The sequence below is a fragment of the Paenarthrobacter sp. A20 genome, from assembly GCF_024168825.1.
Taxonomy (GTDB): domain Bacteria; phylum Actinomycetota; class Actinomycetes; order Actinomycetales; family Micrococcaceae; genus Arthrobacter.
Genome location: NZ_JALJWH010000001.1, coordinates 4,576,784 through 4,692,126 on the forward strand (window position 1 = coordinate 4,576,784; position 115,343 = coordinate 4,692,126).

Genomic DNA, 115,343 nt, shown 5'->3' on the forward strand with positions numbered 1-115,343 from the left:
CCGCGGTATTGCCAAGCAGGGTGGCACCATTCTGGGCACCTCCCGCACCAACCCGTTCGAAAACGGCGGTGGTCCGGATGTCATCAAGGCCCACATGGAGCGGCTGGGCATTGACGCCATCATCGCCATCGGCGGCGAGGGAACCCTCGCCGCAGCCAAGCGGCTCACCGACGCCGGCCTGAAAATCGTCGGCGTCCCCAAGACCGTGGACAACGACCTCGACGCCACGGACTACACCTTCGGCTTCGACACGGCGGTCCAGATTGCCACGGAAGCCATCGACCGGCTCCGCACCACCGGCGAGTCCCACCACCGTTGCATGATCGCCGAAGTCATGGGCCGCCACGTCGGCTGGATCGCGCTCCACGCGGGCATGGCGGCGGGCGCGCACGCCATCCTTATTCCCGAGCAGAAGGTCAGCATCGAGGAAATCACCGAATGGGTCCAGGAAGCCCACGACCGTGGCCGTGCTCCGCTGGTGGTGGTTGCTGAAGGCTTCGTTCCCGAACACATGGAATCTCCCCACTCCGAACGCGGCCTGGACACCTTCGGCCGGCCCCGCCTGGGTGGCATTGCCGACCAGTTGGCCCCGGAAATCGAGGCACGAACAGGCATCGAAACCCGCGCCACGATTCTCGGCCACATCCAGCGCGGCGGCGTCCCCACCGCCTACGACCGCGTCCTGGCAACCCGCCTAGGCATGGCCGCCATCGACTCCGTAGTGGATGGCCGCTGGGGCACCATGGTGGCCCTGAAAGGCACTGACATCTCCCACGTGGGCTTCGAGGAAGCCCTCGGCAAGCTCAAGACCGTGCCCCAGCACCGCTACGACGAAGCGTCGGTGCTCTTCGGCTAGTCGGCTAGGCTGAATCCATGACTCTCGAGCCCACGTCCGCTGCCATCATCCAGCTGGCGTGGGCTCGCCATTTGGGGCTCGACGACGACGCTTTCGCCACCGCCGCGGCACGGGTCACCGCCTCACCGGCGGACCCGGGCGACCCCGCGCACCGCATCACGCTCGTGGACGACTCTGCGCGGGCCGTGGTCTTCCTGAGGCTCTTCGGGGTTTCGGCATTGGTGGGCCCACAGTGGGCACTGGACGCGGCCGCCGGACTGCCCGACACCGAGCTCGCCCAGCACGTCACGCTGCTGACGTTGACCCGCTCACACGGTGGGCACGGACTTGGATCAACCGCGTTGTTCTTCGCTGACGATTTACCCCTGCAGCAACCTTCGGAAGACCTCACCGTCTCGCGGGGAAACCCCGAGGCGATCAGCCTGGAAGCGCTGTGTCCTCCTGACGACGTCAATGAGGTGGGGCTGCAAGGGCTCGAACACCGTTTCACCATCATGCACCCGGACGAGGAACTGCCCACCCCCGTGGCCTGCGGTGCGTACTCCGAATGGGAAGGCATCCTGGGCAACATGGGCGTCTTGGTGGCACCGCCGTGGCGTCGGCGCGGTCTGGGCACCTTGGCCGCGTCCATTGCAGCGCATGAAGCCTTGGCAGCCGGGCTGACACTCCAGTGGAAGGCCGACGTCAGCAACACCGGAGCGCTCGCAATGGCCCGCAGCCTTGGCTTTGCCACGGGCGGGCTCCACGCGAGCGTGCTCCTCGGCTGACTCCCCCGGAGTTTTTGTACAGATAATGCCCTTTAGGAGCCTTCTTAAGGGCATTAGGTGTACAAAAACCCTAGGTGTTGAGATCAGCCTTGGCGGTTTCCGCAGCGGAGCTGGCATTACCGCCCCACCCGCTGACGGCCTTCGGCTTGCCGAAGAACAGCGCCACAACCGCGCCCAGCAGAATCGCACAGGCGGGCAACAGGATGGCTTGGCTCATCGCCGTCGAGAATCCTGCATGAAGCGCTTCCGGCAGCACGCCGCCCATGGACGCCTCGCCGACAGGAGCACCGGCGGGAGCTGCGGGCAGTTCCGCTGCCAGCCGCGACTGGATCAGGGCAGCAATGGCCGCCGAACCCAGGACAGCACCGATCTGGCGCGTGGTGTTGAAGACTCCCGAACCTGCCCCGGCTTGGCGCGGTTCCAGGTTGCGGGTGGTCGCATTGGACACCGGTCCCCAGATGAAGGCGTTGGCTACGCCCTGCAGTGCGCTGGGAAGCAGAAACATCCAAATAGGGGTGTCCGGTCCCAGCAACGCCGCCGTCCAGAACAGGGCTCCGGCCATGCACACGAGGCCGAAGGCGGCAAAATACCGCGGGTTGGCTCGATCAATGAGCTTGCCCACGAACGGCGCCAGCGCACCCGAAATAACGGCCATGGGGATCATGAGCAGCGCCGACTGGGTGGGCGTCAGGCCGCGCACGGTCTGGTAATAGAAGATGGTGGGCAGCGGGAAGGCCGTCACCGTGAAGCCGACAGCCATGATGGTGCTGTTTCCCAGGGAGAAGTTGCGGTCCTTGAACAGGCCAAGGGGCAGCAACGGTTCCCCGCCACGGCGTTCGAGCAGCCACTGCCAGACGACAAAGAGCACCAGGACCACCAGCCCGGTGACGATCAGGCCCCAGACCGAAATGAAGCCGGTGACAGTCCCCCACTTGTACGTTTGGCCCTCCTGGATGCCAAAGACCAGCAGGAACATGCCGACGGCGGACAGCACCACGCCAACGACGTCGAACGTGTGGCTGTGCGTGGTCAGTTTCGGCACGAACCGGGTCACCAGAATGAACGCCACAATGCCGATGGGCACGTTGACGAAGAAGATCCACTCCCAGCCCAGGCTGTCCACCAGCACACCGCCGAGGATCGGACCCACCAGGACAGCCATGCCGGCGGTAGCGCCCCATAGGCCCATGGCAGCACCGCGGCGGTCCGGCGGGAAGATGCGCGTGATGACGGCCATGGTCTGCGGGGTCATCATGGCCGCTCCCAGGCCTTGAACGGCGCGGGCGGCGATGAGCATGGTGACGTCACCGGAGAGGCCGCACCACAACGAGGCCAGAGTGAAGACCACAAGGCCGATCAGGTAGAGGTTCTTGGGACCGAACCGGTCCCCCAGCCTGCCGGTGATGAGCAGGGGCACGGCATAGGCCAGCAAGTAGGCGCTGGTGACCCAGATGACGGCGTTGATGTCCGTATTGAGGCCCTCCATGATCCGCGGATTCGCGACGGACACAATGGTGGTGTCGATGAGGATCATGAAGAAGCCCACCACGAGTGACCACAGCGCGGGCCACGGCTTAGCTACGTTTTCCAAGGGATTCCTTTGGCTTGTTTGAAAGTTCGGAGGGAGTTGTCAGGGGTTCGTCCCAGGGCAGCTGCCCGTTGCCCAACTCCTCAAGGAGGCCGCGGATCCACGCGATCTCCGTTCGGCGCATTGCTTGTTGGTACGTGATGTCTATCCAGTATTTGCGGTCCAGTCCCTTGGCTGTCACAGCAGCCTCAGCACGGACGAGGAAGTCCAGATCAGCGCCCAGGGCCACCACCCGTTCCGCCAGGAGTTCCATCACCACGTCAGCACGAAGGTGATGCGCCTCGGCAATGGCATGCGGAAAGAGGGGGTATTCGTTGACGGGGGTAGAGAGCATGGCTTGGAGCCGGGCATCGAGCGCTTGGTGCCCGGCGGAGGTGATCCGATACGTGGTCCGTTCCGGGCGGTTTCCTTCCCGTTCGGTTCCGGTTGCCTCAACGAATCCGTTCTCCTCCAGCCGGCCGACGGCGTGGTACAGCGTGCCGGGGCGTACTTTGACCAGCCTGTCTTCGTGGCGGGCCATCAGCACCTGGTACATCTCGTACGGGTGCATGGGTTCTTCTGCCAGGAGCGCAAGGGATGCGACACCGAGGGGCGTCAGGTCGGAAGCTTTGGGCACAGCTCACCCCTTTCCACGTCATATATTCCACCACAACTATTCCATGTGGAATATTAGGGCGCAAGTAAGCCCGGCCGCCTCAGCGACCGGGCTTGCCCGGCGATTGGTGTGCTTAGCCCAGGAGCGCCAGAATCTCAGACCGGGCAAACATGGCCGCGGCATCGCGCGCCGAGGGCGTTCCGGCGTCGGGGTCCGCTCCTGCGTCCAGCAGCACCCGGGCCACGCCCGTGTACCCCTTGAAAACAGCCCCTGCGAGGGGCGTCTGCCCGCGGTCGTTGGCGGCATTGGCATCAGCCCCGTGGTGGAGGATCAGCTGCACGGCTTCCTCGTGCCCGTGGTAGGCAGCGAGCATCAGCAGGGAATCACCCGCGGCATTGGTCAGCGTGGCGGGTGCCCCGGCGGCCAAATAGCCGCGCAGCAACTCGGTATTGCCTTCACGGGCGGCATCGAAAAGGGCGTGGGCAAGCGCCAACGTTTCCTCGTCGGCGCCTGCATCGGGGCTTGTGGGCTCGGAACCTACAGGCTGGTTCAGTTGGCTCATCGGTGGGGTCCCTTCAGGAATCCGGTCTGGCGCCCGACGACCTGGCCGGCGTCGGGGGCGACGATCACTTCCTGGGCAGCGACGTAAGGCTCCTCGCCGTCCATCACCGTCAGGGTTTCCTCCGCTGAAACGGAACGCTTAACCACGGCCAGAGCCACAGGTCCCATTTCGAAGTGCTGCGCCACCGATGTCAGAGTACCCACCTTGCGTTCCCCGGCAAATACAACACTGCCAACGGCGGGAAGCGTGTGTTGGGAACCGTCCAACTGCAGGAAGACGAGACGGCGCGGCGGGTGCCCGAGGTTATGCACCCGGGCGATGGTCTCCTGGCCCTTGTAGCACCCCTTGTTCAGGTGCACCGAGGTCCGAAGGAGATCCAGCTCGTGGGGGATGGTCTTCTCGTCCGTCTCGGCACCGAGGCGGGGTCGCCACGCCGCAATCCGCAGGGCATCCGCCGCCAGGGAACCGGCCAACGGAAGACCTTCGACGGCGCTTTCCAGTTCGGCCGTCGGGACCAGGTATTCGAACCACGGACGTTCAAGTCCCGGGTGCGACTCCTCCGCGACGATGCTGTAGGCATAGCCGCCCGGGCTGACATGGGGCCACGGATCCTCCCAGACCAGGCGGGACGTCAGTTGCTCCACCGGCTTGGTCGAGCCGAGCACGGCCCACTGCTCCGAGACATCGGCGATCTCGACACGGAGCATGAACTTCATCCTGTTCAGCCACTCGGCCAAGGGCGCCGCTTCCGCGGTCTCCACGATCAGCCAGGTGGTATCGCCGTCGTCAATCACCCGGGCATCAAACTCAATGCGCCCCTGGACACTCAACAACAACAGCTCGCTGGCTACCCCGGGCTGCAGGTTGGTGAGCTGCTGCGAGGACAAGGTGTTGAGCCAGCTCAGCCGGTCCGGTCCGGACACTGTCACCACACCGCGGTGCGAAAGGTCGACGACGGCGGTGCCGGTCGCCAGGGCGCGCTGCTCACGCAGTGGCTCGCCGTAGTGGGCAGCGACGCCGGCGTCCAAGCCGGTGTCCTCGACGGCGCCAGGGCGCGACAACAGAGGGCTCTTGTAAGTCATATGTAGTAGAAGTCCTTGGGGCTCAGCGGTATTCCGCGGGTGGCAATATTTCAGTTCAGCGGTATTCCGGGTTCTCGAAATCAAACCGGGTGCCCGCTTTCCATTCCTCAGGCAGGTTGCCGTAGGACGGAATGCCCCCTGCGTCGCGAAGGAGCTTGGCCATGTGGAGCAGGTTCCACGTCATGAAGGTGGTGTTTCTGTTAGTAAAATCACTCTCCGGGCCGCCGGATCCTTCGTCCAGATAGCTGGGCCCGGGACCTACTGGACCAATCCATCCGGCGTCGGCCTGCGGGGGGATAGTGAATCCAATGTGCTGGAGGCTGTACAGCACATTCATGGAGCAGTGCTTGATGCCGTCCTCGTTGCCCGTGATGAGGCAACCGCCCACCTTCGGGTAAAACGCCCATTGGCCCTTGCTGTTCAGCTCGCCCGAATGGGCATACAGGCGCTCGATGAGTTTCTTGGTCTGGGACGAGTTGTCGCCCAACCAGATCGGTCCCGCGATCACCACGATGTCGGCGTCGCGGACATCCGGATAGATCTCCGGCCATTCGTCGCTCTTCCAGCCGTGCTCGCGCATATCCGGATATACACCACTGGCGATGTCGTGATCGACGGTCCGCACCAGCTTGGTAGTGACACCCTGCTTCTCCATGATGTCGCGGCTGATCCTGATCAGGCCATCAGTGTTGCTCAGCTGCGGCGACGGTTTCAGCGTGCCATTGAAGAAGACGGCCTTAAGGCCCTCGTAGCCCTCAGGCTTGAGGTGGTTGTTCACTATCTGCTCCTTTGCTGGTTGCGTACGGAACGAAAAGTGAGGCCTCGAGGTCAGGACACCTTATGGAGGAATGCCGAGGCGTGGGCTTCGAGTGCCTTGCCGCTGGCTGCAACGTCCCAGCGCCACAGGAGGTTGCCGTCCACCAATCCGAAAATCCGGGTGGCAGCGGTGTACTCCTTGGAGTGGCTGCCGCGCATCACCATGTCGGTGCTCAGTTGGATCTGCGGGCCCTTGATCTGGCCGTAGTAGAGCTCGGTGATGCCGCCGGGGTGGGCGATCGACACAGAGATATCGAAGCCGCCGTCCTTGTTGCGGCGCTCCTCAACGTCATCGGCCGTCTTGAGCACCGGAACGATATCGGCCGGGATCAGCCCGGGGCCGCCGTCGCCCTCCTGGAGCTTCCGCTCCAAAGCCCAGAACCCGGTCTCAACCGTCAGCGGTCGCAGCTTTGTACCGGCGTCGTCAGCGAGCCAGGTTTCGGCCCGGTACTGCAGGTACGGAAGACCGTTATGGGTGAAGGAGGCATGCTGGACAAAATGCTCCGAATCCTCGTCACCGCTGCCGAGCCGGCCGCGGCCCTCCCACTCACCAATGAGCCAGGAAAGCGGGACGAGTTCAGGCGTCAGGTCTGTTGGGATCTCAATAGGCACAACGACTACCTTGCGTGGACTGCAGGATCAGAAGGTTTACTTCTGGCCCTGGAAAAGGCGGTAAACGACAAATCCTGCAAACCAGGCCATGGCAACGCTGGCCAGGCCAAGGAGAACGAGGAAGAAGATTTCAAATGCGAGTACAGACATGATGCAATCCTAACCGCTAGTAGATGAGTAGTTTGTCTATGAAGTACGCCAAGGCGCCCACGGCCCAGACAGGGGCCACGCCCATGCCCACGGCTGCAGGAATGTTAAGCCGTCCCCGCCGGAGAGTGGTCATCCGCCGGAAGCACACCAGGACCGAGCCGACCACGACGCCCACCAACGCTGCGGGAAGTACCGCGATATCCGAAAATACCAGGCCAGCCAGCGGACCCATGAGACCAGCCATCACCACGCCCAGGGGAGCAACGATACGGTCCGGCCAACGGATGATCCCCACCAGCAGTGCCACCGCTGCGCTCAGGCCGGCCACCAGGACCATCTCCTTGACTCCGTTGAACCGGGCGCTGGCAATCCAGCCGGCGCCAAGGCAGTTCAGCAGAACGCCTGCGCTGCATCCGAGCGTTGATTCCAGTCGTTGGGCCTGGCCCGTGCCCCGCACGAGTTGGACCACGAACACCGCCATCACGCCCAAGGCAACAAAAGCAGGTGTTCCGTCCAGGAATCCGGGAGCAGGCAGGTAGGCGGCTGTGACAGCCGATCCCGCGCCGGCCAGTCCAATGACGGACGCCAACGTCTTTTTGGCCGGGACGCCAAGGAAATGTGGCCAGCCAATGCCTACGGCCGCGGACGCCGCGATGCCAACGCCCACCATGGCCTCCCGGGAAACGAAGGTGCTGGACACGATGGCTGCGAGCGCCACGAGTCCAAATACCCCGATACTCCAAGACTTCACTGTGTGCCGACCTCAATCCGATGTGCCTTACGACCTCTCGACAATCCTGCCTTAAGCCGGCCCAATATGTCGTAATTCCAGCGCCTGCCTGTCACGAATCCATGTGTCGTAAGGCACTGATGGGTATACTCAGACTTCAACAGCGCACTGTGTTCGCCGCGATCCCCGTTACAACGGTAGAGACGGACCATGCGCTGTGACCGACCGGTGAGACTCCGGTTTCGACGCCCGATGATGCGCGTACAGCCCATTGGAGGAACTATGTCGCACATCCTGCTCCTAACGAACAGCACCGGCTCTTCGGTGGACATTTTGCCTGCCTTGGAGTTGTTGAACCACCGTGTGCACATCCTCCCGGCAGAACCCACTGCATTGCTCGAAACCGATCCCACGGACATCGTCTTCCTGGATGCCCGCAAGGATCTGGTGGGCGCCCGCTCACTGACGCAATTGCTGAAGGCCACCGGTCTGAGCGCGCCCCTCATGCTGATCCTCACTGAAGGCGGCATGGCTGCCGTCTCCTCCGCGTGGGCCGTGGATGACATTGTCCTGGACTCCGCCGGTCCTGCAGAGGTGGAAGCGCGCATCCGCCTCGCCATGGCGCGAGCTGTCACCGGGGAAGAAGAGACCCAGACCGAAATCCGGGCCGCCGGCGTCGTGATTGACGAGGCCAGCTACACCGCACGCGTCAACGGCCAGCCACTGAACCTGACGTTCAAGGAATTCGAACTCCTGAAGTACCTGGCACAGCACCCCGGCCGGGTCTTCACCCGCCAGCAGTTGCTGACCGAGGTCTGGGGCTATGACTACTACGGTGGCACCCGGACCGTGGACGTCCACATCCGACGCCTTCGCGCCAAGCTTGGCGTGGACCACGAAAACTTGATCAGCACGGTCCGTAACGTGGGCTACCGGCTCACCCTTGTCCGGCTCCCGGACGATGAGCTCTCTGAAGCCTGAGTACCCGGCTTACTGAACACAAAGTGAAGAGGCCGGAATCCACATGGATTCCGGCCTCTTCATTTCTTGGTGGAGGACATACGGGTCGAACGTATCGAGGCCACCCCACTGGTGGATCCCCCCAATGCCCGGCCACGTGGACAAACCACAAGCCGAACGAGATAACGAGACTACCTCCCTTCCGCGGGGACATCAAATCACGGGGCTTGCCTCGGACGTATAGCCTTGCATCATGAGTCACGCGCACCCGGAAAACTGGCCCGTCCTGATCATTGCCGGCGCCTTGGACCCCGAAATCCTCAAAGACGTCAGGACCCTCGCCGCTGCTGCGGAGGAGTCCGACGGGAACCCTCCCTTTTCGGAGCAAACGCTGGTGATGCTGCGCGGCGCCGATGCCGGCGATCACTCCGTCTTGTCTTTCGTCCTCTACGCTCCCGATGAGGACTCGGATCCCGCCACCGGTGAAGACCTGGCCGGAACCGCCGTCGTTATTGAAGACGGGGATGGAAGCGGCGTGCTGGAGCTGGCTGTGCACCCGAGCTACCGCAACCAGGGCGTGGCAGGGAGGCTGCTGGACTCCTTGCGGGGCAAACGCAGCCTGGACGGACTCAGCGCATGGTCGCACGGCAACCACGAAGCCGCTGCCGAACTCGCGAAGCGCTTTGAATACCGGCCTGTACGGGAACTGTGGAAGATGCGGCTGATGTCGTCTGCCTCCTCGCTGCCCGACGCCGGGCTCCCGGACGGCGTCTCGCTCCGCGCCTTCGTGCCGGGCCAGGATGAGCAAGCCTGGCTTGCCGCAAACCGGGCAGCCTTCTCGCACCACCCGGAGCAGGGTTCGATGACCCTTGCGGACCTTGAGGCGCGGAAAACCGAAGAGTGGTTCGATCCCGAGGGCTTCCTGCTGGCCGTCAACGCCGACGGGGAACTGCTGGGGTTCCACTGGACCAAAGTCCATCCCCGCCAGGGGCAGCACCCTGCCATCGGCGAGGTGTACGTGGTAGGCGTCACGCCCGCCGCGCAAGGCCTGGGCCTGGGCAAAGCGCTGACGGTCGCGGGAATCCAGCACCTCCAGGACAAAGGCCTGCATGCTGTGATGCTCTACGTGGACGCCGACAACCATGCCGCAGTAGCCCTTTACCAGAAACTCGGCTTCGTTCGCTGGGACACCGACGTGATGTATGGCCCGATGACCAAAAAATAACCATGTGGGATCACTTGGCCCAAAGCCGGTGACATCTTGGATTCGCGCACTGGAATTGCTTGTAATGTGGGAGGAAACCCCCGTCCTGAGCTTAGGAGAACCCCATGCAGCCGGACCCCGTCGGCACCGCCGGATCCACCTCTAAGGGCGCAACACTGCCCCCGCGCTTCGGGTCCTCGGAAGTGCCGGCCTCGCGGGCCACCCAGGACCGCATCGACATTCCGGAGTTCGCCCCGAGCCTTGTGCCGGAGGGGGATATCTCCCCGGACCGCTTCCTGGACCGCGAACTCAGCTGGCTGGCGTTCAACTCACGTGTGCTGGAGCTCGCTGAGGATCCGGACCTTTTCCTGCTGGAACGCGTCAGCTTCCTGTCGATCTTCGCTTCCAACCTGGACGAGTTCTTCATGGTTCGGGTGGCCGGCCTCAAGCGGCGCATCGCCACGGGTTTGGCCGTACCCTCCCCCGCAGGCCTGAGCCCCATTGAGGTGCTGGAGCAGATCAGCGAGGAAGCCCACAGGCTTCAGGAGCGCCATGCACGGGTCTTCGCCGAGCAGATCCGTCCGGCCCTGGCCTACGAGCACATCCACCTCATGCACTGGCATGAGCTCGATGAGGATGCCCGCCACCGGATCAGCATCATGTTCCAGGAGAAGGTCTTCCCCATCCTGACACCGCTGGCCGTGGACCCTGCGCACCCCTTCCCCTACATCTCGGGGCTGTCCCTGAACCTTGCAGTGATCGTGAGCAACCCGATCAGCGACAAGGAACTCTTCGCCCGCGTAAAGGTTCCGGACCAGCTCCCGCGCCTCATTTCCGTGGATGGACCGCGCGCGGGTGCCATCCCGGGCCGGGTTGCCAGGTTCATTGCGCTGGAAGAAGTCATCGCCGTCCACCTGGACAAGCTCTTCCCCGGGATGGAGGTCCTGGAGCACCACACCTTCCGCGTCACCCGCAACGAGGACCTGGAAGTTGAAGAGGACGACGCCGAGAACCTCCTGCAGGCTTTGGAAAAGGAACTGCTGCGCCGGCGCTTCGGTCCTCCCGTGCGGCTTGAAGTCACCACGGACATCAACCCGAACATCAAGGCGCTGCTGATTCGGGAACTTGGCGTCGAGGAGTCCGAGGTCTATTCCGTTCCGGCACCTCTTGACCTCCGTGGGCTGTCGGCGATCAGCGGTATCGACCGCGCCGATCTCCACTACCCCAAGCACGTACCCCACACCTCCCGGTACCTGAACGAGTCTGAGACCTCCAAGGCAGCGAACGTCTTTGCCGCCATGCGCCGCAGGGACATCCTGCTCCACCACCCATACGACTCCTTCTCCACCTCCGTTCAGGCATTCCTGGAACAGGCGGCCGCGGATCCCAAGGTGCAGGCCATCAAGCAGACCCTGTACCGGACCTCCGGCGACTCCCCCATCGTGGATGCCCTGATCGATGCCGCCGAGGCAGGCAAGCAGGTCCTGGCCCTTGTGGAGATCAAGGCGCGCTTTGATGAGCAGGCCAACATTTCCTGGGCCCGCAAACTGGAACAGGCCGGCGTTCACGTGGTGTACGGCATCGTCGGCCTGAAGACCCACTGCAAGTTGTCACTGGTGGTCCGGCAGGAAGTGGACGGCCTGCGCCGCTACTGCCACATCGGCACCGGCAACTACCACCCGCGTACGGCCCGCTACTACGAAGACCTCGGCTTGCTGACGGCCAATGAGCAGGTGGGCGAGGACCTGTCCAAGCTGTTCAACCAGCTCTCCGGCTATGCGCCGAAGTCAACGTTCAAGAGGCTGCTTGTAGCGCCCCGTTCCGTCCGTGCGGGTTTGGTGGACAGGATCGAAGCTGAGATCCGCAATGCACGCGCCGGCATCCCGGGCCTCGTGCAGATCAAGGTCAACTCGATGGTGGACGAAGCCATCATCGACGCCCTCTACCGCGCTTCGCAGGCCGGTGTGAAGGTTGACGTCGTGGTGCGCGGCATCTGCTCGCTGCGGCCGGGAGTCCCGGGACTCAGCGAGAACATCACCGTCCGCTCCATCCTCGGCCGCTTCCTGGAGCACTCACGTGTCTTTGCCTTTGGCAACGGCGGCGAGCCCGTGGTGTACATCGGTTCCGCCGACATGATGCACCGCAACCTGGACCGCCGCGTGGAAGCCCTGGTTCAGTTGGCCAGCAAGGAAGACACCGCAACGGTCATGGACCTCATGCGCCGCTACGTCGATGACGGGACCGCCAGCTGGCACCTGAACGATCACGGACACTGGACCAGGCATCACCAGGACGAGGACGGCAAGCCGTTGCTGGACATGCAGTCCTGGCTCCTGGAGTCGCGTTCACGCCAGCGTGCATCGGCCCGGCGGTAGAGGAAACACTTGAACAGCGATACACCCGTGGCGGATCAATCAGACCACCCCGGCGAGCCGGTGGCCGTGATCGCGGCCGGCGCCATTCCGTGGCGGATCAACAAGGGCACCCTTGAGGTCCTCCTCATCCACAGGCCCCGGTACGACGATTGGTCCTGGCCCAAAGGAAAGCTCGACGCCGGCGAAACAGTTCCGGAGTGCGCGGCCCGCGAAGTGTGGGAGGAGATCGGTCTCCAGGCCCCGTTGGGCATACCACTCCCGCCGATTCACTACCACGTTGCGGCCGGCCTGAAAGTGGTGCGGTACTGGGCTGTCAAGGTCAATGGCGCGCAGCTGAGGCCCGACGGCAAAGAAGTGGACAGCGTTATGTGGTGCAGCCCTGACCGGGCTGCCTCATTCCTGAGCAACCCGACGGATGTGGAGCCACTGGAATACCTGGAGAAAGCCCACGCCCGCGGCGAGCTGGACACATGGCCCCTGGTACTGATCCGCCATGCCAAAGCCAAGCCCCGGTCCTCCTGGACCAAGGCCGAGGGCGACCGCCCATTGGCAGCGACGGGCCAGCGTCAGGCAGTTGCCGTCCAGCGCCTTCTGGAGGTCTGGAAACCGCAACGCGTGGTGACAAGCCCGTGGACCCGCTGCGTAGCGACCATTGCCCCCTATGCCAAGGCCAGCGGTGCCAAGGTGAAACTGGTGGAGGCCCTCACGGAGCACCACCACCAGCGCTCTCCCAAAAAGACTGCTGCAGCCGTTGAGGCCTTGTTCGACAAGCAGGTGCCCATCGCGGTCTGCACACATCGTCCGGCCCTACCCACTGCCTTGAAGCAGCTGGGCCAGCACATGTCGCAGGGCCTGAAGGCGCTCCTTCCTGCCTCAGACCCGTATCTGACGCCCGGCGAAGTGATTGTCTGCCAGGTTGTCCGGGGATCCGAGCGGAAGATCGTCTCCGTGGAACAGGTCAAGCCCTTCGACGACTAGTCGTTTTCGTGCGCCCCAGGTTTTTGTATCAAATGGTTGATACAATGATCGCACTGTTCGATACAAAGAACTGTTCGATACAAAGACTTGGGGGTCTTCGACGTGTTTTTAAGCCTGCCACCGATGTTCTTCCTTGGCCCGGTTGTGGGCGCCGTCATCGTGTATCTGTTCCTTCGGATGCAGGTGTGGTCCACGCCGGACTCCCAATCCGTTGCGTCACACGGGCTATGGGTGGGCATCATTGGTTGGATGGCCAGCTCCTTGCAAGGGGCCATGAACACGGGGATCCTTCGCGTGAACCCCTCGGGGGCCAGCGCCCCAACAACTCCCGAGCAAATCTCCGGCGCACTCGCCTGGCCCATTCTCGCCTGTCTCGCCGTCCATGCCTTGGGGCAGCTGAGCTACCCCGCGCCGAAAGCGCCACGCAGGTACGCCGAACTGACCGTCCGCAGGATCAGGGACTTCCTCCCCCGAAAACTTGCTTGGACGACCGCCGCCATTTTTGCATTCGCGGCCCTGGTCATTGCCTGGATCGCCACGCTCCCCGGCCACACCCCGGTGCTGCCTGCTCCACCGAGCCAGGCGACGCCAACCGACAACGGGTATATGGGACAAGGACAGGAAGGCCGGATACCCGGGTGGGAACTGGCCGCGTGGCTGGGCGGGGCGCTGCTGGTTCTCGCCGTCGGGACCCTCCTGGTGCTGGTGTTGATTGCCCGCCGCCGGCAGCTTGAAACACTCGACGGCGACGATAACCGGACGCTCCGGGTGATAGCCACCAACCGTTTGCTCCGGACAGTCGCTACAATCTCGGCCGGCTTGGCGAGCATCGCCGGGAACTTCGCCGCGCAGCCCGCCCCTGGCGCCCTGTGGCAGTCGTCCTGGTTCAATTACGTCGGCATGGTCAACATGGCGGTACTGCTGCTCATGTGGTGGTGGCAGGTTCCCGAGCTGCCATCGCTGCTCAATTCGGTCAAGACCACCAGCACTGCCGCACTCCGCGCCGATCCACGAACCCATGGGGCCGCCCGGCTCAGCATTTCCGTTGGAGCGGCGCTGGGCGTACTGGGCGTTGTTGCGCTCATTGCCGGCTACGCGATAATCCTGGTGCCTGCCCGAACACCTGAGCCCTGGGCTTTTCCGTCGATGACCGGCGTGGTCGCCGTGATCCTCTTGGCAGCCATCGCCGCGGGCGATCTCATGATCGGCCGCAATTACGGTACAACCGATGCTCCCCTCCAATGGCCGCGGCAGCCCGTCTCCAAGGGCTTGCTCTCTTTTGCCATAGGCAGCGCCCTGGTACTGGCCGTCGCGCTCGTTTTCGCAGTGGCCGGCGAGGTGCAGCCGTTCGGTCCCGGGACGTGGACGGCCGCGGTTCCCGTCTCCTTGGTGGTCGCGTTGGCCGGCACCGCAGCCGTCCTGACGGTGCGCCGGCGTCGAGGTATCCCGGAGACAGACGGCAACGCAGGACTGGACGCCGCCCTTCGCGCCATCAGCATGTACCGGATTGTCAGGACCCTGGCAGCGTATTGCCTGGGGCAGGCCGCCGCGCTGCTGATCAGCGCCGGCAACGCCTGGTACGGAATGTTCCCTCCCGCCGGAAGCCTTGATCCGATCGGCCCCAGCCCCCTCCCCGTGATCGGCATTGTCCTGGCAATCATCGCGGTCATCGTGGCCATCACACCTGTCCGCAGCCTGTTGCGCACCCTCCCCAGGGGGAACTCCACCAAGCAAGGGGAACCCGCACAATGACCGCCGGGATCACAGTCGACCTGGCGGATCCCGTCCCGCCGTACGAGCAGATCCGCCGCCAGCTCAGTTCCCTGATTGCCGTCGGAGTGCTGGAGCCTGGAAGCCGCCTGCCCACGGTCCGCAGCCTGGCAGCGGACCTGGGCATTGCTGCAGGCACCGTGGCCCGTGCCTACAAGGAACTCGAGCAGTCCGGGCTGATTGAATCACGACGGCGGAACGGGACTGTCGTCGTCGGGCCACCCCACGCGCCGGACGGCGCTGTTCGCGCGGACGCGGCGGTGATCTCCGCCGTCGACGGTTTGATCCGGACGGCGCGGGCCGCGGGCATTGGTGACGACACTCTCATTGATCTTCTCCGAGGACGGCTGGCAAGTAAGCTTGAGGAGTGAGCATCCCCACCCCTTATGAAGACCTTCTGCGCGACGTCATGGCCAACGGCACGCACAAGTCGGACCGCACCGGAACCGGAACGCGCAGCGTTTTTGGCCGCCAATTGAGGTTCGACCTTGCCGAAAGCTTCCCGCTCATCACTACCAAGCGGGTCCACTTCAAGTCCGTGGCAGTAGAGCTCCTGTGGTTCCTGCGAGGCGACTCGAACGTGAAGTGGATGCAGGACCAGGGCGTCTCCATCTGGGACGAATGGGCTGACGCAGATGGCGAACTCGGCCCCGTCTATGGGGTGCAGTGGCGCAGTTGGCCTACTCCCGACGGTGGCCACATCGACCAAATCTCCGAGCTCATGGCCAACCTGGCCGCCAACCCCGATTCACGTCGGCACATTGTCTCTGCCTGGAACGTTTCCGAGCTCAAAGACATGGCACTGCCACCTTGCCATGCCTTCTTCCAGTTCTATGTGGCCGACGGCAAGCTGTCCTGCCAGCTGTACCAGCGCTCCGCGGACACCTTCCTGGGCGTACCGTTCAACATTGCTTCCTACGCGCTGCTGACGCGCATGGTCGCGCAGCAGCTTGGCCTCGAGCCCGGTGAATTCGTCTGGACCGGCGGCGACGTGCACGTCTACGACAACCACGTGGACCAGGTTGCCCAGCAGCTCAGCCGTGAGCCCTACGAATACCCGCAGCTGAAGATCCTTCGAAAGCCCGACTCGATCTTCGACTACACGCTGGACGACTTCGAAGTTGTGGACTACCGCCACCACCCCACCATCAAGGCGCCGATCGCCGTATGAGCACTCCTTCCTCCGGGACTCCTTCCCAGCTGCCCGCCGTCATCTTCACCCAGGAAACCGCTGGCCGCATGACGGGCATTGGGATGGTGTGGGCCCAGGCAAAGTCCGGCGTGATCGGCAAGGACGGCACCATGCCGTGGCACCTGCCCGAAGACCTGAAGCACTTCAGCCAGCTCACTACGGGTCACCCCGTCATCATGGGGCGCAAGACGTGGGAGTCCTTTCCCGAAAAGTACCGTCCGCTCCCGGGCCGTACCAATATCGTGGTGACGCGCAGCGCCGAGTGGGCGTCCACCCCCGAGGCGGAAGGCGCCGTCGTGGTTTCTTCGCTTGACGATGCGTTGCTGGAATCCCAATTTGCGCCCGGCGGCCAGAAGGTCTGGATCATCGGGGGCGGCGAGATCTTTGAGCAGTCCATGGGCATCGCCAACCTTGCGGTCATCACCATCATTGATACCGATGTGGAGGGTGACACCTACGCGCCCCGGCTGGGTGATGATTGGACCTTTGACACCGTGGCGCCGCCCGAGGGGTGGCTCACCGCCAAGAACGGCACAAACTACCGGTTCACAACGTGGCGCCGGACCGAAAGCTAGGAAAGTCCGCATGCTGAAGAAACCTGAAACCCTGTTCGTGCTGGGCTATATGCTGCTGCCGCTCTTCGCCCTGATCTCCGCCATTGTGGGACTGACCATGATCCTGGGGGGCAACAAAATTGCCGGGATCATCGTGCTGGTCGTTCTCACGCAGGTGTTCACGTTTGGTGCCTTCTTCGCCTTGCGCAAGCGCAAGGCCCTTTTGCTGCAAGGGCACGACGCCGGCCACTAGGCATTGCGGGCGGCGAGCCAAGCCGCGTCGACGGGTGCCGGCGTCGTGCGTTGCCTGCGTGACGTAACCAACAGCGGCAGTTTGCTCCGAAAGTTTAGACTTGGGGAATGACTACAGCAGCTAATCCGTCCGTTGGACTGGTCGGTTGGCGTGGCATGGTCGGCTCCGTCCTGATGCACCGCATGCAGGAAGAGAACGACTTCGCCAACATCAACCCGGTATTTTTCTCCACCTCGAACGCAGGAGGTGCCGCCCCTTCCTTCGCTGATGGGGCAGGCAAGCTCGAGGACGCGTTCGATATTGAGACCCTGGCCAAGCTGCCGATTATTGTCACCGCCCAGGGCGGCGACTACACCAAGCAGGTCCACGGCGAACTGCGCAACCGTGGCTGGGACGGCCTCTGGATTGACGCCGCCTCCACCTTGCGCATGAATGACGACTCGATCATCGTGCTGGACCCCATCAACCGCGACGTCATCGATGCCGGCCTCTCCGGCGGAGTGAAGGACTTCATCGGCGGAAACTGTACGGTCTCCTGCATGCTCATGGGCCTCGGTGGCCTGTTCAAGAACAACCTCGTGGAGTGGGGCACCTCCATGACGTACCAGGCTGCCTCCGGTGGCGGCGCACGCCACATGCGCGAGCTCCTGAACCAGTTCGGCACCCTCAACAACGAGGTCAGCAGCGAACTGGAGGATCCCGCGTCGGCGATCCTGGAAATCGACCACAAGGTCCTCGCTGCCCAGCGCAACGGTGTTGACGCCACACAGTTCGGCGTTCCGCTGGCCGGGTCCCTGATTCCGTGGATCGATGCCGACCTCGGCAACGGCCAGTCCAAGGAAGAGTGGAAAGCCGGCGTCGAAACCAACAAGATCCTCGGCACCGGCAACGGCACTGCCGGCAAGGACCACATCGCCATGGACGGACTGTGTGTCCGCATTGGCGCCATGCGCTCCCACTCCCAGGCCCTCACGCTCAAGCTGCGCGAAGACCTGTCCGTGACGGAGATCGAGAACCTCCTGGCCAAGGACAACGAGTGGGCCAAGGTTGTTCCCAACACCAAGGAAGCCTCCATGGCCGACCTGACCCCCGTGGCTGCATCCGGCACGCTGGACATCCCCGTGGGACGTATCCGCAAGCTCGAAATGGGTCCGGAATACATCAGTGCCTTCACTGTTGGCGACCAGCTTCTGTGGGGTGCCGCCGAGCCACTGCGCCGCATGCTCAACATTGTCACCGGCAAGCTCTAGCCATTCTTGTTCGAAAACCCGCTGCTCCGTTGCCGCCCAGCCACGGAGCGGCGGGTTTTCCTCGTTTTGGTGGGCATTTCAGCGGGCCGGTTTTCAGCTGTTCATGAACTTCACGTACGCCCTGCCCTGAGCTTGGAACGAACGCTCAGCTGCCGTGCCCAGCTGACCGGCGAACGGCTCCGGAACCACACTCACCGCTTTCCCCGTGACCGGCCTGGCCCACGTTCCCACCACTTCACCCCCGGACACCATGATCCGTTTGAACACACCGTTCTTTCCCGGGACAACACGCTCCGCGAACTCAGGGGCCAGGACCAGGCTCCGGTCCTGGTAACCGAGCAGGAACTCGTCGAACCCGGGAAGTGCCAGCAACGAGCGTGAGCCGGGGACGCCGTCGTCGAGCATTGCTGCTGTCTCCGACGACAACCAATAATTGGTTCCGCCGAGAGGCAACTCGACCAATTGGTCCTGCAGCGTCTTGAGGGCTGCGCGTGCCTCGATGAGCGGCACTTGGCTCCACCACGAGAAATCCTTGATGGTCGCAGGACCGTGGCTCCGGAGGTAGCGGTACAGCAGCTCCGCAATGCCCTCCTCGCGCCCGAGGTCCCGCGACTCCGGAATCCAGTCCTCGAACGGCACGAACACTTGCTGTACGCCCGCTTTACCGTTTGACGCAGCCATAGGTCCCTGCACCAGCCACGCCCGCTGGCAAAGACTCCCGAGCAAGTGGATTCCCCGCTGCGCCTTGGTGATCTGGCCCGCGTCCTCGAACGCCTGGAAGAGTTGCTCCCGGGTTGCGCCGTGGGCGCCCCCGGCTGACGTGAGGACCTCCATGGTTTTGAAGGCAATGTCGCGGCAATGGCTGATGTCGTCCGGCGTGATCGCCAGTTCACGGTGGCGGCCAGCCACCATATTCATGAGGCGGTCGCTGGTGATGCCCAGGATCCAGCGGAGATCTTCCGGTGCGAGTAGGTGGAGCGTCCCGCGCATGGGCCACGAACGGACCACAGACCCGGCATCGAGGGCTGCCCTGACGTCCGAGGCGCGGCTGCCGGGCACACGCTGGCCGACCGCCCAGAGGGCCGAGCCCAGGTCCTGGGCCTGCATGGCCGTCATCCAACGGACCGCGCCAGCAACGGTTGGAAAGCCGCCGCCCAACAGTCCTTGGCTGGCCAGGCGCAGTCGGCCCATAACTCGCGGAGTTGGATCGGTGTGGGCTGAAGGCATGCTTCATCCTAAAAGGGCCAACGTGCACAGGGAACATTGCCGCCTCTCCCAGCCCTCACCCAGCAGCGGATCCTACGATGAATCCATGCTTTTTGGCGATCTTGCTCCGTTCGTGCGGCCGATGAGCCGGTGGTTGGCTACCGCCGGCTGGTTCTGCACGCTCGTCGGGCTTGGCGCCGGACTGATCGTGGCAGTGGGGACGGGCGTGAGCCTTTCCTCATCGATGCAAGCCATCCAGACCGTGAGTCTGGTGGCGACCGCCGCAGCAGCGCTCCTCATCGGTACGGCAGCAGCGACCCAGCCAGTAGCAGACCGCGACGACGATGCCCCCGAGCCATGGTTCTACCCGACCGCCGCCGCGCAGGTCCGCAGCTTCCTGCTGGGAGCCCTCGTCATGTTGCTGGGCTTGGTGGGGTTCGCAACTGCCGGGCTTTTCATGCCCAGCGGGCCATCGCCGCAGAGTATCGCCTTCAGCCAGATCTTCCTGTTGGGCTCGGTCAGCTGCGGGCTCACGTTCCTGCTGCTCAACAAGATCCTGCCGATCGCAGAACGTCGTACCCGCTAGGAGAGGTCCCGGGCGGACACGCTAGAGACTGACACCGATCAATAACGGTTCCGGGTGCAACTCAATACCAAAACGTTCGACGACGCCGGCCTGCACCTCACGTGCGATGGCAACCATGTCCGCAGCCGACGCAGAACCCCGGTTGGTTATGGCCAGTGTGTGCTTGGTGGACAGGGAGGCCCTGCCACCCGAAACGCTGGACGTCTCGAGTCCGAAGCCCTTTCCGAATCCTGCCTGGTCGATCAGCCACGCAGCGGAGAGCTTCACCATTCCATCCGTTCCCGCGGGGAACTGTGGAGCGTTCTCCGGTAACTCCGCGGCATGCCCGGCGGCCACGATCGGGTTGGTGAAGAAGGAACCGGTCGAATAGGTGTCCCGATCCGCAGCGTCCAAGACCATGCCCTTGGATGCTCGAAGCCGCAGGACTTCCCTCCGGACATCGTTGGAGTAGGCGCGTTTTCCGGCCTCAACGCCCAGCACCCTGGCCAGTTCGGCGTAGCGGATGGGGGCGCTCATCCGTCCCAGCGGCAACTGGAACTCGACCGTCAGCACCACATAGCGGGGCGAGCCCTCCACCGTGGTCTGCTTCAGGATCGAATCGCGGTACCCGAACGTGAGCTCGGAGTTGGTGAAGGTCTGCACCGCATTGCGTTCGCGGTCCCAGGTGCGCACAGCGGCAATGGTTTGTGAAACGTCCGCACCATAGGCGCCCACGTTCTGTACTGGAGTGGCTCCCGTGGCTCCCGGAATTCCGGATAATGCCTCCAACCCGGACCAAGCGTGCAGCACGGAGTGTTCCACCAGTGCATCCCAGTTGTGGCCCGCCTGCACCACCACCGAAACGCCGCCGCAGCTGTCCTCCGAGTTCACGGTGAAGCCTTCTGACGCGATCTTCAGGACGGTGCCGGGGTAGCCTTCGTCGGAAATCAGGAGGTTGGAGCCGCCTCCGATGATCAGGAGTTTCTCGTCGGCAGCGTCGGCGGACCTGACGGCGTCGATAATTTCAGCCTCGGTGCGGGCCTCAACATAGTTCCCTGCGGGGCCGCCGACGGCGGCTGTGGTCAAGTCGGAAAGCAGTGTTTGGGTCACCATTCAAGCCTAACGGGCTTCGTCCGGCTGGACGGACGTGGCCTTCTGCTGCCCGGACAGCGGAGCCAGGAAGAAACTGACCACCAGCAGCACCAACGGCGCCAGCAATGAATGCAGGATGCCGAAATGTTCGGCCAGCAGTCCCAGGAGTGGCGGACCGCAGAGGAAGGCTCCGTAGCCGATGGTGGAGACCACCGAAACCCGGGCAGCCGCGTGGACGGGGTCATCGGCAGCCGCGGACATCCCCACCGGGAAACCCAGCGAGGCGCCAAGGCCCCAAATCGCCAAGGCAACAAACGCGAGCCACGGAACCGGTGAGAAGACAAAGAGGGCAAGACCCACGACGGCGGTGGCCGAGCACCACCGCATCACCACCACGCGGCCAAAACGGTCCAGGATGGCGGTTCCGGCGAAGCGTCCGATGGTCATGAACGTGACGAACAATCCGTAGCCAACAGCGCCGGCGGCATCGGACTGCCCATGACCGTCGGCCAGTGCCAAAGCCACCCAATCCCCCGCGGCCCCCTCAGCCAAAGCCAAACCGAGGACCAGGACGCCGATCAGGAGGGTTCGGCGATCACGCCATGCAAGTGCCACCAGCCGTTTGCTGTCCAGCGGAGCGGCAGCCTTGCCTTGTTGGGGACCCTGCTCGGGAGAGGCGGCATCGATGATCGGCAACGGACCGGTGGAGGGGTCCTGGAAAGTGTCCGTCTCATCCGGCCGGTACGTGTGCGTAGCTGCTGCTGTCCTTTCGGCGCGGAACCAGAATCCGGCGGTTACCACGGACGTGGTGACCACGACGCCCGAGATCAGGAAATGCCAGAACACCGGCATGTGCACGGCGGCGGCCCAGGCACCGAACCCGGCGGCGGCCACGGTACCAAGGCTGAACGCTCCATGGAGATGCGGCATGATGTGCCGGTCCATGGCGCGTTCCAGCGCGGCTCCCTCAACATTGGACGCGGTGTTCCAACTTGCCGTGCCGAGACCGAGCACCACCAGGCCTGCTGCCACCACCAGCGGACTCGCTACGATGGACGCGCCGAATCCCACAGTGACCAAGCCGGCGCCCACCATGCAACTGCCGATCCTTGTGGTGAGTTTCGGCCCCAGCCTGAGCACGATCAGCCCCGAGGCCGAGATGGAGATGAAGGAGGCCACGGTCATGCACATCAGCAGAAGGCCAATGCCGCCCGGCGTGAGATTGAGTCCGTCGCGGATGGCCGGCAGGCGGGAGACCCACGTTGCGAAAGCGATGCCGCTGGCCGCGTAGGAAGCAAGAACAGCGGCGCGCCACCGCGACATTTCAGTCGGTGTGGCGCGCCGTTGGAAGGTGTTCAGTTGGTTCAAGAGACCTTCACGACCGCCTGCGACTTCATGAGGACCTTCAGTCCAGCGGCCACTACGGTGAGGTCGATGCGCGCGGTGCGGGCATCGGCGTCGAGCGCTCCCACCACACCGGTGACGTCGATGACAGCGCCGGCCTCATCGGTTCCCGTGGTGTCGGTGACGAGGACGGGCTTGGTGAAACGGGTCTGGTAATCGACGACGGCGGCCGGGTCGCCTGCCCAGTCGCTCACCAACTGCACTGCCGCACCCATGGTGAACATGCCGTGGGCGATGACGCCCGGCAGTTCCACGGAGGTGGCGAAGGCTTCATTCCAGTGGATCGGGTTGAAGTCACCGGAGGCTCCTGCGTACTTGACCAGGTCCTGGCGGGTGACGTCAATGCTGCGGGTGCCGATTTCCTGGCCGACAGTCAGTTCTTCGAATGTGGGGCTCATGGTTACTGTCCCTCTCCGCGGACCAGGATGGATGAGGTGGTGGTGGCGACCTTTTCGCCGTCCACTGTGGAAATCTCGGAGCGGGTGGTGATCATGGCTCCCCCGCCCATGGCACGGACGCCGTCCACATGGAGTTCAGCTACGAGCTTGTCACCGGCGACGATGGCGCGGTGGTGCGTGAACCGCTGGTCAGCGTGGACTACGCGGGAAAAGTCGATCCCCGACTCCGGGTCCTCCACCAGCTGGGCATCAGCACGCTGGGCCACGATGATGGCGAACGTTGGCGGTGCGACGAGGTCGCTGTGGCCCAGGGCCTTGGCTGCCTCAACATCGAAATGTGCGGGGTTGTTGGCTTTCACAGCCTTGGCAAACTCGCGGATCTTTTCGCGCCCGACGTCGTATACCTCTGCGGCAGGGTAGCTTCGGCCCTGCAGGTCCGGATTGATACTCATGCTCCAACCCTATCGGGCTGCGGGAAGGTGGCGGCGCTTTCGCTTGGGCGTTACTTCTTGTAGCTCTTGCGGATCTTCTGTCCGCGGATGACCAGCCCAGTGACATGCAGCACCAGCCCGACGCCAATGACGGGAAGCGACGCCATGGCCAGCCCTTGGTTGCCGGAGGTGTTCCCCACGATGGACAGGATGAGCCCGACGGCGATCAGCCCCATGGCACTGAAAACGAGCACTTTATAAGACGTAGAGGCCGTAGCCCAAAATTGTTCCAGCACCGTCCAAGTCTACGGGGGCTCGATGGAAGGTGTTGCCGAGGGGTTGGATCTCAACTGAAACAGGGGCCCTTACTGCCGAGATGTCGCCCCTAGCCGCACAGCAAAAAGGGCGTTAGAAGAGGGAGTCCTGCAACGCCGGGATCTCCGTGGTGTGGGGGCCGAACTCGATCTTGCGGCCTTTCAGCGCGCCCAGGTCAGCCACGAAGCTGCCTTCCACTTCAATACCCGATGCGTCGGGAAGTCCGGCCAAGGCGATCGCCCCGGATAGCGAGCGGACCCGCAAACCGTGCCCGCCGGCGTCGAACGTTGCCGGGTATGGGTGGCGTCGGCCCGCTTCGCCACCAGCGACACAGAGAAGCTCAGACAAGTCCGGCCGGTCCCACTCGTCCTCCACCACGGAGTAGCCGGTCATTGCCAGGCCGCCCAGCAGCTCGCGCACCTGTGCGGCGTGCTGGCGCTTCAAGGCAGAAAGCTCGACGGCGGCACGCGGCTCTACCAGCCCCGCCACTTTGGAAGCGGAGCGGACTTGCTGGACGAGACCGAGTTCGCGGGTCACCAGATCCTCAAGCAATCGGACGATCCGACCGTCCTCGGCATGGGCCACGTACGAAGCATGTACGGCACCTTGCTCGGCAAGCCGGTTCCATTTGCGCTGCGCGGAGGCAGTGCCAATCTTCGTGGCACCGTTGGCGAAGGTAGCCACATAGAGCCAGTGCGGCTGCATCAGGTAAGCACGGAGTCCGGTGGGCACCGAACCGCCCCGGTGGAAATCGTGCATCAGCCGGGAGTCGTCGCGGGCAAAACATGTCCCACACTGTTTGCCCCGCTCGGCCATGGATCCGCTGCGGCACGGAACATGTGTGCGGTCTCCCGGCCCGTGGACCTTGGTATGACCAAGGCACCATAATCCGGGGATAACACGCAGGCCCAGGGCTGAGCCCTGGGCCAACGCAATATCAGTGAACTCCGCGTCCGGCGAGAACAACCTCAACGCCGGTGACGAAGAGTCCCAAACGACTCCGTGGACCAGCATGCCTACAGTGAAGGCTGGACTCCGAAAGCGACTGCGAGCTTCATGATCTTCTCGGCGCGGCCCAAACGCGGGAGGTCGGAACCATCGCGGATCACGCGGCCGTTGGCCTCGAAGTCGTTCATGAAGTCGGTGGCCCAGGCAACGTCAGACGGCGTGGGGCTGATGACCTCGTTGATCACGGTGGTCTGGTCGATGGCCAGGCAGAGCTTGCCGGTCATGCCCATGGTCACCGTGATGCCGGTCTGCTCGCGCAGGATCGGGTGGTTGGTGCCGACGGTGGGTCCATCGATGGGGCCCGGCAGGTTGCCCACGCGGCTGGCGACAACCAGCTTGGCACGTGGGTAGGCCATGGCCTCCGGAGTGGCGGCCATTCCGGTATCGCGGCGGAAGTCGCCGGAGCCGAAGGCAAGGCGGAAAGCTCCCTGCGCACGGGCGATGTGGTTGGCTTCCTCGATGCCGAGGGCGGACTCAACCAGTGCAATCACGGGAGTCTTGCCGTCCATACGGTGGTAGGACTCGGTGACCTGGTCAGCGGATTCGGTCTTGGCGAGCATCACGCCGAGCAGGCCCGGGGTGCCACGCAGGCCTGCGAGGTCGTCGGCCCAGAACTTGCTGGTTGCGTCGTTGATACGTACCCAGGCCTGGCCACCGGCGGTCAGCCAGTTGACCACATTCTCGCGCGCTGCATCCTTCTGGGAAGGGTCCACGGCGTCTTCGATATCAAGGATGATGGCGTCTGCCCGTGAACCCGCGGATTCGTCAAAAAGCTCCGTTTTCATGGCATTCACAAGGAGCCAGGAACGGGCGATGTCGGCGGGAATGTTGCGGGTAGGCCGAATGGACTCGGCGGCGATGCTAGACGTCATGTATCTACCGTATCCGTCCTGCGGGCCGCAAGGCGAAGAAATGCGCCCGGTTGTGAGGATCAATACGAACTAAACCCCATATGACTGTGGGGTCCAACAGTATGAATGCCCGACGGCGGTACTCGCCAATCACGGCGGGCCCACCAGTCGCTGTTGTTCACAAGGCTCAACGCGGCGACTTGTGTCCCCCGGTTGCCGGGAATTGCCCAGGATTTCCTCACGTGTCGGGCTGTTTCGCAGCGTTTCCAGGCGTTACCCCGGCGCTTCCCAGCCACCGCCGAAATGGGCTTTCATCGTTCCCAAGCCGTTGCGGAAGTCCCAAGCCCTTGCGTAGGCCGGCCCACCCAACACATCACCACTCATCGAAAGTAGCTCCCATGAAACTGCACCTGCCCCTGCTGAGCGTCGCGGCCGCCGTCGTACTAGCGCTGACGGTGAGCGGCTGCGGCGGCGCTGCCGAAGCCGGACAAGCCAATCAGGCAGGCTCCGAAGTCACGGAACTCCGTTACCAGGGCTCGGCCAACAACGTGACTTTCCCGGAACTGGCTGCGGACCTTGGATACCTGGGCGACCTGAAGCTGAACTGGGTTGGCAACACCACCAGCGGGCCCCAGGACATCCAGTCGGCGGCGACCAACCAGACTGACTTCGGCGGCGCATTCTCCGGAGCGGTGGTCAAGCTCATTGAAGCCGGTGCACCCGTCAAGGCAGTGACCAACTACTACGGCTCGGACGAAAAGACGTTCAGCGGGTACTACGTCAAGGCAGAGAGCACCATCAAGGAACCACGTGACCTGATCGGCAAGAAGATCGCCGTCAACACGCTGGGCGCCCACCATGAAGCTGTCATCAACACCTGGCTGACCAAGAACGGACTCAGCGAGGACGAGATCAAGCAGGTCCAACTGGTCCCGCTGGCACCGAACGACACCGAGGAAGCCATCCGCCGCGGACAGGTGGACGCCGGAACACTCGGCGGAGTGCTGCAGGACAGGGCCATCGAGGCCGGCGGACTGCGGTCGCTGTTCAGCGATGTGGAGCTGTTCGGAACTTTCGCGGGCGGCCAGATCGTGCTCCGGAACGACTTCATCGAAAAGAACCCGAACACCACCCGCACGTTCACCACGGGCGTGGCCAAGGCGATCAAATGGGCCGCTGAGACCCCCCGCGATGAAGTGATTGCCCGCTTCACCAAGATCATCGAGAGCCGCGGCCGGAATGAGAGCACGGCCAACCTGAAGTTCTGGAAGAGCCCCGGGGTCCCGGACTCGGGCGTGATCAAGGACGAGGACTTCACCCGTTGGGCGGCCTGGCTCAGCTCAGCGGGCATCGTCAAGGACAAGCTCACGCCCTCCAAGTACTACACCAACGAGTTCAGCGAGCTCGCCACAGCGAAGGGATAGCCATGACAGCGAAAATCAGCCTCCGGAACGTCACCAAGGAATTCACTGTCCGGGCCACCAAGACAACCAGCGCCACCCGGCTCACCGCCATCGATTCCCTCAGCCTGGACGTCCGTGACGGCGAATTCCTCACTTTGGTGGGTCCCAGCGGATCTGGCAAGACCACACTGCTGGACCTGCTGGCCGGACTATCCACGCCGACGTCCGGTGAGGTCCTGGTGGATGGCAAAGCCGTCACCGGTCCGGGCAAGGACCGCGCCGTGGTGTTCCAGCAGTACGCGTTGTTCCCGTGGCGGACTGCCTCGGCCAACGTCTCCATCGGACTCGAAGGCGTAGGCCCGGACGGCAAGAAGCTCAACCGGCGCGAACGGGCAGCCAAAGCCAGCGAATACCTGGCGTTGGTGGGGCTCGCGGGCTTCGAAGACCGCTACCCGCACGAGCTGTCCGGCGGTATGAAGCAGCGCGTCGCCATCGCCCGGAGCTTGGCCTACGAGCCTGACGTACTGCTCATGGATGAACCATTCGCCGCCTTGGATGCCCAGACCCGCGAGCAGTTGCAGGATGAGCTCCTCCGGATCTGGAAGGCCACGGGCAAGACGATCGTCTTCATCACGCACGGCATTGACGAGGCCGTCTACCTCGGCGAGCGCGTCGCTGTGCTGAGCGCCCGCCCCGGCCGGCTCAAGGAAATCGTGGACATCACCATCCCGGACCGCGACGGCGACGAGGACATCCGTTCCCATCCGGCCTTCGTGGAGCACCGCCATCAAGTCTGGACGCTCCTGCACGACGAAGTACGCCGCGCCCAGAACGCCGGCCACCGCAAGATCCTCCCGGACGGAAGCGCCCCCGACGAGCCCGCCACCACCATCACTGAAAGGAGCGCGGCCTGATGACCACCACACTCACGCAAACTGAAGAGGCGCCCGCGGCGGGCAATACACCCGAAGCGAGTACCGCCGTCGAACCTTCCGCTGTAGGCCCTTCCGCGGCACGACAGGCAGTTGCAGAGACGACGACGGCGGCACCTGGCATAGTTCGACGCGTCGCCGGAGCCGTCGGGTCGGGTCTGTGGAAGTCCGCAGCGATCCTGGCGTTCCTCGCACTGTGGGAGCTTGGACCGACGTACTTGGCCAGCCCGTCTACGCGGGTGTTCCTGCCGCCGCTTCACGAAGTGCTCCTCGCCTGGGGCAAGCTGTTCGAGGCTGGAACCATCCAGGGCCACATCGCGGCCAGCCTCACCCGATCCGTGGCAGGATTCGGCGCAGCGCTGGTGGCGGGTGTTTCACTTGGCTTGCTCATCGCTTGGTACGGACGGCTGAACTCGGTCCTGAACCCGCTGCTGGAGTTGTTCCGCAACACTGCTGCACTGGCCTTGCTGCCCGTGTTCACGTTGCTGCTGGGCATTGGCGAGGAGTCAAAGATCAGCATTGTTGCCTACGCTGCGTTCTTCCCGGTCCTCCTGAACACCATTGCCGGCGTGAAGACCGTGGACCCGCTCCTGATCCGGGCTGCGCGCTCGCTGGGCCTCAACAGCTTCCGGCTCTTCCAGAAGGTCATCCTGCCCTCCGCCGTGCCCACCATTTTCACGGGTATCCGTATGGCCGGCACCGCGTCCATCCTGGTGCTGATCGCCGCCGAAATGGTGGGAGCCAAGGCCGGCCTGGGCTACCTGATCGTGAACGCGCAGAGCAGCTTCCTGATCCCGGACATGTACGCGGGCATCCTCACGGTGTCCTTGCTGGGGCTCGGCGTGAACTTCCTCCTGGTAGCCCTTGAACGGCACTTCTCCCGCTGGCGCACTGCCGTTGGCGCCGCCGCTTCCTGACCCACCCACGCGGCACCCGCCGCAATCACCATCACAACAAAGTAAGGAACAACGTCATGACCGTCATTACCGAAACCAAACTCGAGTTCGCCAAACTAGGTTCCCGCATCGGCGCCGAAATCCGCGGACTGGACATCAGCGGCGACCTCAGCGAAGACACCGTGGCCCAGATCCGGGCAGCGCTCAACGAGCACAAGGCCCTGGTGTTCCGCGAGGCCAACATCCTCAGCGACGAAGCCCAGGTGAAGTTCGCTTCGCACTTTGGACCACTGACCAAGGCCCACCCAACCGTGGCCTCGGTGGAGGGCGAAGAGAACGTCCTGCCCGTGGACAGCGAAAACGGCTCGGCCAACAATTGGCACACGGACGTCACCTTCGTGGTCAACCCGCCGCAGGCATCCACGCTGCGCAGTATCGATCTCCCGGCCTACGGCGGCGAGACCCTGATTGCGTCCTCGGCCGGTGCTTACCAGGACCTCCCGGAGGAACTGCGCAGCTTCGCGGACAACCTGTGGGCCATCCACACCAATGACTACGACTACTCCGTGCCGAAGAACCTTGAGCACCAGAACGCCGAGGAACGCCGCAAGGAGTTCACGCGCCTGAAGTTCGAGACCGCCCACCCGGTGGTGCGGGTCCACCCGTTGACCGGCGAGCGCGGATTGTTCATTGGGGGCTTCGCTCAGCGGCTCAGGATCGTGGGGCTGTCCAACACCGAATCCAAGGACATCATTCGCCTGCTGCAGGCCTACGTGACGCGTCCGGAGAACGTGGTCCGGGTGAACTGGGAGCCGAACCAGGTGGTCCTGTTCGACAACCGCATCACCCAGCACTACGCACCGGACAACTACGATGGCCAGCCGCGCAAACTCAACCGGGTGACCATTGCCGGCGACGTCCCGCTCAGCATCGACGGCAAGCCCAGCCAGGCAATCCAGGGCGATTCGAGCACGTACTCGGTGGTGGCCCCGATCAGCCACGCATCGTAGGCGCACCTCATGTGTTGCTGTTGTCACCCAACTGAGTCGCAGTTCAGGCCGTATGGAGACGTCTTAACGGCCTCAACTGCGACTCAGTTGGGTTAAAACCAGTGTTAGGGAATGTTGCTGCCCCGTGCTGCCACCCACAGTCCGTACCACTCGGCACGGGACATGGTGCCAGCCACGGATGCGGCATCAGCGCACGCCTGAATGCGTGCGGGGTTCGTGGTTCCCACGACGGGCGAAATCCGTGCAGGGTGCTTCATCAGCCAGCCAAGCAGGATCGCTTCAGGTGTGGTGTCCTTCTCCCCCGCCAGCTGTTCCAACAACGAAGCCGTTGCCGACTCGGCCGGTGACAGATCCCCGGACTTCGCACCCGTGTAGCGTCCCTGGGCCAAAGAACCGTAGGCCTGAAGTTCAATCCCTTTGGCCATGCAATGTTCCAGCGTCCCCTGCGGGAAGCTGTATCCCAGCCCCTCCGCATGGTTGACCAACACTGTGCTCTCCAACCAGTCCCGGCGCAACAGGCTCATCTCCAACTGGTTCGCCACAACAGGCATCGCCAGCTCGTCCTGCAGGAACGCGATCTGCGTGCCGGACATGTTGGACACACCCAGCTGCCGCACTTTGCCTTCCGCCACCAATTGCCCGACGGCGTCCGCTACCTCGCGCGGGTCGATTAAGGGATCGGGACGGTGCAGGAGCAACAGGTCAACGTAGTCTGTTTGGAGCCTTTTCAGGCTCCCATTGACCCGTTCCAGGATGGCTTCCTTGCTGAGATCGTAGTGTGTGTCCAGCCCACGCTCCCCCAGCCTGATCCCGCATTTGGTTTGAAGCTGGATCTTTGCGCGCAAACCCTGCGAACGGGCGAGGACTTCACCGAAGACGGCCTCCGACTTTCCGCTGCGGTAGATATCCGCATGGTCGAAGAGCTCAATGCCGATGCCCCGCGCGGCATCTATCACAGCAGCGGCTTGATCAATCTCGGCCGCACCGTACGACGAGCCGTCCCACGGGCCGCCGAGTCCCATGCAGCCATAAATGAGGCGTCCCCGCCCGTTCGCAATAGTCATCCTTACAGTCCTACCCGCCGCCTTAGGCGCTGCGGACAACCCACGCAGTGGTGTCGGAAGGCAGCTTGCCGCCTTCCAGCGGGCCGCTGGTCACCACGACGTCGCCCTCGGGAAGCCCAACAGGATCGCTCCCGAAGTTGGTCACTGTGTGCCAGCCGCCGGGGCGGCTGAAGTGCAGCACGTCCTGGTTGCCGGTTTCCACCCATTCGAGTTCCTCATCGGTCTGGAGTTCGCTGCGCAGGCCCAAGGCCTTACGGTAGAGCTCAAGTGTGGAACCCTCCACGCCGTCCTGCGTGGACACTGCGTAGTCCTTGAACCACCCCGGCTGCGGAAGGTGTGCTTCGCCCGCACCAAAGCCGAACGACGAGCCTTCCGCGGTCCATGGCAGCGGCACACGGCAACCATCACGGCCAATCTCCACACCCGGGTTGCGGAAGAAGGACGGATCCTGGCGTTCGGAGTCAGGAATTTCCGACACCTCACGCAAGCCAAGCTCCTCACCCTGGTAGAGATACGCCGAGCCGGGGAGCGCGAGCAGCAAGAGCGTCGCGGCGCGCGCACGACGCAAGCCAAGTTCGACGTCGAGCTCTTCAGCCGGACCGCCGGCCAGCAGCCAGCCCTTGCCGTCCTGGCCCTTGGGCTTGCCCCCGGTGACGTCCTGGGCCGCGTTGGTGCCCTGGGCTACCGAACCGCCCTTGGGCAGGCCGTAGCGGGTGGCGTGGCGGACGACGTCGTGGTTGGAGAAGACCCAGGTGGAAGAAGCACCTGATTCCTTCGCCGCCACCAGGTTGTCTGTGATGATCTTCCGGAACGATGCAGCATCGAAATCGGACTGCAGGAGATCGAAGTTGAACGCCTGGCCCAGTCCTTCGGGGCTGGCATACCGGGCACGGCGGGACTCGTGGACCCAAGCCTCGGCAACAGCGGTGCGGGGCGGGTTGTACTCGTTGAAGAGCTTGCGCCACTCGGCGTAGACCTCGTGGACTTCGTCGCGATCCCAGAACGGGTGGGACCCATCAGTGAAGCCATCGGTACCGTGGGCCTTGGCCTCCAGGTCGGCCTTCATGGGCAGTGGCTCGGAAAGATCCTTGGCCATGCCGTGGGCGACGTCGATGCGGAAACCGTCCACGCCACGATCCGACCAGAAACGGAGGGTCTTCAGGAAGTCCTCACGGATCTCCGGGTTCTCCCAGTTGAAGTCCGGCTGCTCCTTGGCGAAGATGTGCAGGTACCACTGGCCGGGCGTTCCGTCCGGTTCGGTGATGCGATCCCAGATGGGACCACCAAAAACCGAGTCCCAGTCGGACGGCGGCAATTCGCCGTTCTCGCCCTTCCCATCGCGGAAGATGTAGCGCTCGCGGGCAGCAGAGCCCTTGGGTGAAGCCAAGGCTTCCTTGAACCACTCATGGCGGTCGGAGGAATGGTTGGGGACGATGTCCGCCACAATCTTGATCCCTGCCGCGTGCAGCGCTGCGGCCATCTCGTCGAAGTCCTCAAGCGTCCCCAGCTTCGGGTCCACGTTGCGGTAGTCATCCACGTCGTAGCCGCCGTCTGCGAGGGCCGAGGGGTAGAACGGGCTCAGCCATACGGCATCGATGCCCAGTTCCTTGAGGTAGGGAACCTTCGCGGTGATGCCCCTGATGTCTCCGAGTCCGTCGCCGTTCGCGTCGTGGAAGCTGCGGGGGTAGATCTGGTAGACAGCCGCTTGGCGCCACCAGTTGGGGTCGGCCATGCGGTCTGCGTCGGTACGGTGGGCCTGAGCGGCGGAGGTGCTCACGAAACTCCTTTGATTTAGAATCTAAATTTATATCCCGGACCAGTATGAAACGCCCGGGTGTCGAAGGTCAACAAGGTCAGCCCTTGACGGCTCCCTGGGTCACGCCCGCCATGACCCACCGCTGCGTAAACAGGTAGGCAATGATCGCCGGCGCCATCGCCATCAGGTAGGACGCGAAGGACACATGGTAGTTGTTACTGAACTGGGTCTGGAACAGGTTCTGCCGCACTGGCAGAGTCTGCAGCGCCGGGTCGGAAATGATCAGCGAGGGCATCATGAAGTCGTTCCATGCATAAAGGAACGCGAAGATTCCCACGGTCGCGCTCATGGGCGCCAGCAAGGGGAAGATCAGCTGCCAGAACGTCTGCCAGGTTGTAGCGCCGTCGATCCTGGCGCTTTCCTCCAGTTCCATGGGAATGGAGCGTAGGAAAGCCGTGAACAGGAGAACGCTGAAGCTCAGCTGGAACATGGTGGCCAGCAGGATGACGCCGAATGGGTTGTCGAGGCCAAGGCGGCCTGTGAGCTGGATCTGCGGCAGCGCTACTACCGGGAACGGAATGAACATTGCCCCCAGCAGATAGAAGAACGAGTAGCGGAACAGGCGGCGCTCCCAGTTGCGCACAATCGCGTACGAAGCGAAGGCCGCCAGGATGATCGTGGCAACCACGGTCCCCGCGGTCACCAGCAACGACATTGCTGCGCCCACAGGGAAGTTCGTCAGCGTCCAGGCCTGCACGAACCCGTCGAGGCTGAACGGGGCGGGGAAGGAGAAGGCATTGCCGTCCACTGCCTGCCCTTGGGTCTTGAACGCCATGGAAACCGTGACATACAGCGGTAGGAGCACGGTCACCGCGCACAGGACCAGGACGGTTGTCGCCGACCAGTTGACGCGCTCGACTTTGAAGCTGGATTTGTTGGTCATCGATCCGTTCGTCATTACAGTGCATTCCGTCCGCGAGTCAGCGAGAGCTGTACGAGAGAGATAACGATGGCCACCACGAAGAAGATCGTCGCATTGGCCATCTGATAGGCGTAGTCGCCGCCGTTGAAGCCCGAGATGACAGTCATCGCGATGCTACGGGTTGAGGTTCCCGGACCACCGTTGGTCAGGCCAACGATGATGTCGTACGCATTAAGGAAACCCTTGAAACCGAGAATGATGTTGATGACCACATAGCCCGACACCAGGGGAAGAGTAATCTTCAGCAGTTGCTGGAATTTGCTGGCGCCGTCGATTTCCGCTGCCTCATAGACATCCCCGGGCACTGCCACCAGGCCGGCGATGTAGATGAGCAGGGCGCCAGGTACAGCCTGCCAGGCCGTCACCAGCACAATGGCTACCCACGCGAAGTCGGGGTTCGCCAGCAGGCTGCTCTCCAACCAAGGAATACCGGCCGCAGCACCGAGCGACGGCAGCGAGTTCGAGAACAGGAAATTGAAGACGTAGGCGATGATGATTCCGGAAACCACCATTGGAATCACGAAGATGGTCCTCAATGCCGACTTCATCCGGATGCGCGACGTCAGGCCGACGGCGAGGAGGAAGGCGACTACGTTGACCGCGATCACCGTGACGATGGAAAACCCGAAGGTAAACAGATAGCTCTGCAGGATGGCGGGGTCGCTGAAGATCGCGATGTAGTTGGTCAGGCCGACGAACTCCCAGTCACCGATTCCGATGGAATCCGTGAAGCTGAAGAAGATGCCGACGATGCCGGGAATGGTGATCGCCAACGTGAACAGGACAAGGCTCGGCACAAGGAAGAGATAGAAGATCGGTTCGACCCGACGCCTGCTGCCCCGCCCTTGGGGACGCTGTTTCTGGGTTGCTTGCTTTGGGTCGCCGTGCTTTGGGCCGCCCTGCCCGGACGTGGTGGATGTGGTGATGATGGACATGATGTTGACTCCCTGGTTCGGCGCTACTGGCGGAACGCCAGGCGCGCCCAATCTGCGTCGAGCGTGCTGAGGGTGGATGCCGGGTTTGCGCCGAACACGAGCGCTTGGGTGTAGTTCATGATCGGAATGGTGCGCGGCACCAGCACCGACGGGCCCTGGTAGACCTGGGATTTGTCGTAGTACTGCACCATCCCTTCAATCCGGGGATCAGCAACAACGGCCGAATCCTTGGTGGGCGTGAAACCCAACTGCGATTTGTTGTAGGCCTCAATTACTTCCGGCTTGTAGAGGTGCTCGAGGAAATCACGGGCAGCCTCCTTGTGCTTGGACGCCTCCGGTATCCACGCCGCGAGGTCAACGTTGACGCGGACCCGCAAGTCCTGGGGATCCTCGGTCATGGGCAGCGGAAAGGTGCCCAGCTTGAGGTCAGGGGCGGTCTTGGCAATTTCGCTGAAGGCCCACGGGCCCTGCAAGTACATCGCAGCCTTGCCCTGTGAGAATGCCAGGTTGCCGTCACCGTACGCCCGGCTGGCAGCATCCTTGTTCACATAGTTGGTGGCGAGCTTCAGCATCTTGGCTACGGGCTGTTCGAAGTCCTTCTGGAACGAAACCGAGGACCCCGGCCCCACTTCCGTGCCTTCCACAGCCAGCTTGTCGAAGAAGTCGAGGGTGTCCACCTGGCCGCCTACCGAGTAGTCGAACCACCCTTGGGCGATGGTCCAGTCGTCCTTCCACGTGGCGTAGAAGGGCGTCACTCCCGCAGCCTTCAACTTCTCACACGCTGTGATCAGCTCGCTCCAGGTGGTGGGCACCTTAATGTTGTTGGCAGCGAAGATCTCCTTGTTGTAGATCACCGATGACGCCATGACCGAATACGGAAGGGCGCTGGTCCGGTCCTGGTACGAGCCGTACTGGTCCATCAACGGCTGCAGATCCTCACGGATCCGGGATGCAGCGTCCGTGCCGGACAAGTCGCTCAACACCCCACGCTGAACGAAGCGCGAGGTCTCCATGTTGTAGTTTGCCAGCGCGATGTCCGGCGGATTACCGCGAACGAAACTCGCGGACACCACATCCACACCCGAAGTGTCCAGCACAACCTCGGTGTCGTTCTGCGAAGCGTTGTACTCGGCAACGAGCTTGGTCATGAAGCCAATGGCTTCACGCTTGCTGAACGTAAACCGGATGGTCTCCTTGTCCGGCTCCCCGGTGCAGCCTGAGAGAAGCCCCGCCAACAAAGCCAGGCCCAACCCCATTGCTGCGAAGCGTTTCCTGCGTGTCAGTTTTACGGACACCGTAGACCTTTCGTCTTGCGGACCTCAGTGGCCGCATTCCCATCGCGCGGCGGGTCCTGCTCATCGCCACCCGAACTTTAGATAGGAGCTAAATTTACGACCTATCGCTAACCATGGTGAGTGATGCGCGCCACAGCGTCAAGCTTTGGGTGAAATGCGTCGTCATCTAAATTTATGTACTAAATTTAGAGAGATCGTTCTATCATTCCCGCCGAGCGGCCTGAAGAGTTTGGAGTACCCATTGCAGACCGGTACTGCGCCGTCAACACAGCTGGTCCGCCGCGTCAACGCCAGCGCAATGCTCAAGGCAATGCGCGGCGCCGGCGTCCTCACTGGTACGGAGCTGATGGATTCCACCGGACTCTCGCGTGCCACCGTCATCTCAATCTGCGATGAACTCGTCCGGCTCGGTTGGCTCCAGGAATTGGAAAACCAGCGGGGCACCGGAGACTACGTCAAGGGACGGCCGGCACGCCGCTTTGTTTTCGACGACGGCGCGGCCAGTGTGCTCGGAATAGACATCGGCGCCACCAAGATCACGGCGATCGTGGCCAACATGGCAGGAACGTCACTGTCCAAGGTCACCATGCCGTTCCGTACCTACAATGTCCCGGCCGACGAGCGTGCCGACGTTCTGGACCGCATCGCGGCTGACGCCTTGAAAAAGGCCGGCGTTTCCGCAGATTCCGTTCTGGCCGTGTCCGTGGGTGTGGCCGCTCCTGTCAGCCGTGACGGCGAAGTCCTCACTGCCCAGGAGTTCTGGAAATCCTTCGACGTCCGCCGGATTGTGTCCGAACGGCACGGCTGGCACGTCCTCCTGGAAAACGATGCCAACCTCGCAGCCCTCGCAGAACGCTGGCAGGGCACTGCACAGGGAGTCGACAACCTTGTGGTTATGCTGGCCGGCGACCGGTTGGGTTCGGGCATCCTCGAATCGGGGCGGCTGCTCCACGGGCAGCTTGGTGGCTTTGGGGAATTGGGGTACCTCGAGAACGTGGACGGTGTGGGTGACACCTACGGCATCGCCCATTATGCAGTCCTGTGGGGACGTGAAGCCCTTGACGCCAGCGCGACGACGACGCTGCATGAACTCTGTGGCGGCGACCCGGCAGCCCTGACGTCGGAGATGGTTTTCAACGCCGCGGCTGATGGCGACCGCGCGGCTATCAAGGCCATTGATCGGTTGGCCCACCGCATGGCCCGGGCCATCGGTTCGATCAGTACGCTGGTCAACCCTGAACTGGTGGTTATTGCCGGCGCCGTGGCAGCATCAGCACACGCCCTGATACCCGGAATGGAAAAGCAGATGCCCGAGTTCACCTTTACTCCCCCGCGGCTGGCGACCTCCACGCTGGGCGACGGCATCGTCTCGCTGGGCGCGGTCCGGCACGCACTGGACTATGTCGAAGACCATGCGCTGGACCTCTACCCCGCATCAGTGCCGAAGCCAGTGTCGACCTAGTCCGGCATCGACATCGTGCGCAGGTCCAACTGCCTCAGGACGCGATCGGCCACTTCCGGGTCCGTTCCGAGCTCGTTACGGGCAGCCACCACTTCCTGGCGCGCGGCGTCGAGGGCGATGGTCTGTACGGCGATGGACAGCTCCCGTCCGCGCTTCCGTTTTTCGGCAACGGACTCGTTCTGCAGGGTGCCATCCAGCAACTCCGCGTGAAGCCGGCGCATCTTTTCCTTGACCAGCGCCACTTTCTCTGCCGGAAGTTCCTTCATCAGGTCGTGGTCCTTCAATGCCGCAACTGCAGCAGACTGGGCGCGCTTGGCCAGGACTTTGGCGGCATCCTGTTCGTGCGAACCGTCCTCCGTTGCATTCAGTACGCGCATGAGCCAGGGCAAGGTGAGGCCGGGGAGCACCAACGTTGCCAGGAGGACAGCGCAGGCAATCACCAGGATCTCGTGCCGGGCAGGGAAATCGCTGCCATCAGGCAAGGTCAGCGGAAGTGCCAACGCCAGCGCCAAGGTTGCAAGGCCACGCATGCCGCACCACGTAAGGATCAGCACTTCCTTGGGCGAGGTGGGCTGCAGCAGGTTCCTGCGCTTCCGGGCTGTCAAGGCAAGCAGGCCAAGCCACAGGAACCGGACAACGAAGACCAGGATGCAGATGACCACGGCCATGCCAATCATCCCGAAAATCGCCGTCCCCTCATCCCGGATGACGTGGCGGATCTCCAGCCCTACCAGGCCGAACGCCAAGCCGGTCGCCAGTAGCTCCACCACATCCCAGAACGCGGTCCTGGTGACGCGTTCGGCGGCGTCCTGCGGCCGAGCATGGCGCTGCAATTCCAAGGCAGTCACGACGACGGCCACCACACCTGAGGCATGCAGCTCTTCGGCGAGGATGTAGGCCGCGAACGGTACCACCAGCGTGACAGCACTCCGGGCCACCATTGAGGTGACGAGCTTGGTGATGGCCTTGGTCAGCCAACCCATCGCGATGCCGATCACCACGGCCAAGCCGGCGCCAATAATGAACTGCGGGATGACTTCCGGTCCCACTTCGCTGCCCGAGACCGTGGCAGCAACGGCGGCCTGGAAGATCACGATGGCCGCCGCATCGTTGAAAAGTCCTTCGCTCTGAAGGACCGTAATGAGCCTGCGTGGCATGTGGACACGTCCCGCCACTGACTCAACGGCAACAGGGTCCGGCGGCGCAACCATGGCTCCCAAGGCAATGGCTGCCGGGATTCCGATACCCGGGATCATGAGCCACGCAGCACCGGCCACCACGGCGGTGGACACCACCACCAACGCCACCGCCAACAGGAGGAGCGTCCGCCATCGCACTCTGAAGACCGCCCAGGAGCTCTTCTGCGCCGTGGCGAACAGCAGTGGTGGAAGGAAGATCGGCAGGATCAGTTCAGGCGAGATCTCAAACTCGGGGAAACCAGGAATGAAGGTGAGTGCAACGGCCAGGAGCAACATCAGGACCGGATACGGCAGCCGGAGCCGGTCTCCCAAACCCACGGCCACTACCGTCGCAAGCAGCAACCCGATGATGAGCGCCAACTGATCCATTTTCCTGCTTCCCCAGATGTTGTACGGCTCTTCCCCCGCCGAAGCCGAAAAAGTTCCCTACCAACATATCCCGGGCTGAAGTCAGTCCCTGGTCAGTCTTGCGTGAGGGCGTCCACGACGTCCTCTGCTCCATCCTTGAACGTGATGGTCCGGCGGATGGTGCCCGGCAGTTCCAGGACTGCCGCGGTGACCAGGGCAACGTTGGCCCGCGAGGTCTGCGTGCCGTCGCCGGGGTTTTCCGGGTCCGTCTGGATCAATCCCGTGGCCGGCTCATCCGTCAGGGTTCCCGGACCCAGGACGGTCCAGTCAAGGCCGGTGCTGCGCAAGTAATCGTCGGCGGCCGCCTTAGCCTCCGCATAGGCGAAGAACGGGTGGTCCGACGGGACGCCGTGGTCTTTGGCGGCGCCGATGTAGGACACCATCACATACCGCCGCACTCCGGCCTGGGCTGCGGCATCCATGGAGCGGATGGCGGCATCCCGATCCACCGCATAGGTCCTGTCCGGATTGCCACCGCCGGCCCCTGCAGACCAGACCACGGCGTTGTGTCCGTTGAGCGCCTGGGCGAGTTCCGCCGTCGTCGAGTTTTCGACATCCAGCACCTCGGCTGTGGCGCCGGTGTCCGTGACATCTGCCACATGATCGGGATTCCGGATGAAGGACGTGACATCGTGACCTTCGCCACTGAGGATGCGGGACAGATGCAGGGCCACTTTCCCGTGGCCGCCAATGATTGCGATTCGACTCATGAACCCATTCTGTCCCACGGAATGAAAAAAGACCCCGCAGGCGAAAGCTGCGGGGTCTTGCTCTGTAGCGGTGGGGAGGCTCGATCTCCCGACCTCACGATTATGAGTCGTGCGCTCTAACCAACTGAGCTACACCGCCACGAATGAGAAAAACCTGTGCCAAGCCGGTCAAAACCGCCTTGACACAGGCCCTCATTCAGAGCCCCCCACCGGAATCGATCCGGTGACCTCGTTCTTACCAAGAACGCGCTCTACCACTGAGCTAGGGGGGCAACGAGTAAATACTCTACCGGACGTTTTCAGAAGCTACAAATCGGCGAAAGACCGCGGAAAAACAGCGCCGACACAATTTGCGAAGACGCTGTTCTGCTGATCTATTTCCTGCTGTTTCGGCACCTGATTTCAGGGCAGCCGGAGCACCTGTCCAGGGTAGATCCGGTCCGGGTTGGGAACGGTATCTGCGTTGGTTGCGATCAGCGCGCCGAGGTCCACCCCGAACTGGGCAGCGATGCCACCCATGGTGTCGCCTTGTTCCACAACTACCTCGGTGACCCGCGGGGCCACAGGTCCTGGCTGGCCGGACCCTGCTGCGGCCTCAGAGGCCGCCTCCTGCGCCTGCGGCCGGACTTCCGGGGGCCCGGGTTCCAGGCCCTCCTGTTCGGCCTCCTGCGCCGCTGCGGCGTCAGCGGCCGCCTGTTGCTGGGCGGCCTGCGCTGCTGCAGCCTCGGCTGCCGTCTTATCCTCAGCTGAAACCTCGACGGCGGCCGCATCCTCCGCTGCCTGGCTTACCGCCGTTTGGTCGTCCGGGGCCGCTTCCGGAGCGGCATGGTCCCTGTGATCCTTTTCACCATGGTCTTTGTTGCCGAAGCCCAGGTTCTTCCTCACGTTGTCCAGCAATTCCATGGAGCACCCTCCTGTTTCCTGCGGCCAGTCAGCCAGCCCCTTGATGGTACGGCGGGGCACGGGCGCATGTAACCCCGTTAAACACATCAGGGGGCCGGCTCGAAAGCCGACCCCCTGACGGGAACTACTTGGTGTTTACCACCAGGAAGTGTTTACCACTTGCCCTTGCGGTTGAAATCGCGGTGTCCGCCTTCGCCGCCACTGCGGGGCTTGCGGGCGCCGTCACCGTGACCGCCGAAGCGGGACCCGCTGGCCTGGCCGCGGTCGCGGTCGCCGAAGCTGCCTGCGGTGCGCTCGGAGCGGTCGCTGTAGGAGCGGCCACCACGGTCAGCGGAGGTACGCTCGCCACCTTCGGACTTACGGAAGTCCTTCTTGAAGCCACCGTTGCCCTTGAAGTTGCCGCCACCACGGTTCTCGCGGTCGCCATAGCCACCACGTCCACCGGCGCCACCACCGGAGTAACCGCCACGGTCGCCGCTGGGCTTGCGGCCGTTGTCCAGTTCGAGGTGGATCAGCTCGCCACCGATGCGGGTGCGGGACAGTGCACGCAGCTGCTCGGGGCTCAGGTCTGCCGGGAGCTCCACCAAGGAGTGGTCCGAGCGGATGTCGATGCCGCCGATCTGTGCCGAGGAGATGCCACCTTCGTTGGCAATGGCGCCAACAATGGAACCCGGCATGACGCGCTGACGGCGTCCGACGGCGATCCGGTAAGTAGCGTTGCCCTCGGTGAGAGCACGGGTCGGGCCGCGGGAACCGAAGCCGTCCTTGGAGCGCTCACGCTTCTGGTACTCAGGAGCTGCGGGCAGTTCCTTGACCAGCAGGGGCTGTCCACCCTGGGCCATGACGGCCAGGGCTGCAGCGATCTCGGAAGCCGGAACGTTGTGCTCTTCCTCGTAGGAGGAGATCAGGTCGCGGAATGCTGCCACGTCTTCGGACGCGAGGGTCTCGGTGATGCGCTCGGCGAACTTGCCCAGGCGCAGCGTGTTCACGGTCTCAGCGGTGGGCAGGTGCATCTGCTCCACCGGCTGGCGGGTTGCCTTTTCGATGGAACGCAGCAGGTACTTCTCCCGCGGCGTCATGAACAGGATCGCGTCGCCGCTGCGGCCTGCACGGCCCGTACGGCCGATGCGGTGCACGTAGGACTCGGTGTCATGCGGGATGTCGTAGTTGATGACGTGGCTGATGCGCTCCACGTCAAGGCCACGGGCCGCGACGTCGGTGGCCACGAGGATGTCGATGCGGCCTTCCTTCAGCGCGTCAACAGTGCGCTCGCGCTGCTGCTGCGGGATGTCGCCGTTGATGGCGGCAGCCTGGAAGCCGCGGGACTTCAGCTTGTCGGCGAGGTCCTCGGTAGCCATCTTGGTGCGCACGAAGGCGATAACGCCGTCGAACTCTTCAACCTCAAGGATGCGGGTCAGGGCGTCCAGCTTGTGCGGGCCCATGACCTGGAGGTAACGCTGCTTGGTGTTGGCACCGGTGGTGGTCTTGGACTTCACCGAGATTTCAGCAGGGTTGTTCAGGTACTGCTTGGACATGCGGCGGATCTGGCCCGGCATGGTGGCAGAGAACAACGCAACCTGGCGGGTCTCGGGAGTCTGCTGGAAGATCTGCTCAACGTCATCGGCAAAGCCCATGCGCAGCATCTCGTCAGCTTCGTCCAGAACCAGGTACTGGAGCTCGGAAAGGTCCAGCGAACCCTTGGCGATGTGGTCGATCACACGGCCGGGGGTACCGACAACAACCTGTGCACCGCGGCGCAGGCCAGCCAGCTGCGGGCCGTAGGCCGAGCCACCGTAAACCGGGAGGACGGTGAAGTCGTCAATGTGCTTGGCGTAGGAGGTGAACGCCTCGGCAACCTGGAGGGCAAGTTCGCGCGTCGGGGCCAGGACCAAAGCCTGGGTCTTGCGGGACGGGCCATTGAGGTCGTGGAGCTCAGCCAGGCGGGACAGGGCCGGAACAGCGAATGCTGCGGTCTTGCCGGTACCGGTCTGGGCCAGGCCAACGACGTCGCGGCCTTCAAGCAGCAGCGGGATGGTGGCGGCCTGGATGGGAGACGGCTTTTCGTAGCCGACGTCCTGCAGGGCGGCCAGAACGCGACCGTCGATGCCAAGATCGACGAAGCGGACGCCTTCTTCTTCCTCTTCTTCTGCCTTGGGGGCAGGAGCTTCGGTGAAGGCGGGAGCTGCAGACTCGGCTGCAGCATTCTCGACGGGGGCAGCGGCAGCAGCCGGTGCTTCAACTTCGGCGGGCGCGGTGGTCTCCACTGCATCAGCGGACTCTACGGTCTGGGCGTCGAAGTTTTCGTTGAGATTTTCGGTCATAGGGGGAAATTCCTCATCCATAGGGCAGTCGGCGCGGCCCGGTTGGGCTTGGCCGCAGTACTCGTCGCGAAGGCAGGCAAAGTGCCCTGCTCCCGCAAGAAGTCCGGCGCTATCGCAATCCCATGGCAGGACTTCCCGCTGCATCTCTTGGCTGCTATCCCAGCAGTCTGTACAGCGTTTTCTTTAGCCGGCTCTCCCTATGAAAATGCCCGCACACAATTGCGGGCCCCAACACTTACCAGTCCTGCCTCAAGAATTGGGCAGGATAAAGGGATTTCCGGAGTGGGGGATATTTCAAGTGTAGGGCAAGGTGCGGCGTCACCGCGACTTAAGGCCCCCTGATGGCCGGTGAGCTTGTTCACACTCGGCTTCCACACCCGCCCCGAGGCCATGAAAAGGCCCTAGAGGCCGTGGCGGCGAAGGACCTTCTCGAACTTTGAGTGGTACTCGTCCTGGAGCCGGATTTCGCCGTCGGCTTCCGCGTCGAGCAGGACCTGGACGATGTCCGGCGTGGGCTCGTTGAACCACTGGCCCACCGTAATGCCGTGCTTGGGGACGAACGTGCGGTGAATGTGGTCTCCCGCCGAAATGGTCCCTGTCCTGATCACCCTCAGGTACGTCCCCACCCGGCCTTCCTGCGTGAAGCGCTTCACCCACTGCGGCTCCCCCAACGCCCTTTGGAACGTGGCGCACGGAACACGGGGAGACGTGACCTCCACTTCCACGTCCAGGCCAATCTTCCATCGTTCGCCGATCACTGCACCCGTGGTCTCGATTCCTGCAACGCGCAGGTTCTCGCCGAAAAGGCCAGCCGTTACCTCGCGCAGCAGCTCACCTGACCAGAAGTCCGCGTCCGCCTGCGAGTAGGCGTACAACGCTTGGTCTTCCCCGCCGTGATCGAGCCGGCTTGCCTGCACATCCCCGTGAAGTCCCAGTTTGTGGACCTTGACGGGACCTTCTACGGGGCGCTTGTCAATGGCCGTGACTCCCACGCTGCCGGTATCGGGCAGCAACTGGTGGACACGGCAGACGGCAACGAGGGAAGCGGTGTTCATGGGACCAGTCTACGGACGGCCCCAGGAAGGTTTAAGGATCAAAACGGTAGCCCATGCCTGCTTCCGTGTGCAGATGGCGCGGCTCCGCCGGATCCCGCTCCAGCTTCCGCCGCAGCTGGGCAATGTACACGCGAAGGTACTGGGTTTCCTTGGCATAGGCCTGTCCCCAGACCTGGGTGAGAATCTGCTGCTGGCTCACCAGTTTCCCCTTGTTCCGGACCAACAGTTCCAGGATGTTCCATTCCGTGGGCGTCAACCTGACTTCCGAGCCATCCTTGACAATCCTCTTGCCGGCCAGGTCCACCATGAAGTCGGCAGTGGCCAGGGTTGGTTCCTCATGTTCGGTGACGACACGGCGGGAGGCGACCCGAAGCCGGGCAAGCAGCTCATCCAAACCGAAAGGCTTGGTCACATAGTCGTCCGCACCGGCGTCGAGCGCTTCCACTTTGTCTTCCGACGCGTGCCGGGCGGACAGCACGATGATGGGCATGCTGCTCCAGCCACGGATGCGGCGGATGATCTCCACGCCGTCCATGTCCGGCAGCCCAAGGTCCAGGACCACGATCTCCACCGGCTGCTTGGCAGCGGCCTGGAGGGCCTCGGCCCCCGTGCCCACCGACAGCGCCTGGTAGCCGTGCGCCTGAAGGGTGATCTGCATGGCGCGGGCAATCCGGGCCTCGTCCTCGACGATCAGAACCAGCGTCATTGCGCGTCACCTGTCCACAGCGGCAGGGTGACCACCATGGTCAGGCCACCACCCGGCGTCGGCTCGGCGGCGAGCCTGCCGCCCATGGCCTCGCTGAACCCTTTAGCCACTGCCAGTCCAAGGCCGATGCCACCGCCGGAGCCGATTCCGCCCGCCGCGGTCTGTGACGGCGAATCACCAAAGCGTTGGAAAGGCTGGAACATGGTGAGGACTTCATCGTGGCCCATCCCCCTGCCGTGATCCACGATCCTCAATTCACTGGCGGGCCGGTCGCCCAACGTGATGCCGGCCCCGGCCCGGGCAGTCAGGACCACATCAGAGTCAGGCGCGTACTTCACGGCGTTCTCAACGATGTTGGCCACCACGCGCTCCAGCATGCCGGCATCAGCCTGCACCGGAGGCAGGTTGGCCGGAAGTTCATTGCGGAGGTGCTCCGGTGGAACACCCCGCAACGCTTGGGGCAGCACCTCGGCCCACACGATGCCGGTCAGCAACGGGTTGACCGCATCGGCCGTAATCCTGGACATGTCCAGAAGATTGTCCACCAAGTGATCCAGGCGGTCTGCGTACTCCTCAATGGTTTCCAGCAGTTCCCGCTCGACCTCCGGCGGAAAGCTCACGTCCTCCTGGCGCAGGCTGCTCACCGCGAGCTTGATGCCCGCCAACGGGGTCCGCAGGTCATGCGACACAGCGCGCAGGATGGACGTCCGCATTTTGTTGCCCTCCGACAGCCGCAGGTTGTCCCGGCGGCTCTTGACCAACTGCTGGCGTTCCCGCACGGCCACGACGAAGGCCCCGAAGGCAGCCAGCAGACGCTGGCGTTGAGGCGATAACGGACCGCCGCGCAGCAGCAGCGTGTAATGCGGATCGACGACGGCGGCGTGGTCGGCGGCGGCATGGGTCACCGGCGGATTGTGGCCGGCGCTCGCCAGCACCTGCCACGAGGGAGCCGCACCTGGCATTGCCGGCCCACCCGGTCCCGCGGAGCCCAGCAACGTCACCGCTTCCATGCCCAGATTGCTGCGGACCTTCTCAAGGAACGTTTCCAGGCTGCCGTCCGAACTCAGGATTCTCAGGGCCAACTCGCTTAAGGCCGTGGCCTCGGCTCCGGAGCGAGCTGCCTCCTGGGCGCGCCGGCTGGCCAGGCCGACTGCCAGTGCCACGCCGCAGGCCACAGCAAGGAAGACCACAAGTGTGAACAACGTGGTGGGGTCGGCGATGGAGAGCGAGCCGACAGGATCTGCCGAGAAATAGTTAAGGAGGAAGCTTCCCAGCACGGCGGCCACCACCGCCGGCCACAAACCACCGATCGCGGCGACGGCAACCGCCACCGCCAGTTGCAGCAGCATGGTGATCGCGAAGTTACGGAAATCGAGGACCGTCACCAGAAGTTCGACGGCGGGCGGCAGCAAAAGCGCCAGGACCAAACCGGTGACCACCCGGCCTTGGCCGATGCCGCGAACCGGCGGCAGCCGCAGCAGCACGCCGTCGTCGCCGTTGCCATGTGCCTCTGGTGCCGCCATGGCTACATCCTTACATGGTTGGCCCGCTGGGTAGTTCTCCCCATTTACGCCCGTCACCGGTGCCGACGCCGCCTGCAAGGACTAGGCTTGCTCTGAGCATTCTGGTCCGGCGTGGCGCCGGACACTTCAACGGTCTATCCAGGGGGATACACATGGGCCCGAAAGACAGCCCTGACGCAGCCGGCAACGACGGCGGCAGCAGGGACAACAACGCCGACTTCGGAGCGGGCAACAATCCGCCCAAGCCCCCACCTTGGCAGGTGCCAAAGCCCGAACTCCACCCCGAGCTGTTCACGCCTGTCGAGGGCGGCCAGGAGCCGGCGAAAAGTACAGGCAAGGGCAAGAAGCGTCCGGTGCCTGCCGGTGCACCCCAGGCCGGGAACGGCGCGCCGCAGCCCGGCCAACCCCTCCCCGTCGTGGACCCGTTCGCCAAGGAACGCGAGCGAGGAGCAGCTGAGGCAGCGAAAAAGAAGAAGCGTTCCCAGCGCCGCACCGTCGTCGTGGGCTTGGGCGTGACTGCCCTGCTGGCTGGAACCATTACCGCGATCGTTGCCAGCAATGAGCAGGAAGCGGACTACGCGCAGGTCTGTTTCAACGAGGAAACCGGCGAACGCGTTGACGACAACGAGTGCAACAACAGCAGTTCGGCCGGCCGCAGCTCCGCGGTCTATGCCTGGTACTTCTACTCCCGGGGAGCCAGTGTGCCCGCGGTGGGGCAAAACCGCAGCTCCTACCCGAGCTACACCAAGAACGTGCCTACGGGAGCAAAATCCTCTACCGGCTACAGCACCAAGGGCGGCACTGTCAGCCGCGGCGGCTTCGGCAGCAGCTCCAAAAGCGGCGGAAGCTCGGGAGGCTAGGCGTGCGTCGACTCTCCTCCGTGCCCAGGCCGGACTGGAAGCAAAAGATCGAAGAACAGGGCCTGGTATTTTCCACCACCACCATGCCCAATGGCCGCAAAATCGAATACTGGAACGAATCGGCCTATTACGAATTCACCATGGACGAGGTGGAAACCCTCGAGAAGACCGCCGAGGACATGCACATCATGTGCCTGGAGGCCGCGAAGTACCTGGCCACCGGAGCCATGGGCGATATCGGCATCGGGCAGCAGGCCCTTGAACTCGCTGGCGAGTCGCTGCTGGCTGCCGACATGGATATCTACGGCCGCTTCGATTTCATCTATGACGGCAAGGGCGGTCCGGCCAAGATGCTGGAGTACAACGCCGACACTCCCACCGGGCTCATCGAAGCCTCCGTTGCCCAGTGGTTCTGGCTCCAGGACGTTTTTCCGGACAAGGACCAGTGGAACGGGATCCATGAGGCCCTGATCCGGCAATGGAAGAAGCTGCAGTTCCGTACCGGCATGAGCACCCTGCACGTGGCCCACTCCGAAGCAGAGGAATCCGGCGAGGACTGGATGACAGCGGCCTACATGCGGGATGTCGCGAGCCAGGGTGGCTGGACCACCATCGGCATCAACATGTCCGACATCGGCTGGGACCCCAACCTGAACCGGTTCGTGGACCTGGACAACTTCATGATCAGCACCATGTTCAAGCTGTACCCGTGGGAACTGATGATGAAGGAGCCCTTCGGGCACCGCCTCCTGCAGCGCGCCTACAACCCGCGCTGGGTTGAACCGGCGTGGAAGATGCTCCTGTCCAACAAGGCACTGCTGGCCGCGCTGTGGCATCTCTACCCGGACCACCCGAACCTGTTGCCTGCATATCTTGGCGACCCGGGACCCCTGAAGGAATGGGTGGCCAAGCCGCTGCATGGGCGCGAAGGCGACAACATCCGCATCCACGCCCCCGGCATCGAGATCCAGCAACCCGGCGGCTACGGCCGTGAAGGCTGGTGCTTCCAGCAGTACCACTCCCTCCCGGACTTCGACGGCAATCATCCCGTCCTGGGTCTGTGGGTGGTGGATGGCGAATCCGTCGGCTGTGGAATCCGCGAATCCGATGGCCCCATCACGGACTACTTCTGCCGCTTTGTACCCAACACCATTGACTCCCCCGCGCCTGTCGCGCCCACTGCTACTTCCTACGGAGCCGCACTATGAGCACTGAAACCTCGACGCCGGGTGGCGGCCAAGCGGGCGGCGACCGTACCGCCGTCGTACCTCCCAAAGGCCTCCACGCCGGGATCCTGGACCTTGGCGACTCCGTCATGTTGGGCCTGGCATCCACCGCACCCGTCTATTCGTTGGCCGCGACCCTGGGGCTCATTGTTGCCGTCAACGGCAACTACACGCCGCTGATCCTGATCCTTGGCTTCATCCCGGTCCTGTTCATCGCCTACGCCTTCCGTGAACTCAACAGCGCAATGCCGGACTGCGGCACCACGTTCTTCTGGGCCCGCAAGGCCTTCGGCCCCTGGGCCGGCTGGCTGGGCGGCTGGGGTGTGGCATTGGCTGGCATCGTGGTCCTGGCCAACCTGGCGCAAATTGCGGGCAAGTACCTTTGGCTGCTGATCGGCGATGGTTCCCTGGCTGAGAACACATGGCTGGTGACGGCAACCGGCGTGCTGTTCATCGTGTTCATGACGTACGTGAACCACCGTGGCATCCGGCTGGGTGAGCACGTCCAGCGCACGCTGACATACATCCAGTACATTTCGCTGGGCATCTTTGCTGTGGCCATCATCGTCCGGATCGCCGGCGGAGCACCCGAAGGCCAGGCCTTCGACTTCGAATGGTTCAACCCTGCCGGCGCGTTTGCCGATCCCGGTGCTGTGGTCCACGGTGTCTTGCTGGCGCTGTTCATTTACTGGGGCTGGGACACGTGCCTGGCGCTCAACGAGGAAACAGAGAACCCGGCCAAGACTCCCGGTCGCGGCGCGGTCATCTCAGCCTCCGTCCTGGTGGCGATCTACGTTTCCGTTGCCCTGCTGGTGATGATGTACGCCACGATTGGTACCGACGGCATCGGCCTGGGCAACGAAGCCAACCAGGACGACGTCTTCCTGGCCATGAAGGACGTAGTGCTGGGCCCATGGGGCTGGCTGATCATTGTGGCTGTGCTGGCATCGGTCCTGTCATCGACGCAAACCACCATTCTTCCCACGGCACGCGGGACATTGTCCATGGGCGTGCACGGTGCGCTTCCGGCGCGGTTCGGTAAGGTCCACGAACGGTTCATGACCCCGGGCTTCTCCACGCAGGTCATGGGTGCGGTGGCCGTTGTGTACTACGTGGCCATGAGCTTCCTCAGCGAAAACCTGCTGTCCGACTCCATCAGCGCCATCAGCTTGTTCATTGCGTTCTACTACGCCCTGACCGGGTTCTCCTGCGTGTGGTTCTTCCGCTCCACGCTCCGGGACTCCGCCCGGAACCTGTGGTTCCGTGGCATCCTGCCGTTCCTGGGTGCGCTGTCCCTGACGGCTGCGTTCTTCATCTCGGCCGTCCAAATGTGGGACCCGGCCTACGGGGACACCCGGATCTTCGGCATCGGCGGGGCTTTTGTCAGTGGCGTGCTGCTGTTGGCCCTGGGCGTTGTGCTGGCTGTGGTGTGCCGCTTCGCGCCGTCAACCCGTGGCTACTTCACAGGTGAGCGTGCCCAGGTTGGCGTAGTAAGCGGCGAGTAGGCTGCGGTCCGCGGGCTTAGCGCTGCCTCAGGGCCCATCGATGGAGGCGGGCAGGCACGTCCACGTCCCGGATGGAATTACGCCTGAAGGCGGCGAACCAGCAAACCAGGATTGCCACAGCGCAGAACACACCCGCGCTGGACGCCATGATCCAAAGCCCGGGTGTCTGGACGTTGAGGTCAGCGGACCCCAGCGCCAGGCCGATGGTCTTGGGCGAAGAGAAGAACACCAGCGTCGATACCGCGAGAACTGCGCCCATCACCATCCGCTGGGTCCTGTAACGGGCAGGCGTTTCCTTGATGGTCCATGCGAATGCCGGCAGGACCACGGCCATCCAGACCCAGTGGTGGGACCATGAGACCGGGCTGATGAGCAACATGGCAAGTGCCGTCGTCGAAATTGCCGTCACGCGTGCGCCTTGGACGCTGGCGGCCCTGATAAGCAACGCAGCCAGGACAATGGTGGCAAGGCTCAAAGCGAGCCAAGGCACGGTCACAGCATCGTGTGGAACACCGAAGTGCAAGAGGGCACCCTTGATGGAGAGGTTGTCGACGTACCCCGCGCCGCCAATACGTGATGTGTCGGGGAGGATTTCCAGCCAGAACTGCAGGGATTCTGCGGGTCGCAACAGCCAGCCGAGCAGCACCGTGCCAGCGAAACCGATGGACATGTTCACCAGTCCACGCCAGTCCTTGCGCATCAGGAAGTACAAGCCAAAGACCAGCGGCGTCAGTTTGATGCCGGCGGCGACACCCACCAGGAAGCCGCTGCTCCGGAAGCCGCGGCGTTTGGAGAAACCGCCCAGCAGGTCGATGACCATCAGGCCCATGAGCAGGATGTTGATCTGCCCGAACGCCAGGGTTTCGCGCCACGGCCCCAGGAGCAGGACCGCCAGGAACAAGCCAGCTGCTACCCAGCAGCTCTTGGTGGAGGCGAGCGCGCTGCGCAGGTCAGGCTTGGACGACCAGTACCTGACGATCGTGACAGCTACCCACGCAGCCAGGGCCACACCGGCAATGTTGAACAGCATGAGCGCGGCAGTTTGTGGCAATCGCGCCAGCAACCCGAAGACAAGGGCTGCGAAGGGCGGGTAGGTAAACGGGAGGTGCGGCCCGCCGGCAGAAGCGACGCTGGGACCGTAGAGGTCCGAAGGCGAACCGCCTGCCTGGTTCAGGATGCTCCCGCCGAACCAGTAGACGCTGAAGTCCAGGCCCTGCTTGGCCCAGTCCGCGAGCATCATCCAGACGGGAACCACTACCACGGCCAGTGGCAACAAACGCAGCAATACCGAGGATCGTGGTTCATCTTTGCGCGGCGTTGCGGCATCCGCCGTGGTCCGTAAATCGACGTCAGGCAGTGCCATGCAAATTCCCCCAAGATAACCGAACAGCAACGGGGGAAGTGTGCGACCCCCGCACCCATACTACTGAGGCACTCCCCCGGTCTGCCTGCCATGTGCGACAGCACACATGCCGGCGGCCGTAGGATGCTGGCATGAGCGATTCAACGACGAACACCTCCGACGTCCTGGCCCTCGACTCACTGCTGACCGCGGACGAGCTTGAACTCCGCGAAAAGGTCCGCGACTTCACTGCCCACCGCATCCGGCCAAACATCGCCCGCTGGTACGAGGACGCAGTTTTCCCGCGTGATATCGCTCCCGAGTTGGGCGAGCTCGGCGTCCTGGGTATGCACTTGGAGGGTTATGGCTGTCCCGGCCGGACCGCCGTCGAATATGGTGTGGCAGCGATGGAACTGGAGGCCGGCGACTCCGGGATCCGCACCTTCGTTTCCGTGCAGGGCTCACTCGCCATGACAGCTATCCATAAGTGGGGCTCGGAGGCGCAGAAGCGGCAGTGGCTTCCACGCATGGCGGCCGGCGAGCTGATTGGATGCTTTGCCCTGACGGAACCGACAGCGGGTTCGGATCCTTCGTCCATGACGACCTTTGCCCGCGAAACGTCCGACGGTTGGGTCCTGGACGGTGCCAAGCGGTGGATCGGGCTCGCGTCGATTGCTGACGTCATGGTGGTGTGGGCCAACACTGAGGACGGTATCCGCGGCTTCCTGGTTGCCGCTGGAACCCCCGGGGTAGCGGCAACACCGATCGAGCCAAAGCTATCCATGCGCGCCTCCGTTCAGTGCGATGTGACGTTCGACGACGTGCGGCTGGGTCCAGATGCCATCCTCCCGGGTGCCATGGGACTTCGGGGACCATTCTCCTGCCTGAACGAGGCGCGCTACGGAATCGCGTGGGGTGCCATGGGAGCCGCACGCGACTCCTACGAAGCTGCGTTGGACTACGCAGGCAACCGGCTCCAGTTCGGACGCCCGTTGGCGGGCTACCAACTGACGCAGGAGAAACTGGTGAACATGCTGGTGGAAATCCAGAAGGGCACCATGCTGGCCCTGCACCTGGGCCGCCTGAAGGATGCCGGACACCTTCAGCCACAGCAGATTTCCCTGGGCAAGCTGAACAACGTCCGCGAGGCCATCAAGATCGCCCGCGAAGCGCGGACCATCCTCGGCGGGAACGGCGTCACCCTCGACTACTCACCCCTGCGGCATGCCAGCAACCTGGAATCCGTGCGGACCTATGAAGGCACGGACGAGGTCCACACCCTGATCCTGGGCCAACACATCACAGGCATGGGGGCTTTTCGCGGCTAACGCACCCAACCAGGTAGCAGCACATGTCGGTTTGGGCCCCCAACGGGACATGTGCTGTCACCTGGTTGGGTCAGGCCTCGGGGAGGACCAGGAGCTTGAAATAGCCGCGCAGGCCCTTGACCACATCCACGTCGTCGGGAGCCAGCAACCACTGGGTCTGGAGCCCGTCCCACAAGGCAACCAACGACATGGAAGCTTCATCAGGATCAACTCCGGGGCGGAGCCTGCCCTCGGCCGCCAGTTCAGCGAAGCGGCGGCCGTAGCTCCTCCGCAAGCGTTGGTAGCGCTCCGTGAAGTACTCCCGACCCGGGTGGCCATCAGTGACGGACTCGGCGCAGAGCACCGTGTACAGCTCGATGACGCCCGGAATGTCCTCGTTGAAGAGCGCTGTCCGGATCACGGAGTCCACCAGGCCTTCCTCCATGTCATCGGGGAATGAGCCGCCGGTGATTTCATCGCGGCGCTTCAGGACTGCCATGAGGAGGTCGCTCTTGGACGGGAAGTAGTGCAGCAGGCTTGTCTGGCTCAGGCCTACGCGATCGGCAACATCCTGCAGGGATCCCCCGCGGTAACCACGGGCAGCGAACACCGCATGGGCAGCGTCGAGGATGGTCCGACGCCGTTCCTCGGATTTCGCGTACGGGCCCCGCCTCGCTGCGCGGCCCACGTCCTTTGTGGTCATGGCTAGACAGTGTACATGCGTGTTACATCCTCGAATATGAAATTCGAGTAAGTACTCGAATTTTCTGTTACCGTGGTCACACTTGCCGCTGCCGGGACCCACGAATCCGCGCGCCGGCATAGTCAACCTGACACGAAGAGGTGAAGGCTCATGACCCGTTTCACGCGAAGACAACTCCTGGGCGCAGGCCTGGGTACAGCAGCCATGGGCCTGCTGGCCGGGTGCGCTACTCCAGGAACCCAGTCCGTCAACGCTGCCCCAACCATCCCCGCTGCCGGCGGGCCTGTGCGGCTCACCTACTGGGCTTGGCTCAAGGATTTCCAGAACGTTGCCGACATCTGGAATGCCGCCAACCCGAACATCCAGGTGGACGTGGTGTGGATTCCAGGCGGCAATGCCGGCGGATACCAGAAGCTCTACTCGGCCCTCGCTGCAGGCGGCGGACCGGACCTCGCCCAGGTTGAACTACGCTCCATTCCCGAGTTCATGCTGGTCAACGGGCTGGTGGATCTCTCCCGCTACGGTGCCGACCAGCACGCGCACCTTTACGACCCCACGCTGTGGAAGCAAGTCAGCTACACGGGCGGAATCTACGGCATCCCCCAGGACTCCGGGCCAATGGGCATGTTCTACCAGCCCGCCATCATGGACAAAGTGGGCGCAAGCACCCCGGAAACCTGGGATGAATGGGCCAGCGTTGCCACGGAGCTAAGGGCGGTTGACACCTATCTGGACTGCTTCCCCATCAGCGATGCCTCGCCGTTCGCTTCGTTTGCCGCACAGGCCGGGGCCGCCTGGTTCCGTCCCGAAGAGGACGGCTGGGTCATCAACATGACCGACGACGCCACGCTGAACACCGCGCGTTTCTTCGACAAAGCGATCGACGACGACCTCGTCACCACCGCGTATGGCGCCTTTTCGCCGGGCTGGTTCGCTGCGGCAGGCAAGGGCGGCATTGCCTCGACCATTACCGGAAGCTGGGGCGATGCCCTGGTTCAGGGCGTCAGCGGCTCCGAGGGAAAATGGCGGGTTGCGCCCATGCCCACGTGGGGCGGTACCGGGTTCGGTTCCACCTACCTTGGCGGTTCCACGGCTGCTGTCCTCGCCAACAGCAAGCACCCCAAGGAAGCCCTCGAGTTTGCCGTGTGGCTGACCACATCCAAGGAGGGAATCGACGCCGAGATCAAGAACAGCGGCATCGGCTGGTCCCCCAATCCCGACTTCATCGGATCGGACCGCCAACAACCGTCGGCGTTCTTCGGCGCTCAGCGCTACAACGAGGAAGTCTTCGTCCCTGCCACTCAGCAGCAGAACCCTGACTGGTCCTGGTGGCCGGTGACGCAGCAGTCCTTCAACATCCTCAGCGACGGTTTCCGCAAGAAGGCGTTTGGGACCTCGTTGGTGGATTCCATAGCCGCCTCGGAACAGCAGATCATCACCGTTTTCAAGAACAAGGGCCTCACCATCCGGAAGGAAACGGCATGACGACTACCCGCACTGCACCCACTGTGCAGCGTCCCGCTACAGCGGCCCGGAGTGGCAAACGTACGGGTGCTGCCGGACGCGCACCCTGGCTCCTGCTGGCACCGTTCCTGGGGCTCTTCATCCTCACGTTCCTGCTCCCAATTGTTGTGGCCATCATGTCCAGCTTCACCAAGGTGACGCGCAGCGGCCTGTTCGGCGAAGCCGGCGTGACCAGTGAGTTCGCCGGTTTCAGCAACTACGCCCAAGCATTGGCAGACGGCAGCTTCGTCGCCTCGATTGGCCGCATGCTGCTGTTCGGCATCGTCCAGGTGCCCGTCATGATTGTCCTATGCACCGCGTTGGCACTCATGCTGGAATCGGCCTCGGCAAAGTGGCCGGGTTTCTTCCGCGCCGCCTATTTCCTCCCGTACGGTGTGCCCGGCGTCATCGCCACCATCCTGTGGTCCTTCTTGTACGTGCCCGGACTCAGCCCACTGTTCGACGCAGCCAAGATCGTAGGCCTGACGCCCGATTTCCTGGGTGCCAACAGCGTGCTGTGGTCAATCGCCAACATCGTCACGTGGAGCTACACGGGCTACAACATGCTGATCATCGTGGCGCAGCTCAAAGCCATCCCGGTGGAACTCTACGAGGCCGCCAAGGTGGACGGGGCCTCCACGTGGCGCGTGGCCCGCAGCATCCAGCTCCCCCTGATCCGCCCGGCCCTCATGCTCACTACTGTCTTCTCCATCATTGGAACCCTCCAGCTCTTCGCCGAGGCCCAGGTCCTCAAGACTGTAGCCCCTGCCATCGACAGCCAATACACGCCGAACCTCAGCGCCTACACCACGGCCTTCGCCTATAACGACTACAACGTCGCAGCAGCCCAGTCGGTCATCATCGCCGTGGCCGCGTTCGCCCTGTCCTTCGCCTTCCTCGCACTGACGAACAGGAAGTCATCATGACCGTCACAGCCACGAAACCAACCACCGCACCGGTACGCAGCAAGCCTTCTTCCGGTCCGGACCGCTCAGCCGGACGACGACGGTCATCCACCATCATCGTCACCGCACTTTTGGTGGTGGTGGCCCTGTACTTCCTGATTCCCGTGTACTGGGTCTTCGTTGCCTCCACCAAGTCCACGGCGGATCTCTTCTCCACCAACGGCTTTTGGTTCGCGCCAACGTTCTCCTTGTGGGAAAACATCGGCCGGGTAGTCAGTTACGACAACGGCATCTTCGGCCGCTGGTTCCTGAACTCCGCGATCTATGCCGGCGTTGGTGCGCTCCTGGCCACGTATTTCGCTGCCGCTGGAGGCTACGCACTGGCCAAGTACGAATTCCGTGGCCGGAATCTGGTCTTCGGCACCATCCTGGGTGGCGTGCTGGTTCCCGGCACGGCCACGGCGTTGCCCCTCTTCCTGCTGTTCAGCCAGATGGGCCTGGCCAACACATACTGGAGCGTCCTGTTGCCATCGCTGGTCTCGCCGTTCGGCCTGTTCCTGTGCAGGATCTACGCGCAGGCCACCGTGGACACCTCGCTGATCGAGGCCGCCAGGATCGACGGCGCCGGCGAACTCCGTATCTTCCACACCATCGGGCTCAAAGTACTGACCCCGGCACTGGTGACCGTTTTCCTGTTCCAGCTGGTGGGTATTTGGAACAACTACTTCCTGCCGCTGGTCATGCTCTCCGACTCAGAGCTCTACCCCATCACCCTGGGGCTGAATAACTGGCTGAGCCAGGTTGACCGCTTGCCCGAATTCTATGAACTGACCACCGGTGGAGTGTTGCTCTCCATCATTCCGCTCAGCATCGCCATGGTTGTCCTGCAGCGCTTCTGGCGCGGCGGACTGACAGAAGGAGCCGTTAAATAATGTCCGACGCCAGCTACATCACAGACACCGGACCGGGATCCGGGAACCGCCTCCCGGCCCGCTCCTGGCTGCACACAGATGCTCCGACCCTCTCCCTGAATGGACAGTGGCGTTTCCGGCTCCTCCCGGGCGCACCGGGAACCCCGGGCGGCCGCGGTGTCCTCCCTGCGGGCGAGGCAATCGAAGGCATCGCTGAGGAGACCCTGGACGATTCCGCGTGGGACCGGATTCCCGTTCCGGCGCACTGGGTCCTGGAGGGCGACGGTAACTACGGACGGCCCATCTACACCAACGTCCAATTCCCGTTCCCCACTGATGCTCCCCACGTCCCGGACGATAACCCCACAGGCGACTACCGCCGGAGCTTTGAGGTACCGGAACACTGGAGCGCCGCCGGGAAGACAATCCTGCGTTTTGACGGCGTCGAATCCCGGTACAAAGTGTGGGTCAACGGCCTTGAGATCGGCGTTGGCACGGGCAGCCGGCTGGCACAGGAATTTGATGTCACCGAAGCAATCCGTCCAGGACACAATGTGCTCGCGGTCCGCGTTCACCAGTGGTCAGCCTCCAGCTACGTCGAGGACCAGGACCAGTGGTGGATGCCGGGCATCTTTCGGGACGTCACGCTCCAAGCACGTCCGGAAAAGGGCATCGACGACGTCTGGCTGAGGACATCCTTCGCCAATGGCGCGGGCACCATCGACCCCGAAATCACGGCCGATGCAGCCGCCTACCCCATCCGGTTGTCCGTCCCCGAGCTGGACGTCGACGTCGTATGGTCCTCCCCTGCCGACGTCGCCCCGGTGGCGATCACCGCCGTCGAACCCTGGTCCGCGGAGGTTCCGCGTCTGTACAACGCGACGGTGGCAAGCGAAGGCGAGACCATCTCCCTGCGCCTGGGATTCCGCACGGTGGAGATCAAGGGCGACCAGTTCCTGGTGAACGGCCGGCGCGTGGTGTTCCACGGCGTGAACCGCCATGAAACGCATCCGGACCGCGGCAGGGTCTTCGATGAGGACTTCGCCCGGGCCGACCTTGCCCTGATGAAGCAGTTCAACGTCAACGCCATCCGCACCAGCCACTACCCGCCGCACCCCCGTTTGCTGGACATCGCCGACGAGATGGGCTTCTGGGTGATCCTGGAATGCGACTTGGAAACGCATGGCTTCGAACGGCATGGCTGGGTGGGCAATCCCAGCGACGACCCCGCCTGGCGCGAAGCATATGTGGACCGGATGGAGCGCACGATGGAACGGGACAAGAACCACCCGTCCATCGTCATGTGGTCCCTCGGAAACGAGTCCGGCACAGGTTCCAACCTGGCTGCCATGTCCGCATGGGCCCACGCCCGTGACACCGGCCGGCCCGTCCATTACGAAGGCGATTACACCGGCGCTTACACGGATGTCTACTCGCGCATGTACTCCTCCGTTCCTGAGACTGAGGCGATTGGCCGCGACGATTCCGGCTCGCTTTTGCTGGGCTGCTCCGCGGCAGAGTCCGCACGGCAGCGCACCAAACCGTTCATCCTGTGCGAATACGTTCATGCCATGGGCAACGGTCCGGGCGCGATCGACCAATACGAGGACCTGGTGGACCGCTTCCCGCGGCTGCACGGCGGGTTTGTCTGGGAGTGGCGGGACCACGGTATCCGCACCACCACCGCCGATGGCACGGAGTTCTACGCCTACGGCGGCGACTTCGGCGAGGTTGTCCACGACGGCAACTTCGTGATGGACGGCATGGTCCTGTCGGACTCCACGCCGAGCCCGGGGCTCTTTGAGTACAAGCAGATCGTCGCTCCCCTGCGCCTGAATTTCAGTGCGGAGACGCACGACGGCGGCACTCGCCGCTTCGTCTCCGTCGCCAACCTGCGGCACACGGCCGATGCGTCCGACGTCGTGCTGCGCTGGCGCACCGAGGTGGACGGCCTTGTGCAGGTCGCCGGAGAGCTCGACGTCGTCACGTCAGCGGGCACGCCCCTGGCCGCCGGCGATACGACCCTGATCGAACTGCCGGAGTTCGCGGGCGCGGCATCCGGTGAGTACTGGCTCACGGTTGAGGCCGCCCTGGGTAAGGACACTGCGTGGGCCGAGGCCGGGCATGTGATCTCCGCGGCGCAGCTGGATCTGACCGAAACCCGTCCCCTGAGGGGACCCCGTCCCCTGGCATCATCCGAACGTAAAGCCGACATTGCGGAAGGCACCGTCTCGCTGGGCCCCGCCGTCTTCGAGGACGGCCGGTTGGCCTCCCTTGCCGGGCTTTCGGTATCCGGACCGCGGCTGGAGTTGTGGCGGGCACCCACGGATAACGACGCCGGGGCTGGCCGCGGCAGCTACGACCTCGCCGATCCATGGCTCAACAACGGCAACGGAACGCCTGCCCCGTCCATGGAATCAGTGTGGCGTGCTGCTGGCCTGGACCGGATCACCGCCCGGGTTGAGAAGGTTTCCGCCGACGAAACCGGCGTGGTGGTCCACACCCGCTACGCCGCCGCCGACGCCGCCCGTTGGGTCTCTGTGGAGGAGAACTGGCAACTGTCCGGCGGCGAATTGTGGCTTCGTGTGGAGATTGTTCCCAGCACCGGCTGGGACATGATCTGGCCACGCATCGGCGTCCGATTCGATCTGCCGGGCTCCGTGGACGGAGCTTCATGGTTCGGCGCCGGGCCCCGTGAATCGTACCCGGACAGCATGCACGCGACGCTGGTGGGCAGGTATTCGGCAGGCATTGACGAGCTCACGGTGCCCTACGCCAAGCCACAGGAATCGGGTCACCGGAGTGCTGTGCGGTCGCTTGACCTGCAGCAGGCAGGTACTCCTTGGCTGAAACTCGACGCCGCCCCTGACTCCGGTGGCCGCCTGCCGGGCTTCACTCTCGCCCGGCACACGGCACAGGAAATCTCAGCAGCCGGCCACCCGCATGAGTTGGCGGCGAGCCAAGGTAGTTACCTGTACCTCGACGCCGCCCAGCACGGCCTCGGATCCAGGGCTTGCGGACCGGACGTGTGGCCGGACCATGCACTGCGCCCTGAGGCCCGTACCCTGACGTTCCGGATCACCGAAGCGGGCTAGGACTCCCGTTGTCGGGCCCGCTATGCGCGCTTTCAGGCACAAATAGCGCGCAGAGTGGGCCCCGCAACCGGCCTCAGGCAACGTCTCATCAGGCGACCGCGACCGGTTCCTTCTTCGCTGCGTCCTTACGAATGGTGGCGCTGATGACTGCGGCCACTGTGCACATGGCTGCGGCTCCGAGCCAGGCGTAGTTGTAGTGCCCGGTGGCGTCGCGAATGAAGCCGGCGGCGAGTGCGGCTGCCGCGGCGCCGAGTTGGTGGGCAGCGAACACCCAGCCGAACACCACGGAACCGTCAGCGCCGAACACTGAGCGGCAGATCGCCGCAGTCGGAGGCACGGTGGCAACCCAGTCGAGCCCGTACACCACTACGAAGATGATCATGCTCGGCTCTACGGATGAGCCCAGCAGCAACGGCAGGACCAGCAGCCCGATCCCACGGAACTGGTAGTACACGGCCAACAGGATCTTGGGGTTGAAGCGGTCGGTCAGCCAACCGGATGCGATGGTCCCCACGATGTCGAAGATTCCGACGACGGCCAACAAGCCTGCCGCCGTGGTTTCGGGCATTCCGTGATCGTGGGCGGAAGGTATGAAGTGTGTCCCGATAAGCCCGTTGGTGGTGGCTCCACAAATGGCGAAGCCTGCGGCCAATGCCCAGAACGTCCGGACCTTGGCCGCCCGCTTGAGGACCTGCATGGCACGGATCGCGGCATTGGCGGAGTCCTTCGGAGCAGACGACGCAACCGCAGCGTCAGGCTTGCCTGCCGACGTCGCGGGTGATCCGGCGTCGGCGGCCTTCACCTCAGGTGCCTCGGCGCCGTACGGCAAGACCCCGACGTCGGCCGGTGAGTTCCGCAGCCAGCGCAGCACCAGCGGGACAACCGCGAGCGCACCCGCGGCGATAAGCAAGGAGGCGCCCCGCCAGCCCGGGTTCTGGGCCAGGGCGGCAATGAAGGGAAGGAACACCAGCTGCCCGGCGGCACTGCCGGCAGTCAGGATCCCGATCACCAGCCCACGGCTCTTGGCGAACCAGGTGTTGGCGATGGTGGCCGCGAAGACCAGGGCCATGGAGCCCGTACCGAGTCCGATCAGGAGCCCCCAGGTCAGCAGGATCTGCCAGGACTGGTTCACGAAGACAGTGAGGGCCGAGCCCAGGCCGATGAGGCACAACGCGAGCGAGGTGACCTTGCGGATGCCGAAGCGCTCCATGAGGGCCGCCGCGAAGGGTGCGGTCAAGCCGAAGAGGACCAGGTTGATACTGACGGCAAGCGACAACACCGTGGTGGACCAGCCGAATTCCTGCTGCAGCGGGACCATGAGCACGCCGGGCGCTGCACGGAAACCGGCTGCTCCCACGAGGGCAAGGAACGCCACCGCGGCGACAATCCAGGCCGGATGCAGTCGCCGTCGTTTGCCGGTGGGAGCGCCGGTTGTTCCGGGCGGTGTCCCTGTGACGTCGGGAGCGGTCATGCGGAGATCTCCGTTTCAATGGTGCGTGTGTTCTGTGGCGCGATGGCCAACGGCAGTGGATGGTCGCTGCGTTTGAAGCTGTGCCAACTGGTGTTGGCGGCCGTCAGCCGCGTCCCGCAATGGGTGCAGGTGTCTGCCGAGGACGTGGCCTGCCCGCAGTCCGTGTGGATGACCCTCATGTGGGACACCTCGTTGGGTGCATCCAAGTGCTTTTCGGCCCAGATAATGATGGCGTTGAGGACAGGCAACGCGTCCTCGCCTTTGGGCGTGAGGATGTACTCCTGCCGTACGCGGCTGCCGTCCTGGTAGGGGCGCTGGGCCAGGAGGCCGGACTCGAGCAACCATCCCAGCCGCTTGCTGAGGACGTTGTCCGCAACCTCGAGGCGCTTTTTGATCGCATCGTATCGGCCGTTGCCGAAGAAGATTTCCCGCAGGACCAGGCTCCCCCAGGGATCGCCAAGGACGTCGAGGCCGCGGGCAAGGCTGCACGTACGGGCGGACCAGTCGGAACGAAGAGGCATGCGGTCAACGTAGATGACTTTTCTAAAGAAAGCTACGTTGTTTCTGCTTCCCGGCCTTGTTTGACGCCGGCGGGACGCTACATCCAAGTAGCGCCCCGGAAAAGACGAGTATCCCCACGGGCTTCCCAACAGCCAAGGTGTTCCTACAATCGAAGTGTCTGGGGATTCTGAATATCCGTTCCGGCTTTCCTAGCGGATCCACTCCCGCTTGGAGTTCCCATGGCTCTGCAGGGCGATCCACAATTGCACATTCCCCCAGCGTCGGAATCACCCTCCCGCTTCAGGTGGGCAGTGCCGGGCGTCACCCTCAAGGCCCTTGTGGTGGCTGGAACCATGGTTGCGGCCATCGCCATGACCCCGCAGCTCCCGGGCATCGATTTGCCGCAACCTGCCGATCCGTCCGCTGCCAGCGACTCCATGCCCTTCGCGCGCCAGGCTTCACCCGCCGTCGTCAGCCCAACCGTGGAATCGGCCGCACCGGCCCCGCCGCCTCCAGCCGGGCCACCCGCCGAAGCACCTGAACCGCCACCGGCCGCACCGGCCCCACCCGCCGTCGTGGTTCCCCCCGCAGAGGCGGCCCCGCAACCCCCGGTCAACGAGCCCCAGCCAGGGCAGCCCGGATGGACCATCCATGTAGCCGGTGCCGGAGGACAGGACCTGGTGGATGCCTGCATCGGCCCGGTCCACTTCACGCCCACCGACGCCTACTCGCTTTTCATCACTGAGCACGACTACTGCGGCGGGTGGGCACGGTTCTCGGGCATCACCGTGGGCCAAACAGTCACCCTGGCCGGCTACGGAACGTACACCGTGGACGCGCTTGGGCAGGTCCCGTTGGGCGGCACCACAGATCACGTCTCGGCAGTTTTCGGCGGCTTTCCCAAAGCAGTGCTGCAGACCTGCATCCCTGGCACCAGCCGGATGCTGGTCATCGCGCTGAACTAGCAACGACAAACGAAAAGTGTGATCTACGCGACACACCCCACCGGTTTGCCCTGGTTTCATCGGAGGTTAACTCGGGGTGCCTAAGCTTGCCCGGTCTACTCTGACCACGAAAGGCTCCCTTGAATGTCCTCGAATACTCCTGAAATGGTTAATCGTTCAACCGAATCGACCGGACTCTCGCGCCGCGGTTTCCTCGGCACCGCCGCTGCAGCGACGGCGCTTGCAGCCACCGGGTCACTGCTCCCACCCTCCGTGCAGGCCGCGATGGCCAAGCCGGTGCCGCCGGGAAGCCTGAAGTCCATCAAGCACGTGATCATCCTGATGCAGGAAAACCGCTCGTTCGATCACTACTTCGGATCGCTGCGTGGCGTCCGGGGATACGGCGACAAGGCCGTCACCCGTTTGCCCAACGGCAAGTCCATGTTCGAGCAGCCCCGGGCCACCGGCGAGACCGTCCTGCCATTCTCGCTCCGCAAGGCCGCGGAACTTGCCGGCAGGCCCGGTTCCGATATCCAGTACCTCGGCGATTTGGACCACTCCTTCAACGGAACCACCACGGCCTGGAACAACGGCTGGTGCGACAAGTGGATTCCTGCCAAGAGCGCATCCACCATGACGTTCTACGAGCGCCAGGACATCCCGCTGCAGTACGAACTCGCGGACACCTTCACCATCTGCGATGCCTACCACTGCTCCGTCAACGGGTCCACGAACCCCAACCGCAACTACCTCTGGAGCGGAACCACGGGCACTGAGCCAGCCAGCACCAAGCGTGCCGTCACGAACGCCGCCTACGGCTACGACCACGGAGGCTACAACTGGACCACTTACCCTGAGCGCCTGGAACAGTCGGGGGTCTCGTGGAAGATCTACCAGGACTGGGACAACTTCACGGACAACGCCGTGGAGTACTTCCAGACCTTCAAGGCAATCGGCCGCAAGATGCTCGCATCGGTGGAGGGAAACCTGCGCACCACCGAGGAGTTTTACGACTCGATCAAGGGCAAGGCGCCCGCTGAGCAGGACCGCCTTCTTGCCCAATTGGAGCAGGGTCGCGCCGCCCTCACAGACGCGGAAAGGTCCCTGTTCGATAAAGCCATGTGGCGTGGCCGTCCCGAGACCCTCCTGCAACGCCTCAGCGCAGATATCAAGGATGGCACCTTGCCGCAGGTCAGCTGGCTGGTGCCGTCCGCAGCCGATTCCGAACACCCCGGCGCTTCCACACCAGTGGGCAGCGCGAACTTCGTCTACCGCCTGCTGGACACCGTCGCGAGCAACCCGGACACATGGGACAGCACCGCGATCTTCCTGAACTTCGACGAGAACGACGGCTACTTCGACCACGTCCCGCCGCCTGTCCAGCCGCGTCCGGCATCAGGCGAGTCCACTGACTGGACCACATCCCGGCCCATCGGCCTTGGCCCCCGCGTGCCCATGACGGTGGTCTCGCCCTGGACAGTGGGCGGCTACGTCAGTTCGGAAGTCTTCGACCACACATCCGTGCTTCGCTTCCTGGAGCGCTGGACCGGCGTTGAGGAACCGAATATTTCTCCATGGCGCCGGGAAGTCTGCGGCGACCTGACCGGTGTGTTCAACTTCGCCTCCCCCGGCACGCCACCGGTTCTCGACCACCCCGCCGCGGTACCCGCCAAAATCAGCCGCTGGCGCCCGAACCCTCCGGCGGTCCAGGTGGCCCCGATCCAGGAAACCGGCAGCCGCCCGGCCCGGCCTCTCCCCTACCGTCCACAAGTCTCGGCTGCAGTAAAACCGGGCAGGATTGCCCTGGCGCTGACCAACAAAGGAACCAGTTCCACCCACTTCACCGTGTACGGCTACGCGGGCGAGGTCACCGAACCCAGGCACGCGGACGTCCTCGGCAGCCAGGAGATGGAACTTCCGCTGGCCTCCGGCGCCTTCGACGTCGTCGTCACCGGCCCCAACCGGTACCACTACGAACTGAAGGGCACGACGGCGGGCGCTGCGTCCGGCGTCGACGTCACCGTTACTGGACGCCGCGGCAAGAAGGCCGTGGAACTGGAGTTGAGCAACAACGGCGCTGCAACGGTCAACGTAAAGCTGGAGTCACTGCAGTACGCGGTCACCAACCAAACCGTGAAGCTCAAGGCGGGCCACACCAGGAAGATCGGCTGGGACACCGTGGAGGGTTGGTACGACCTTCAGCTCACCTCGGCCGATGACGCGTCGTTCAGGCGGCGTCTGACCGGGCGTGAGGAAGACGGCCGGGAGGGCATCTCAGGCTAGGCGCCGTAACGGATCCGGCCCTTGTCCGCACCATGCACCGTATAGCGGTTAGGTGGGCGGACAAGGGCCGGATTGGTTGGCATGATTCGATGCGTGGGCTTATTTCCTGGTTCGTGAAGGATGATATGCCAGGGCCCAATAGACCAGCATGGCGATCCCGCACACCACGCCCAGGCTGGAAATCATGAGCTGCCACTGGGTCTGCGGATCCTTGCCCCACTCGGCAGCACCGGCCCACACGGCCAGGTTCTTGGGGGTCATGAAGAACGCGACGGTGGAGCACGCCACAATGGCCCAGCCGGCGGTGCGCATCCGACCGGAACGCGAAGGGACCCGATGCATGGCGAACGCCATGCTGGGCAGGGCAACAGCAACCCACACCCAGTGATGGGACCACGAGACAGGGCTGATCAGGAGCATCAGGATGGCGGTGGCTGATACTGCGATGAAGTTCTCGTCAGCGTCCACGGCCCACTTGATGATGAGCCCCGCAAGGATCACCAGCCCCAGGGACAGGACCATCCAGACAACGTTGGTGAGGGAGGAGTCAGGCATGCCAAAGTGCAGCAGCAGCCCCTTGACCGAGAGGTTGTCCACGTACGCGGGTCCACCGATGCGGCCGGTGTCGGGCAGTATCTTGGTCCAGAAATCCACGGAAGCCTGCGGCAGCACAGCCCAAGCCAAGGCAATGGAGCCAAAGAAGCCCACGGCCATCCAGCCCAAGGCCTTGAAGTCGCGGCGAACCAGGAAATACAGCCCAAAGGCCAGCGGAGTGAGTTTCACCCCGGCAGCCAAACCAATCAGGAGGCCTGCGGGCCACCGGATAGCACCTGCCCGAGCCTTACCGTACAGGGCGAAATCCGCCAGGATCACGCCCATCAGGATGATGTTGATCTGCCCAAAGACGAATGTGTCCCGCCAGGGCCCCAGGAGCAAAATCGCCCCGGTTCCCACCAAAGCCGTTGTCCGGAAGCGGTAGTCGGCAAACGCCTCCCGCCAGGTCTTCACACCGAAATAGTGCCTTGCCAGCCACGCGGCCACCACAGCGGCACCCACCAAGGCAACGACGATGAACACGAGGCTGCTGGCAAAGAAGCCCATGGCCGCAAGACCGGTAAAAAGCAGCGCAGCAAAGGGCGGGTAGGTGAACGGCAGGCCCTCCCGCACCGCGTAGAGATCCCCACCTTCCAGGACCTTGCCGCCGCCGTAGAAGTAGACCTCGAAGTCGTTCAAGGCCGGCTGGTAGTCGGTGTAGAGGAACCACACGGCCACAGCGAGGGTCAGTGCACCGGCGATCGTGAGGATCCAGCCCCGCTGCCTGGTGGGGGCCACGGTCTGTGAAGGAGAAGCCACAGTGTCAGCCGTTGCTGATCTTCGCGAAGGCCTGCTCAAGGTCGGCAATCAGGTCCTCGGCTTCCTCGATGCCGCAGGAGAGGCGCAGGAGGTTGACCGGGACGGCAAGCTCGGTGCCTTTGACAGAGGCGTGGGTCATTTCCGACGGGTAGTTCATGAGGGATTCAATGCCGCCCAGGGATTCCGCCAGGGTGAAGACCGAGGTGGACTCTGCAACCGTGCGCGCGGCTGCCTCGCCGCCCTTGAACTGAACGGACACCATCCCGCCGAACTTCTTCATTTGCTTGGCAGCGAGCTCGTGGCCCGGGTGGTCAGGGAGGCCCGGGTACAGCACTGCTTCCACCTCGGGACGCTGCAGCAGCCATTCAGCAACGGCCTGGCCGTTCTCGCTATGGCGATCCATGCGGACGCCCAGGGTCTTGAGCCCGCGGGTGGTGAGGAACGCATCCATGGGACCGGAGACCGCACCCACGGCGAACTGGATGAAGCCGATCTTCTCCGCGAGCTCAGCGTCCTTCACCACAATGGCGCCACCCACAACGTCGGAGTGTCCGCCGATGTACTTGGTGGTGGAGTGGACCACCACGTCCGCGCCCAAAGCGAGCGGAGTCTGCAAGTAGGGCGAAGCGAAGGTGTTGTCGACCACCAGGAGGGCACCGGCGTCGTGCGCTACGGCGGCGAGTGCCTCGATGTCGGTGATCTTCATCATCGGGTTGGATGGCGTCTCCACCCAGACGATGCGGGTGTTGTTCGCAGCGACTGCGGCAGCCACGGCGTCCAGGTCCGACATGTCCACGGGGGTGTTGCCGATGCCCCAGTCTCCCAGGACACGGTTGATGAGGCGGTAGGTTCCGCCATAGGCGTCGTTGCCCAGGACAATGTGGTCCCCGGGGCGGGCGATTGCGCGGATGAGCGAGTCTTCGGCAGCGAGGCCTGAGCCGAAGGAGAACGCTGCCGTGCCACCCTCAAGGGCGGCAAGTTGCTCCTGGAGGGCGTCGCGCGTCGGGTTGCCGCCACGTCCGTACTCGTAACCGGAACGCAGGTTGCCGATGCCGTCCTGGGCGTACGTGGAGCTGAAGTGCAGCGGCGGCACCACAGCGCCGGTCCGCGGTTCGAAGGCCTGTCCGGCGTGGACGGCACGTGTGTTGAACCCGGCGTTGTGGGTGGCAGACATGGATGCTCCTCTTGGTTCATTCAAAGTGGGATCGGTCAACGGTTGGATCGGGCGCCGGCTGGATCGGGCGCCGGCTTGAATGGGGCGCAGGGCGCCTAGTTGCTCAGGTATGCCAGAAGGTCGTGGCGCGTCAGGATGCCCACGGGGGCGCCGGCGAAGGTCACCATGACGGTATCGACGTCGGACAGCAGCTCGCGCGCGGCGGAAATGGTTTCCAGTGAGCCGATCACGGGCAGGCGCTCACCCATGTGTTCGGAGATTTTGTCCATCAGCTTCGCTTCGCCGCGGAACAGCTTACTGGTGAGGCTACGCTCGTCCACGGCACCCACGACCTCGCCCATCACGACCGGCGGCTCCTGGGAGAGCACCGGGATGTGGGAGACGCCGAATTCGTTCATGATGTTGATGACGTCACGGACAGACTCGTTCGGGTGGATGTGGACCAGGTCCGGCATCTCCCCCGTCTTGGACTTGAGGACCTCGCCCACCGAAGACTCTTCGCCGCCGGAGAGGAAGCCGTAGGAGCGCATCCACTGGTCATTGAAGATCTTGGCCAGGTAGCCGCGACCGGAATCCGGGAGGATCACCACCATCACAGCGGACTCGTCCAAGTCCTTGGCAGCCTGCAGGGCCGCAACAACAGCCATGCCGGACGAGCCGCCCACCAGGAGGCCTTCCTCGCGGGCAAGCCGGCGCGTCATGGAGAAGGAGTCGGCATCGGACACGGCGATAACGTCGTCAGGCACGGAAGGATCGTAGTTGTCGGGCCACATGTCCTCACCCACGCCCTCAACGAAGTAGGGCCGGCCGCTTCCGCCTGAGTAGACCGAACCTTCCGGGTCCGCACCGATGATCTTGACCCGGCCGCCGTCGGACTCTGCACGGTCAGCTGAGACCTGCTTGAGGTAGCGGCCTGTGCCGGTAATCGTGCCGCCGGTTCCGGCGCCGATGACCACGTGCGTGACCTTGCCGTCGGTGTCCTGCCAGATTTCAGGGCCAGTGGACTCGAAGTGGCTGCCGGGGGCGGCGGGGTTTGAGAATTGGTCCGGCTTGAAGGCGCCCGGGATCTCGCTGACCAGGCGATCGGAAACGCCGTAGTAGCTTTGCGGGCTGTCCGGAGCCACGGACGTGGGTGTGACCACTACCTCGGCACCGTACGCCTGCAGGACGGCGCGCTTGTCCTCTCCCACTTTGTCCGGCACTACGAAAATGCACTTGTAGCCCTTTTGCTGGGCCACCAGCGCCAATCCCACTCCGGTGTTGCCCGACGTCGGCTCAACGATGGTTCCGCCCGGCTTGAGCCGACCGTCCTTTTCCGCATCCTCGATCATCTTCACGGCGATCCTGTCCTTGATGGATCCGCCGGGATTGACGTATTCGAGCTTGACCAGGACGGTGGCTTTGATCCCGTCCGTTACGTGGTTGAGCTTGATGAGCGGCGTATTGCCGATGAGGTCCAACACGGACTGGGCGTACTTCATAGGTACAAAGTTACCGCCTGCCCGCAGTGGGGCTTGCTTCTGTCCCCTACCAGGCGGGCCGGGTCCGGGTGCCCGCAGGGCCGGGCGCGGACTAGGTTCCAGCGGAGGTGTCGGTCTGCCACACCCCCAGGACGTTGCCCTCAGTGTCCTTGAAATAGGCATACCAGCCCATGGTGGGGACGGCGTCCTTGGCCTGGACAACGCTGCCGCCGGCGGACTCCACCTGCTCAAGGGCTGCGTCGATGTCCTCCACGTCGATGGTCAGGATGGGGGTCTTCAGGGCGTCCGTCCGTGGGAACAGGGCGCCGTTGATGGCTCCTGGTTCCTTGGGCGTCCCGGTTTGTTCGTCCGAGGGTGCGGTCAGGGCGATGGTGTAGTCCATCCCCTGCATGGGGCTCAGGTTCCAGCCGAACGTGCTCGCATAGAATGCGTTGGCCCTGTCCTTGTCGTCCGTCGGAATCTCGAAATGCACTATTGCGGCCACGATTCGCGCTCCTTGTACCTGGGATATGGCGCGGCCCACCCACGCCACATCAGGGAGTCTAGCCCTGGCCGGCTGCTGCCGTAAGGGGTTGATTGAGCTCATTGTCAGCCGGGCGTGGGACCATGAAAACATGACCATCGCAGACGCCCCGCCCGTTGTTGCGGCCGCGGCAGATGCAGCCGTCAGGTGGCATCCGGGCGGTTCCTTCCGTTTGGACCAGACCATGTTTCCGCTGATGCGCGGCAACGCGGATCCTTCCTTCGCGGCACACCACAATGGCTTCTGGATGGCGTTCACTACTCCCTCGGGCCCCGTGACTCTCCGCCTCTCGGCAGGCGGTTTGGGCGCCGATTCCTTCGTGGACGCACAAGCCTGGGGACCCGGAGCAGCGGATGCCATTGCCGGAGTGCCGAGGCTCCTGGGCGCCGATGACGATTGGTCCGCGTTCGACGAGCCCACGTTCCATGCCACCCTCCCGCGCCGTGTCACTGAAGCACGACGCCGGAACCTCGCTCTGCGGCTGCCCTCCACCGGGCGGGTGGTTGATTCACTGGTGCCCACCATTTTGGAGCAAAAGGTCACCACTTTGGAGGCACGTCGGGGCTATCGGTACCTGATGTACCGCTATGGAACGCCAGGGCCGGGCAGGGCTCCTGCTGGACTCCTCGTTCCTCCCACCGCCAGGCAGTGGCTGGCCATTCCGTCCTGGGAATGGCACAAGGCCGGGGTTGGACCACAGCGTTCGGCCACGGTGATGCGGGCGCTGCAGTCCGCCGTCGCTCTTGAACGGCTGGCCGGGGTGGACTCAGCCCAGGCCGGTGCGAAGCTGCAGACTATTCCTGGAATCGGCATCTGGACAGCTGCCGAAGTTGTCCAGCGGACTCATGGCTGCCCGGATTCAATCTCCGTGGGCGACTACCACCTGGCCTCGTACGTGGGCTATGCCTTGACCGGTCAAAAGACCGACGACGCCGGCATGCTCCAACTCCTGGAGCCGTGGCGCGGGCAGAGGCAGCGGCTGGTCAGGATGCTGTATCTGAGCGGCTTCCGGAAACCCACGTTCGGCCCACGAATGACCGTTCAGGATCACCGCGGCCACTGACCTTTTAAAGCAACGCGGGGTCAGATACGGCCCATCCTGGCTCCATCTTTGGGCCGTAAGTGACCCCGGGTTGCTTAGGGCGCACGCAGCTTCGCTTTCTTGATTCTCCCGATCGCTCCAGCAAAGCCATCGGCCAGATCGTCGGCATTGAGCTTGAAGTAGCTCCACCCCGCGCTTAGAAATGCCTCATCCCGCCGATTATCGCGCGATTGTTGCTGCCTCGTCAGGTGGTGCGCTCCGTCGTACTGGACCGCAATCCGGAAACGTCGGTATCCAAGATCGGCCGCAGGTGACATGGGGTCCGTCGGGTTAAGCCGCAATTGCAGTTCCGGTTCGGGCAGTCCGGCGTCCCTCATGGCCAGTCTCAAGAATGTCTCGGGATACGAATCGGCACCCACCTGCATTTCTTCGAGTGCGAGCCTTGCCTTCTCCACCCCCTGAAGATTGGGGTGTTGTCGTATCAGCAGGTGCAGTCCGGAGAGGTGGGCGTAGGGCTCCGTACGAAACTCCAACGACGGGCGTGGCCGCCTGATCAACTGGTCCCCCATGGCAATCACATAATTGAGGGGAAGAACGCGGGCCAGGTCCAGCCACGTCCGGGGACGCACCGATACTGGAATTCCGTCCAAGTCCATAACTTCCCCGGGATGAACACGGACGCGGTGCCCGGTTACTCCGGAACGGCGGACCCTTGGAAGGGTGTGCGGTTTGCTGAGGTGAATGGACTTTCCGCCATCCATCCACGGAGGGAGCCCCAAACCCGTAAGGATTGCCGCAGTTTCGTGGGAAATCCATGCTCCCGGTGTTGCCTCCGTAAGCACCCGGGCGCGTTCAACCAAGTCGAGGGGTCTCCCCTTTGGCACGTGAATCAACCGGCCGCCGTCGGAGAGGTCCTTCGCCCTCAGCCTCTTGGCCGGGATGCCAAGCTCGCGTGATTCGTAGGTGGTGAACGCCCGGTACCGGAGTCCCTCGGGCAGCGGGTTGATACGGACCATGCCTTCAAGTCTGTCGGCGCAGCGCGGCCCTCAAGGCGTTATCCACAGGTTGAGTTCCCAAAGATGCGACGCGGGGTCACTTACGGCCCATCACCGGCCCCAACATGGGCCGTATGTGACCCCGCGTTGGAGTTATAGGTGCAGGCGGGACACCGCTTCCTGCCTCATGTCCACCTTCCGAACCTTGCCCGAGACCGTCATGGGGAAGCTCTCGCGGACGTCCACATAGCGGGGAATCTTGTAGTGGGCCAGCTTCCCGCGGCAGTATTCGGCCACGTCCACGGCGGTCAGCGGCTCTGCACCTGGTTTGAGGATGATGCACGCCATCAGTTCCTCACCGTATTTTTCGTCCGGAACGCCAATCACCTGGACATCCCGGATGGACGGGTGCAGATACAGGAACTCCTCGATCTCCCGGGGGTAGACGTTCTCCCCACCCCGGATCACCATGTCCTTGATCCGGCCCTCGATCACCAAGTAGCCGTCCTGGTCCATGCGGGCCAGGTCACCGGTGTGCATCCAACCCTCAGCGTCGATCGATTCTGCCGTCTTGTCCGGCTGGCCCCAATAGCCTTGCATCACCGCGTAACCGCGCGTGCAGAGTTCACCGATCACGCCACGCTCCACCACCTCGCCCGAGCCCGGGTCCACGATCCTGCTCTCCAAATGCGGCATGGTCCGGCCCACCGTGGTGGTGCGCTGCTCCAGGGTATCCCCCGCCCGGTTCATGGTGGATACAGGCGAGGTTTCGGTCATGCCATAACAGATGGCCACATCCACCATGTGCATCTCGTCGATGACCCGGCGCATCACTTCGATGGGACACAATGACCCTGCCATGACGCCGGTCCGCAGGGTCGAGAGGTCGTAGGATGCGAATTCCTCCAGCGCCAACTCCGCAATGAACATGGTGGGGACGCCGTAGAGCGAGGTTCCGCCGAAGTCCTGCACCGCCTCCAACGCGGCCGACGGGTTGAAGCCGCGGCCGGGAATGATGGTTGCCGCTCCGAAGCTCAACGCGTTCAGATTGCCGATCACCATGCCGAAGCAGTGATAGAACGGCACCGGAATCACCACACGGTCGTGCTCGGTGTACCGCAGGAGACGCCCGATTGAGTTCCCGTTGTTCAGGATGTTGTGGTGGGTCAGGGTGGCACCCTTCGGGAAGCCTGTGGTTCCAGAGGTGTACTGCAAGTTGATGGGATCGTACGGGTCCAGTTCGGCCATGCGGTCCGCCACTGCTGAAGGCCCGACGCCGTCAGCCCGGGTCAGGAGCTCGGCATAGGTGAGTTCGTGGTTGGCTTCCGGTTCGCCCACGGTCAGCCCGAGGGCAGGGTCTCCCGGGAGGAAGACGATTTCCCGGAGTTCGGGACAGTTGGCGGCCGCGTTTCTGGCCATGCCCACATAGTCGCTGTTTTTGTCCGACGGAGCGGCAACCAGCATCCGCATGCCGTTCTGATTCACCACGAACTCCAGCTCATGGCTCCTATATGCGGGGTTCACATTGACCAGCACCGCGCCGATCTTTGCGGTGGCGTACTGGAGGATGGTCCATTCGGCGCAGTTGGGACTCCAGATGCCGATCCGCTCGCCCTTGGCCACCCCGATGGCGAGCAAGGCCCGGGCGAGGCGATTCACGTCGTCGTTCAGCTTTTGGTAGCTCCAGCGGCGGGCGTCACCGCCAGGCGTCGCGGCCGCTTCAAGCAGGGCGTCCCGCAAAGGGAACTTGGCGGCGATGCGCTCAAAATTGGCGCCGATGGTCTCTTCGAGCAGCGGGACGTCAGTGTCTCCGGCAGTGTAGGACAACATGACGGAACGCTACCAAGGGACTGGGCGCAACAGAACCGTAACCACCTCCAGTGGGGCCGTGTCCTGCCGGTAGGGTTGGATCCATGAGTGCACCCATTGACCTGCAGGCCACGTTCATCCCCAACGAAGGCGAGTTCTTCCGTGTGAAGCTCGCTTTGGAAATCGCCATCGACGAGGTCGTGAACGAGCCCGGCTGCATCCGGTACGAGCTGACCGAGGCCACCGAAGAGAAGCTGGTCCTGACCGAGCGTTGGGAATCAGAGGAACTCCTCGAGAAGCACTCCAAGGGTATTGCCGTCCAGGACCTGAACGAGTCCCTCAGCGCGCTTCTTGCCGAGCCCGTCACGCTCGAACGGCTCTAGCCTCTTCCCGCTTCAGCCCGGCGACATCGCCGGAAAGCTGCGATGACGCTCTTAACGCAACGAGGTCGCCGGAATTCTCCGGCGACCTCGTTTGCTTCCAGCGGCTTCGGTGTTTCAAGCAGCCGGGCTGGTCTTTAGTTTTCCTGGGCCTCGGCGCGCGCCTTGGCAACGTGGGCGTGGACTTCTTCCATGTCCAGTCCCTTCACGGCCTCGATGACCTGCTCAAGCTGCGGGCCGTTGAGGGCGCCCGGCTGCGAGAAGACCAGGACCTTTTCACGGAAAGCCATCAGCGTGGGGATGGAGGTAATCCCGGCCTCGGCAGCGAGCTGCTGCTCGGCCTCGGTGTCCACCTTCGCGAACACGACGTCAGTGTGCTTCTCCGATGCAGCCCCGTACGTGGGGGCAAACTGGCGGCAGGGGCTGCACCAGGCAGCCCAAAAATCCACCAGGACAATGTCGTTGTCCTCGATAGTCGATGCGAACTGTTCTCCAGTGATGTCAACTGTAGCCATGGTTCCACGGTACGCGACCATGCCTGCTAAGTCCCGTGGAGGCGTGGCCTGTTCGCTTCACGCGTTACCGGGAATAAACAGCTACTTGCCCAGGACGTACTTAATCGCGGATGCGTAGAGCGGCGCCACCTTGTTGTGGCCCGTCTGGTTCATATGGGCGCCATCGAGGTAGTCGCCGGCTGCCCCGGCAATGGTTGCGGTGCCGGACATCGAGATGCGCGGCCAACCACGGAGGGCCGCTTCGCGGGTCACGAGCCCGTCCACCCAACGGCGTTGGGCGTGGCTGGCATCGTAGCGGGAAAGGACGCCGTTGATCAGGATGGTGCTGCGGGGATACTTGCGGCGCAGCTCGTCCCAGAGCCGGTTCGCCTGCGAGAGGATGGCCGCGTCCGTCGCGCCGATCCTGGCATCGTTGCCGCCCAGGGTCACCACCACCAGGCCCGGATTTCCCTGCGGCAGGAGGATACGGTCCTGCGCCAGCGCATCAGTCGCGGAGCCACCACCGACGGCGGGACTTCCGGAAACATAGCCGATCCCGCCGATGCTGCGAACTACTTGGCGCGGGTAGCCGGCCGCCCGGGCGCCTTGCTCGCCCCACGAGTCCATGTCCAGCTGTGAGTCGCCAAGGAAAACCGCTGTGGATGCGTCAACGGCCTCGGCCGAGTAGAGCTCCCCGGTGGCATCGCTCCAGATGGTTTCCAACTTCTGGAAGGCCACGTGGGCGCCCCTGCCATCCGTCCAGGTGTCTTTTACCGGCCAACCGAATTCACCCGGGGTGATGGACCAGACTTTGTAGGTGGGGTGGCCAACAATCCGTGCGCCCGTGGCCGGGCCCCACACCAGCCAGCCGTTGGCGAACTGCTGAACGAGTCCACCGGCCCGCGGAAGCTTGTCAGTGAGGGGAAGACCCAACTGACCGGCCGCTCCGCCCAGCGAGTTGTAGCGGTTATGAACATCCCCATGGGTGGTGGAGTGCGCACCCGTTGCCGCCGACCAGTAGACCGTACCGCCTTGGAAGAGCTGGTAGACGAAGTTGTTTTGCCTGACTTCCTCTCCCACTGGATACCCGAGGGCACCGTTTTGGCCTCCCGTGGATGACCAGTAGCTTCGGATGGCCCCGGTCAGGGCCTTGGCGCCAGTGGCCGGTGACCAGATGATGGTTCCGCGCTGGTATTCCTGGGACGAGCCTCCGCTCTTCAGGCCCAAAGCTTCGTCTGTGGCCGGGTATCCCAGCTCGCCTTCCTCCATTCCGGCCCGCCGCCAGCGTTCACGGATGGCACCCATGGATGGATGGGCACCAGTGGCCGGTGACCACACCACAAAGCCGCGTTCGAAGGCTTGCCACGCGCCGCCGTCGCGCAGTCCGGTGCTTTCCCCTGTGACCGGGTAGCCGAGGAAGCCACCTTCGAAGCCGCTGCGGCCCCAAGCCAGATGGATGGATCCGCCAGTACGCTGGGCGCCTGTGGCCGGTGAGTATGTGATGGTCCCGCGCTCAAATGACTGCTTGGAACCGCCGTTGCGGAGCCCGCTTGCCGTATCGGTGGCGGGATAGCCGTGGAAGCCGGCCGGGCCGTCGGCGCCCCACCACGATGTGCGGACAGGTCCGTTGACCACCACGCGTGCTCCCGTGCGTGCCGACCAGGCGATGTCGCCACCCGCGAATCGTTGGACGCAGCCGGCGTTGCTTCCACTTCCTGAGCATTCCTCGGCCCCAGTGGGGCGGAGCAGCACGCTTCGTGCCCACGCGCTGGTGTTGTAGAGGTGTCCGATGGCGCCCGTGAGGGCCGGGGTTGAAGCCTGGACTGTGGTGGAAGCCGCATCCGGGACCGCGAACGTTTGGGTTGGCAACGCCGCCCCCAGGGTGCCCGGAACCAGGAGCGCCACCGCCATCGAGCCCAGGAACCAACGCCGCACGGGCCCCATCGCCGTCTTGGTAAAACCCACTTCGCCAACCCCCAAACTGCTGCCACATCAAAACACTGAGGCAAGTATCTGCGACGCCGGCAGTCCCAACACCGGCGACGCAGCCAATGGTGCCACATCGTTATGTCGCTGCCTCTTGATCAGCATTGAACAACTGTTTAGTCTTTGAAACATGCGTTCAAACGCTGAGGATTTCACCACACGGGCCCGCATCCGCGACGCCGCCATCGGACTTTTCGGCCGCGACGGATTCTCCCGCGCCACAGTGCGCGCAGTCGCCTCGGCGGCCGGCGTCAGCCCAGGTTTGGTCATCCACCATTTCGGCAGCAAGGCAGGGCTCCGCGAGGCCTGCGACCAGCACGTCCTCGCGCAAACAGCCACACAGGGCCGCGAGAAGGCGGACCCCATGTCCACCCGTCTGCTGATCCAGGACTATCTGAACCACCCTGACCAATATGCCCACGAGATCGCCTACATCCGACGCTCCCTGGGCGACGAATCCGACGCCGGCGACGCCTTCTTCGACGCCGTTGTGAAACAGACCCAGGACATCATCCATGCCGGGATCGAAGCCGGCACTATACGGAATTTCCACGATACCCACTCCACTGCCGTCGTCATCGCGTCCAACAGTCTTTCGATGCTCATGCTGGGCAGGCACCTTTCGAGGACTTTGGGGGCCGTGGCTCCGGAGCCGAACGGCATCGGACCTGAGCTGCTGCGGCAACTGACATTGCCTGCCTTGGAGATTTACACCCACGGTTTCTACACGGACTCGCGGTTCCTGGATGCGGCCCGCGATGCCTTGGAGCAAGACACCACCAACCACGGAAGGGAGCATGCCCCGTGACCCAGGCAATCGTCGTCGAGGGGTTACACAAGAGGTTCGGTCCCCGCGAGGTCCTGCACGGCCTGGATTTTGCCGTGGAGCCCGGGACTGTGTTCGGCGTCATCGGACCGAACGGAGCCGGCAAGACCACCACTATGCGGTGCTTGCTGGACATCATCCGGCCGAGTTCGGGTTCCATCTCGGTCCTCGGACAGGATCCGCGTCGTGCCGGCACGGCACTCCGCCGCAGGATCGGCTACCTTCCCGGTGAACTGCATTTGGAGAACCGCACCACGGGACGCCGCATGCTGGAGCACTTCGCCGCCATCAGCGGCCCCGTGAACCCTCACCACGTCAACGACCTCGCTGACCGCCTGAACCTGGATCTGGACCGCCAGACCCGGAAACTCTCCAAAGGCAACAAACAGAAGCTGGGTTTGCTGCAGGCCTTCATGCACCAACCCGAACTCCTGGTCCTCGATGAACCAACCAGCGGCCTGGACCCCCTCGTCCAGCAGGTTTTTCATGCCATGGTCCGCGAGGCCGTGGATGGCGGCGCTACCGTCTTCCTCAGTTCGCATGTCCTGAGCGAAGTCCAGCAGGCAGCTGACGCAGTCGCCATCCTCCGCGACGGCGAAATCGTCACCGTCTCCACGGTGGAAGCCCTGAGGATGGCGGCCGTCCGGCAGCTCCGGTTCAACAGCACCGGCACCGCAGCGAACGACGTCGGAGCGCTGCTGGCCCGGGTGCCAGGCGTCGCCAATGTTGCGGTGCGGGAGCTCCCTGCCGACGGCCACGCCACCGGAACAGTGACGGCTACGGCAACCCTTTCCGGGGACGTCCAGCCCCTGGTCCAGGAGTTGGCACGGCTGAACCTGACGGACCTGGTCCTCGAAGAACCGGACCTGGAAGAAGCTGTGCTGACGCTGTACACAGGGTCTTCCCCGGGTACCGACAACGGCCACAGCAACAGCAGAGGAATTCGAACCGAAGGAGCACATCATGCCTAGGTTCCTGCCCCTCTTTACCAAAGCGCTTACCGACTCGTGGCGCTCCACCCTTGCCTGGGCCTTGGGGCTGACGGCCGCGATCATGTTGTACTTGCCGTTGTATCCGTCCATCGGCGGAAATTCGCAAATGCAGGACTTGATCAATGCCCTCCCGCCGGAGATGACCAAGGCACTGAACTACGACCAAATCGCCACAGGTCCCGGCTACACCCAGGCAACACTGTTCGGACTGGTCGGGTTCCTGCTGATGTCCATGGCCTCTGTCGGCTGGGGTGCCTCAGCCGTAGGCGGGGACGAAGAATCCGGATTGCTGGAACTGACCCTCGCGCACAGCGTCACCCGCGTGCAGGTGGTGCTGGAGCGCGCCCTCGCAATCCTGGTGCGAATCGCGTTCCTGTCAGTCCTTGTCTTCCTGTTGGTCCTGGCCCTGAACCGGCCCTCCGAACTGAGTATCGACGTCGGACATCTCGCCGGAGCGGCGCTGCTGTTTGCCGCGCTTGCCCTCCTCAGCGGAACCGCAGCTCTCTGTGCCGGGGCTCTGACCGGACGGAAGATTTACGCGATTGCCGCAGGTGCAGCCGTCGCTGTCCTCGGTTACGTGTTCAACGCGGTAGGGAGGCAAAGTCCCGACGTCGAATGGCTGCTGAACCTCTCGCCCTACCACTGGGCGTACGGGAACTCCCCGGTGGCCAATGGTGCTGACTGGGGCGCCGTCGCCGGGCTGCTCGGCATCTCGGCGGCCCTCATCACGCTGGGTGCTGTGGCACTGCAGCGACGCGATGTGGGTGTCTAGCTCCAGACGTGCGGGGCGGGCCGGCGTGCTCCGGGCAGTGCATTGTTTTCACGCCATTCGTGGATCCATTCAGGCAGTTCCAGATCTGCGGGAGGTGCTCCGAACTCGGCGATGATTTCTTCCTGCGTGACCGGCCTGCCCTTGGTCACCAAGCGTGTGGCAATGTGAGCGCGGGCGTAGATTTCGCCTTTCACCACCATCCGCTGTTCAAAGTAGATGGCCTTGGTGTCCAGGCCGATGATGCGGGTTTCGATGGTGTAGCGCTGCCAGAGCTGGAGGGACTTGCGAAAAGCGATGGTTTCGCCGGCAGCAACCGGACTCCACCCTTTCTTACGCATCTTGGTCCAGATGCCGCTACGGACCATGAGATCGAAACGGCCAAGATCCATCAGCGAGAAATACATGCCGTTGTTGACATGCATTGCGATGTCGATATCCGTGGGGAGCACCTTCAATGGCAGTGAGGATTCTTCCCAGACACCCAGCGGCGACCGCTTGGACGAAGTGAACAGCAGCATGAGGGTACGAAGAAGCAGGTGCATGCCAGACATGTTACCCGCCGGTAACTTTCAGGGAAAGATGGCGACCACGTTGCGGACTGGACCCACGGCACAGCTCCTGTTTATGTCCAACGATTGCACTAACGTTTACCGCTGGTTCATCAAAGCCGTGCACAATATCTGAAACTCATCTTCACGGAATACACAAGGGGGACCCCTTTGAGCACGCTTCAGACCACCAGGCCGCAAGGCGACGTTTGGCCGGAACTCTCCCGCCACCAGAACGTGGTCCTCCAGGACGCCCGCGGCAACCGCATCGAGGGAACCATCGATGGCATGACGAATGACCGCAGCACGCTGTGGATCCAGCTCAAAGGTGGCCTGGGCCGCCAACTGATCCACCACCTGGATGGGTACTGGCTGGAGACGCCCGCCGCCTGATGGGGTTCATCCCGGGCGCAGGAGTCCCAGGTGGCTAGTATTCCCGTATGACTCAAGCGCGATACCGGGACCTGGTGGAATGGCCCCTCATGGCCACGGCCCTGATTTTCCTCACTGCCTATGCATGGCAGGTCATCGGCCGGGTGAACGGCGCCGATGCGGTGCCCTTCGAGATTGTCCTCTGGATTACGTGGGGCATCTTCGCGCTGGACTACTTCGTCAACCTCTGGCTCGCGGAAGACAGGATGCGGTGGTTCCTCTGGAACCTGCACGAACTCCTGATCGTGATACTCCCCTTCTTCCGGCCCCTGCGGCTGCTGCGCCTCGTCACTTTGCTGTCCGTTCTTCAGCGCACCGTAGGCGAAACCCTGCGCGGGCGGGTTGCCACCTACGTGGCAGGTGCAGCCGCGATGCTCATCCTCATCGGCGCACTGGCCGTCCTGGATGTCGAACAGAATGACCCCGGCGCCAAGATCGTCAACTTCGGCGACGCCGCCTGGTGGGCCGTCACCACCATCACCACCGTTGGCTACGGAGACCTGTATCCCGTGACTCCCATCGGGAGGATCGTGGCCGCGGCCCTCATGATGAGCGGCATCGCTGTGCTCGGTATTGTCACAGCATCCATCGCTTCCTGGCTGGTTCAACGGATTGAAGAGAACGCTGAGGGTGTGGCAGCGGCAGCCGAAGTGAAAGCCGCCGCAGCCGAAGAACCCGTTCGGGCAGAAATGGCTGACTTGGTGACCGAAATCGCGGCCCTGAGGATGGAGATCGCCGAGCTCCGGGAAGCCACGACGGTCAGGCAAACCACGGAATTCGGGCGGGAGCGTGAAGTCTAGGCTCGGCGTCCCGCTCGATCCCGTACCGTCACCACCTACATTGAGGGCCCAGATGGCATGACACGCCCTGGATTGCGGCGAGTCGCCGGGTAAGTGCGATCAAAGTGGGTGGTGGCGGTACGGCTGGACCCACGCTCATTCGGTTCCCGCGCCGCGCACGGGCGAACAACTGCGGGATCCTCCGGCAGGACCCGGCGCCGGGAACTCGCTGGGCACACAAAAAATCCCCGGAACCAGTGGTTCCGGGGATTTTCCTTGGGTGGCAGATGAGGGATTCGAACCCCCGTAGGCGTTGCCAGCTGATTTACAGTCAGCCCCCTTTGGCCGCTCGGGTAATCTGCCGAACTTCAAAAGAAGATCACTTCCGGAGACCGTTTCTTTTCGATCCGGTAACCGAAGGCAGAGACAACCTTACAGAAGTTTTTGCGAAGAATCTAATCGAGGGCAGACACCCGTGATTTCCGCGTATTTCAGGCTTCCCCGAGGATCCGGCCAGCCAGTTTCGCTTCGAACTTTTCGGCTTGCTCGGGAGTGATCTGGTTGAGCTGCACAGCCCGCAGCAGATCCGCATGCACTCCATCCATGCGGGAAGTGGCATCAGGGACCGGGCTCAGGACAATCGACGCTGCAACCGCCGCTGCTGCCACTGCACTCGCCGCAGCAACCGCGGCCGTACCGATGGAGCCTGCTGCTGCAGAAGCGGATTTGCTGATGGACTGGACGGCCTTGCTGCTCATGCTGATCCTCCGACGATGCGTTCTTCCAACTGGTACAACTCTCAACCCATACCCTCGGTTCCCACCCTGCATGTGCTGTGAGCGAACTGTGAAAGTGCTCCACGGCCCCAAGCCGCGGCTTCCGTACTAGGCTGGATGCCAGACCAACCCGCCCTCACAGGGCCCCCAACCTAAGGAGAGTCATGGCAGGCGAATCCACATTCGACGTCGTCAGCAAGGTAGACAAGCAAGAGGTCGCCAACGCGCTCAACCAGTCCCAGAAGGAAATCGCACAGCGATACGACTTCAAGGGCGTCGGCGCGGAGATCGACTTCAGCGGCGAAAAGATCCTCATGAAGGCCAACTCCGAGGACCGCGTCCTTGCTGTCCTGGATGTTTTCCAGTCCAAGCTGATCAAGCGCGGCATCTCGCTGAAGTCCCTGGACCAGGGCGAGCCCTTCCCCTCCGGCAAGGAATTCCGCCTGGAGTGCACCATCAAGGAAGGCATTGCCCAGGACATCGCCAAGAAGATCAACAAGATCATCCGCGATGAAGCCCCCAAGTCCGTCAAGTCCCAGATCCAGGGCGACGAACTCCGCGTGACCTCCAAGTCCCGCGACGACCTTCAGGAGACCATGAACATCCTCAAGAAGTTCGAAGAGGCCGATCTCCAGTTCGTGAACTTCCGCAGCTAGTCCCAGCACCGTCCGAAAGGCCGGGATGCGAGCCCGTTACAGGGCCTGCGTCCCGGCTTTTTGCTGCCCGAAACTACACCGACTGTCGTAATGGATGCGCGGATTAGCGCACGATTAGTTTGCGTAATAGGCAAGTCAACGTATCCTTCTTCCTTAGGTGAGCCTAAGTACGGCCCCCTTAGCGAAAGTAAATCCATGACCGCCAATTACCTGATCGGCCTGCGCGAAGGCCTTGAGGCATCACTGATCGTGGTCCTCCTGATGGCCTATCTCATTAAGACCGGCAGGCGTCACCTGATCCCCAGGGTATGGATGGGCGTTGCCCTCGCCATCGCTATTTCGCTTGGCTTCGGCGCACTTCTGACGTTCGGCCCCCGCGGCCTCACCTTCGAGGCGCAGGAAGCAATCGGCGGCGGTCTGTCCATTGTGGCCGTGGCCCTGGTGACCTGGATGGTCTTCTGGATGGCCCGCACCGCGCGCAGCCTCGGTGGCGAACTCCGCTCGCAAGTGGATAAAGCGGCCGACGGCGCCGCCTGGGGCCTTGTGGTGGTTGCGGCACTGGCCGTGGGCCGTGAGGGCCTCGAAACGGCCCTCTTCATCTGGGCCGCAGCCCAGGCCACGGGCGAAACCACGCTTCCCCTGCTCGGCGCCCTGCTTGGCCTGCTGACAGCGGCTGGCCTGGGGTACCTGCTGCACAGGGGCGTCCTCAAGGTGAACCTTGGCCGCTTCTTCACCTGGACCGGAGTTGGCCTCATTATCATCGCAGGGGGCGTGCTGGCCTACGGAATCCACGATCTCCAGGAAGCCGGCATACTGCCCGGCCTGAACAACCTGGCCTTCGACGTCTCAGCTGCCATCCCGCCGTCGTCCTGGTACGGCACTTTGCTGAAGGGCACGCTGAACTTCTCCCCCGCCACCACCTGGCTCGAAGCGGCGGCGTGGCTTCTGTACGTCATTCCGGTGCTGTTCCTCTACATCCGGGCCAACCGCTCCGCCCCACCCCAGGCTTCCCGCAAGACTTCCACCACCGCCGTCACGGCACACCCGTAATCCCCGGCCCTGACGCCCACTCCCAAGACAAAGGACACACCCATGTTCCTGCCCGCATCCTCTTCCCCGAAACTTCGGAGGACCCTCGCCGTCATTGGCGCGGCCGCCGCTGTGCCCCTGGTACTTGCCGGCTGCACCGACAACACGAAGACCACGGGCGCTACGGATGGTCCCATCCAGGTCAGCAGCACCGCCAATGAGTGCAAGGTCTCCACGGGAACCGCACCGAGCGGCAACCTCACCTTTGCCGTGAAGAACGAGGGCACTGAGGTGACCGAGTTCTACCTGCTGGCCGAAGATGGCCTGCGGATCCTGGGCGAAGTGGAGAACATCGGCCCCGGCATCACCCGCAACCTGGTGGTCACGGCTCCGGCCGGTAAATACAACACTGCGTGCAAGCCCGGAATGCAGGGCGAAGGCATCCGCGCGTCCTTTGAGGTCACCGAATCCGGCACCAAGCCCAGCGTGGATGCCGACTTCCAGAAGCTCCTGGACAACGGGTCCCAGCAGTACGCCGCCTACGTCAAGGACCAGACGGAGCAGCTCATTGTGGGCACCAAGGCCTTCGCTGAAGCCTTCGCCGCCGGTGACGCCGGCAAGGCCCGCGACCTCTACGCCTCCACCCGCATGCACTGGGAGCGGATCGAACCCGTAGCTGAATCCTTCGGCGACCTGGACCCCAAGTTGGATGCCCGCGAGGCAGACCTTGAGCCCGGCCAGGAATGGACCGGCTGGCACCGCGCCGAGAAGGACCTCTTCCCGCCGGCAGAGTACACGGCTATGACCCCGGCGGAGCGCACCGCCATTTCCACGCAACTGGTAGCGGACACCGAGGACCTCGTCACCCGCACCCGCACGGTGGAACTGACCCCGGACAAGCTCGGAAACGGCGCCAAGGAACTGCTCGATGAAGTTGCGACCGGCAAGGTCACCGGCGAAGAAGAGATCTGGTCCCACACCGACCTTTGGGACTTCCAGGCCAACGTTGACGGCGCCCGCATCGCTTTCGAGAACCTGAGGCCGGCCCTGGAGCAGAAGGACGCAGAGCTCGCCCAGTCCTTGGACGAAAAGTTCACGGCCCTGCAAACCGAACTCAAGAAGCACGCCAAGGGCGATGGCTTCGTCTACTACAACGAGCTGAGCCAGGAGCAGGTCCAGCAGCTCGCGGCCTTGGTCGATTCGCTGGGTGAGCCCCTCTCCAAGCTCACCGCAGCCGTGGTGCTGTGAGCGGCTGCCCCTTCGGGCACACCGGCGAAAGCGCCGACGCCAACCGCCCAGGTGAGAGTAACGGCGTCGGGCACTCCGGCGAGCCAGCCGCCGTCGTGACTCACCAGGAGGCGCACGACGGCGGTGTGGCGACGTCCGCTGCAGAAGGTACCTCCCGCATGTCCCGACGCGGCCTGCTCTCGCTCGCGGGGGTCGGGGGTGCCGGAGCAGTAGCCGGGCTGGCCGCCGGATTTCTCGGCCATGATGTCCTGACGGCGGCGACCGCTTCCGCTGCGGACACCACCGCAGGGGATGCAGCAGTCCCCTTCTTTGGCGATCACCAGGCCGGCATCACCACCCCGGCACAGGACCGCCTGCACATGGCCGCTTTCGATGTCACCACAGAGGACCGCAAGGAACTCATCAAGCTCCTCAAGGACTGGACGGCCGCGGCTGAAGCCATGACCACCGGCAACCCCACGGGCAAGACAGGCGCCGTCGACGGACCGTACGATGCCCCTCCGGAAGACACCGGCGAGGCGTTGGACCTTCCCGCGGCGAAGCTGACCCTAACGTTCGGTTTTGGTGCGGGGCTGTTCGAAAAGGACGGCAAGCCCCGGTTCGGACTGGACGGCCGGCGTCCGGAGGCTTTGATCGACCTCCCGCATTTCCCCGGTGACGATCTTCAGCCTGCGCGAACCGGTGGCGACATCGTCATCCAAGCCTGCGCGGACGATCCCCAGGTTGCCGTGCATGCCATCCGCAACCTTGCGAGGATCGGGTTCGGCAAGGTGCGTGTCCATTGGTCGCAGCTGGGGTTTGGACGCACCTCCTCCACGTCCAGGGCGCAGGTGACGCCGCGGAACCTCTTTGGCTTCAAGGACGGCACCAATAACCTCAAGGTCGAAGACAACGCTCTTCTTGAGGAGCACGTATGGGTTGGCGCGGGTGCCGGTCCAGGCGAGCAATGGATGAGGGGCGGCAGCTATCTGGTGGCCCGCAGGATCCAGATGCACATCGAAATCTGGGACCGAACTTCGCTGCGGGAACAGGAAGGGCTGATCGGCCGGACCAAGGGCGTGGGTGCTCCCCTGTCAGGCGGGGAGGAGTTCACCACGCCCGACTTCTCGTTGGCGGGGCGGGCCGGGGAACCCTTGATTCCCATGGATTCCCACATGAGGCTGGCCCACCCTGACCAGAATGCCGGCGTGAGGATGCTGCGCCGCGGATACAACTTCACGGATGGCTCGGACGGGCTGGGCCACCTCGACGCAGGCCTGTTCTTTATTGCGTTCGTCAAGGATCCCCGGACGCACTACGTGCCCATGCAGCTGGCCTTGGCCAAGGGCGACACGTTGTCTGTGGAGTACCTGAAGCACACAGGCTCGGGGCTCTTTGCCGTGCCTCCGGGCGTCCAAGCCGGCGGTTTCATTGGCGAAGGGCTGTTCGCCTAGCCCTGGTTCAACGGGAACCTAGGAAAGTGGCCGCCCGGCCATCCGTTCCAAGCGGCTGATCCGTTCCTTCATGGGCGGGTGCGTGGAGAACATACGCCGCATTCCTCCGCCACGGAACGGGTTGGCGATCATCAGGTGCGAGGCATTGACGAGCTTCTGGTCCTGCGGCAGGGGCAGTTGGCTGACGCCGGATTCGATCTTGCGCAGGGCTGAGGCGAGCGCCAACGGGTCTCCGGTCAGCTCGGCACCGTCCTCATCGGCGTCGTACTCGCGGGTTCGGGAAATGGCCATCTGGATCAATGACGCCGCAAACGGCGCGAGCAGGGCCATTGCAATGGTGGCCAGCGGATTGGCGTTTCGCCGGTCCCCGCTGCCAAATATCAGCAGCATCTGCCCCACGGACGTGATGACACCGGCCACGGCGGCTGCGACGGATGAGGTCAGGATGTCGCGGTTGTACACGTGCATCAGCTCATGTCCCAGCACACCCCTGAGCTCGCGGGCGTCGAGGAGGTGCAGGATTCCCTCGGTGCAGCACACGGCAGCGTTCTTGGGGTTGCGGCCAGTGGCGAAGGCGTTGGGCGTCATGGTGGGCGAGAGGTAGATCCGGGGCATGGGCTTGTTGGCACGCACGGACAACTCCCGAACGATCTGGTAGAGCTGCGGAGCCTGTGCCTCGGTGACGGGGTAGGCCGCCATGGAGCGAATGGCGATCTTGTCGCTGTTCCAATATCCGTAGGCAGTAGTACCAACGCCGATGAGGGCCATGATCCAGATAGGCGTCGTGCTGCGGGTCCCTGCCGCGATAATGGCGCCCAAACCCAACAACACCGCCCACAGCACACCGAAGAGCGCGGCAGTCTTGAGTCCATTGTTGTGTTTATGCACGGTTTCCCTGGTCACTTTCGTCAGCTCTTGCGGGGTTCTCTACGGATTAACGCCGACGCCGGTCGCCGTGTTCCGTTGTCAGCCTACGTTGCCGAAGTGGCGGGCCAGGCTAGGGCACAGGATGCTTCGCATCGTAGGCAACGAACCCGGGCTGCAAGCGTGAAGCCAGCCATGCCAGGACAATGCAGAGAACTCCCCCGATGAGCAGCACGCCGCCTTCACTGAGGAACTGCGTGACACCGCCTGCCAGCATGTCCCCCACCCGGGGACCACCGGCCACCACCACGATGAACACGCCCTGGAGCCGTCCCCGCAGGTGATCCGGAGTAGCCGACTGGAGGATGGTGGTGCGGAAGACGGCGCTGACAGAGTCGGAAATCCCCGCAAGGGCACAGCAGAGGGCAGCCGGGATCAACCACGGCGTGACGCCATCGCGGCCCGCATCGCCCGCCAGCAACACCACCAGCCCGAAGCCCGCAATCGAGGCTCCCCAACCAACCACGGACCACACCACGGCGCTGCCCTGCATTCGCACACGGCCCAGCGGCCCGGAAAACAGGCCGGCGAGGAACGCTCCCACGGCCGTCGAAGCCAGCAGGACACCCACCGTTGTTTCGCCTCCGCCGATCATGACCGCCCCGATGGCAGGCATCAAAGCACGCGGCTGCGCGCAGATCATGGCGATGAGGTCGATGATGAAGGTCATGCGGACATTGGGTCGGGTGCCCAGGAAACGGAAGCCCTCCACTACGGAGCGGAGCCCTGGCCGCACAGCATCTTTCGACGGCGGCAACGGAGGCAGCTTGAAGAGGCCCCAGAGTGCGAACGTGAAGCTGATGACATCAATGGTGTAGGTCCAGCCGAAGCCTATGGTGGCCACGAGCACTCCGGCCAACAGCGGTCCCGCCGTCATGGACAGGCCAAACGTGAGCATGCTCAGGGCATTGGCAGCGGGGAGCAAATCCTTGCGGACCAGGAGTGGGATGATGGCGCTGCGGGCCGGACCGTTTATACCTTGGGCGCCGCTTTGGATAGCCACCAGCGCGTAGAGGATCCAGATGTTGCCGATCTCCAGCCAGGCCTGCAACGCCAGTCCGGCCGTTGTTGCCCAGAGGACCAGCGAGGCGACGAGGGCCACTTTGCGTCGATCATAGGCATCCGAAACGGATCCCCCGTAGAGCCCTGCGATGACCAAGGGGACCAGCGCGAAGATGCCGAGGAGGCCTACATAGAAGCTCTCCTGGGTGAGCCGGTAGACCTCCAGGCTGACAGCCACCAGTGTCAGTTGGGTACCAATGGCGGCCACCGATGCCCCCATCCAGAGCCGCCGAAAAGCCGGACTCTCCTTCAGTGGGGTGATGTCTGCCAGTAGTTTCGCCACCGTCCTACCTTAACGACCATTGCGGTGGCCTCCCGCCGCACCCTTCCACCTCTGTTCTCCCCTCTGTGGTACTCCGCTTGGTAGGCTCACCCGGGGGAAGGAGTTGACAAGGTCATGTCACGACAATTGCTGTATCGTTCGGGCTTTTGGGAGATTGCCCGGCCGCGCCATCCCCTCACCGCCGGTCATGTCCTGATCAGGCTCTCAGATCCCTCCACGGAGTTCGCGCATTCCTCGGCTGCCGACTGGCTTTTCTGCCACACCCTTCTCCGCGCCGCCCTTCACGAGGTCCTTGGCGTGTCGCGGTGCGTTGTCATGTTTGCCCACCAATGGCACCCGTTGGGCTCGGCCATTGGAGAGCCTGTGGCGGAGTCGTCAACGCCGACGTTCCACCTTTTCGGACGGTGGGACGGAGAAACCACGACGCCGGGACTCCAGTTATCGCTGCCGGCCCATCGTCGGGCGGGGGTGCCGGAACAGGAACTCGATGGCACCGACGCCGCCCTCCGTGACGCACTGCGGGGAGGCCGACCCGACGCAGCGGCGACGTCCGCCAGTGACCTAAGTGCCGCCGTCGAGCCTGTCAGTGAGTCCGGTCCGCTGGTGCGGACCGTGGACGCCGGACCCCGGCACGCGGTCATTGAGCCGGCCCGGCACCTCGATTCCATCCGGGATATCCAGCCAGCGGAGCTCCTGGCGATGGGTGCGGCCTTGGGAGCGCTTCCTTTGCCTGGCGGCGTCAGCGGATTCAGTTGTGTCGCAGTGGAACCCGAAGACGCCGGCGTCCCCTTGCGTGTCCATGCGCTGGGACGATCCGTCGCTGAGGAAGTAAACCCGCTCGAGGCCCTGCTCCGTTCACCGGAAGTTAGCCTTGCCTTATTGTGAACTCCTCAAAATAAGTGTTTCAATGAATGCATGACAGATCACACAGCCGAGCAAGCAGAATGGGCCGCCGCCCTGCATGCCCACGGCCGTCGTGTGACCAAGCAGCGGTTGGCGGTGCTCGCCGCGGTCCAGCACCATCCACACTCCCCGGCAGAAGGCATCCTTGCCGCTGCACGCAAAGAGCTTCCTGAACTGACGGCGCAGTCCGTTTACGTAGTGCTCAGCGACCTCACGGACCTGCAGATGCTGCGCCGCTTCGAACCACCGCACTCCCCGGCACTTTATGAAACCCGGGTGGGCGACAACCACCATCACGCCGTGTGTATCAGCTGCGGCAAGGTGGAGGACGTGGATTGCGCCGTGGGGCACGCACCGTGCCTCACCCCGCACTGGGATGAGAATTCCAAGCCCATGACCATCCAGATCGCCGATGTCCTGTATCAAGGCGTCTGCCAGGACTGCCAGTCCAAACAACAGCTTCCCGTAACTTCCGTAACTCAGAAATAAGAAAAAAGGAGAACAATGACTGCTATTTCAACAACCCAGTCAGGTGCACCCGTTACCTCCGACGCGCACTCTAAGTCCGTCGGCGCTGACGGTGCCATCATCCTCACCGACCACTACCTGGTGGAGAAGCTCGCACAGTTCAACCGCGAGCGGGTCCCGGAGCGTGTAGTGCACGCCAAGGGTGGCGGCGCATTCGGTACGTTCAAGACCACCTCGGACGTCTCGGCCTACACCAAGGCAGCTTTCCTGCAGCCGGGTACCGAGACGGACATGCTGATCCGTTTCTCCTCCGTCGCTGGCGAGAATGGTTCTCCTGACACCTGGCGCGATCCCCGCGGTTTCGCCGTGAAGTTCTACACCTCCGAGGGCAACTACGACCTCGTGGGCAACAACACCCCCGTCTTCTTCATCCGCGACGGCATCAAGTTCCCGGACTTCATCCACTCCCAGAAGCGCCTCCCGGGTACCCACCTGCGTGACGCTGACATGCAGTGGGACTTCTGGACCCTCTCCCCCGAGTCCGCACACCAGGTCACCTGGCTCATGGGCGACCGCGGCCTCCCGGCTTCCTGGCGTGAAATGCAGGGCTACGGCTCGCACACCTACCAGTGGATCAACGCCGCTGGCGAGCGCTTCTGGGTCAAGTACCACTTCAAGTCCAACCAGGGCGTCAAGACCATCACCGGTGACCAGGCTGAAGAACTTGCCGGCTCGGACGCGGACTTCTACATCCGCGACCTGCAGGAAAACATTGCCGATGGCAACTTCCCCTCCTGGGAACTGCACGTCCAGGTCATGCCGTACGAAGACGCCAAGACGTACCGCTTCAACCCGTTCGACCTCACCAAGGTGTGGCCGCACTCTGACTACCCGCTGATCCACGTGGGCACCATGGAGCTGAACAAGAACCCGGAGAACTACTTCGCGCAGATCGAGCAGGCCACCTTCGCGCCGTCGAACTTCGTACCGGGCATCGCTGCTTCCCCGGACAAGATGCTGCAGGCCCGCATCTTCTCCTACGCCGACGCACACCGCTACCGCGTGGGTACCAACCACGCACAGATCCCGGTGAACCAGCCCAAGAACCAGGTCAACAACTACAGCCAGGATGGCCAGGGTCGTTTCCTGTTCAACTCCCCCTCCACCCCGGTGTACGCACCGAACTCTGTTGGTGGCCCGGCTGCTGTTGAGCCCACTTCGCCGGCCGGTGGCTGGGAGAACGACGGCGAGCTCACCCTCTCCGCGCACACCCTGCACGCTGAGGACAGCGACTTCGGCCAGGCCGGTACCCTGTACCGCGAGGTCTACGATGACGCTGCCAAGGCCCGCCTCCTGGACACCATCACCGGTGCCGTGGGCGGCGTGAAGAACGCCGACATCAAGGAACGCGCCATCCAGTACTGGACCAACGTTGACTCCGATCTCGGCGCCAAGCTCCGTGCCAACCTCGGTGCAGGCCAGACCGAGTCCGACGCCGAAGCAGCCAACAAGCTCTAAGCGTCTTCGCGTTACTGCATTTTCCAGGAACACCCCGTTGCGGATCTCCGCAGCGGGGTGTTCTTTTTGTTTTTCCACATAGCTCTTTTGACCTATGGCTGCGCCGGTGGTGGGGTCCATAGGATCCTTTCATGAGCACATTCGAAGGCATCCCTACAGCCGCATTCCGCTTCTATGCCGAACTCGAAGAGAACAACAACCGTGAGTGGTGGCTGGAACATAAAACAACGTACGACGCCGAGGTCAAGGAGCCGCTGACAGCTCTCCTTTCAGAGCTGGAGCCGCGGTTCGGGCCGGCCAAGATTTTTCGTCCCAACAGGGACATCCGGTTCTCCCAGGACAAGTCGCCATACAAAACTGCCCAAGGTGCCTTTGCCGCCACCCAGGAGGGCGTCGGCTTCTACGTCCAGATCAGTGCGGATGGACTGCTGATCGGTGGTGGTTACCATTCCCACACGCCTGCCCAGCTTGCGCGTTTCCGGGCCGCCGTGGATGCCCCTGACAGTGGATTGGAGCTGCAGGAGATCGTTGATTCGATCGCTACGGCCGGGTTTGCCATCGAGGGCGAGAAGCTCAAGACCGTTCCGCGGGGTGTCGACAAAGACCATCCACGCGCTGAGCTGCTCAAGCACAAGTCGTTGTCGGCGGGCGTGGAGGTTGGGCAACCGGACTGGCTTTCAACTCCCGCTGCCAAAGATGAGATCGCTGCCCGTTGGGAGGTACTGAGGCCTTTGGTGGAGTGGGTCAGCGAGCATGCTGCGCCGTAACGCGAAGGCGCCCGGAAACCGATGTTTCCGGGCGCCTTGTAGGGCAAGAGGTGGCAGCTGTCTGACAAGCTGCCGTGATTGGTTTAGACCTTCGTGTAGCTGTCTTCGTCGCCGTCGGCCCGGCGGACTTCGGGAGCACCGTTGACGGAGGCCCTGGCTGCGGCGAACTTCTCGTTGAGCCTGGAGTGGCGCTGTCCGTAGGAGAAGTAGATGACCATGCCGATGACCAGCCAGATCGCGAAGAAGATCCAGGTTTCCACCGCCAGGTTGGTCATGAGGTAGAGGCAGAGCACCGCGGAGACCCACGGCAGGACCTTGCCGAACGGGACCCGGAAGGCGGGCTTGAGGTCAGGGCGCTTCTTGCGCAGCACCAGGATGCCCAGGCTGACCATCACGAAGGCGGACAACGTGCCAATGTTGATCATTTCCTCGAGGAGATCCACATTGGTCAGACCGGCAACCAGTGCCACAGCGGCGCCGCAGATGATCTGGAGCCGGGCAGGGGTGGAGCGTTTCTCGCTGGTCTTGGACAGCGAACGAGGCAACAAGCCATCGCGGCTCATGGCGAGGACCACTCGGGACAGGCCCATGAGGAGCACCATGATCACCGTGGTCAGACCCACCAAGGAACCGAACGCGATGATCTTGGCAGCGTCCGTGTTGCCCACGGCCTCAAAGGCGGTAGTCAGGGTGGGGTTCTTGACCTCGGCCAGCTGTGTGTAGGAGACCATACCAGTCAGCGCGAGGGAGACCAGGATGTAGAGCAGCGTAACCACTGCAAGGCCACCGAAGATGCCGCGGGGAAGTGTCTTCTGCGGGTTCTTGACCTCTTCTGCGGAGGTGGCCACTACGTCGAAGCCGATGAAGGCGAAGAAGACCAGGGCTGCACCGGCGAAGACGCCCAGCGTTCCGTACTGGGCCGGAGCGGCGCCTGTGAGGAAGCCGAAGAAGGACTGCTTCATGACGTCGGCGGCACCGGAATCGGTGGGCTCAGAGGCCGGGACGAAGGGGGTGTAGTTGGAGAACTTCACGTAGCTGAAGCCAACAACGATCACGAACAGCACCACGGCGATCTTGATCAGCGTAAAGACGTTGCCGACGCGGGCGGACAACTTTGTCCCCAACACCAGCAGCACGGTGAAGATCGCGACGATGAGGAAGGCACCCCAATAGAGGTCAACGCCGCCCACCTTGATTGACGGCGGCATGTCTACGCCCATCAGGCCAAAGACGGTACTGAGGTAGATGCCCCAGTACTTGGCGATCACCGCCGCAGCGGTGAAAAGTTCGAGGATGAGGTTCCAGCCAATAATCCACGCAAGGACCTCGCCCATGGTCGCGTAGGTGAAGACGTAGGCGGAGCCGGCTACGGGAATTGCCGTGGCGAATTCTGCGTAGCACATGATGGCCAGCGCGCACGTGACGGCGGCGATCGCAAAGGAGATGGTGACGGCGGGGCCGGCAAAGTTTGCAGCAGCCTTGGCGCCTACCGAGAAGATCCCGGCGCCGACAGCAACGGCGACGCCCATGATCATCAGGTCCCAGGTGCTGAGGCTGCGCTTCAGCTTGCGACCGGGCTCATCGGCATCGGCGATCGACTGCTCGATCGATTTGGTCCTGAAAATGTTCATAAAAATGCCACATTCTGGATGGGAGTGGTATAGGACTCATCAAGAATAGTGTCCGGTCAATGGACGGCCATATTTATCCCAGATAGTGAGACGGCCTGTGGGGCGCGGGGCAGGTGTGGCTGGTGTGACGAAGGCGGGTTGCCCTCATCACACCAGCTTTGGACCTAATTGCTTGGCACGTCCCAGTCCATGAGGGTGGAACGGATCAGGAATCGCTTCCCCTCGGGAGACTCCACCGAGAACCCACTGCCGCGGCCGGGGACCACATCCACAGTGAGGTGGGTGTGCGACCAGTAATTGAACTGCTCCTTGGACATCCAGAACTCCAGCGGCTGTGGTTCACTGCCAGCTCCAATGTCGAACCTGCCCAGCAGGACATCGGAATCACCTGTCAGGAACTCCCCTGCCGGGTAGCACATGGGTGCCGAGCCGTCGCAGCAGCCGCCCGACTGATGGAACATGAGCGGTCCGTGCTGGTCCCACAGCTTGCGGAGGAGTTCCACGGACACTACGGTCAGCGCCACCCGGGAAAAGTCCTCCCCGGGCAGCGTCACCGCAGCTTCCAAGCTGGCGGAGTCCATCAGAACTTCAGAACCACTCGGCCATCGATCTTGGCGTGCTTCATCTCGTCAAAGACCGCGTTGACCTCCGAGAGCTCCCGGGTAGAGACCGTTGGCTTGATCTTTCCCTGCGCATAGAACTCCAGCGCCTCTTCAAGGTCCTGCCGCGTGCCCACGATCGACCCCCTGACCGTGAGGCCTTTGAGCACGATCTCGAAGATAGGCGCCGGGAAGTCTCCCGGAGGCAGCCCGTTGAAAACGATCGTTCCACCACGCCGTGCCATGCCGATCGCCTGGCCGAAGGCAGAGGGATGCACCGCCGTGACCAGGACACCGTGGCAGCCACCGGTTTCACGTTGGATCACTTCCGCCGGATCCTCATGCAGGGCGTTCACTGTCAGCTCAGCGCCATGTTCACGGGCCAGGGCCAACTTGTCGTCGGCAATGTCCACCGCTGCCACCCGGAGACCCATGGCCACCGCGTACTGCACTGCGATGTGTCCCAAACCGCCGATCCCGGAGATCGTGACCCACTGTCCCGGCCTGGCTTCGGTCATCTTCAGGCCCTTGTAAACGGTGACGCCGGCACACAGCACGGGCGCAACTTCCACAGGGTCCGAGCCTTCCGGGATGCGTGCGGCGAATCGCGTGTCCACCAGCATGTACTCGCCGAACGAGCCGTCCACGCTGTAGCCACCGTTCTGCTGCGACTCGCACAGGGTTTCCCAGCCGGTACGGCAGTACTGGCAGTCCCCGCAGGCAGACCAAAGCCAGGCGTTGCCCACCAACTGGCCAATGGCAACGTCCGTGACACCTTCGCCCAGGGCCACTACTTCTCCCACACCTTCATGGCCGGGAATGAACGGTGGCGTTGGCTTGACCGGCCAGTCGCCTTCAGCGGCGTGCAGGTCCGTATGACATACGCCCGAGGTGATGAGGCGCACCAGCGCCTGGCCGGGACCCGGCGTCGGGCGTTCCACTTCCTTGATCTCGAGGTCGGTTCCAAATTTCGTGACGACTGCAGCGTGCATGGTGGTCATTGACGATCTCCTTTGATCTGTACGAATGATGGGAGTTTTTGTACAGCTGATGCCCCTAAAACCGCTCCATAAGGGCATCTGCTGTACAACAACTCTTAGAAGAAGCCGAGCTTGTTCTCGTTGTAGCTGACCAGGAGGTTCTTGGTCTGCTGGTAGTGGTCCAGCATCATGGCGTGGTTCTCACGGCCAATACCTGAGGACTTGTAGCCACCGAAGGCGGCACCTGCCGGGTAGGCGTGGTAGTTGTTGACCCACACGCGGCCGGCCTGGATTTCCCGGCCTGCGCGGTAGGCGACATTCCCGTTGCGCGACCAGACTCCGGCGCCCAGACCGTACAGCGTGTCGTTGGCAAGGCCGATTGCGTCGTTGTAGTCGCTGAACTTGGTCACGGACACCACCGGTCCGAAGATCTCCTCCTGGAAGATGCGCATCCGGTTGTGGCCTTCGAAGATGGTGGGCTGCACATAATAGCCGCCGGCCAGGTCACCGGACATCTCGGCCCGAGCACCGCCGGTCAGCACCTTGGCGCCCTCCTGCTTTCCGATGTCTATGTAGGAGAGGATCTTCTCCAGCTGGTCATTCGATGCCTGCGCGCCGATCTGGGTGTCGGTGTCCAGCGGGTTGCCCTGGATGATCTTGTTGGTCCGGGCCACGACGTCCGTCATGAAGGAGTCGTAGATCCCTTCCTGGACCAAAGCACGGGACGGGCACGTGCAGACTTCGCCCTGGTTGAAGGCGAAGAGCGTGAAGCCTTCCTGGGCTTTGTCGTAGAAGGCATCGTTCTCGGAGGCAACGTCGTCGAAGAAGATGTTGGGGCTTTTTCCGCCAAGTTCGAGCGTGACGGGAATGAGGTTGTTGGACGCGTACTGGCTGATCAGCCGGCCCGTGGTGGTCTCGCCGGTGAAGGCAATCTTCCGGATGCGGGAGCTCGAGGCGAGGGGCTTGCCGGCCTCCACGCCGAAGCCGTTGACAACGTTCACCACGCCTGCCGGCAGAAGGTCACCGATGAGTTCCATGAGCACAAGGATGGACGTCGGTGTCTGCTCCGCGGGCTTGAGCACCACGGCATTGCCGGCGGCCAGGGCCGGGGCCAGCTTCCAAACAGCCATGAGGATGGGGAAGTTCCACGGGATGATCTGGCCGACAACGCCCAGCGGCTCCTTGAAGTGGTACGCCGTAGTGTCCTCATCCAGCTGGGAGAGGTGGCCTTCCTGCGCACGGACGGCAGAGGCAAAGTAGCGGAAGTGGTCGGCGGCCAACGGAATGTCGGCGTTGAGGGTCTCGCGGACGGGCTTGCCGTTGTCCCACGTCTCTGCGACCGCGAGGAGCTCAACGTTTTCGTCAATGCGATCGGCGATCTTGTTCAGGATGGCTGCGCGCTCGGTGGCAGAGGTCTTGCCCCAGGAGGGTGCAACCTTGTGCGCGGCGTCGAGGGCAAGCTCAATGTCCTCGGAGGTGCCGCGGGCAACTTCGCAGAAGGCCTTGCCCGTGACGGGGGTGATGTTCTCGAAGTAGGCGCCTTTGACCGGGGCAACCCACTCGCCGCCGATCCAGTTCTCGTAGCGGTCCTTGAACGTGACCTTCGAACCCTCGGCACCCGGCTGTGCGTAAACAGTCATTGCTAGCTCCTTTGCTGCGAATCACGGTGGCTGTCGCCATTGATCCGAGCCTAGGAGCGGGGAGGTTGCAGCTACGTTGCAACCTTGTGATTCAGCTCACGCAGACAGTTCGGTGTCGATCCGTTCAAGGTCAGCCACGACGGCGGCCCGCTTGGGTGAGCGCGGCGGCAGCTGCTTGAGGAGTGCAAGGCGGAGGTCGACGTCGTACTTCGCCTCGGGCAGTTCCGCGTACTTGAGCAGCGAATCGACGCTGCCATCACTGAGCAGCGCCTCGCGCAGCAGGTGCCCGACACGCTCACGCAACTGCACGACGCCGGGTGCCTCCGATCGCGGCAGGACCGCACCTTTGTAGATTTCCAGGGCAATGCGGTGGGCGCCACGTTGCAGGCAACTGAGAACCTGGCCGGAGTCGGGCAGCAACTCAACGGGGAGGCGGTAGGGCCGGGATTGGGGAACCGCGTCCGGGCTGAGTTCCTGGATCACCTTGCGGAGCCGCACCATCTCGGCCCGCAGCGTCACTGAGGATCCGTCGCCGGGGTACAGCTGCGTGCACAGGTCCTCGGCGCTGAGCCCGTCAGGGTGGCTGCCGAGGATGGCCAGGATTTCGCTGTGCCGCGCGGACAGGGACACGGTCCGGCCGTCGATGCTGAGGAGGGCTTGGTCGCGGCCCAACAGCTGCAAGCTGTTGCGATACAGGGCATGGCTGGAAGTGGCAGCCGAGTTCCGGCGTCGCGGTTTGGCCCGCACGGCGGCGGCCAGCTGCAGGCGCTCGATCCGCAGTTGGGCCTGCGCTGCAGCGACCGTTGCCTCCACCAGCGAGAGGGTGTGCGGGGCCACGGCAGTTTCCGTGCCTGTAATGTCCACGACGCCCAGCACGGCGCCGGAATCGGGATCGTGGAAGGGAACGGCGGTACAGCTCCAGGGGTGGACGGATCGTTTGAAGTGCTCGGCGCCGGAGATCTGGATGCTGCGGTCAAGGGCCAGCGCGGTGCCTGGTGCACTGGTGCCCACGGAGGCTTCGGACCAGTCGGCTCCGGCCACGAACATCATGCCTTCGGCGCGGCGCTGCATCACGGGATCGCCGTCCACCCACAGGAGGCGGCCGACGTCGTCGCCCACTGCCACCAACAGGCCGCTGTCATGGCTGGGTTGGACCAGCAGCTTCTTGATCACGGGCATGATGGTGGCCAGCGGATGCTGCCTGCGGTACTCCTCCAGTTCGTCCTGGTCCATCGCGAGGGGCGCCTCGGCGACGTCGGGATTGGCCTGCAGGCTGGCGGAGCGTTGCCAGGATTCACGCACCAAGCGGCGGAGGCCAACGATATCCCCGGGCGCGCCCAGACGCAGGGAGTCCAGGCGTTCGTGGCCAACCAAGGCATGCTTCTGGACCAACTCCGCGGCATCGCTGCCTGGAACCGGCGGATGAATGGGTTTCCTCATCGAACTCCCTGGTAGTCCGCAATGACGGTGCGCTGCGTGTAACGGGCGGCACAGTACCGTGAAGTCTAGTTCGGGTGGAGGAGATTGTCAGCCGCGGGAGATCTGGATCATTTCCTCGCGCGGAACAACCTTGATGCGTTCACGGACCACACCGTTGCCGCTACCTTCGCCACCGGACCAGGAAGCACCTAGGGCAGCCTCGTGGGCATCAAGCCGGTTCCAGCCCTCCCAGGTGGTGTATTCGACGCCGCGTTCTTCGAGGAGGTCGATGATGGCCTGCGGATCCGGGTTCTCGGCCGGGGGCAGGGTGAGCCTGTCCTCGAGGAGGAAGCCAATGGTCTCCAGGGCATCGCCCTTGGTGTGGCCAATCAAACCGACCGGTCCGCGCTTGATCCAGCCCGTTGCGTAGATTCCCGGTACGGGCTTGCCGTCGGCGTCCAGGACGCGACCGCCGTCGTTCGGTATGACGCCTCGGCGGGCATCGTACTCAAGCTCCTCCAGCGGTGAACCGTGGTAGCCGATGGCGCGGTAGACGGACTGGACCGGGTACTCGACGAACTCGCCGGTGCCTTTGGCATTGCCCGTTCCGTCCAGCTGCATGCGCTCGAACTTGATCCCGGAGACCTTCCCCGGTGCCTCTGGCGAGTCCAGGACTTCCACCGGGCTGTGCAGGAAGTGCAGGTGCAGGCGGCGTGAAGAGGGCTGCTCGGATTCGGCGTGCTCTTCGACCAGCCAGTTGGTCATGGTGTTGACCATGGTCTTGATCTGGTTGTTCGTCTTGATGGCTTCATCGGAGGCTTCGTCGAACTCGAAGTCTTCCGGGTACAGGACAATGTCCACGTCCTTGCAGTGGGACAGTTCACGCAGTTCCAACGGCGTGAACTTCACCTGGGCGGGACCGCGTCGGCCGAAAACATGAACGTCGGTGACCGGCGACTTCTTCAGCCCTGCGTAGACGTTGTCCGGGATTTCGGTGACCAGCAATTCCTCGGGGTGCTTGACCAGCATCCGCGCGACATCCAAGGCCACATTGCCGTTGCCAATCACGGCGATCTCCTTGGCGTCCAAGGGCCACTCGCGGGGCACGTCCGGGTGTCCGTCGTACCAGGACACGAAGTCGGCGCCTCCGAAGGAACCCTCGAGTTCGATGCCGGGGATGTTCAGGTCCGCGTCCTTGATGGCACCGGTGGAGAAGATCACGGCGTCGTAGAAAGCGCGGAAATCGTGCAGCGTCAAGTCCCGGCCGTAGGTCACGTTGCCCAGAAAGCGGATGTCACCGCGATCCAACACCTTGTGCAGGGCGTTGACGATGCCCTTGATGCGTGGATGATCCGGGGCCACTCCGTAGCGGATCAGGCCGTACGGCGCCGGGTATGCCTCGAAGAGGTCGATGCTGACCTCCACGTCGCCGTCTTTGACCTCATTGGATTTAGTCAGGATGTCCGCGGCGTACACACCTGCGGGACCTGCGCCGACGATCGCAACGCGTAGCGGACGTTTGGGGGTGGTTGCGGCTGAGTTGGACACCGTAAGCCCTTCCGAAGCAGTGAGCCACGCCATTGTTGGGGCGCGCAGATTCCAATTCTAGATGTCGACCCTACGTCAGGCCGCTTATATGGCAGGAGTCACAGAAATTCCCAAACATTGCGGAATATTGCGTCAGGAGATGGTGTTGCCGACAATGTGTCGACACCGGAACAGATCATCTCAAGCTCTTCTTCAAACCAACCCACGACGGCGGCAGTCGGGGGCGGCGGCAAAGGCACCGGAAGCATCGACAAGCCGGTGAGGAGCGAGTCGACGGCGGGGGTCCTGTTCGGCATCGGCGCCTACGGCCTGTGGGGGCTGCTGCCGCTTTACTTCTTTGTTCTGATGCCGGCAAGTGCCATCGAGATCGTAGCCAACCGGATAGTCTGGTCCTTGCTCTTTTGTGCCTTGCTGATCACTATCACCCGGGCCTGGAAGACTTTCTGGGCTGCGGTGAAAGATCGTTCTGTGTTCGGTCCACTGGCCCTGGCAGCGGGCTTGATCGCCATCAACTGGCTCACCTACACGTTCGGCGTCACCACCGGCCACGCGGTGGAAACCTCCTTGGGCTACTTCATCAACCCTCTGGTATCTGTCCTCCTGGGCGTTTTCGTCCTCAAGGAGAAGCTGCGTCCCCTGCAGTGGGCAGCAGTGGGTATCGGATTCGTTGCAGTGGGCGTCCTGACGTTCTCCTACGGGCAGCTGCCGTGGATTGCGCTGATCCTTGCCTTCAGCTTCGGCCTCTACGGCTTCGTCAAAAAGCGCGTCGGACCCAAGGTTGACGCCCTCACCAGCCTCAGCGTGGAGACCGTGGTGTTGGCCCCCCTCGCCGCCATCACCATGGTGGTCCTTGGTGTCACGGGCGTGGAAACCCTCACCACTTTGGGTGCCGGCCACTTCTGGCTGCTGGTGGCTTCCGGTGTCATCACTGCCGTGCCGCTACTTTTCTTTGGTGCCTCCGCCCGACGCTTGCCCATGACCACCATCGGCCTGCTGCAGTACTTTGCGCCGGTCCTTCAGTTCATCGTGGCCCTGACTGTGTTCAACGAGACCATGACCACGGCCCGCTGGATCGGCTTCTGCGTCGTGTGGCTCGCCCTGGTCCTGCTCACCATCGACATGCTGCGGACCACGCGGAAGAACTCCGTGTTGAAGAAGAAGGCCCGTCTGGCGGCTGCCCAGTAGTACTGCAACGCGGGGTCACTTACGGCCCATGTGAAGGGAAATTATGGGCCGTAAGTGACCCCGCGTTGCTTTAGTCCAGCACGTCAGGGTTGGGTTCCTTCTCGGACGAGGGCCGGGCCAATGCACTGGTTTCCAGGGCGAAAACAAGCGGCCCGGTACTCGCGTCACCCGCAATGACCATTTCGAACAGCGAGTCCGCGAGCCGCTTGAACGGATGCTCACCGGATCCCAGCAACCGCACGCCGGCGAGCGCCATTCCGGCCGGCAACTGCAGCCGGATCCGCCCCGATACCGGCGCCCGGGTCACTACGGCGTAGACGTCGCCCGTGGCAGAACGGGTGAAGTAGCCCCACCCCGGATAGTCCCAGCCCTCGGCGAAGCCGCACCCGTAGATGGCTTCCCCGTTGACGGAAAGCCACTCCCCCACTTTCGTGGCGATCCCCACCTCGGCCGGTGCCATGGAACCGTCTCCACGGGGTCCGAAGTTCAGCAGGAAATTGCCGCCAAGGGACGTGCAGTGGGCGATCATGTCCACCACATCCCACGGGTGCTTCAGAGTTGCCTGGGCCCATGGTCCCTGGTGATACCCCCAACTGGCCTGCGGAATGGTCATGCACGCTTCCCAATCCCGCTCAGCCACGCCGTGGTCCCATGGCTCCGGCAATCTGCGTTCGTAGCCGCTTTCGTAATCACCCATGAGTGCTCCGTTGGAATCGACGTGCCGTGCGCCGAAGTCGTCGGCCCGGAGCCTGCTGTTGACCACCACGCCGGGAATCCGTTCCTTCAGCATCCGCTCGACTTCCCAGGTCCACCACCCGTTGGCTTTCACGGACTCGTCCCAGGTGCCGTCGAACCAGAATCCCTTGACCGACGGATACCGCTCGGCGAGTTCCTCCAACTGCTTCATCGCAAAGTCGAGGTAGCGGGCGAAAGCCAGGCTGTCGGCGTCGTCCTCCAGCGTGAAACGCCAGTCCGGGTGCCGCCAGTCCAGCACTGAGTAGTAGAAGTTGACGTCGATTCCCCGGGCCTCGTACGCCGCGACGAGTTCGCCCAGGACATCCCTGCCCGATGGCGTATTGCCCATGTGGAAGTCCGTGTGGGCGCTCGGCCACAAGCAAAAGCCGTCATGATGTTTGGTGGTGATGGTCATGTAGCGGGCACCGAGGGCCACCGCCGTGTCCGCCCACCGTTCGGCGTCGAAGTCAGCCAGGGTGAAGTCCTTCGCCAGCGCTTCCCAGCGCTGCTGCGGAATTTTCGCGACGCGCGGCAGGAACTCGGCCGCGAACTCCACGTCCTTGCCCTCCCATCGGCCAGCCGGCAGCGAGTAGAGGCCCCAGTGGATGAACTGCCCCACCCGGTGGCTCCGGAACCGCTGCATTGCAGCATCCTCACGGGGTTTTTCGCGGGACGCGCCGTACTTGAGGTCCATCACTTTCCCACCTGCCCGTCCCACGGCACAAACGTCCGCAGGTCAAAAGTCTGCGAAGTGCCGCTCGCCCACGTGACTGACACTTCCGTGCCGGAAACCACGACGGCGGCAGCCGCCTTGAGCGTTTCGGGGGCCGGAGCCTCGTCCCGGGTCAGGGTGTGGAGCGCGATGTGGACCGTTTCCCCGCTGGTGCGCTGCGCGCCCAGAACCGGTACAGCTGAGTGCTCGCCCATGGCGTTGGCTCCCGCATAGCGGGTGGTGTCCGGATCCTGCCACCCGTGGATAGCTGTGATTGCCGCGAACACGTCGCCGTTGCTGACCCATGCCGTGTCTTCGGACCGGCCCGCTTGCACGGGTTGGGCTCCGGCGACGGCATGACCACCTTCCCGGACGGAATACTCCACCGGTCCGCGGACCAGGTGGCAACGAAGCTCATGAATCCCGTTCACTGCAGAGACGGTGGTCACGGCAGTGCCGGTCAAGGTCTTTCCATACAGCTGCGGAATGTGCACGGATCCGCTGACGAGTCCGTCCGTGCGGGTGGCGCGGAGGGCACACCGCCGGCTCGCCACGCCGTCGGACCCCAACAACGCAAGGTGGCCGTCCACATTGTCCTCCCACGCAGCACCCGTGCCCGGGGCCGTGTGCGTGGAATAGGAGAACTTGGCGTAATGCGGATCGTCGGGGTCCGTGCCGCCTCCCACTGGCAAGCCGCAGTGATCGCTGCCGTGATTGGTCAGACGCACCAAGCCGCCGTGGGTGGTCAACGTCCAGCCGGCATCGGGCAAGGACCGCAGCTGAGCCGGACCGTCCGTGGGCTGCGGCTCTTCCACGTCCTGCCACACCCGGTGCTCCGGCGGGAGGGCCAAGCCAAGGAAGCCGATGCCCGCCAAGTACGGCGAGCCGAAACCGCTGTACGCCTGGCAGGATGCCAGGTGCTCGTCGTACCAGCCAAGGTTCGGCGGCCCATCCACCCCTACGCCCTTGGCGGTGAAGTTCGCCAGCACACCGGACGCCAAACGTCGGGTTGCGCCCGGGGTCAGCGGGTTCACGCCCGAGATTTCCGCACACCACAGCGCAGCCAGGACAGCCGTGCGGTACGCCAGGGATCGCCCGACGTGCAGCACCGCTCCATCCTTGGCGAACATGAGGCTCTGCGTGCCCACGAACTCCCGCAAACGGTCCAGGTGACGGCGGCCCTCAGGGGTGTCCTCCCGGCCGGTCATCTTGTACCAAGCCCACAGATACGGGTGAATGGCCCACGCGTTGTAGTAGTCGATCGCGTGTTCCGGCCCATCCGTGTACCAGCCATCACCCACATACCAGGACTCCACCCGTGCCACGTTCCGCGCCCCAATGCAGCCCGACACGTCCTCACCCACCGAACGCAGGAAACCCTCAGCCATTGCGGGGAACAGCTGCCAGTTGTTGCCCCACACCTCAAGCCGGGCATGGTGCCGCAACCAATCCGCAACCTGCTTCTTCTCCCCCGCCGACAAGGGCTCCCACAGCCACTCTCGGGCAATGTAGAGCGAGAAGGCGATGTTCGCCGCTTCCACGATCGAGTTGGTCACCCCCAGCAAAGGAGACTTGCAGGTGACCCCCAACGGCCAGCGTTCCTCTCCCCCCGGATCAGTGCCGGCAAGCAGCGCCTCCCGGTACCAGGCCGCCAAACCCAGCCGATCCTGGCCACATGCACCGGCAATCCGCGGCGCAGCCATCAACAGGCTCCGCCCGATGGTTTCCATGCCTTCCCGGCGCTCGCCGTCGCGGGTCACCGGGCCAGGGAGGCGTGGGCTCGCCTTCAACGGGCTGGAATATTGGCGGATGTGTTCCAGCCAGTGGTCAGCCGTGGCCTCCCAGTGGCTGCGGGTCCAGCCCGTGAATGGGGACTGGTCTTTGTTGGTTTCGGGTAGCCACGGCAAGTTGGGCAGGGACTGTGTCACGGTGTTGGGTCCTTGGGTTCAGGCAAACTGGGGTTGTGCGGACTGGCTACTTGGCCAAGGCCGATTCGTATTCGCCGCGGATGGTGTCTCCGCCGTTCTTCTTCCAGTCCGCCACGGCGCTCTTGAGTGCGTCCATGGTGCCACGTCCGGCGATGACTGCCGTGGCGGCGTCGGACACAGGCTGTCCGAGCTTGGCGCCCTTGCTGGCGTTCGTGGGGCTGAACAGCGTGCCACACGGATCTTCGACGCCCAGCGGAATGAGCTTTGAGTAGGCGTTGTGCATGACGTCCACGATGTCCTTGTTGCTGGGGTCGTAGACAACCTGCTGCGGCGCGGCGAGGTACTTCCACGGCACGGCGTTGTCCAGCAAAGCACGCTCGGTGACCACGGGATTGCCGTTGGCATCCAGGGTGTAGTCTGCTCCTTCTGCTCCGTAGTTGAGCAGCAGGTACTCTTCGCTGCCGAACGGGGCCGCCAGGAAGTTTGCAACCGCCAGGACTTCCTTGAGCTTGGCTTCGTCGGCCTTCTTCAGCATGACAGTGGCGAAGGTGATGTTATCCAACCAGGTCTGTGCCTTGCCGCCGTCGTGGCCTACTGGGATGAACGGCACGGCGTTGTTGGCCTTGTTGGCGGCGGGGATGCTGCGGCCGTAGCCGGTGGGGCCAATGTAAGCGGGGAGGCCGTCGTAGATCATGGCCACCTTGCCGGAGATGAAGGAGTTCACCATCTGCGACTTGGTCCAGCCCTCGGAGCCCGGCACGTAGAGGCCGTCTTTGTAGAGCTTGGCTGCGAACTCGATCGCGGCCATGTATTCGTCCGTTTCGAACGCCCTGGTGAGTTTGCCGCCGTCGTTCTTCCAGACGTTCGGCGTCCGGAACATGTGGTGCAGCATCGTCAGGCCGAACTTGGTACTGCCCAACGCCCACTGGTTCTTGGACGGGTTGGTGAGCTCCTTGGCCACCCGGTAGAAATCGTCCTTGTCCTTGATGTCCTCGGTGGACTTGATGCCCACGTTCTCCAACAGGGTCTGGTTCACGAAGCCGGAGCCACCGGTCAGGTTGCGCGGGATGGGCAGCGAGTAGAGCTTGCCGGCCTGGACGGTTTGCTTCCAGAACACCTCCGGGATGGCGGCCAGGTTGGGGTAATCCTTGATCTTGTCGCCACCCAGCATCGGCGTCAGGTCCGCGCACTTGGCCTGGAGGAACTCCACGATGTTGGGCACGGCGGCGCCGTCGTTGAGCATGAGGTCGGGCAGCTCGCCGCCGGCAATGATCGTGTTGAACTTGGTGGCGTAGTCATCCGAGGACACCGAGGTGATCTCCACCTGACCGCCCAGGCGTGCTTCGATGGCCTGCCACGCGGGGTTGTCCGCCCGGGCGTTGGGGGCCGTGCCGAACAGGTTGGTGATGGCGGTGACCTTGCCACCCTTGAGCGGTGGGCTCTCCACGCTTCGGAACGGTGCGGGGTACTTGTAGAACGCCGCCGGCACGCCTTCTGCCGTGCCGGCGATGTCCGCCGCGGCCGCCTTAAGGGGCATGTGCGTGGGGAGCAATGCTTCGCTGGCGTTCGAGGCAACAGTGGTGGTTCGCTGGCCGCAGCCCACCAAGGCCCCGCCGCTGAACAACGCCAGGGCGCCGATGCCCGTGACGGAAAGGAAGTTCCGGCGGCTGGGGCCGGAAGTCTGGATTGATTTCATGGGATGCCCTTTCACAAATGGTTTGACTAGCCTTTGATGGCGCCGGTGAGGACGCCTTTGGTGAAGTACCGCTGAAGGAACGGGAACACGATCACGATGGGGATCAGCGAAATCACGACGACGGCCATCTGGATCGCTTGCGACGGCACCGCGATCTCGGCTACTGCGGAGTCGCCCATGGGCTGGCCCAGCAGGACGTATTGGCGCAGGATCATGGACAGCGGCCACTTGTCGTCGTTCAGGTAGAGCATGGCGTTGAAGAATGCGTTCCAGTACCCCACGGCGTAGAAGAGCCCGACGACCGCCAACACACCACGTGAGAGTGGCAACACCATCTGGACCAGGATGCGGAAGTCGCCGGCGCCGTCGATCTTCGCCGCCTCGAAGAGCTCCTGCGGCAGGTTCATGAAGAAGGACCTCACCACCACCAGGTTGAAGGCACTCATCAAGGTGGGCAGGACCAAGGCCGCGTAGCTGTCCAGCAATCCGAGTTCCTTGACCATGAGGAAGCTGGGAATGATGCCCGGGCTGAAGAGCATGGTGAACAGGGCCGTCATGAGGAAGAAGCGGCCGCCCACGAGGTCCCGGCGGGTCAGTCCGTACGCCATCGCGACCGTGACCACCAGTGACAGGGCCGTGCCCACGGTGGTGATCACCAGGGACCGGATCAGCGCATCAGTGACAACGCCACCGGCGAAGATGGTCTGGTACGCAGCGAAAGTGGGCTCCTTGGGGAAGAGCACCAGGCCGTTGTTGTTGGCGATCTCGCTTTGGCTGGACAGGCTCGTGGCGAGGACCGCAAGCAGGGGGTACAGGGCCAGGAAGCAAATGACCACCAGCGCGATGGCCTTGGAGACTTGCACGGCCGGCTTGGGCTTTTCCATCCAGACGGGGCGGGTGTCCTTTGTTTTCGGCCTGTTTTTCGGGCGGCGGCCCAGGCCGGCCACCAGTGTGCTACTTGGATTTGCCATTGGAATAGACACCTTCCTGTCCAAAGAAATGCGCGAGCTTGTTGGCGCCGAGCACCAGGATCAGTCCGACGATCCCCTTGACGAGTCCGACGGCGGCGGCCGGTCCCCACTGCCCGTCCTGAATGCCATGGAAGTAGACGTAGGTATCCAACACTTCGCCTGCACCGGGTCCCACGTTGTCGCGCTGCAGGACGATCTGTTCGAACCCGACGGACAGGATGCTGCCGAGGTTGAGGATGAGCAGCAGGACGATCACCGGCATGATCCCCGGGAGCGTGATGTGCCAGAGCCGGTGACGGGCGTTTGCCCCATCCACGGCGGCGGCTTCGTAGAGCTCCTGGTCCACGTTCATGAGGGCGGCCAGGAAGATGATGGTTCCCCAGCCGGCGTCTTTCCAGATGGACTGGATGGTGACCAGGAAGGGGAAGAACTCCGGCGTGGTCATGGCATCGAAGCGCGGCAGGCCCAGGTTTTCCAGCAGGTGCGGAACGGCCCCGGTAGCGCCGAGGACCTCGGAGAAGACCGCCACGATGATGACCCAACCGATGAAGTGCGGCAGGTAGACAACGCTCTGCACGAACTTCCGGATCTTGTTGGAGACGATGCTGTTGAGCAGCAGGGCCAGGCAGATGGGAACCGGGAAGAAGAGGGCCAGCTGGAGGCCCGTGATCACCAGTGTGTTGCGGAGGGCCTCCCAGAATGCACCGTCCTGGAACATGGCCGCGAAGTTGTCCAGGCCTACCCAGACGCTGTCCATGAAGCCGAGATACGGCTTGTAGTCCAGGAACGCGATGATGTTGCCGGCGAGCGGGACGTAGTGGAACACCACGAAGTACAAGAAGCCCGGGGCGATCAGGAGCAACATCACTTTGTCGCGTCGGATCCTTGCCGTGAGGCTCTTCTTGCGGGCCTGCCCTCGGGCCGCTTCCTTTGGTGGTCGACCCCGACGGCGACCTTCCGCCACCGCAGCCGGCCCACCGACGTCGGGCGTCACGTGGGGCGTGAGTGTCTGGCTGTTGCTGCTCATGTATTTCCTCTGTCTGCGCCGCAAGGACGGATGTGGAGTGGCCCGGCGCCTGGGGAGCGCTCAGTGGCTAGAAATAGTAAGCGTTTACTATGGAGAAGAAGCTACCCAGTTGCACGGTGTGATGTCAATAACATGCACAAAACCATACAAACGTTGATTCTGCGGGATTGACAGGATTTCAACTACCCGCCTAGGGTGACTGGAAATAGCAAGCGCTTTCTATAGTTTTCCATCGACGAACCGGACGGAACCGCAGTGACCACCAACCTCCACCAAGCCGGCACCATCAAGGCTGCGTTCGTGATGGGCCGCAACACCCTGCGCACCCTGTTCAGCCCCGAGGACCTGGCGCGACTCCACGGAATGGTCACCCTGGTGGACTCCGAGCCCATTGCGGACTTTTCCGCGCCGGGAGCTTTGGAGCTGCTGGCAGATGCGGAACTGCTCATCACAGGGTGGGGTGCACCCACCATTGACGCCTTCGTGGTGGACCAGCTGCCCAGGTTGCGGTGCATCGTCCATGCGGCGGGCACCGTCAAGACGTTCCTGTCCCCCGCGGTTTACGAGCGCGGGATAGAGGTGTCATCATCTGCTGCCGCCAACGCCGTGCCAGTGGCGGAGTTTACATTTGCCGCGATCGTCATGGGCCTCAAGCGGGCCCGCAGGTTCAGCGAACAATTGCGCATCACAGGGGCCTCGCGCAACACGTCCGGTTTCCCCACCATTGGAACCAACGGCGTGACCATCGGACTGGTGGGGGCCTCCCGCGTCGGCCGCCTAGTGATCGGGCTGCTCAAGAACCTCGATGCCCGGGTGCTGGTCTACGATCCTTACCTCACCGTCGTCGACGCCTCGGAACTTGGCGTTGAAACCGTCGGACTGGACCAGTTGTGCGCGATGTCCGATGTTGTGAGCGTCCACGCTCCGGACATCGCGGAAACGCGGGGCATCATCGGCGCGCAGCAACTCGCCCTCATGAAGGACGGAACGCTGGTCATCAATACGGCCCGCGGCGCCCTCATCGATGCCACCGCTCTGACCGCCGAGCTGGTTTCCGGACGGCTGGACGCGTATCTTGACGTCACAGATCCAGAGCCGCTCCCAGCCAGCTCCGTGCTGCACACACTGCCCAATGTGGTGCTGACACCCCACATTGCGGGGGCGATGGGCAACGAAATCCACCGTTTGGGCAGCCACGCCGTGATGGAAATCCGCCGATTGAGCGAGGGCTTGCCCTTGGCTTATCCGGTATTGGCCGCGGATCTTGCGAGAATCGCTTAGTGACTGAGAAAAGCTCCCCCACAGATCCGATCCACGCCCGCGGCGGCAGCGGCGCCACCATTGCCGACGTTGCGCAGGCGGCAGGCGTGTCGGTGGCCACCGTTTCGAGGGCCTTGAGCGGCAACTACCCGGTGGCAAAAGCCACGCGCGAGCGCATCTTCCGGTCCGTGGCTGATCTTGGCTACGTGGCCAATGCGCATGCCCGTGCCCTCGCCGGTGCCACGACGCGCACCGTCGGAATCATCATCAACGACGTCGCCGATCCCTTCTTCGCCTACATCGCCCGCGGAGTTGAGAGGCAGGCGAGCGCAGAGGGACGCATGTGCCTTATCACCGCGACCCACGGAGACAAGGAACGCGAACTCGCACTGGTGGACCTCATGCGCGAGCAACGTACCGATGCCGTGATCCTGGTGGGTGGGGCCTCGGACGACCCCAGATACAGGAAGCAAATGGCCGACCGTGCCCGTGCACTTTCTGCGGCCGGATCATCCCTGGTTCTCTGCGGACGCCCTTCGTTGGGGGCCGGCGTCCCTACCAAAATGGTCACCTACGACAACGAAGGTGGTGCCTTCGCGATCACGGACTACCTGATCTCCCAGGGACACCGCAGGATCCTTTACGTTGGCGGCCCCCGCGATTTCTCGACGACGGCCTCTCGGCTTGCCGGCTTCTACCGCGCTCTGGATGCCCGCGGCATTGAGCGGGATCCTTCGCTGGTCCACGAGGGCGCGTTTGGCCGTGGTTTCGGATACAGCCGCATGCGCGAGCTGCTGGACCAGGAGATCGACTTCACTGCGGTCTTCGGTGCCAACGACCTCGTGGCCGCCGGCATCCTGGAGGCGCTCGAGGAACGCGGAATCCGGGTTCCCCAGGATGTCTCAGTGGTTGGCTACGACGACGTTCCGGTGGCAAGCGAGCTTCGACCGCGGCTCACCACGGTCCGCGTTCCGCTGGAAGAACTGGGTCGTGAAGCCGTGCGGTTGGCCCTGTCCCAGTCACCGCACGACGCCGGCGCCTCATCTGACAACACGCTCACGGTCGGCACCCACATAGTCATCCGGGACTCGGTTTCGCCTCCCAACAAGGCCTGAGCAGTTTTGTTCATTTCTGTTGAGGTGGCCGGGAACCGGACATAAAGTTGCGGAAACTTTCACCGCAATGTCCACCCCATCACGCCTGGAACAGTTTTGAACGGAGCAGTTTTGAACTTCAATGGACCCACAATGAGCCGCAGGACCCTTTTCCGCGCAGGAGGTGCAGCAGCCCTCGCGGGTGCCCTGCTTTCCCAGGCCGGGCCTTCGTTTGCCGCTTCGGGGCTTCAGGAACTGATCGATCGACGCCGGTTGGTCCTCACCGGAGGCCAGAGCGCCGCAGACATCCCCGAGCTCGCAGCGCAACTTGAAGGCATGGGCGAGACCACCGGGAAATGGTGGACTTCCTTGGACAAGGCCCCGGCGCGGACCTCCCTGTGGAGCGATATCCCTTTGACGGGCATCGGACAGTCCACTGCTGCTACAGGCAATATGGGCCTGCACTTCAACCGCCTGTACGACATGGCCTTGGGGTATGCAGTCCCCGGCAATCCTTATGCAGGAAACCCGGAACTGGCCGCCGACATTGTGGCGGGCCTGCAGCTCCTCAATGACACGGCGTACAAACCGTCCACCAAGGCAGCAGGCAACTGGTGGTTCTGGGAGATCGGCGTTCCCCGGAAGACCGTGGACATCCTCACCCTGCTTCATGCCGAAGTTCCCGAAGCCCTGCGGACATCCCTGTTGGCAGCCGTGCGTTGGTTTGCGCCCAACCCGAATTGGCGCGGCCGTGCCACATCCCTGGCGGAGACCGGCGCCAACCGCGTGGACAAGTCGCTGGCCTGCTGCATGCGGGGCATCCTGGACAACAAACCGGACGAGATCGCCCTGGGCAGGGACGCCTTGAGCGACACCGTCCGCGGCGGGATCAACAGTGTCTTTACCTACGTCACCAGCGGCGACGGCTTTTACGCCGATGGTTCCTATGTCCAACACTCTTACCTGCCCTACGCGGGCACTTACGGCGTGGTGGCCCTGGCCGGCATCGCCGAGATCATCGCGATGCTGGGTGGAAGCACCTGGGCAGTGAACGACCCCAAGCGCTCCGTGCTCCTCGACGCCGTGGAGGAGACCTATGCCCCGTTCGTCTGGGACGGACGGATCATGGACACCATCCGTGGCCGTGCAGTCTCCCGCCAACGCGAACCCGATTACGTCAGCGGTTTTGGACTGATCTCCGCTGTCCTGCTGCTGGCACCGGGTTGCGATGAACCCTACCGTTCACGGTTCCTGGCCTTGGCCAAGGGCTGGTTGGAACGCTGCGCGGACCAGAAACTCGTGGGGCATCCAACGCAGAGCCTGGCAAAGTCCTTGCTCTCGCTCGGCGTCCTGTCAGATACCTCCGTGGTCGCTGTGCCGGCACCCGTCTACAGCCGTATGTTTGCCGACCAAGACCGTTTGGTCCATCACCGCCCGGGCTGGGGCTGCACCGTGAACCTCTCCTCCAAGCGCATCGGCCGTTACGAGTGGGGCAACAGTGAGAACAACCTCGGCTGGTACCAGGGCGACGGGATGACCTTCCTGTACACACGGCAGGATCCTTCCCAGTTCAGCGCTGACTTCTGGCCGACAGTTGACCCCTACGCCCTTCCCGGCACCACCGTCAACGATCAAGTAAGGGCGAGCGGCGCTGGCGGGGCAGGGACCGGCATCCCCCGCGCCTTCCAGGCGTTCGCCGGTGGACTCACCGTGGACGGTCGCTGGGGCGTCATCGGCATGGACCACCTCAACCACAACAAAACCCTGTCCGGTCGGAAGTCATGGTTCTTCCTGGACGATGCTGTGGTCTGCCTCGGGGCGGGAATCACCGGTACGGGCGGCGCTGCGGTACAGACCACCATAGAGAACAGGTCGTTCGCGGTTGGGTCCGTACCGTCGGTGCGGACCGACTCCCGGAACCGTCGTATGGCGCCGGGCGACACACCCGTGGTCTTGAAGCGGTCCGCGCACGTTGAAGGGCACGGAGGCTATGTCTTCCTCGATGCGCCTGGCGTTTCCGGGTCTGCTGAAGTTGCGGTGGTTCGCCGGACGGGCAGCTGGTTCGACGTGAATTCAGGGGCGGACACTGGCGGCACCACCGATCCGGTCACCCGGGACTACGTCACCATTACGCATCGGCACGGTAGTGACCCGGCGGCATCCGGCTACGCCTATATGGTCTTGCCCGCTGCCGGCCACTCCACCACGTTCTCCCAGTCCGCCAACCCCGATGTGAAGGTCCTTGCCAACTCTGCCGAAGTCCAGATGGTGGAGGTTGGCAAGGACAAGCTGGTCATGGCCAACTTCTTCGCGGCAGGTTCAGCCGGCGGGTACACAGCGTCCGGGCCGTGCACCGTGTCCGCACACCAGACCGGGGACAAGCTCACCTTGGCCGTGGCGGATCCGTCCCGAACGCGGGCTGCTGTGAGGATCACGCTCGCCGGGTCCGACTGGAGCACGCTGGTGGATTCCGGGCCCGGCGTGGTCTTGGTCAGCGCCAACCCGGTGGTCATTGAGGTCCAGCTCGACGGGCATGGCCACCAGAAGAACCTGACGCTGGGCACCTAGCTGAAAGCAACGCGGGGTCACTTACGGCCCATCCGAGTGGTAAACATGGGCTGTAAGTGACCCCGCGTTGCTGCTTGAAACGGTGTGAGTTACGCGTGTGCCTTGATGGCTGCGGCGAGGACCTCGAGGCCGTCGATCAGCAGTTCGTCGCTGATGACCAGCGGCGGGAGCAGGCGGATCACGTTGCCGTAGGTGCCGCAGGTCAGGATGATGACGCCTTCCTGGAGGCAAGCGGCGGCCACAGCCTTGGTCAGTTCAGCGTTCGGTTCCTTGGAGCCGGACTGAACGAGTTCGATAGCCAGCATGGCGCCGCGGCCACGGATGTCGCCAACCACGGAAACTTCGTCAGCCAGTTCGCGGAGTTTGCCCAGGGCGAGCTCTTCGATGTGGCGGGCGCGGCCGTTGAGGTCGTGCTGCTCCATGGTGTCGATGGCTGCCAGTGCTGCTGCGCAAGCGACCGGGTTACCACCGTAGGTGCCGCCGAGGCCGCCCGGGTGAACGGCGTCGAGCAGGTCGGCGCGGCCGGTGATCGCGGACAGCGGGAGGCCGCCGGCGATGCCCTTGGCCATGGTGATGATGTCCGGGACAACACCTTCGTGGTCAACGGCGAACCATTCGCCCGTGCGGCAGAAGCCGGACTGGACCTCGTCAGCGATGAAGACGATGCCCTTTTCCTTGGCCCAAGCGGACAGTGCCGGGAGGAAACCTTCGGCCGGAACGATGAAGCCGCCCTCGCCCTGGATGGGTTCGATGATGATGGCGGCAACCTGGTCGCCACCGATCTGCTTCTCGATCATGGTGATGGCGCGCTTGGCGGCCTCGGCACCGGTGATCTCCGGGTTCTCTTCGCGGAACGGGTAGCTCATGGGCATGCGGTAGACCTCGGGCGCGAACGGGCCGAAGTTGGTCTTGTACGGCATGGCCTTGGCGGTCAGTGCCATGGTCAGGTTGGTACGGCCGTGGTACGCGTGGTCGAAAGCAACCACGGCATCGCGGCCGGTGGCCAGGCGTGCAACCTTGACGGCGTTCTCCACGGCTTCAGCGCCAGAGTTGAACAGCACGGTGCGCTTGGCGTGGTCGCCCGGGGTGAGGCGGTTCAGCTGCTCGGCAACTGCAACGTAGCCCTCGTACGGGGTGACCATGAAGCAGGTGTGCGTGAAGTGCGCAGCTGCTTCCTGGACGGCGGCGACGACGGCGGGGTCGGAAGCGCCGACGCTGGTCACGGCGATGCCGGAACCGAGGTCGATGAAGGAGTTGCCATCAACGTCGCGGATGATGCCGCCGTCGGCGTCTTCAACGTAGACGGGGACACCCGAGGCGACGCCGGCAGCAACGACGGCGGAGCGGCGCTCAGCCAGGGCCTGCGACTTGGGGCCGGGGAAGGCGCCGTTGATGTTGCGCTTCTGCTCGATGCGGTACGAGAGTTCGTTCGCGGTGGTAGTCATGGGGTGGTTGCCTTTCTGGGAAATTCGTACGGGTGGGGCGAAGCGCTACGCGTCGAGTGCACTCATCACGTGCTTGATGCGCGTGTAGTCTTCCACGCCGTACATGGAGAGGTCCTTGCCGTAGCCGGACTGCTTGAAGCCGCCGTGCGGCATCTCTGCCGTCAGCAGGATGTGGGTGTTGATCCAGACCGCACCGAAGTCCAGGTCGCGGCTCATGCGCATGGCCGTGCCGTGGTCGGTGGTCCAGACGCTGGACGCCAGGGCGTACTCGACGTCGTTGGCCAGGTCGAGTGCTTCGGCTTCAGTGCTGAACTTCTGCACGGTAATGACCGGACCGAAGGTTTCCTTCTGCACGATGTCGTCGGTCTGCTTGGCCCCGGAGATGATGGTGGGCTCGAAGAAGAAGCCCTTCTCGCCTGCGCGGTGGCCACCGGTTTCGATCTTGCAGTTGGCCGGGAGGTGCTCCACTACCGAGGTGACGGCGTTGAAGTGGTTCACGTTGTTGAGCGGGCCGAAGTAGTTGTCTTCGTCGTTCTGCGAACCGGTGTGCAGGGTCTTGGTGTGTTCCACCATGGCTGCCACGACGTCGTCGTGAACGGAGTCCTCCACCAACACGCGGGTGATGGCGGTGCAGTCCTGGCCGGCGTTGAAGAAGGCGAACTCGGCGATGGCCGCGGCGCTCTTCTTGATGTCGGCGTCCTTGAAGACAATGGCCGGAGCCTTGCCGCCAAGTTCCAGGTGTGCACGCTTGAGGCCCTTGGCTGCGCCGCTGGCGACTGCGATGCCCGCGCGGACGGAACCGGTGATGGAGACCAGCCCGGGGACCTTGTGGTCAACCATCATGGCGCCGGTCTCACCGGTGCCGAGGACAACGTTCAGGACACCGGCCGGGAAGATCTCGCCGGCGAGGCGTGCCAGGACCAGGGTGGATTCCGGGGTGGTGTCCGACGGCTTGAGGACAACGGTGTTGCCGGCAGCCAGGGCGGGGCCGATCTTCCAGATGGCCATGAGGAACGGGTAGTTCCACGGCGCAACCTGGGCTACGACGCCGATCGGTTCGCGACGTACGTAGGAGGTGTGGCCCTCGAAGTATTCACCGGCAGACTTGCCTTCCATGATGCGTGCAGCACCGGCGAAGAAGCGGAGCTGGTCGGCGCCGGCGGCAACTTCCTCGGAAGCGATCAGGGAGCGTACCTGGCCGGTGTTGCGGTGCTGGGCGTCAACGAGTTCGTCGCTGTTGGCCTCCACGGCGTCGGCAAGCTTGAGCAACATGAGCTGGCGCTGGCCCGGCGTGACGTGCTTCCACGTCTTGAAGGCGTCGCTGGCAGCGGTCATGGCGGCGTCGACGTCGGCCTGCACCGAAATCGGCGACTTGGCAACGATCTCCCCATTGGTGGGGTTCACGATGTCAAGGAGACCCGTACCTACCGGCGTAACGAATTCGCCGTTGATGAAGTTCTGCAAGGTTTGAACCACGGTGTGCAACCCTCTTTCGGAGTCTGGGCATGGGTTTAGCTGATCAGAGCCTATGCCAGGGAGGGGGTCCAAGGAATAGCCAGCTGCACACACAAC

General features: G+C 63.5%; 103 protein-coding genes and 3 tRNA genes (1 of these 106 cut by a window edge). 47 read left to right on the forward strand and 59 right to left on the reverse strand.

The window, feature by feature from the left end; all coding sequences use genetic code 11:
• Both J3D46_RS21250 and J3D46_RS21255 read left to right on the forward strand, forming a co-directional pair.
• Positions 1 to 856, forward strand: the 3' portion of a protein-coding gene (locus J3D46_RS21250) for an ATP-dependent 6-phosphofructokinase (RefSeq protein WP_159706941.1). Its footprint begins 170 nt before the window's first position; only the last 856 of its 1,026 coding nucleotides appear in the window; its start codon lies beyond the left edge, outside the window; its stop codon occupies positions 854 to 856.
• Positions 857 to 873: 17 nt separating this feature from the next.
• Positions 874 to 1,623, forward strand: coding sequence for a GNAT family N-acetyltransferase (locus J3D46_RS21255; protein ID WP_231339842.1), 750 nt, complete (start codon positions 874 to 876; stop codon positions 1,621 to 1,623).
• Between the two features lie 70 nt (positions 1,624 to 1,693).
• Here J3D46_RS21255 and J3D46_RS21260 read toward each other — a convergent pair whose 3' ends face one another.
• The 7 genes from J3D46_RS21260 to J3D46_RS21290 all read right to left on the reverse strand — a co-directional run bounded on the left by J3D46_RS21260 (position 1,694) and on the right by J3D46_RS21290 (position 7,779).
• Positions 1,694 to 3,214 carry a DHA2 family efflux MFS transporter permease subunit gene (locus J3D46_RS21260; RefSeq protein WP_231339841.1) on the reverse strand — a complete coding sequence of 507 codons (1,521 nt, stop codon included), beginning with the start codon at positions 3,212 to 3,214 and terminating at the stop codon, positions 1,694 to 1,696.
• Positions 3,198 to 3,827, reverse strand: a complete 630-nt coding sequence (locus J3D46_RS21265) for a PadR family transcriptional regulator (protein WP_231339840.1) — start codon at positions 3,825 to 3,827, stop codon at positions 3,198 to 3,200. Before J3D46_RS21265 ends, J3D46_RS21260 begins: the two co-directional genes overlap by 17 nt.
• A gap of 112 nt (positions 3,828 to 3,939) precedes the next feature.
• A complete protein-coding gene (locus J3D46_RS21270) occupies positions 3,940 to 4,368 on the reverse strand; it encodes an ankyrin repeat domain-containing protein (RefSeq protein ID WP_231339839.1) in 429 nt (142 codons plus the stop codon).
• The gene (locus tag J3D46_RS21275; RefSeq protein ID WP_231339838.1) at positions 4,365 to 5,450 is read right to left on the reverse strand and encodes a folate-binding protein YgfZ; all 1,086 of its coding nucleotides are present in this window, start codon (positions 5,448 to 5,450) and stop codon (positions 4,365 to 4,367) included. The genes J3D46_RS21270 and J3D46_RS21275 overlap by 4 nt, the downstream gene beginning before the upstream one ends.
• A gap of 55 nt (positions 5,451 to 5,505) precedes the next feature.
• The gene (locus J3D46_RS21280; protein ID WP_231339837.1) at positions 5,506 to 6,228 is read right to left on the reverse strand and encodes a flavodoxin family protein; all 723 of its coding nucleotides are present in this window, start codon (positions 6,226 to 6,228) and stop codon (positions 5,506 to 5,508) included.
• 50 nt (positions 6,229 to 6,278) lie between these two features.
• On the reverse strand, positions 6,279 to 6,878 hold the full coding sequence (locus J3D46_RS21285) for an FABP family protein (RefSeq protein ID WP_090817694.1): 600 nt from the start codon (positions 6,876 to 6,878) through the stop codon (positions 6,279 to 6,281).
• Between the two features lie 166 nt (positions 6,879 to 7,044).
• Complete coding sequence (locus J3D46_RS21290) at positions 7,045 to 7,779, reverse strand: permease (protein WP_231339836.1); 735 nt, start codon at positions 7,777 to 7,779, stop codon at positions 7,045 to 7,047.
• A 261-nt stretch (positions 7,780 to 8,040) separates the two neighbouring features.
• Between J3D46_RS21290 and J3D46_RS21295 the strand changes: the two genes are divergently transcribed.
• The 10 genes from J3D46_RS21295 to asd all read left to right on the forward strand — a co-directional run bounded on the left by J3D46_RS21295 (position 8,041) and on the right by asd (position 18,294).
• Positions 8,041 to 8,739, forward strand: coding sequence for a response regulator transcription factor (locus tag J3D46_RS21295; RefSeq protein WP_090817688.1), 699 nt, complete (start codon positions 8,041 to 8,043; stop codon positions 8,737 to 8,739).
• A 232-nt stretch (positions 8,740 to 8,971) separates the two neighbouring features.
• A complete protein-coding gene (gene mshD, locus J3D46_RS21300; RefSeq protein ID WP_231339835.1) occupies positions 8,972 to 9,943 on the forward strand; it encodes a mycothiol synthase in 972 nt (323 codons plus the stop codon).
• A gap of 104 nt (positions 9,944 to 10,047) precedes the next feature.
• Complete coding sequence (locus J3D46_RS21305; protein WP_231339834.1) at positions 10,048 to 12,297, forward strand: RNA degradosome polyphosphate kinase; 2,250 nt, start codon at positions 10,048 to 10,050, stop codon at positions 12,295 to 12,297.
• 9 nt (positions 12,298 to 12,306) lie between these two features.
• Positions 12,307 to 13,275 (forward strand): NUDIX hydrolase, encoded by a 969-nt coding sequence (locus J3D46_RS21310; RefSeq protein WP_253468702.1) that lies wholly within the window; start codon positions 12,307 to 12,309, stop codon positions 13,273 to 13,275.
• A 123-nt stretch (positions 13,276 to 13,398) separates the two neighbouring features.
• Entirely contained in the window at positions 13,399 to 15,027 is a 1,629-nt protein-coding gene (locus J3D46_RS21315) for a hypothetical protein (protein ID WP_253468704.1), read from the forward strand.
• A complete protein-coding gene (locus J3D46_RS21320) occupies positions 15,024 to 15,416 on the forward strand; it encodes a GntR family transcriptional regulator (RefSeq protein ID WP_231339831.1) in 393 nt (130 codons plus the stop codon). Before J3D46_RS21315 ends, J3D46_RS21320 begins: the two co-directional genes overlap by 4 nt.
• Positions 15,413 to 16,216, forward strand: a complete 804-nt coding sequence (locus tag J3D46_RS21325; RefSeq protein WP_253468706.1) for a thymidylate synthase — start codon at positions 15,413 to 15,415, stop codon at positions 16,214 to 16,216. Before J3D46_RS21320 ends, J3D46_RS21325 begins: the two co-directional genes overlap by 4 nt.
• Positions 16,213 to 16,812: a dihydrofolate reductase gene (locus tag J3D46_RS21330; protein WP_231339829.1), complete on the forward strand. Its 600-nt coding sequence runs from the start codon at positions 16,213 to 16,215 to the stop codon at positions 16,810 to 16,812. Before J3D46_RS21325 ends, J3D46_RS21330 begins: the two co-directional genes overlap by 4 nt.
• Positions 16,813 to 16,822: 10 nt before the next feature.
• Positions 16,823 to 17,044 carry an NF038396 family protein gene (locus tag J3D46_RS21335; RefSeq protein ID WP_231339828.1) on the forward strand — a complete coding sequence of 74 codons (222 nt, stop codon included), beginning with the start codon at positions 16,823 to 16,825 and terminating at the stop codon, positions 17,042 to 17,044.
• A 107-nt stretch (positions 17,045 to 17,151) separates the two neighbouring features.
• Positions 17,152 to 18,294 carry an aspartate-semialdehyde dehydrogenase gene (asd, locus tag J3D46_RS21340; RefSeq protein WP_253468708.1) on the forward strand — a complete coding sequence of 381 codons (1,143 nt, stop codon included), beginning with the start codon at positions 17,152 to 17,154 and terminating at the stop codon, positions 18,292 to 18,294.
• A 93-nt stretch (positions 18,295 to 18,387) separates the two neighbouring features.
• On the opposite strand, the gene J3D46_RS21345 is transcribed toward asd, so the two are convergent.
• Positions 18,388 to 19,521: a winged helix DNA-binding domain-containing protein gene (locus tag J3D46_RS21345; protein ID WP_231339826.1), complete on the reverse strand. Its 1,134-nt coding sequence runs from the start codon at positions 19,519 to 19,521 to the stop codon at positions 18,388 to 18,390.
• 85 nt (positions 19,522 to 19,606) lie between these two features.
• Between J3D46_RS21345 and J3D46_RS21350 the strand changes: the two genes are divergently transcribed.
• Entirely contained in the window at positions 19,607 to 20,086 is a 480-nt protein-coding gene (locus J3D46_RS21350) for a hypothetical protein (RefSeq protein ID WP_231339825.1), read from the forward strand.
• Between the two features lie 21 nt (positions 20,087 to 20,107).
• Here the strand turns inward: J3D46_RS21350 and J3D46_RS21355 are convergent, their stop codons facing one another.
• The 7 genes from J3D46_RS21355 to J3D46_RS21385 all read right to left on the reverse strand — a co-directional run bounded on the left by J3D46_RS21355 (position 20,108) and on the right by J3D46_RS21385 (position 25,585).
• Positions 20,108 to 21,175, reverse strand: coding sequence for a UDP-N-acetylmuramate dehydrogenase (locus tag J3D46_RS21355; RefSeq protein WP_231339824.1), 1,068 nt, complete (start codon positions 21,173 to 21,175; stop codon positions 20,108 to 20,110).
• 9 nt (positions 21,176 to 21,184) lie between these two features.
• The gene (locus tag J3D46_RS21360) at positions 21,185 to 22,480 is read right to left on the reverse strand and encodes a sugar MFS transporter (RefSeq protein ID WP_231339855.1); all 1,296 of its coding nucleotides are present in this window, start codon (positions 22,478 to 22,480) and stop codon (positions 21,185 to 21,187) included.
• A 41-nt stretch (positions 22,481 to 22,521) separates the two neighbouring features.
• Complete coding sequence (locus tag J3D46_RS21365; RefSeq protein ID WP_159706876.1) at positions 22,522 to 22,959, reverse strand: MaoC family dehydratase; 438 nt, start codon at positions 22,957 to 22,959, stop codon at positions 22,522 to 22,524.
• Positions 22,960 to 22,961: 2 nt separating this feature from the next.
• Complete coding sequence (locus J3D46_RS21370) at positions 22,962 to 23,411, reverse strand: MaoC family dehydratase N-terminal domain-containing protein (protein ID WP_231339823.1); 450 nt, start codon at positions 23,409 to 23,411, stop codon at positions 22,962 to 22,964.
• Between the two features lie 50 nt (positions 23,412 to 23,461).
• Positions 23,462 to 23,686: a DUF3188 domain-containing protein gene (locus J3D46_RS21375; protein ID WP_231339822.1), complete on the reverse strand. Its 225-nt coding sequence runs from the start codon at positions 23,684 to 23,686 to the stop codon at positions 23,462 to 23,464.
• Positions 23,687 to 23,798: 112 nt separating this feature from the next.
• Entirely contained in the window at positions 23,799 to 24,719 is a 921-nt protein-coding gene (locus J3D46_RS21380) for a DUF2797 domain-containing protein (protein WP_253468710.1), read from the reverse strand.
• Between the two features lie 2 nt (positions 24,720 to 24,721).
• On the reverse strand, positions 24,722 to 25,585 hold the full coding sequence (locus J3D46_RS21385) for a CoA ester lyase (protein WP_144648636.1): 864 nt from the start codon (positions 25,583 to 25,585) through the stop codon (positions 24,722 to 24,724).
• A 377-nt stretch (positions 25,586 to 25,962) separates the two neighbouring features.
• Between J3D46_RS21385 and J3D46_RS21390 the strand changes: the two genes are divergently transcribed.
• The 4 genes from J3D46_RS21390 to J3D46_RS21405 are packed head-to-tail and all read left to right on the forward strand — an operon-like array spanning position 25,963 to position 29,805.
• Positions 25,963 to 26,988 (forward strand): ABC transporter substrate-binding protein, encoded by a 1,026-nt coding sequence (locus tag J3D46_RS21390; protein ID WP_253468712.1) that lies wholly within the window; start codon positions 25,963 to 25,965, stop codon positions 26,986 to 26,988.
• A gap of 2 nt (positions 26,989 to 26,990) precedes the next feature.
• The gene (locus J3D46_RS21395) at positions 26,991 to 27,881 is read left to right on the forward strand and encodes an ABC transporter ATP-binding protein (RefSeq protein WP_231339819.1); all 891 of its coding nucleotides are present in this window, start codon (positions 26,991 to 26,993) and stop codon (positions 27,879 to 27,881) included.
• Positions 27,881 to 28,816 (forward strand): ABC transporter permease, encoded by a 936-nt coding sequence (locus J3D46_RS21400; RefSeq protein ID WP_253468715.1) that lies wholly within the window; start codon positions 27,881 to 27,883, stop codon positions 28,814 to 28,816. Before J3D46_RS21395 ends, J3D46_RS21400 begins: the two co-directional genes overlap by 1 nt.
• A 56-nt stretch (positions 28,817 to 28,872) precedes the next feature.
• Positions 28,873 to 29,805, forward strand: coding sequence for a TauD/TfdA family dioxygenase (locus J3D46_RS21405; protein ID WP_231339817.1), 933 nt, complete (start codon positions 28,873 to 28,875; stop codon positions 29,803 to 29,805).
• A 104-nt stretch (positions 29,806 to 29,909) separates the two neighbouring features.
• On the opposite strand, the gene J3D46_RS21410 is transcribed toward J3D46_RS21405, so the two are convergent.
• The 5 genes from J3D46_RS21410 to J3D46_RS21430 all read right to left on the reverse strand — a co-directional run bounded on the left by J3D46_RS21410 (position 29,910) and on the right by J3D46_RS21430 (position 35,837).
• On the reverse strand, positions 29,910 to 30,869 hold the full coding sequence (locus J3D46_RS21410) for an aldo/keto reductase family oxidoreductase (protein ID WP_253468717.1): 960 nt from the start codon (positions 30,867 to 30,869) through the stop codon (positions 29,910 to 29,912).
• A gap of 22 nt (positions 30,870 to 30,891) precedes the next feature.
• A complete protein-coding gene (locus J3D46_RS21415; RefSeq protein ID WP_253468719.1) occupies positions 30,892 to 32,646 on the reverse strand; it encodes a glycoside hydrolase family 13 protein in 1,755 nt (584 codons plus the stop codon).
• A gap of 76 nt (positions 32,647 to 32,722) precedes the next feature.
• Positions 32,723 to 33,568 (reverse strand): carbohydrate ABC transporter permease, encoded by an 846-nt coding sequence (locus J3D46_RS21420; protein WP_253468721.1) that lies wholly within the window; start codon positions 33,566 to 33,568, stop codon positions 32,723 to 32,725.
• A 14-nt stretch (positions 33,569 to 33,582) separates the two neighbouring features.
• Positions 33,583 to 34,542: a carbohydrate ABC transporter permease gene (locus tag J3D46_RS21425; protein ID WP_253468723.1), complete on the reverse strand. Its 960-nt coding sequence runs from the start codon at positions 34,540 to 34,542 to the stop codon at positions 33,583 to 33,585.
• A 23-nt stretch (positions 34,543 to 34,565) separates the two neighbouring features.
• Positions 34,566 to 35,837: an extracellular solute-binding protein gene (locus J3D46_RS21430; RefSeq protein ID WP_253468725.1), complete on the reverse strand. Its 1,272-nt coding sequence runs from the start codon at positions 35,835 to 35,837 to the stop codon at positions 34,566 to 34,568.
• A 241-nt stretch (positions 35,838 to 36,078) separates the two neighbouring features.
• Between J3D46_RS21430 and J3D46_RS21435 the strand changes: the two genes are divergently transcribed.
• Entirely contained in the window at positions 36,079 to 37,299 is a 1,221-nt protein-coding gene (locus J3D46_RS21435; protein ID WP_231339811.1) for an ROK family protein, read from the forward strand.
• On the opposite strand, the gene J3D46_RS21440 is transcribed toward J3D46_RS21435, so the two are convergent.
• The 9 genes from J3D46_RS21440 to J3D46_RS21480 form a co-directional block, all read right to left on the reverse strand.
• Positions 37,296 to 38,867: a Na+/H+ antiporter gene (locus J3D46_RS21440; protein WP_253468727.1), complete on the reverse strand. Its 1,572-nt coding sequence runs from the start codon at positions 38,865 to 38,867 to the stop codon at positions 37,296 to 37,298. The genes J3D46_RS21435 and J3D46_RS21440 overlap by 4 nt on opposite strands.
• Positions 38,868 to 38,959: 92 nt before the next feature.
• Entirely contained in the window at positions 38,960 to 39,616 is a 657-nt protein-coding gene (locus J3D46_RS21445) for an NAD(P)-dependent oxidoreductase (RefSeq protein WP_253468729.1), read from the reverse strand.
• 65 nt (positions 39,617 to 39,681) lie between these two features.
• A tRNA-Met gene (locus J3D46_RS21450) sits at positions 39,682 to 39,755 on the reverse strand.
• 61 nt (positions 39,756 to 39,816) lie between these two features.
• Positions 39,817 to 39,888: transfer RNA gene (locus J3D46_RS21455), tRNA-Thr, on the reverse strand.
• A 130-nt stretch (positions 39,889 to 40,018) separates the two neighbouring features.
• Complete coding sequence (locus J3D46_RS21460; RefSeq protein ID WP_253468731.1) at positions 40,019 to 40,579, reverse strand: LysM peptidoglycan-binding domain-containing protein; 561 nt, start codon at positions 40,577 to 40,579, stop codon at positions 40,019 to 40,021.
• A gap of 92 nt (positions 40,580 to 40,671) precedes the next feature.
• Complete coding sequence (locus J3D46_RS21465; RefSeq protein ID WP_231339807.1) at positions 40,672 to 42,840, reverse strand: DEAD/DEAH box helicase; 2,169 nt, start codon at positions 42,838 to 42,840, stop codon at positions 40,672 to 40,674.
• Between the two features lie 401 nt (positions 42,841 to 43,241).
• The gene (locus J3D46_RS21470; protein WP_231339806.1) at positions 43,242 to 43,895 is read right to left on the reverse strand and encodes an MOSC domain-containing protein; all 654 of its coding nucleotides are present in this window, start codon (positions 43,893 to 43,895) and stop codon (positions 43,242 to 43,244) included.
• Between the two features lie 31 nt (positions 43,896 to 43,926).
• Positions 43,927 to 44,601 carry a response regulator gene (locus tag J3D46_RS21475; RefSeq protein ID WP_231339805.1) on the reverse strand — a complete coding sequence of 225 codons (675 nt, stop codon included), beginning with the start codon at positions 44,599 to 44,601 and terminating at the stop codon, positions 43,927 to 43,929.
• On the reverse strand, positions 44,598 to 46,124 hold the full coding sequence (locus J3D46_RS21480; RefSeq protein ID WP_253468733.1) for an ATP-binding protein: 1,527 nt from the start codon (positions 46,122 to 46,124) through the stop codon (positions 44,598 to 44,600). The genes J3D46_RS21475 and J3D46_RS21480 overlap by 4 nt, the downstream gene beginning before the upstream one ends.
• Positions 46,125 to 46,276: 152 nt before the next feature.
• On the opposite strand from J3D46_RS21480, the gene J3D46_RS21485 reads away from it, so the two are divergent.
• From J3D46_RS21485 to J3D46_RS21495, 3 genes are read left to right on the forward strand one after another with little or no spacing between them, the layout of a single operon-like run.
• Complete coding sequence (locus J3D46_RS21485; RefSeq protein WP_253468736.1) at positions 46,277 to 46,984, forward strand: Tat pathway signal protein; 708 nt, start codon at positions 46,277 to 46,279, stop codon at positions 46,982 to 46,984.
• Positions 46,985 to 46,986: 2 nt separating this feature from the next.
• Positions 46,987 to 48,192 carry a glutathionylspermidine synthase family protein gene (locus tag J3D46_RS21490; RefSeq protein WP_253468738.1) on the forward strand — a complete coding sequence of 402 codons (1,206 nt, stop codon included), beginning with the start codon at positions 46,987 to 46,989 and terminating at the stop codon, positions 48,190 to 48,192.
• Entirely contained in the window at positions 48,189 to 49,715 is a 1,527-nt protein-coding gene (locus tag J3D46_RS21495; RefSeq protein WP_231339801.1) for an APC family permease, read from the forward strand. Before J3D46_RS21490 ends, J3D46_RS21495 begins: the two co-directional genes overlap by 4 nt.
• A 16-nt stretch (positions 49,716 to 49,731) precedes the next feature.
• Here J3D46_RS21495 and J3D46_RS21500 read toward each other — a convergent pair whose 3' ends face one another.
• The gene (locus J3D46_RS21500) at positions 49,732 to 51,078 is read right to left on the reverse strand and encodes a glycosyltransferase 87 family protein (protein WP_253468740.1); all 1,347 of its coding nucleotides are present in this window, start codon (positions 51,076 to 51,078) and stop codon (positions 49,732 to 49,734) included.
• A gap of 131 nt (positions 51,079 to 51,209) precedes the next feature.
• Between J3D46_RS21500 and J3D46_RS21505 the strand changes: the two genes are divergently transcribed.
• The gene (locus J3D46_RS21505; protein WP_253468742.1) at positions 51,210 to 52,385 is read left to right on the forward strand and encodes an acyl-CoA dehydrogenase family protein; all 1,176 of its coding nucleotides are present in this window, start codon (positions 51,210 to 51,212) and stop codon (positions 52,383 to 52,385) included.
• A 70-nt stretch (positions 52,386 to 52,455) separates the two neighbouring features.
• Here J3D46_RS21505 and J3D46_RS21510 read toward each other — a convergent pair whose 3' ends face one another.
• Entirely contained in the window at positions 52,456 to 53,067 is a 612-nt protein-coding gene (locus tag J3D46_RS21510) for a TetR/AcrR family transcriptional regulator (protein ID WP_231339798.1), read from the reverse strand.
• Between the two features lie 150 nt (positions 53,068 to 53,217).
• Between J3D46_RS21510 and J3D46_RS21515 the strand changes: the two genes are divergently transcribed.
• The 4 genes from J3D46_RS21515 to J3D46_RS21530 are packed head-to-tail and all read left to right on the forward strand — an operon-like array spanning position 53,218 to position 59,481.
• The gene (locus tag J3D46_RS21515) at positions 53,218 to 54,552 is read left to right on the forward strand and encodes an ABC transporter substrate-binding protein (protein ID WP_253468744.1); all 1,335 of its coding nucleotides are present in this window, start codon (positions 53,218 to 53,220) and stop codon (positions 54,550 to 54,552) included.
• Complete coding sequence (locus J3D46_RS21520) at positions 54,549 to 55,496, forward strand: carbohydrate ABC transporter permease (RefSeq protein ID WP_231339796.1); 948 nt, start codon at positions 54,549 to 54,551, stop codon at positions 55,494 to 55,496. The genes J3D46_RS21515 and J3D46_RS21520 overlap by 4 nt, the downstream gene beginning before the upstream one ends.
• On the forward strand, positions 55,493 to 56,407 hold the full coding sequence (locus tag J3D46_RS21525) for a carbohydrate ABC transporter permease (protein ID WP_231339795.1): 915 nt from the start codon (positions 55,493 to 55,495) through the stop codon (positions 56,405 to 56,407). The genes J3D46_RS21520 and J3D46_RS21525 overlap by 4 nt, the downstream gene beginning before the upstream one ends.
• Positions 56,407 to 59,481, forward strand: a complete 3,075-nt coding sequence (locus J3D46_RS21530; protein WP_253468746.1) for a glycoside hydrolase family 2 TIM barrel-domain containing protein — start codon at positions 56,407 to 56,409, stop codon at positions 59,479 to 59,481. The genes J3D46_RS21525 and J3D46_RS21530 overlap by 1 nt, the downstream gene beginning before the upstream one ends.
• 88 nt (positions 59,482 to 59,569) lie before the next feature.
• Here the strand turns inward: J3D46_RS21530 and J3D46_RS21535 are convergent, their stop codons facing one another.
• Together J3D46_RS21535 and J3D46_RS21540 are read right to left on the reverse strand one after the other, a co-directional pair.
• Positions 59,570 to 60,952, reverse strand: a complete 1,383-nt coding sequence (locus J3D46_RS21535) for an MFS transporter (protein WP_253468748.1) — start codon at positions 60,950 to 60,952, stop codon at positions 59,570 to 59,572.
• Positions 60,949 to 61,473 carry a helix-turn-helix domain-containing protein gene (locus tag J3D46_RS21540; RefSeq protein ID WP_253468750.1) on the reverse strand — a complete coding sequence of 175 codons (525 nt, stop codon included), beginning with the start codon at positions 61,471 to 61,473 and terminating at the stop codon, positions 60,949 to 60,951. The genes J3D46_RS21535 and J3D46_RS21540 overlap by 4 nt, the downstream gene beginning before the upstream one ends.
• A gap of 219 nt (positions 61,474 to 61,692) precedes the next feature.
• Between J3D46_RS21540 and J3D46_RS21545 the strand changes: the two genes are divergently transcribed.
• Both J3D46_RS21545 and J3D46_RS21550 read left to right on the forward strand, forming a co-directional pair.
• Positions 61,693 to 62,418 (forward strand): hypothetical protein, encoded by a 726-nt coding sequence (locus J3D46_RS21545; RefSeq protein WP_253468752.1) that lies wholly within the window; start codon positions 61,693 to 61,695, stop codon positions 62,416 to 62,418.
• A gap of 144 nt (positions 62,419 to 62,562) precedes the next feature.
• Entirely contained in the window at positions 62,563 to 64,680 is a 2,118-nt protein-coding gene (locus J3D46_RS21550) for a phosphocholine-specific phospholipase C (protein WP_253468754.1), read from the forward strand.
• A 99-nt stretch (positions 64,681 to 64,779) separates the two neighbouring features.
• Here the strand turns inward: J3D46_RS21550 and J3D46_RS21555 are convergent, their stop codons facing one another.
• From J3D46_RS21555 to J3D46_RS21570, 4 genes are all read right to left on the reverse strand, one after another.
• Complete coding sequence (locus J3D46_RS21555; protein ID WP_231340734.1) at positions 64,780 to 66,033, reverse strand: glycosyltransferase 87 family protein; 1,254 nt, start codon at positions 66,031 to 66,033, stop codon at positions 64,780 to 64,782.
• 4 nt (positions 66,034 to 66,037) lie between these two features.
• The gene (locus tag J3D46_RS21560) at positions 66,038 to 67,207 is read right to left on the reverse strand and encodes a cystathionine gamma-synthase (RefSeq protein ID WP_253468756.1); all 1,170 of its coding nucleotides are present in this window, start codon (positions 67,205 to 67,207) and stop codon (positions 66,038 to 66,040) included.
• 95 nt (positions 67,208 to 67,302) lie between these two features.
• The gene (locus tag J3D46_RS21565) at positions 67,303 to 68,688 is read right to left on the reverse strand and encodes a cystathionine beta-synthase (protein ID WP_231340732.1); all 1,386 of its coding nucleotides are present in this window, start codon (positions 68,686 to 68,688) and stop codon (positions 67,303 to 67,305) included.
• A 91-nt stretch (positions 68,689 to 68,779) separates the two neighbouring features.
• Positions 68,780 to 69,172: a VOC family protein gene (locus J3D46_RS21570; RefSeq protein WP_253468758.1), complete on the reverse strand. Its 393-nt coding sequence runs from the start codon at positions 69,170 to 69,172 to the stop codon at positions 68,780 to 68,782.
• A 130-nt stretch (positions 69,173 to 69,302) separates the two neighbouring features.
• Here J3D46_RS21570 and J3D46_RS21575 point away from each other — a divergent pair, with 130 nt between their 5' ends.
• Positions 69,303 to 70,274: a DNA-3-methyladenine glycosylase gene (locus J3D46_RS21575; protein ID WP_253468760.1), complete on the forward strand. Its 972-nt coding sequence runs from the start codon at positions 69,303 to 69,305 to the stop codon at positions 70,272 to 70,274.
• Positions 70,275 to 70,348: 74 nt separating this feature from the next.
• Here the strand turns inward: J3D46_RS21575 and J3D46_RS21580 are convergent, their stop codons facing one another.
• Both J3D46_RS21580 and J3D46_RS21585 read right to left on the reverse strand, forming a co-directional pair.
• Positions 70,349 to 71,269: a hypothetical protein gene (locus J3D46_RS21580; RefSeq protein ID WP_253468762.1), complete on the reverse strand. Its 921-nt coding sequence runs from the start codon at positions 71,267 to 71,269 to the stop codon at positions 70,349 to 70,351.
• A 132-nt stretch (positions 71,270 to 71,401) separates the two neighbouring features.
• A complete protein-coding gene (locus J3D46_RS21585; protein WP_253468764.1) occupies positions 71,402 to 73,078 on the reverse strand; it encodes an AMP-binding protein in 1,677 nt (558 codons plus the stop codon).
• Between the two features lie 83 nt (positions 73,079 to 73,161).
• Between J3D46_RS21585 and J3D46_RS21590 the strand changes: the two genes are divergently transcribed.
• Positions 73,162 to 73,440, forward strand: coding sequence for a putative quinol monooxygenase (locus tag J3D46_RS21590; protein WP_231340727.1), 279 nt, complete (start codon positions 73,162 to 73,164; stop codon positions 73,438 to 73,440).
• Between the two features lie 134 nt (positions 73,441 to 73,574).
• On the opposite strand, the gene J3D46_RS21595 is transcribed toward J3D46_RS21590, so the two are convergent.
• Positions 73,575 to 73,952, reverse strand: a complete 378-nt coding sequence (locus J3D46_RS21595; RefSeq protein ID WP_011775683.1) for a co-chaperone YbbN — start codon at positions 73,950 to 73,952, stop codon at positions 73,575 to 73,577.
• Positions 73,953 to 74,033: 81 nt separating this feature from the next.
• On the reverse strand, positions 74,034 to 75,896 hold the full coding sequence (locus tag J3D46_RS21600) for a GDSL-type esterase/lipase family protein (protein WP_253468766.1): 1,863 nt from the start codon (positions 75,894 to 75,896) through the stop codon (positions 74,034 to 74,036).
• 151 nt (positions 75,897 to 76,047) lie between these two features.
• Between J3D46_RS21600 and J3D46_RS21605 the strand changes: the two genes are divergently transcribed.
• The 3 genes from J3D46_RS21605 to J3D46_RS21615 are packed head-to-tail and all read left to right on the forward strand — an operon-like array spanning position 76,048 to position 78,507.
• Positions 76,048 to 76,725 (forward strand): TetR family transcriptional regulator, encoded by a 678-nt coding sequence (locus J3D46_RS21605; protein ID WP_231340725.1) that lies wholly within the window; start codon positions 76,048 to 76,050, stop codon positions 76,723 to 76,725.
• Positions 76,722 to 77,714 (forward strand): ABC transporter ATP-binding protein, encoded by a 993-nt coding sequence (locus tag J3D46_RS21610; RefSeq protein ID WP_253468768.1) that lies wholly within the window; start codon positions 76,722 to 76,724, stop codon positions 77,712 to 77,714. Before J3D46_RS21605 ends, J3D46_RS21610 begins: the two co-directional genes overlap by 4 nt.
• A complete protein-coding gene (locus J3D46_RS21615) occupies positions 77,707 to 78,507 on the forward strand; it encodes an ABC transporter permease subunit (protein WP_231340723.1) in 801 nt (266 codons plus the stop codon). Before J3D46_RS21610 ends, J3D46_RS21615 begins: the two co-directional genes overlap by 8 nt.
• Here J3D46_RS21615 and J3D46_RS21620 read toward each other — a convergent pair.
• Positions 78,504 to 79,049: a thioesterase family protein gene (locus J3D46_RS21620; RefSeq protein ID WP_231340722.1), complete on the reverse strand. Its 546-nt coding sequence runs from the start codon at positions 79,047 to 79,049 to the stop codon at positions 78,504 to 78,506. The two genes, J3D46_RS21615 and J3D46_RS21620, sit on opposite strands and share 4 nt — an antisense overlap.
• A gap of 177 nt (positions 79,050 to 79,226) precedes the next feature.
• On the opposite strand from J3D46_RS21620, the gene J3D46_RS21625 reads away from it, so the two are divergent.
• Positions 79,227 to 79,448: a hypothetical protein gene (locus J3D46_RS21625; protein ID WP_253468770.1), complete on the forward strand. Its 222-nt coding sequence runs from the start codon at positions 79,227 to 79,229 to the stop codon at positions 79,446 to 79,448.
• A 47-nt stretch (positions 79,449 to 79,495) separates the two neighbouring features.
• Entirely contained in the window at positions 79,496 to 80,287 is a 792-nt protein-coding gene (locus J3D46_RS21630; RefSeq protein ID WP_231340720.1) for a potassium channel family protein, read from the forward strand.
• A 260-nt stretch (positions 80,288 to 80,547) separates the two neighbouring features.
• Here the strand turns inward: J3D46_RS21630 and J3D46_RS21635 are convergent.
• Positions 80,548 to 80,629 (reverse strand) — tRNA-Tyr (locus J3D46_RS21635).
• 128 nt (positions 80,630 to 80,757) lie between these two features.
• The gene (locus tag J3D46_RS21640; protein ID WP_211712039.1) at positions 80,758 to 81,024 is read right to left on the reverse strand and encodes a hypothetical protein; all 267 of its coding nucleotides are present in this window, start codon (positions 81,022 to 81,024) and stop codon (positions 80,758 to 80,760) included.
• Positions 81,025 to 81,206: 182 nt separating this feature from the next.
• On the opposite strand from J3D46_RS21640, the gene J3D46_RS21645 reads away from it, so the two are divergent.
• From J3D46_RS21645 to efeB, 4 genes are all read left to right on the forward strand, one after another.
• The gene (locus tag J3D46_RS21645; protein WP_017200185.1) at positions 81,207 to 81,698 is read left to right on the forward strand and encodes a YajQ family cyclic di-GMP-binding protein; all 492 of its coding nucleotides are present in this window, start codon (positions 81,207 to 81,209) and stop codon (positions 81,696 to 81,698) included.
• A gap of 195 nt (positions 81,699 to 81,893) precedes the next feature.
• Entirely contained in the window at positions 81,894 to 82,748 is an 855-nt protein-coding gene (efeU, locus tag J3D46_RS21650; RefSeq protein WP_231340719.1) for an iron uptake transporter permease EfeU, read from the forward strand.
• Between the two features lie 42 nt (positions 82,749 to 82,790).
• Positions 82,791 to 83,975 (forward strand): iron uptake system protein EfeO, encoded by a 1,185-nt coding sequence (efeO, locus tag J3D46_RS21655; protein WP_374110818.1) that lies wholly within the window; start codon positions 82,791 to 82,793, stop codon positions 83,973 to 83,975.
• The gene (efeB, locus tag J3D46_RS21660; RefSeq protein WP_253468772.1) at positions 83,972 to 85,408 is read left to right on the forward strand and encodes an iron uptake transporter deferrochelatase/peroxidase subunit; all 1,437 of its coding nucleotides are present in this window, start codon (positions 83,972 to 83,974) and stop codon (positions 85,406 to 85,408) included. The genes efeO and efeB overlap by 4 nt, the downstream gene beginning before the upstream one ends.
• Positions 85,409 to 85,426: 18 nt before the next feature.
• Here the strand turns inward: efeB and htpX are convergent, their stop codons facing one another.
• Positions 85,427 to 86,296, reverse strand: a complete 870-nt coding sequence (gene htpX / locus J3D46_RS21665; protein WP_090819055.1) for a zinc metalloprotease HtpX — start codon at positions 86,294 to 86,296, stop codon at positions 85,427 to 85,429.
• A gap of 109 nt (positions 86,297 to 86,405) precedes the next feature.
• Positions 86,406 to 87,677, reverse strand: coding sequence for an MFS transporter (locus J3D46_RS21670; protein WP_253468774.1), 1,272 nt, complete (start codon positions 87,675 to 87,677; stop codon positions 86,406 to 86,408).
• Positions 87,678 to 87,791: 114 nt separating this feature from the next.
• On the opposite strand from J3D46_RS21670, the gene J3D46_RS21675 reads away from it, so the two are divergent.
• The 4 genes from J3D46_RS21675 (at position 87,792) to J3D46_RS21690 (ending at position 91,333) form a co-directional block, all read left to right on the forward strand.
• A complete protein-coding gene (locus J3D46_RS21675; protein ID WP_253468776.1) occupies positions 87,792 to 88,562 on the forward strand; it encodes a hypothetical protein in 771 nt (256 codons plus the stop codon).
• Positions 88,563 to 88,592: 30 nt separating this feature from the next.
• On the forward strand, positions 88,593 to 89,069 hold the full coding sequence (locus J3D46_RS21680) for a Fur family transcriptional regulator (protein WP_089595887.1): 477 nt from the start codon (positions 88,593 to 88,595) through the stop codon (positions 89,067 to 89,069).
• Positions 89,070 to 89,084: 15 nt separating this feature from the next.
• Positions 89,085 to 90,566 (forward strand): catalase, encoded by a 1,482-nt coding sequence (locus J3D46_RS21685; RefSeq protein WP_253468778.1) that lies wholly within the window; start codon positions 89,085 to 89,087, stop codon positions 90,564 to 90,566.
• Positions 90,567 to 90,697: 131 nt separating this feature from the next.
• Positions 90,698 to 91,333 (forward strand): DUF2461 domain-containing protein, encoded by a 636-nt coding sequence (locus J3D46_RS21690; RefSeq protein WP_231340713.1) that lies wholly within the window; start codon positions 90,698 to 90,700, stop codon positions 91,331 to 91,333.
• A gap of 83 nt (positions 91,334 to 91,416) precedes the next feature.
• On the opposite strand, the gene J3D46_RS21695 is transcribed toward J3D46_RS21690, so the two are convergent.
• From J3D46_RS21695 to J3D46_RS21720, 6 genes are all read right to left on the reverse strand, one after another.
• Entirely contained in the window at positions 91,417 to 92,964 is a 1,548-nt protein-coding gene (locus J3D46_RS21695; protein WP_231340712.1) for an amino acid permease, read from the reverse strand.
• 164 nt (positions 92,965 to 93,128) lie between these two features.
• A complete protein-coding gene (locus J3D46_RS21700; protein WP_231340711.1) occupies positions 93,129 to 93,545 on the reverse strand; it encodes a DUF779 domain-containing protein in 417 nt (138 codons plus the stop codon).
• The gene (gene adhP / locus J3D46_RS21705) at positions 93,545 to 94,555 is read right to left on the reverse strand and encodes an alcohol dehydrogenase AdhP (protein ID WP_231340737.1); all 1,011 of its coding nucleotides are present in this window, start codon (positions 94,553 to 94,555) and stop codon (positions 93,545 to 93,547) included. The genes J3D46_RS21700 and adhP overlap by 1 nt, the downstream gene beginning before the upstream one ends.
• A gap of 104 nt (positions 94,556 to 94,659) precedes the next feature.
• A complete protein-coding gene (locus tag J3D46_RS21710) occupies positions 94,660 to 96,183 on the reverse strand; it encodes an aldehyde dehydrogenase family protein (RefSeq protein WP_231340710.1) in 1,524 nt (507 codons plus the stop codon).
• Positions 96,184 to 96,279: 96 nt separating this feature from the next.
• Positions 96,280 to 97,623 (reverse strand): GAF domain-containing protein, encoded by a 1,344-nt coding sequence (locus J3D46_RS21715; protein WP_253468780.1) that lies wholly within the window; start codon positions 97,621 to 97,623, stop codon positions 96,280 to 96,282.
• Between the two features lie 87 nt (positions 97,624 to 97,710).
• Complete coding sequence (locus tag J3D46_RS21720; RefSeq protein WP_253468782.1) at positions 97,711 to 99,150, reverse strand: FAD-dependent oxidoreductase; 1,440 nt, start codon at positions 99,148 to 99,150, stop codon at positions 97,711 to 97,713.
• A gap of 117 nt (positions 99,151 to 99,267) precedes the next feature.
• Here J3D46_RS21720 and rarD point away from each other — a divergent pair, with 117 nt between their 5' ends.
• On the forward strand, positions 99,268 to 100,335 hold the full coding sequence (gene rarD / locus J3D46_RS21725) for an EamA family transporter RarD (protein WP_253468784.1): 1,068 nt from the start codon (positions 99,268 to 99,270) through the stop codon (positions 100,333 to 100,335).
• A gap of 70 nt (positions 100,336 to 100,405) precedes the next feature.
• Here rarD and J3D46_RS21730 read toward each other — a convergent pair whose 3' ends face one another.
• Genes J3D46_RS21730 through J3D46_RS21750 form a run of 5 tightly spaced genes read right to left on the reverse strand, consistent with a single transcriptional unit; the run spans position 100,406 to position 107,404 of the window.
• Entirely contained in the window at positions 100,406 to 101,764 is a 1,359-nt protein-coding gene (locus J3D46_RS21730; RefSeq protein ID WP_253469272.1) for an alpha-L-fucosidase, read from the reverse strand.
• Positions 101,764 to 103,710, reverse strand: a complete 1,947-nt coding sequence (locus tag J3D46_RS21735; protein ID WP_253468786.1) for a DUF2264 domain-containing protein — start codon at positions 103,708 to 103,710, stop codon at positions 101,764 to 101,766. Before J3D46_RS21735 ends, J3D46_RS21730 begins: the two co-directional genes overlap by 1 nt.
• A 46-nt stretch (positions 103,711 to 103,756) precedes the next feature.
• A complete protein-coding gene (locus tag J3D46_RS21740) occupies positions 103,757 to 105,406 on the reverse strand; it encodes an extracellular solute-binding protein (protein ID WP_231340705.1) in 1,650 nt (549 codons plus the stop codon).
• A 26-nt stretch (positions 105,407 to 105,432) separates the two neighbouring features.
• Positions 105,433 to 106,377, reverse strand: a complete 945-nt coding sequence (locus tag J3D46_RS21745) for a carbohydrate ABC transporter permease (protein WP_253468788.1) — start codon at positions 106,375 to 106,377, stop codon at positions 105,433 to 105,435.
• Entirely contained in the window at positions 106,361 to 107,404 is a 1,044-nt protein-coding gene (locus tag J3D46_RS21750; protein WP_253468789.1) for a sugar ABC transporter permease, read from the reverse strand. Before J3D46_RS21750 ends, J3D46_RS21745 begins: the two co-directional genes overlap by 17 nt.
• Before the next feature lie 255 nt (positions 107,405 to 107,659).
• Between J3D46_RS21750 and J3D46_RS25105 the strand changes: the two genes are divergently transcribed.
• From J3D46_RS25105 to J3D46_RS21765, 3 genes are all read left to right on the forward strand, one after another.
• Positions 107,660 to 108,685: a hydroxyacid dehydrogenase gene (locus J3D46_RS25105; RefSeq protein ID WP_253468791.1), complete on the forward strand. Its 1,026-nt coding sequence runs from the start codon at positions 107,660 to 107,662 to the stop codon at positions 108,683 to 108,685.
• Entirely contained in the window at positions 108,685 to 109,779 is a 1,095-nt protein-coding gene (locus J3D46_RS21760; RefSeq protein WP_253468793.1) for a LacI family DNA-binding transcriptional regulator, read from the forward strand. Before J3D46_RS25105 ends, J3D46_RS21760 begins: the two co-directional genes overlap by 1 nt.
• A 132-nt stretch (positions 109,780 to 109,911) precedes the next feature.
• Positions 109,912 to 112,326, forward strand: coding sequence for a polysaccharide lyase 8 family protein (locus J3D46_RS21765; protein ID WP_253468795.1), 2,415 nt, complete (start codon positions 109,912 to 109,914; stop codon positions 112,324 to 112,326).
• 89 nt (positions 112,327 to 112,415) lie between these two features.
• On the opposite strand, the gene gabT is transcribed toward J3D46_RS21765, so the two are convergent.
• Positions 112,416 to 113,771 (reverse strand): 4-aminobutyrate--2-oxoglutarate transaminase, encoded by a 1,356-nt coding sequence (gene gabT / locus J3D46_RS21770; RefSeq protein WP_231340699.1) that lies wholly within the window; start codon positions 113,769 to 113,771, stop codon positions 112,416 to 112,418.
• Between the two features lie 45 nt (positions 113,772 to 113,816).
• Positions 113,817 to 115,247: a gamma-aminobutyraldehyde dehydrogenase gene (locus J3D46_RS21775; protein ID WP_231340698.1), complete on the reverse strand. Its 1,431-nt coding sequence runs from the start codon at positions 115,245 to 115,247 to the stop codon at positions 113,817 to 113,819.
• Positions 115,248 to 115,343: the final 96 nt, after the last annotated feature.

Coding starts and splice junctions, on each gene's coding strand:
- J3D46_RS21565 (WP_231340732.1), bottom strand. CDS start 68,688: ATGAAGTACGCCCAGTCCGTGTTGGACCTCATCGGCAATACGCCGCTC.
- J3D46_RS21445 (WP_253468729.1), bottom strand. CDS start 39,616: ATGAGTCGAATCGCAATCATTGGCGGCCACGGGAAAGTGGCCCTGCAT.
- J3D46_RS21745 (WP_253468788.1), bottom strand. CDS start 106,377: ATGGCAAATCCAAGTAGCACACTGGTGGCCGGCCTGGGCCGCCGCCCG.
- J3D46_RS21710 (WP_231340710.1), bottom strand. CDS start 96,183: ATGACTGTTTACGCACAGCCGGGTGCCGAGGGTTCGAAGGTCACGTTC.
- J3D46_RS21330 (WP_231339829.1), top strand. CDS start 16,213: ATGAGCACTCCTTCCTCCGGGACTCCTTCCCAGCTGCCCGCCGTCATC.
- J3D46_RS21765 (WP_253468795.1), top strand. CDS start 109,912: ATGAGCCGCAGGACCCTTTTCCGCGCAGGAGGTGCAGCAGCCCTCGCG.
- J3D46_RS21360 (WP_231339855.1), bottom strand. CDS start 22,480: ATGTCGCGGTGGCGCGCCGCTGTTCTTGCTTCCTACGCGGCCAGCGGC.
- J3D46_RS21270 (WP_231339839.1), bottom strand. CDS start 4,368: ATGAGCCAACTGAACCAGCCTGTAGGTTCCGAGCCCACAAGCCCCGAT.
- J3D46_RS21530 (WP_253468746.1), top strand. CDS start 56,407: ATGTCCGACGCCAGCTACATCACAGACACCGGACCGGGATCCGGGAAC.
- J3D46_RS21545 (WP_253468752.1), top strand. CDS start 61,693: ATGGCTCTGCAGGGCGATCCACAATTGCACATTCCCCCAGCGTCGGAA.
- gabT (WP_231340699.1), bottom strand. CDS start 113,771: ATGACTACCACCGCGAACGAACTCTCGTACCGCATCGAGCAGAAGCGC.
- J3D46_RS21485 (WP_253468736.1), top strand. CDS start 46,277: ATGGGCCCGAAAGACAGCCCTGACGCAGCCGGCAACGACGGCGGCAGC.
- J3D46_RS21370 (WP_231339823.1), bottom strand. CDS start 23,411: ATGAGTATCAATCCGGACCTGCAGGGCCGAAGCTACCCTGCCGCAGAG.
- J3D46_RS21350 (WP_231339825.1), top strand. CDS start 19,607: ATGCTTTTTGGCGATCTTGCTCCGTTCGTGCGGCCGATGAGCCGGTGG.
- J3D46_RS21550 (WP_253468754.1), top strand. CDS start 62,563: ATGGTTAATCGTTCAACCGAATCGACCGGACTCTCGCGCCGCGGTTTC.
- J3D46_RS21320 (WP_231339831.1), top strand. CDS start 15,024: ATGACCGCCGGGATCACAGTCGACCTGGCGGATCCCGTCCCGCCGTAC.
- J3D46_RS21730 (WP_253469272.1), bottom strand. CDS start 101,764: ATGGACCTCAAGTACGGCGCGTCCCGCGAAAAACCCCGTGAGGATGCT.
- J3D46_RS21470 (WP_231339806.1), bottom strand. CDS start 43,895: ATGAACACCGCTTCCCTCGTTGCCGTCTGCCGTGTCCACCAGTTGCTG.
- J3D46_RS21695 (WP_231340712.1), bottom strand. CDS start 92,964: ATGAACATTTTCAGGACCAAATCGATCGAGCAGTCGATCGCCGATGCC.
- J3D46_RS21385 (WP_144648636.1), bottom strand. CDS start 25,585: ATGACGTCTAGCATCGCCGCCGAGTCCATTCGGCCTACCCGCAACATT.
- efeO (WP_374110818.1), top strand. CDS start 82,791: ATGTTCCTGCCCGCATCCTCTTCCCCGAAACTTCGGAGGACCCTCGCC.
- J3D46_RS21575 (WP_253468760.1), top strand. CDS start 69,303: ATGACCATCGCAGACGCCCCGCCCGTTGTTGCGGCCGCGGCAGATGCA.
- J3D46_RS21750 (WP_253468789.1), bottom strand. CDS start 107,404: ATGAGCAGCAACAGCCAGACACTCACGCCCCACGTGACGCCCGACGTC.
- J3D46_RS21515 (WP_253468744.1), top strand. CDS start 53,218: ATGACCCGTTTCACGCGAAGACAACTCCTGGGCGCAGGCCTGGGTACA.
- asd (WP_253468708.1), top strand. CDS start 17,152: ATGACTACAGCAGCTAATCCGTCCGTTGGACTGGTCGGTTGGCGTGGC.
- J3D46_RS21715 (WP_253468780.1), bottom strand. CDS start 97,623: ATGAGGAAACCCATTCATCCGCCGGTTCCAGGCAGCGATGCCGCGGAG.
- J3D46_RS21465 (WP_231339807.1), bottom strand. CDS start 42,840: ATGACCGAAAATCTCAACGAAAACTTCGACGCCCAGACCGTAGAGTCC.
- J3D46_RS21395 (WP_231339819.1), top strand. CDS start 26,991: ATGACAGCGAAAATCAGCCTCCGGAACGTCACCAAGGAATTCACTGTC.
- J3D46_RS21305 (WP_231339834.1), top strand. CDS start 10,048: ATGCAGCCGGACCCCGTCGGCACCGCCGGATCCACCTCTAAGGGCGCA.
- J3D46_RS21500 (WP_253468740.1), bottom strand. CDS start 51,078: ATGGCACTGCCTGACGTCGATTTACGGACCACGGCGGATGCCGCAACG.
- J3D46_RS21425 (WP_253468723.1), bottom strand. CDS start 34,542: ATGTCCATCATCACCACATCCACCACGTCCGGGCAGGGCGGCCCAAAG.
- J3D46_RS21255 (WP_231339842.1), top strand. CDS start 874: ATGACTCTCGAGCCCACGTCCGCTGCCATCATCCAGCTGGCGTGGGCT.
- J3D46_RS21680 (WP_089595887.1), top strand. CDS start 88,593: ATGACAGATCACACAGCCGAGCAAGCAGAATGGGCCGCCGCCCTGCAT.
- mshD (WP_231339835.1), top strand. CDS start 8,972: ATGAGTCACGCGCACCCGGAAAACTGGCCCGTCCTGATCATTGCCGGC.
- J3D46_RS21640 (WP_211712039.1), bottom strand. CDS start 81,024: ATGAGCAGCAAGGCCGTCCAGTCCATCAGCAAATCCGCTTCTGCAGCA.
- J3D46_RS21405 (WP_231339817.1), top strand. CDS start 28,873: ATGACCGTCATTACCGAAACCAAACTCGAGTTCGCCAAACTAGGTTCC.
- J3D46_RS21505 (WP_253468742.1), top strand. CDS start 51,210: ATGAGCGATTCAACGACGAACACCTCCGACGTCCTGGCCCTCGACTCA.
- J3D46_RS21675 (WP_253468776.1), top strand. CDS start 87,792: ATGTCACGACAATTGCTGTATCGTTCGGGCTTTTGGGAGATTGCCCGG.
- J3D46_RS21585 (WP_253468764.1), bottom strand. CDS start 73,078: ATGTTGTCCTACACTGCCGGAGACACTGACGTCCCGCTGCTCGAAGAG.
- J3D46_RS21410 (WP_253468717.1), bottom strand. CDS start 30,869: ATGACTATTGCGAACGGGCGGGGACGCCTCATTTATGGCTGCATGGGA.
- J3D46_RS21480 (WP_253468733.1), bottom strand. CDS start 46,124: ATGGCGGCACCAGAGGCACATGGCAACGGCGACGACGGCGTGCTGCTG.
- J3D46_RS21525 (WP_231339795.1), top strand. CDS start 55,493: ATGACCGTCACAGCCACGAAACCAACCACCGCACCGGTACGCAGCAAG.
- J3D46_RS21275 (WP_231339838.1), bottom strand. CDS start 5,450: ATGACTTACAAGAGCCCTCTGTTGTCGCGCCCTGGCGCCGTCGAGGAC.
- J3D46_RS21420 (WP_253468721.1), bottom strand. CDS start 33,568: ATGACCAACAAATCCAGCTTCAAAGTCGAGCGCGTCAACTGGTCGGCG.
- J3D46_RS21690 (WP_231340713.1), top strand. CDS start 90,698: ATGAGCACATTCGAAGGCATCCCTACAGCCGCATTCCGCTTCTATGCC.
- J3D46_RS21335 (WP_231339828.1), top strand. CDS start 16,823: ATGCTGAAGAAACCTGAAACCCTGTTCGTGCTGGGCTATATGCTGCTG.
- J3D46_RS21685 (WP_253468778.1), top strand. CDS start 89,085: ATGACTGCTATTTCAACAACCCAGTCAGGTGCACCCGTTACCTCCGAC.
- J3D46_RS21400 (WP_253468715.1), top strand. CDS start 27,881: ATGACCACCACACTCACGCAAACTGAAGAGGCGCCCGCGGCGGGCAAT.
- J3D46_RS21390 (WP_253468712.1), top strand. CDS start 25,963: ATGAAACTGCACCTGCCCCTGCTGAGCGTCGCGGCCGCCGTCGTACTA.
- J3D46_RS21440 (WP_253468727.1), bottom strand. CDS start 38,867: ATGGATCAGTTGGCGCTCATCATCGGGTTGCTGCTTGCGACGGTAGTG.
- J3D46_RS21590 (WP_231340727.1), top strand. CDS start 73,162: ATGAGTGCACCCATTGACCTGCAGGCCACGTTCATCCCCAACGAAGGC.
- J3D46_RS21740 (WP_231340705.1), bottom strand. CDS start 105,406: ATGAAATCAATCCAGACTTCCGGCCCCAGCCGCCGGAACTTCCTTTCC.
- J3D46_RS21620 (WP_231340722.1), bottom strand. CDS start 79,049: ATGCACCTGCTTCTTCGTACCCTCATGCTGCTGTTCACTTCGTCCAAG.
- J3D46_RS21495 (WP_231339801.1), top strand. CDS start 48,189: ATGAGCACTGAAACCTCGACGCCGGGTGGCGGCCAAGCGGGCGGCGAC.
- J3D46_RS21580 (WP_253468762.1), bottom strand. CDS start 71,269: ATGGTCCGTATCAACCCGCTGCCCGAGGGACTCCGGTACCGGGCGTTC.
- J3D46_RS21345 (WP_231339826.1), bottom strand. CDS start 19,521: ATGCCTTCAGCCCACACCGATCCAACTCCGCGAGTTATGGGCCGACTG.
- J3D46_RS21560 (WP_253468756.1), bottom strand. CDS start 67,207: ATGTCTGCCACCCACAACGCCGGGTTCAACACACGTGCCGTCCACGCC.
- J3D46_RS21520 (WP_231339796.1), top strand. CDS start 54,549: ATGACGACTACCCGCACTGCACCCACTGTGCAGCGTCCCGCTACAGCG.
- J3D46_RS21645 (WP_017200185.1), top strand. CDS start 81,207: ATGGCAGGCGAATCCACATTCGACGTCGTCAGCAAGGTAGACAAGCAA.
- J3D46_RS21315 (WP_253468704.1), top strand. CDS start 13,399: ATGTTCTTCCTTGGCCCGGTTGTGGGCGCCGTCATCGTGTATCTGTTC.
- J3D46_RS21700 (WP_231340711.1), bottom strand. CDS start 93,545: ATGGACTCCGCCAGCTTGGAAGCTGCGGTGACGCTGCCCGGGGAGGAC.
- J3D46_RS21535 (WP_253468748.1), bottom strand. CDS start 60,952: ATGACCGCTCCCGACGTCACAGGGACACCGCCCGGAACAACCGGCGCT.
- J3D46_RS21380 (WP_253468710.1), bottom strand. CDS start 24,719: ATGCTGGTCCACGGAGTCGTTTGGGACTCTTCGTCACCGGCGTTGAGG.
- J3D46_RS21295 (WP_090817688.1), top strand. CDS start 8,041: ATGTCGCACATCCTGCTCCTAACGAACAGCACCGGCTCTTCGGTGGAC.
- J3D46_RS21630 (WP_231340720.1), top strand. CDS start 79,496: ATGACTCAAGCGCGATACCGGGACCTGGTGGAATGGCCCCTCATGGCC.
- J3D46_RS21615 (WP_231340723.1), top strand. CDS start 77,707: ATGCCTAGGTTCCTGCCCCTCTTTACCAAAGCGCTTACCGACTCGTGG.
- J3D46_RS21595 (WP_011775683.1), bottom strand. CDS start 73,952: ATGGCTACAGTTGACATCACTGGAGAACAGTTCGCATCGACTATCGAG.
- J3D46_RS21475 (WP_231339805.1), bottom strand. CDS start 44,601: ATGACGCTGGTTCTGATCGTCGAGGACGAGGCCCGGATTGCCCGCGCC.
- J3D46_RS21510 (WP_231339798.1), bottom strand. CDS start 53,067: ATGACCACAAAGGACGTGGGCCGCGCAGCGAGGCGGGGCCCGTACGCG.
- J3D46_RS21540 (WP_253468750.1), bottom strand. CDS start 61,473: ATGCCTCTTCGTTCCGACTGGTCCGCCCGTACGTGCAGCCTTGCCCGC.
- adhP (WP_231340737.1), bottom strand. CDS start 94,555: ATGCACGCTGCAGTCGTCACGAAATTTGGAACCGACCTCGAGATCAAG.
- J3D46_RS21605 (WP_231340725.1), top strand. CDS start 76,048: ATGCGTTCAAACGCTGAGGATTTCACCACACGGGCCCGCATCCGCGAC.
- J3D46_RS21365 (WP_159706876.1), bottom strand. CDS start 22,959: ATGAGCCCCACATTCGAAGAACTGACTGTCGGCCAGGAAATCGGCACC.
- efeU (WP_231340719.1), top strand. CDS start 81,894: ATGACCGCCAATTACCTGATCGGCCTGCGCGAAGGCCTTGAGGCATCA.